The sequence below is a fragment of the Duganella caerulea genome, from assembly GCF_040362985.1.
GTDB lineage: Bacteria > Pseudomonadota > Gammaproteobacteria > Burkholderiales > Burkholderiaceae_D > Rugamonas > Rugamonas vulcania.
The window spans coordinates 280,616-395,958 of sequence record NZ_BPWJ01000006.1 but is presented as its reverse complement, the minus strand read 5'-3'; the positions used below and the strand labels follow the sequence as shown (position 1 = coordinate 395,958).

General features: G+C 62.9%; 92 protein-coding genes (1 of these 92 cut by a window edge). 47 read left to right on the top strand and 45 right to left on the bottom strand.

Annotated features, from left to right (window positions below):
- Together ACUJB0_RS20490 and ACUJB0_RS20485 are read left to right on the top strand one after the other, a co-directional pair.
- A protein-coding gene (locus ACUJB0_RS20490) for an O-acetylhomoserine aminocarboxypropyltransferase (protein ID WP_444846833.1) crosses the window boundary here: on the top strand, window positions 1-103 show its end. The gene continues 1,208 nt to the left of window position 1, outside the view; only the last 103 of its 1,311 coding nucleotides appear in the window; the start codon falls outside the window, past its left edge; it ends in the stop codon at window positions 101-103.
- A 1-nt stretch (window position 104) separates the two neighbouring features.
- Window positions 105-908, top strand: a complete 804-nt coding sequence (locus ACUJB0_RS20485; protein WP_444846832.1) for an alpha/beta fold hydrolase — start codon at window positions 105-107, stop codon at window positions 906-908.
- Here the strand turns inward: ACUJB0_RS20485 and ACUJB0_RS20480 are convergent.
- Window positions 889-2,025 carry an HAF repeat-containing protein gene (locus tag ACUJB0_RS20480; protein ID WP_444846831.1) on the bottom strand — a complete coding sequence of 379 codons (1,137 nt, stop codon included), beginning with the start codon at window positions 2,023-2,025 and terminating at the stop codon, window positions 889-891. The two genes, ACUJB0_RS20485 and ACUJB0_RS20480, sit on opposite strands and share 20 nt — an antisense overlap.
- A 167-nt stretch (window positions 2,026-2,192) precedes the next feature.
- On the opposite strand from ACUJB0_RS20480, the gene ACUJB0_RS20475 reads away from it, so the two are divergent.
- Window positions 2,193-2,777: a LysE family translocator gene (locus tag ACUJB0_RS20475; protein WP_444846830.1), complete on the top strand. Its 585-nt coding sequence runs from the start codon at window positions 2,193-2,195 to the stop codon at window positions 2,775-2,777.
- Window positions 2,778-2,786: 9 nt separating this feature from the next.
- Window positions 2,787-4,250, top strand: coding sequence for an aminotransferase-like domain-containing protein (locus tag ACUJB0_RS20470; RefSeq protein ID WP_444846829.1), 1,464 nt, complete (start codon window positions 2,787-2,789; stop codon window positions 4,248-4,250).
- Window positions 4,251-4,253: 3 nt separating this feature from the next.
- Here ACUJB0_RS20470 and ACUJB0_RS20465 read toward each other — a convergent pair whose 3' ends face one another.
- Window positions 4,254-5,630, bottom strand: coding sequence for a YihY family inner membrane protein (locus tag ACUJB0_RS20465; RefSeq protein ID WP_444846828.1), 1,377 nt, complete (start codon window positions 5,628-5,630; stop codon window positions 4,254-4,256).
- Window positions 5,631-5,695: 65 nt separating this feature from the next.
- Here ACUJB0_RS20465 and wrbA point away from each other — a divergent pair, with 65 nt between their 5' ends.
- The 6 genes from wrbA (at window position 5,696) to ACUJB0_RS20435 (ending at window position 13,706) form a co-directional block, all read left to right on the top strand.
- Window positions 5,696-6,307, top strand: coding sequence for an NAD(P)H:quinone oxidoreductase (wrbA, locus tag ACUJB0_RS20460; RefSeq protein ID WP_161085660.1), 612 nt, complete (start codon window positions 5,696-5,698; stop codon window positions 6,305-6,307).
- Window positions 6,308-6,320: 13 nt separating this feature from the next.
- The gene (locus ACUJB0_RS20455; protein WP_161085666.1) at window positions 6,321-6,728 is read left to right on the top strand and encodes a DUF2069 domain-containing protein; all 408 of its coding nucleotides are present in this window, start codon (window positions 6,321-6,323) and stop codon (window positions 6,726-6,728) included.
- Window positions 6,725-8,131, top strand: a complete 1,407-nt coding sequence (locus tag ACUJB0_RS20450) for an FAD-binding oxidoreductase (RefSeq protein ID WP_444846827.1) — start codon at window positions 6,725-6,727, stop codon at window positions 8,129-8,131. The genes ACUJB0_RS20455 and ACUJB0_RS20450 overlap by 4 nt, the downstream gene beginning before the upstream one ends.
- Before the next feature lie 11 nt (window positions 8,132-8,142).
- On the top strand, window positions 8,143-10,698 hold the full coding sequence (locus ACUJB0_RS20445; protein WP_444846855.1) for an FtsX-like permease family protein: 2,556 nt from the start codon (window positions 8,143-8,145) through the stop codon (window positions 10,696-10,698).
- Window positions 10,698-11,795 (top strand): lipocalin-like domain-containing protein, encoded by a 1,098-nt coding sequence (locus ACUJB0_RS20440; RefSeq protein ID WP_444846826.1) that lies wholly within the window; start codon window positions 10,698-10,700, stop codon window positions 11,793-11,795. Before ACUJB0_RS20445 ends, ACUJB0_RS20440 begins: the two co-directional genes overlap by 1 nt.
- Before the next feature lie 66 nt (window positions 11,796-11,861).
- On the top strand, window positions 11,862-13,706 hold the full coding sequence (locus ACUJB0_RS20435; protein WP_444846825.1) for an ABC transporter transmembrane domain-containing protein: 1,845 nt from the start codon (window positions 11,862-11,864) through the stop codon (window positions 13,704-13,706).
- Window positions 13,707-13,732: 26 nt separating this feature from the next.
- On the opposite strand, the gene ACUJB0_RS20430 is transcribed toward ACUJB0_RS20435, so the two are convergent.
- Window positions 13,733-14,953, bottom strand: a complete 1,221-nt coding sequence (locus tag ACUJB0_RS20430) for a hypothetical protein (protein WP_444846824.1) — start codon at window positions 14,951-14,953, stop codon at window positions 13,733-13,735.
- Between the two features lie 162 nt (window positions 14,954-15,115).
- Here ACUJB0_RS20430 and ACUJB0_RS20425 point away from each other — a divergent pair, with 162 nt between their 5' ends.
- From ACUJB0_RS20425 to ACUJB0_RS20405, 5 genes are all read left to right on the top strand, one after another.
- Window positions 15,116-15,889: a sterol desaturase family protein gene (locus ACUJB0_RS20425; RefSeq protein ID WP_444846823.1), complete on the top strand. Its 774-nt coding sequence runs from the start codon at window positions 15,116-15,118 to the stop codon at window positions 15,887-15,889.
- Between the two features lie 24 nt (window positions 15,890-15,913).
- On the top strand, window positions 15,914-16,999 hold the full coding sequence (locus ACUJB0_RS20420; RefSeq protein ID WP_444846822.1) for a threonine aldolase family protein: 1,086 nt from the start codon (window positions 15,914-15,916) through the stop codon (window positions 16,997-16,999).
- Between the two features lie 63 nt (window positions 17,000-17,062).
- A complete protein-coding gene (locus tag ACUJB0_RS20415; protein WP_444846821.1) occupies window positions 17,063-18,679 on the top strand; it encodes a DEAD/DEAH box helicase in 1,617 nt (538 codons plus the stop codon).
- Window positions 18,680-18,762: 83 nt separating this feature from the next.
- Window positions 18,763-19,737: a thymidylate synthase gene (locus ACUJB0_RS20410; protein ID WP_176363301.1), complete on the top strand. Its 975-nt coding sequence runs from the start codon at window positions 18,763-18,765 to the stop codon at window positions 19,735-19,737.
- A 41-nt stretch (window positions 19,738-19,778) separates the two neighbouring features.
- Window positions 19,779-20,432, top strand: coding sequence for an alpha/beta fold hydrolase (locus tag ACUJB0_RS20405; protein WP_444846820.1), 654 nt, complete (start codon window positions 19,779-19,781; stop codon window positions 20,430-20,432).
- Here ACUJB0_RS20405 and ACUJB0_RS20400 read toward each other — a convergent pair.
- Window positions 20,422-20,775 (bottom strand): cupredoxin domain-containing protein, encoded by a 354-nt coding sequence (locus ACUJB0_RS20400; RefSeq protein ID WP_444846819.1) that lies wholly within the window; start codon window positions 20,773-20,775, stop codon window positions 20,422-20,424. The genes ACUJB0_RS20405 and ACUJB0_RS20400 overlap by 11 nt on opposite strands.
- Window positions 20,776-20,781: 6 nt before the next feature.
- On the bottom strand, window positions 20,782-21,663 hold the full coding sequence (locus tag ACUJB0_RS20395) for a metallophosphoesterase family protein (RefSeq protein WP_444846818.1): 882 nt from the start codon (window positions 21,661-21,663) through the stop codon (window positions 20,782-20,784).
- 173 nt (window positions 21,664-21,836) lie between these two features.
- On the opposite strand from ACUJB0_RS20395, the gene ACUJB0_RS20390 reads away from it, so the two are divergent.
- The 9 genes from ACUJB0_RS20390 to ACUJB0_RS20350 all read left to right on the top strand — a co-directional run bounded on the left by ACUJB0_RS20390 (window position 21,837) and on the right by ACUJB0_RS20350 (window position 31,632).
- The gene (locus tag ACUJB0_RS20390) at window positions 21,837-22,376 is read left to right on the top strand and encodes a sigma-70 family RNA polymerase sigma factor (protein ID WP_161088750.1); all 540 of its coding nucleotides are present in this window, start codon (window positions 21,837-21,839) and stop codon (window positions 22,374-22,376) included.
- Window positions 22,366-23,178: an anti-sigma factor family protein gene (locus ACUJB0_RS20385; RefSeq protein ID WP_444846817.1), complete on the top strand. Its 813-nt coding sequence runs from the start codon at window positions 22,366-22,368 to the stop codon at window positions 23,176-23,178. Before ACUJB0_RS20390 ends, ACUJB0_RS20385 begins: the two co-directional genes overlap by 11 nt.
- Before the next feature lie 60 nt (window positions 23,179-23,238).
- Window positions 23,239-23,967 carry a hypothetical protein gene (locus ACUJB0_RS20380; protein WP_444846816.1) on the top strand — a complete coding sequence of 243 codons (729 nt, stop codon included), beginning with the start codon at window positions 23,239-23,241 and terminating at the stop codon, window positions 23,965-23,967.
- Window positions 23,968-23,969: 2 nt separating this feature from the next.
- Window positions 23,970-24,464, top strand: a complete 495-nt coding sequence (yidD, locus tag ACUJB0_RS20375) for a membrane protein insertion efficiency factor YidD (RefSeq protein WP_444846815.1) — start codon at window positions 23,970-23,972, stop codon at window positions 24,462-24,464.
- Complete coding sequence (locus ACUJB0_RS20370) at window positions 24,461-24,952, top strand: dihydrofolate reductase (RefSeq protein WP_444846814.1); 492 nt, start codon at window positions 24,461-24,463, stop codon at window positions 24,950-24,952. The genes yidD and ACUJB0_RS20370 overlap by 4 nt, the downstream gene beginning before the upstream one ends.
- Before the next feature lie 29 nt (window positions 24,953-24,981).
- A complete protein-coding gene (locus ACUJB0_RS20365; RefSeq protein WP_444846813.1) occupies window positions 24,982-25,602 on the top strand; it encodes a DUF4337 domain-containing protein in 621 nt (206 codons plus the stop codon).
- A gap of 189 nt (window positions 25,603-25,791) precedes the next feature.
- Window positions 25,792-28,044: an Orn/Lys/Arg family decarboxylase gene (locus tag ACUJB0_RS20360; RefSeq protein WP_444846812.1), complete on the top strand. Its 2,253-nt coding sequence runs from the start codon at window positions 25,792-25,794 to the stop codon at window positions 28,042-28,044.
- A 359-nt stretch (window positions 28,045-28,403) separates the two neighbouring features.
- On the top strand, window positions 28,404-30,194 hold the full coding sequence (locus ACUJB0_RS20355; RefSeq protein ID WP_444846811.1) for a DUF1800 domain-containing protein: 1,791 nt from the start codon (window positions 28,404-28,406) through the stop codon (window positions 30,192-30,194).
- A 10-nt stretch (window positions 30,195-30,204) separates the two neighbouring features.
- Window positions 30,205-31,632 (top strand): DUF1501 domain-containing protein, encoded by a 1,428-nt coding sequence (locus ACUJB0_RS20350; protein ID WP_444846810.1) that lies wholly within the window; start codon window positions 30,205-30,207, stop codon window positions 31,630-31,632.
- Between the two features lie 14 nt (window positions 31,633-31,646).
- Here ACUJB0_RS20350 and ACUJB0_RS20345 read toward each other — a convergent pair whose 3' ends face one another.
- Window positions 31,647-32,516, bottom strand: coding sequence for a dioxygenase family protein (locus ACUJB0_RS20345; RefSeq protein ID WP_444846809.1), 870 nt, complete (start codon window positions 32,514-32,516; stop codon window positions 31,647-31,649).
- 23 nt (window positions 32,517-32,539) lie between these two features.
- Window positions 32,540-33,106 carry a Spy/CpxP family protein refolding chaperone gene (locus tag ACUJB0_RS20340; RefSeq protein WP_444846808.1) on the bottom strand — a complete coding sequence of 189 codons (567 nt, stop codon included), beginning with the start codon at window positions 33,104-33,106 and terminating at the stop codon, window positions 32,540-32,542.
- A 206-nt stretch (window positions 33,107-33,312) separates the two neighbouring features.
- On the opposite strand from ACUJB0_RS20340, the gene ACUJB0_RS20335 reads away from it, so the two are divergent.
- On the top strand, window positions 33,313-34,005 hold the full coding sequence (locus ACUJB0_RS20335) for a response regulator (RefSeq protein ID WP_444846807.1): 693 nt from the start codon (window positions 33,313-33,315) through the stop codon (window positions 34,003-34,005).
- A gap of 3 nt (window positions 34,006-34,008) precedes the next feature.
- A complete protein-coding gene (locus tag ACUJB0_RS20330) occupies window positions 34,009-35,583 on the top strand; it encodes a HAMP domain-containing sensor histidine kinase (protein ID WP_444846806.1) in 1,575 nt (524 codons plus the stop codon).
- Window positions 35,584-35,648: 65 nt separating this feature from the next.
- On the opposite strand, the gene dcd is transcribed toward ACUJB0_RS20330, so the two are convergent.
- The 4 genes from dcd to ACUJB0_RS20310 form a co-directional block, all read right to left on the bottom strand.
- Window positions 35,649-36,215 (bottom strand): dCTP deaminase, encoded by a 567-nt coding sequence (gene dcd, locus ACUJB0_RS20325; protein WP_117010344.1) that lies wholly within the window; start codon window positions 36,213-36,215, stop codon window positions 35,649-35,651.
- 55 nt (window positions 36,216-36,270) lie between these two features.
- Window positions 36,271-37,104: an alpha/beta hydrolase gene (locus ACUJB0_RS20320; RefSeq protein WP_444846805.1), complete on the bottom strand. Its 834-nt coding sequence runs from the start codon at window positions 37,102-37,104 to the stop codon at window positions 36,271-36,273.
- Window positions 37,105-37,180: 76 nt separating this feature from the next.
- Entirely contained in the window at window positions 37,181-39,652 is a 2,472-nt protein-coding gene (locus ACUJB0_RS20315; protein ID WP_444846804.1) for a DNA internalization-related competence protein ComEC/Rec2, read from the bottom strand.
- Window positions 39,653-40,034: 382 nt separating this feature from the next.
- Window positions 40,035-40,868, bottom strand: coding sequence for a hypothetical protein (locus tag ACUJB0_RS20310; protein ID WP_444846803.1), 834 nt, complete (start codon window positions 40,866-40,868; stop codon window positions 40,035-40,037).
- A gap of 344 nt (window positions 40,869-41,212) precedes the next feature.
- On the opposite strand from ACUJB0_RS20310, the gene ACUJB0_RS20305 reads away from it, so the two are divergent.
- The 3 genes from ACUJB0_RS20305 to ACUJB0_RS20295 all read left to right on the top strand — a co-directional run bounded on the left by ACUJB0_RS20305 (window position 41,213) and on the right by ACUJB0_RS20295 (window position 44,279).
- On the top strand, window positions 41,213-41,605 hold the full coding sequence (locus ACUJB0_RS20305; protein WP_444846802.1) for a hypothetical protein: 393 nt from the start codon (window positions 41,213-41,215) through the stop codon (window positions 41,603-41,605).
- Window positions 41,606-41,713: 108 nt separating this feature from the next.
- Window positions 41,714-42,919 carry a hypothetical protein gene (locus ACUJB0_RS20300; protein WP_444846801.1) on the top strand — a complete coding sequence of 402 codons (1,206 nt, stop codon included), beginning with the start codon at window positions 41,714-41,716 and terminating at the stop codon, window positions 42,917-42,919.
- Between the two features lie 442 nt (window positions 42,920-43,361).
- The gene (locus ACUJB0_RS20295) at window positions 43,362-44,279 is read left to right on the top strand and encodes a DUF4145 domain-containing protein (protein WP_444846800.1); all 918 of its coding nucleotides are present in this window, start codon (window positions 43,362-43,364) and stop codon (window positions 44,277-44,279) included.
- Between the two features lie 518 nt (window positions 44,280-44,797).
- Here the strand turns inward: ACUJB0_RS20295 and ACUJB0_RS20290 are convergent.
- The 8 genes from ACUJB0_RS20290 to ACUJB0_RS20255 form a co-directional block, all read right to left on the bottom strand.
- Window positions 44,798-46,543 carry an ABC transporter ATP-binding protein gene (locus ACUJB0_RS20290; protein WP_444846799.1) on the bottom strand — a complete coding sequence of 582 codons (1,746 nt, stop codon included), beginning with the start codon at window positions 46,541-46,543 and terminating at the stop codon, window positions 44,798-44,800.
- A gap of 4 nt (window positions 46,544-46,547) precedes the next feature.
- Window positions 46,548-47,426, bottom strand: a complete 879-nt coding sequence (locus ACUJB0_RS20285) for an SDH family Clp fold serine proteinase (RefSeq protein ID WP_444846798.1) — start codon at window positions 47,424-47,426, stop codon at window positions 46,548-46,550.
- Window positions 47,427-47,495: 69 nt separating this feature from the next.
- Window positions 47,496-47,672: a hypothetical protein gene (locus tag ACUJB0_RS20280; protein WP_444846797.1), complete on the bottom strand. Its 177-nt coding sequence runs from the start codon at window positions 47,670-47,672 to the stop codon at window positions 47,496-47,498.
- 109 nt (window positions 47,673-47,781) lie between these two features.
- Window positions 47,782-48,582: a CsgG/HfaB family protein gene (locus tag ACUJB0_RS20275; RefSeq protein ID WP_161083763.1), complete on the bottom strand. Its 801-nt coding sequence runs from the start codon at window positions 48,580-48,582 to the stop codon at window positions 47,782-47,784.
- Between the two features lie 155 nt (window positions 48,583-48,737).
- Window positions 48,738-49,670, bottom strand: coding sequence for a hypothetical protein (locus ACUJB0_RS20270; RefSeq protein WP_444846796.1), 933 nt, complete (start codon window positions 49,668-49,670; stop codon window positions 48,738-48,740).
- A gap of 8 nt (window positions 49,671-49,678) precedes the next feature.
- On the bottom strand, window positions 49,679-50,464 hold the full coding sequence (locus ACUJB0_RS20265) for a TatD family hydrolase (protein WP_444846795.1): 786 nt from the start codon (window positions 50,462-50,464) through the stop codon (window positions 49,679-49,681).
- Window positions 50,465-50,468: 4 nt separating this feature from the next.
- On the bottom strand, window positions 50,469-51,164 hold the full coding sequence (gene lolD, locus ACUJB0_RS20260; protein WP_444846794.1) for a lipoprotein-releasing ABC transporter ATP-binding protein LolD: 696 nt from the start codon (window positions 51,162-51,164) through the stop codon (window positions 50,469-50,471).
- Window positions 51,157-52,422 carry a lipoprotein-releasing ABC transporter permease subunit gene (locus tag ACUJB0_RS20255; RefSeq protein WP_444846793.1) on the bottom strand — a complete coding sequence of 422 codons (1,266 nt, stop codon included), beginning with the start codon at window positions 52,420-52,422 and terminating at the stop codon, window positions 51,157-51,159. Before ACUJB0_RS20255 ends, lolD begins: the two co-directional genes overlap by 8 nt.
- A gap of 151 nt (window positions 52,423-52,573) precedes the next feature.
- Here ACUJB0_RS20255 and ACUJB0_RS20250 point away from each other — a divergent pair, with 151 nt between their 5' ends.
- From ACUJB0_RS20250 to ACUJB0_RS20230, 5 genes are all read left to right on the top strand, one after another.
- The gene (locus ACUJB0_RS20250; RefSeq protein ID WP_444846792.1) at window positions 52,574-53,617 is read left to right on the top strand and encodes a hypothetical protein; all 1,044 of its coding nucleotides are present in this window, start codon (window positions 52,574-52,576) and stop codon (window positions 53,615-53,617) included.
- A gap of 1 nt (window position 53,618) precedes the next feature.
- The gene (gene recJ / locus ACUJB0_RS20245; protein WP_444846791.1) at window positions 53,619-55,313 is read left to right on the top strand and encodes a single-stranded-DNA-specific exonuclease RecJ; all 1,695 of its coding nucleotides are present in this window, start codon (window positions 53,619-53,621) and stop codon (window positions 55,311-55,313) included.
- Between the two features lie 75 nt (window positions 55,314-55,388).
- Window positions 55,389-55,601: a DUF6434 domain-containing protein gene (locus tag ACUJB0_RS20240; protein WP_444846790.1), complete on the top strand. Its 213-nt coding sequence runs from the start codon at window positions 55,389-55,391 to the stop codon at window positions 55,599-55,601.
- A gap of 37 nt (window positions 55,602-55,638) precedes the next feature.
- Entirely contained in the window at window positions 55,639-57,699 is a 2,061-nt protein-coding gene (locus tag ACUJB0_RS20235; protein ID WP_444846789.1) for a response regulator, read from the top strand.
- 120 nt (window positions 57,700-57,819) lie between these two features.
- Window positions 57,820-58,362, top strand: a complete 543-nt coding sequence (locus tag ACUJB0_RS20230; protein ID WP_444846788.1) for an LptA/OstA family protein — start codon at window positions 57,820-57,822, stop codon at window positions 58,360-58,362.
- Here ACUJB0_RS20230 and ACUJB0_RS20225 read toward each other — a convergent pair.
- Window positions 58,351-58,680, bottom strand: coding sequence for a hypothetical protein (locus ACUJB0_RS20225; protein WP_444846787.1), 330 nt, complete (start codon window positions 58,678-58,680; stop codon window positions 58,351-58,353). The two genes, ACUJB0_RS20230 and ACUJB0_RS20225, sit on opposite strands and share 12 nt — an antisense overlap.
- Window positions 58,681-58,819: 139 nt before the next feature.
- Here ACUJB0_RS20225 and ACUJB0_RS20220 point away from each other — a divergent pair, with 139 nt between their 5' ends.
- Genes ACUJB0_RS20220 through ACUJB0_RS20210 form a run of 3 tightly spaced genes read left to right on the top strand, consistent with a single transcriptional unit; the run spans window position 58,820 to window position 60,280 of the window.
- Window positions 58,820-59,257 carry an antitoxin Xre/MbcA/ParS toxin-binding domain-containing protein gene (locus ACUJB0_RS20220; RefSeq protein ID WP_444846786.1) on the top strand — a complete coding sequence of 146 codons (438 nt, stop codon included), beginning with the start codon at window positions 58,820-58,822 and terminating at the stop codon, window positions 59,255-59,257.
- The gene (locus ACUJB0_RS20215) at window positions 59,258-59,947 is read left to right on the top strand and encodes an RES family NAD+ phosphorylase (protein ID WP_444846785.1); all 690 of its coding nucleotides are present in this window, start codon (window positions 59,258-59,260) and stop codon (window positions 59,945-59,947) included.
- 3 nt (window positions 59,948-59,950) lie between these two features.
- Window positions 59,951-60,280: a DUF2288 domain-containing protein gene (locus ACUJB0_RS20210; RefSeq protein ID WP_444846784.1), complete on the top strand. Its 330-nt coding sequence runs from the start codon at window positions 59,951-59,953 to the stop codon at window positions 60,278-60,280.
- On the opposite strand, the gene ACUJB0_RS20205 is transcribed toward ACUJB0_RS20210, so the two are convergent.
- On the bottom strand, window positions 60,277-62,124 hold the full coding sequence (locus ACUJB0_RS20205; protein ID WP_444846783.1) for a carbohydrate-binding module family 20 domain-containing protein: 1,848 nt from the start codon (window positions 62,122-62,124) through the stop codon (window positions 60,277-60,279). The genes ACUJB0_RS20210 and ACUJB0_RS20205 overlap by 4 nt on opposite strands.
- Before the next feature lie 228 nt (window positions 62,125-62,352).
- Here ACUJB0_RS20205 and ACUJB0_RS20200 point away from each other — a divergent pair, with 228 nt between their 5' ends.
- The 3 genes from ACUJB0_RS20200 to ACUJB0_RS20190 all read left to right on the top strand — a co-directional run bounded on the left by ACUJB0_RS20200 (window position 62,353) and on the right by ACUJB0_RS20190 (window position 64,819).
- A complete protein-coding gene (locus ACUJB0_RS20200) occupies window positions 62,353-63,039 on the top strand; it encodes a GntR family transcriptional regulator (RefSeq protein ID WP_444846782.1) in 687 nt (228 codons plus the stop codon).
- A gap of 113 nt (window positions 63,040-63,152) precedes the next feature.
- Complete coding sequence (locus ACUJB0_RS20195; RefSeq protein WP_444846781.1) at window positions 63,153-64,079, top strand: family 43 glycosylhydrolase; 927 nt, start codon at window positions 63,153-63,155, stop codon at window positions 64,077-64,079.
- Window positions 64,079-64,819 (top strand): hypothetical protein, encoded by a 741-nt coding sequence (locus ACUJB0_RS20190; protein ID WP_444846780.1) that lies wholly within the window; start codon window positions 64,079-64,081, stop codon window positions 64,817-64,819. Before ACUJB0_RS20195 ends, ACUJB0_RS20190 begins: the two co-directional genes overlap by 1 nt.
- Here the strand turns inward: ACUJB0_RS20190 and ACUJB0_RS20185 are convergent.
- The 3 genes from ACUJB0_RS20185 to ACUJB0_RS20175 all read right to left on the bottom strand — a co-directional run bounded on the left by ACUJB0_RS20185 (window position 64,795) and on the right by ACUJB0_RS20175 (window position 68,671).
- On the bottom strand, window positions 64,795-66,156 hold the full coding sequence (locus ACUJB0_RS20185) for an 8-oxoguanine deaminase (protein WP_444846779.1): 1,362 nt from the start codon (window positions 66,154-66,156) through the stop codon (window positions 64,795-64,797). The genes ACUJB0_RS20190 and ACUJB0_RS20185 overlap by 25 nt on opposite strands.
- Before the next feature lie 75 nt (window positions 66,157-66,231).
- On the bottom strand, window positions 66,232-67,590 hold the full coding sequence (locus ACUJB0_RS20180; protein ID WP_444846778.1) for a nucleobase:cation symporter-2 family protein: 1,359 nt from the start codon (window positions 67,588-67,590) through the stop codon (window positions 66,232-66,234).
- A gap of 181 nt (window positions 67,591-67,771) precedes the next feature.
- Complete coding sequence (locus ACUJB0_RS20175) at window positions 67,772-68,671, bottom strand: LysR family transcriptional regulator (protein ID WP_444846777.1); 900 nt, start codon at window positions 68,669-68,671, stop codon at window positions 67,772-67,774.
- 118 nt (window positions 68,672-68,789) lie between these two features.
- On the opposite strand from ACUJB0_RS20175, the gene ACUJB0_RS20170 reads away from it, so the two are divergent.
- Window positions 68,790-69,335, top strand: a complete 546-nt coding sequence (locus tag ACUJB0_RS20170; RefSeq protein ID WP_444846776.1) for a carboxymuconolactone decarboxylase family protein — start codon at window positions 68,790-68,792, stop codon at window positions 69,333-69,335.
- A 25-nt stretch (window positions 69,336-69,360) separates the two neighbouring features.
- Window positions 69,361-69,993: a pyridoxamine 5'-phosphate oxidase family protein gene (locus tag ACUJB0_RS20165; protein ID WP_444846775.1), complete on the top strand. Its 633-nt coding sequence runs from the start codon at window positions 69,361-69,363 to the stop codon at window positions 69,991-69,993.
- A 3-nt stretch (window positions 69,994-69,996) separates the two neighbouring features.
- On the opposite strand, the gene ACUJB0_RS20160 is transcribed toward ACUJB0_RS20165, so the two are convergent.
- The 8 genes from ACUJB0_RS20160 to ACUJB0_RS20125 all read right to left on the bottom strand — a co-directional run bounded on the left by ACUJB0_RS20160 (window position 69,997) and on the right by ACUJB0_RS20125 (window position 79,574).
- Window positions 69,997-70,452 carry a YbaK/EbsC family protein gene (locus tag ACUJB0_RS20160; protein WP_117010320.1) on the bottom strand — a complete coding sequence of 152 codons (456 nt, stop codon included), beginning with the start codon at window positions 70,450-70,452 and terminating at the stop codon, window positions 69,997-69,999.
- Between the two features lie 46 nt (window positions 70,453-70,498).
- Window positions 70,499-71,572, bottom strand: coding sequence for a DUF4272 domain-containing protein (locus ACUJB0_RS20155; RefSeq protein ID WP_444846774.1), 1,074 nt, complete (start codon window positions 71,570-71,572; stop codon window positions 70,499-70,501).
- A 54-nt stretch (window positions 71,573-71,626) separates the two neighbouring features.
- Window positions 71,627-72,358 carry a hypothetical protein gene (locus ACUJB0_RS20150; RefSeq protein WP_444846773.1) on the bottom strand — a complete coding sequence of 244 codons (732 nt, stop codon included), beginning with the start codon at window positions 72,356-72,358 and terminating at the stop codon, window positions 71,627-71,629.
- An 8-nt stretch (window positions 72,359-72,366) separates the two neighbouring features.
- Window positions 72,367-73,206, bottom strand: coding sequence for an aldo/keto reductase (locus tag ACUJB0_RS20145; protein WP_444846772.1), 840 nt, complete (start codon window positions 73,204-73,206; stop codon window positions 72,367-72,369).
- A 65-nt stretch (window positions 73,207-73,271) separates the two neighbouring features.
- Window positions 73,272-73,676 (bottom strand): hypothetical protein, encoded by a 405-nt coding sequence (locus tag ACUJB0_RS20140; protein WP_444846771.1) that lies wholly within the window; start codon window positions 73,674-73,676, stop codon window positions 73,272-73,274.
- A 163-nt stretch (window positions 73,677-73,839) separates the two neighbouring features.
- Complete coding sequence (locus ACUJB0_RS20135; protein ID WP_444846770.1) at window positions 73,840-74,211, bottom strand: hypothetical protein; 372 nt, start codon at window positions 74,209-74,211, stop codon at window positions 73,840-73,842.
- 184 nt (window positions 74,212-74,395) lie between these two features.
- The gene (locus ACUJB0_RS20130; protein ID WP_444846769.1) at window positions 74,396-74,746 is read right to left on the bottom strand and encodes a hypothetical protein; all 351 of its coding nucleotides are present in this window, start codon (window positions 74,744-74,746) and stop codon (window positions 74,396-74,398) included.
- Window position 74,747: 1 nt separating this feature from the next.
- The gene (locus ACUJB0_RS20125; RefSeq protein ID WP_444846768.1) at window positions 74,748-79,574 is read right to left on the bottom strand and encodes a hemagglutinin repeat-containing protein; all 4,827 of its coding nucleotides are present in this window, start codon (window positions 79,572-79,574) and stop codon (window positions 74,748-74,750) included.
- Between the two features lie 289 nt (window positions 79,575-79,863).
- Between ACUJB0_RS20125 and ACUJB0_RS20120 the strand changes: the two genes are divergently transcribed.
- A complete protein-coding gene (locus tag ACUJB0_RS20120) occupies window positions 79,864-80,007 on the top strand; it encodes a hypothetical protein (RefSeq protein WP_444846767.1) in 144 nt (47 codons plus the stop codon).
- A 97-nt stretch (window positions 80,008-80,104) separates the two neighbouring features.
- Here ACUJB0_RS20120 and ACUJB0_RS20115 read toward each other — a convergent pair whose 3' ends face one another.
- From ACUJB0_RS20115 to ACUJB0_RS20060, 12 genes are all read right to left on the bottom strand, one after another.
- Entirely contained in the window at window positions 80,105-80,464 is a 360-nt protein-coding gene (locus ACUJB0_RS20115; protein ID WP_444846766.1) for an immunity 8 family protein, read from the bottom strand.
- 493 nt (window positions 80,465-80,957) lie between these two features.
- The gene (locus ACUJB0_RS20110) at window positions 80,958-81,365 is read right to left on the bottom strand and encodes a hypothetical protein (RefSeq protein ID WP_444846765.1); all 408 of its coding nucleotides are present in this window, start codon (window positions 81,363-81,365) and stop codon (window positions 80,958-80,960) included.
- Window positions 81,366-81,382: 17 nt separating this feature from the next.
- Window positions 81,383-81,532: a hypothetical protein gene (locus ACUJB0_RS20105; protein WP_444846764.1), complete on the bottom strand. Its 150-nt coding sequence runs from the start codon at window positions 81,530-81,532 to the stop codon at window positions 81,383-81,385.
- Window positions 81,533-81,625: 93 nt separating this feature from the next.
- Window positions 81,626-81,943 carry a hypothetical protein gene (locus ACUJB0_RS20100; protein WP_444846763.1) on the bottom strand — a complete coding sequence of 106 codons (318 nt, stop codon included), beginning with the start codon at window positions 81,941-81,943 and terminating at the stop codon, window positions 81,626-81,628.
- Window positions 81,940-97,971, bottom strand: a complete 16,032-nt coding sequence (locus ACUJB0_RS20095; RefSeq protein WP_444846762.1) for a hemagglutinin repeat-containing protein — start codon at window positions 97,969-97,971, stop codon at window positions 81,940-81,942. The genes ACUJB0_RS20100 and ACUJB0_RS20095 overlap by 4 nt, the downstream gene beginning before the upstream one ends.
- A 42-nt stretch (window positions 97,972-98,013) precedes the next feature.
- Window positions 98,014-99,711: a ShlB/FhaC/HecB family hemolysin secretion/activation protein gene (locus tag ACUJB0_RS20090; protein ID WP_444846761.1), complete on the bottom strand. Its 1,698-nt coding sequence runs from the start codon at window positions 99,709-99,711 to the stop codon at window positions 98,014-98,016.
- Between the two features lie 102 nt (window positions 99,712-99,813).
- Window positions 99,814-100,542 carry an ABC transporter ATP-binding protein gene (locus ACUJB0_RS20085; RefSeq protein ID WP_117010312.1) on the bottom strand — a complete coding sequence of 243 codons (729 nt, stop codon included), beginning with the start codon at window positions 100,540-100,542 and terminating at the stop codon, window positions 99,814-99,816.
- Window positions 100,543-100,554: 12 nt separating this feature from the next.
- Window positions 100,555-102,504, bottom strand: a complete 1,950-nt coding sequence (locus ACUJB0_RS20080) for a branched-chain amino acid ABC transporter ATP-binding protein/permease (protein ID WP_444846760.1) — start codon at window positions 102,502-102,504, stop codon at window positions 100,555-100,557.
- 3 nt (window positions 102,505-102,507) lie between these two features.
- Window positions 102,508-103,398 (bottom strand): branched-chain amino acid ABC transporter permease, encoded by an 891-nt coding sequence (locus tag ACUJB0_RS20075; protein ID WP_161083738.1) that lies wholly within the window; start codon window positions 103,396-103,398, stop codon window positions 102,508-102,510.
- A gap of 78 nt (window positions 103,399-103,476) precedes the next feature.
- Window positions 103,477-104,634, bottom strand: a complete 1,158-nt coding sequence (locus ACUJB0_RS20070) for an ABC transporter substrate-binding protein (protein WP_444846759.1) — start codon at window positions 104,632-104,634, stop codon at window positions 103,477-103,479.
- Window positions 104,635-104,831: 197 nt separating this feature from the next.
- Complete coding sequence (locus tag ACUJB0_RS20065) at window positions 104,832-105,356, bottom strand: tetratricopeptide repeat protein (RefSeq protein WP_444846758.1); 525 nt, start codon at window positions 105,354-105,356, stop codon at window positions 104,832-104,834.
- Between the two features lie 11 nt (window positions 105,357-105,367).
- Window positions 105,368-107,383 (bottom strand): bifunctional 2',3'-cyclic-nucleotide 2'-phosphodiesterase/3'-nucleotidase, encoded by a 2,016-nt coding sequence (locus ACUJB0_RS20060; protein WP_444846757.1) that lies wholly within the window; start codon window positions 107,381-107,383, stop codon window positions 105,368-105,370.
- A 1,339-nt stretch (window positions 107,384-108,722) separates the two neighbouring features.
- Here ACUJB0_RS20060 and ltrA point away from each other — a divergent pair.
- The 4 genes from ltrA (at window position 108,723) to lysS (ending at window position 113,883) form a co-directional block, all read left to right on the top strand.
- A complete protein-coding gene (gene ltrA, locus ACUJB0_RS20055; protein WP_444846756.1) occupies window positions 108,723-110,423 on the top strand; it encodes a group II intron reverse transcriptase/maturase in 1,701 nt (566 codons plus the stop codon).
- Window positions 110,424-110,542: 119 nt separating this feature from the next.
- Window positions 110,543-111,647, top strand: a protein-coding gene (gene prfB, locus ACUJB0_RS20050) for a peptide chain release factor 2 (protein WP_161091163.1) whose coding sequence is annotated in 2 segments (ribosomal slippage) — window positions 110,543-110,623 and window positions 110,625-111,647 — 1,104 coding nt in all. Because the reading frame shifts where the segments join, the coding sequence is not laid out codon by codon here.
- On the top strand, window positions 111,647-112,327 hold the full coding sequence (locus ACUJB0_RS20045) for an HAD family hydrolase (RefSeq protein ID WP_444846755.1): 681 nt from the start codon (window positions 111,647-111,649) through the stop codon (window positions 112,325-112,327). Before prfB ends, ACUJB0_RS20045 begins: the two co-directional genes overlap by 1 nt.
- A gap of 26 nt (window positions 112,328-112,353) precedes the next feature.
- On the top strand, window positions 112,354-113,883 hold the full coding sequence (gene lysS, locus ACUJB0_RS20040; protein WP_444846754.1) for a lysine--tRNA ligase: 1,530 nt from the start codon (window positions 112,354-112,356) through the stop codon (window positions 113,881-113,883).
- A 51-nt stretch (window positions 113,884-113,934) separates the two neighbouring features.
- Here the strand turns inward: lysS and ACUJB0_RS20035 are convergent, their stop codons facing one another.
- Window positions 113,935-115,338: a hypothetical protein gene (locus ACUJB0_RS20035; RefSeq protein WP_444846753.1), complete on the bottom strand. Its 1,404-nt coding sequence runs from the start codon at window positions 115,336-115,338 to the stop codon at window positions 113,935-113,937.
- Window positions 115,339-115,343: the final 5 nt, after the last annotated feature.

Here is a 115,343-nt window from a genome sequence, read left to right as displayed (position 1 = left end):
CATCACCGAGGGCACGATGCGGCTATCGGTGGGACTGGAGGACGTGGACGATTTGATCGAAGACCTGGCGCGCGGCCTGAAACTGTCGCAGAAAGGAGCATGACATGCTGCTGACCGTACAAGGCGTGGACGCCTACTGCTACACCGGCGGCAAGCCATTCAACGCCGCGCTGCCGACCGTGGTCTTCATCCACGGCGCGCAGAACGACCATTCGGTGTGGGTGCTGCAGACCCGCTACTTCGCGCACCACGGCTACAGCGTGCTGGCGGTGGACCTGCCCGGCCACGGCCGCAGCAAGGGCGCGGCCAAGGCCAGCGTGCCGGAGCTGGCGGACTGGCTGCTGCAAGTGCTGGACGCCGCCGGTGTGCAAAAGGCCGCGCTGTTCGGCCACAGCATGGGCTCCCTGATCGCGCTGGAAGCCTCGCACAAGGCGCCCGAACGCGTCACGCACCTGGGCATGATCGGCTCGACCTATCCGATGAAGGTCTCGGACGCGCTGCTGGAAACCTCGCGCAGCGACGAGCAGAGCGCCATCGACATGGTCAACATCTGGTCGCACTCGTCGATCGCGCAGAAGCCATCCTGTCCCGGGCCGGGCTTCAGCGTCATGGGAGGCTCGCGCCGGCTGATGCAGCGCATCTCGCAGATCAATCCGCAGCAGGTGTTCCACATCGACTTCTCGGCCTGCAACGCCTACGCCAACGGCGAAGCGGCCGCGCAGGCCGTGCGCTGCCCCACCCTGTTCCTGTTCGGCGCGCGCGACATGATGACGCCACCAAAATCCACCAAGCTGCTGACCTCCACCATCAACCACGGCAAGGTGGTGACGGTGGACAGCGGCCACTCGCTGATGAGCGAGCAGCCGGACGCGGTGCTGGACGCCCTGTTCAGTTTTGCGGGAACTTGAAGCGGATGATGCGGTTCGCGCCTTCCAGCACGATGCCGCGATAGCGGCGGCGGTAGATCACGATGCCCGCGGTGGCGGCCAGCACCGCCGCGATCAGCATCACCATGTCGTTGCCGCCGTGCGTGACCACGGCGCGCTGGGACGAGTGCATGGTCGACGCCTCGAACTTCTTGCCGACATATTTCGCGCCGATCACCAGTTCCTCGGCGTTGATGCTGTTGACCAGGTACAGGCCGTAACCGCCAGGATGCACGGTCATCTTGCCGTCGCGGTAGACGAAGGAGCGGCGCTCGTCGCCGACGCGGATGCTGCCGACCACGTGGCCGGCGGCGTTAATGGCGGTGGCGAAGCTGTTGCCGTAGCCGATCAGCGCACCCAGGTCGACCATCTTCTTGCCATCGTGGACAAAGGCGTGCCAGTGCCGGTCCGGCGTCTCGGACGCGCCGACCACGACGCCGGAATCGTTGACGGCGGTGGCGCTGCTGGAGCGTCCACCCAGCGTGCCCAGATCCTTCATGCCGGCGCCGGGCCGGTAGATAAAGGCGCGCCGGTAACCGTCCGCCAGCGCCGCCGTGCCGACGATCACGCCATCGGTGTTGACGCCGGCCGCGTAGCTGATATTGCCGCCCAAAGTGCCCAGATCGACCAGCGGTCCGTCGCCGGTGGGGCCGGTGGTGAAGGCGTGGAAGTAGCCGTCGCTGGTGTCCGCAAAGCCGACTGCCTGGCCCGAACGGCTGATGCCCATGCCGTAGCTGCTGCCGCCGCCGAGCGTTCCGAGATCACGCATAGCCAGACCGGCGCGGTAGACGAAGGCGCGCCAGTGGCCGTCGCTGTCCTGGGCCGAGCCAACCACGTCGCCGCCGATGTTGATGCCCTTGGTGAAGCTGTCGGTGCCGCCCAGGGTGCCCAGTTCGATCAGGCGCTTATTCCACAGCACCGCGCGCTGGCGCCCATTCTCTTCCTCGATGATGCCGGCCACCTGCCCCGCCGCGTTGATGTCGACCGCGATGCTGGCCTCATCGCCGCGCTCTCCCAATCCGGGCGGGTGCAGCTGCTGGGCAGGCGACGCCACACCGGCAATTCCAAACAAGACCACCGCAATCGGCATTCTCAGCATGACGTCTCCCAGTTGATTTTTATGAATGTCGATTCTATAACGGTAATGGGCAACTGTCACCATCGACAGGGTGATACAGCATGTGCCTGTCCCTGTGGCGCTGTGCCTTGTCCGCTGCGCGCCGCGCCCCTAAACTGGCGTCACCTCCACGCTATGAGCCGCGCGCCATGACCGAACTGCTGCCCCTGATGACCTACTGCCTGGTGATGTCGGCCACGCCCGGACCGAACAACGTCATGCTCGCCACCACCGGGGCCAATTTCGGCGGCCGTGGCGCGGTGCCGGCCATCATGGGCATCCAGACCGGCATGTTCGTGCAGACGATGCTGATGTGTCTCGGGCTGGGTAGCGTCTTTATGACCTACCCGTTGGCCCAGCAAGTGCTGCGCATCGCCGGGTCGGTGTATCTGATCTACCTGGCCTGGAAGCTCAGCGGAGCGTCGATGAGCGGCGCGCAGGCGCCCAAGGCCGTGACGTTCGCCCAAGCGACGACCTTCCAGGCGCTTAATCCCAAGAGCTGGGTGAAGGCCATCACCGTGGCATCGGTCTTCATGCCCTCCGGCGGAAATACGCTCGGCAACGCACTGCTGGTGGCGGTGATCGGCGCCCTGGTGGGCGCGCCTTGCAACGCCATGTGGGCGCTGTTTGGCATGTCGATACGCCGCTTCCTGCAGGACCCGCAAAAGCAGCGCGTGTTCAATTGGACCATGGCCGCCATCCTGCTGGTGCTGGCCGTGATGTTTTTACGCTAGACTCTCACCATGTTCCCCATCGACCGCTCCTCTCCCATCGCCCTGTCCAAACAGATAGAAGACCAGTTGCGCCACATGGTCGAAAGCCGTGCCCTGCCCGGCGGCGCCAAGCTGCCGTCCATACGCCAACTGGCCACGCAGCTGGAAGTCAGCGCCAATACCGTGGTGGCGGCCTACGACCGGCTGGTCGCGGCGGGCGTCATCGATTCCCATGGCACAGCGGGCTTCTTTGCCTGTTCGCCCAAGGACGTCGGCAGCGTGGTGCCCGATGAAGTCGCGCTGGAAGCGGGCGAGGAGCAGGAGCCGGTCTGGCTGGCGCAGCAAGCCAACGACCAGCGCGCCGGCATTCTGCTGGCCAGCAGCGGCGCCCTGCCGCCGACTTGGCTGCAAGACGCCGTCCCCGCCAGCGCGGTGCAACGGGGCCTGGCGCGCAGCGCCGCCGGCATGGCCTCGCGCTGCCCTCCGCAAGGACTGCCCGAATTACGTGAACATATCGCGCTGATATTGCGCGGCATCGGCATGGCCTTCGACGCCGGCCATATCCTCACGACCTTCGGCGCCACCCACGCGATCGACCTGATTTGCCGCAGTTTCCTGCAGCCCGGCGACACCGTGCTGGTCGAAGATCCCGGCTACTTCCTGATGTTCGGCCGGCTGCGCCAGGACGGCATACGCCTGGTGCCGATCAAGCGCCGGCCCGACGGTCTCGATCTCGACGAACTGGAGGCGGCCTGCCGCGAGCACCGTCCGCGCCTGCTGTTCGTGCAGACCGCCCTGCACAATCCCACCGGCTGGAGCAGCAGCGCCGCCAATCTGCACAAGGTGCTGATGCTGGCGAAGCAGCATGGGTTCCTGATCGCCGAGGACGACGTGCATGGCCATTTCCAGCACGGCCACAGCACGCGGCTGGCCGCGCTGGCGGGCCTCGACGGCGTGATTTACTACTCCAGTTTTTGCAAGGCGCTCAGTCCCGCCCTGCGGATGGGCTATCTCGCCGCCGCCCCGGCCCTGCTCAAGGTGCTGATGCGGACCAAGATCCACACCATAATGACGATGCCGGCGTTGAACGAATACGTGCTGCTGGAAGTGCTCAGGGCCGGCAATCTGCGCAAGCACCTGGACCGCATGCAGCGCAAGATCATGGCCGCGCGTAACGCCAGCACCCGCCAATTGAGCGAGGCCGGCGTGCGGTTCGAGCAGCCCGGCGACGCCGGCATCTTCTTGTGGGGTACGATGCCGGAAGGCCTGGACGTCGACCTGCTGGTGCAGGACGCCTACCGCAACAACATCCTGCTGATGCGCGGCGCCGCCTTCTCGGCGAACGACACGCCCAACCAGCATATCCGCTTCAACGTCGCGTTCAGCCAGGATCCGCGCCTGGGCAGCTACCTGCGGGAGCGCCTGGAGGCCGTGGCCGGCGTCCGCTCAAGCCTGGCGCGCGTCAGCGGCGTGACGAGGCCTGTGGGTGGCTGACGCCTAGCGGCAGTCGATCGGTCCGAAGTGCGCGGCCAGGGTCTTGCCCAGCCCCGCTTCCACGGCGGATTCCACCTCGCGCGCCAGCAACGCGGCCTCGCGGGCGGCCTTCAGGTCGCGCTCATCGTCGCTGTCGCCAACCACGCCGGCGTTGATCGGCATGCCGGCGAAGACGAACAAACGATAGACCTCGGCCAGCGTCAGCTTCTCCACATTGGCCAGGATGACCCAGTGGTCGCTGCCTTCGCTGACACGCTTGCCCCACTGGACCCGCGCCGGCGCATCGACCTTGACGCGGCCCACCCAGCCTTCGGCCATCATCTTTTCCAGCAGCGTGTCCATCTCGTCGAAGCCCAGCCGCGTGCGTGCGCGGATCGCGCCCGCGCTGACCAGCGCCGTGTCGCCGCATTTGCAGGCCACGTGCAGCACCCGCAGGATCGCCATCGCGTCGACAAATTCGCCGCCCGGTTGCGCCTCGTGCCACCAGCGCTCGTACTTCACCACCGGCAGCGCGGCCACCAGCAGCGCGCCGAACAACGTGATCAGCCACGAAACGTAGACCCACAGCAGGAACAGCGGCAGCGCGGCCAGCGCGCCGTAGATCTTCGAATACGTCGGGAACTGCGTGATGAACACCGCGAAGCCACGCTTGGCCACCTCGAACGCCAGGCCGGCCACCAGGCCGCCCCAGGCCGCGTCGTGCCAGTCAACGTCGCGGTTCGGCACCGCCACATACAACAGCGTGAACGTGAACGTGGTCAGCGCCAGCGACAGCACCGTGTAGATCAAGGCGCCGATCACCGGCACGTCGCCTATCAGGTCGCTGGTGGCCATGAACACCCTGCCCGACAAGGTCAGCGAAACGCCGATCAGCAAGGGGCCGAGCGTGATGATGGCCCAGTAGACCAGGATGCGTTTGCTCCAGCGCCGCTCGGCGCGCACGCGCCAGATGCGGTTGAACACGCGCTCGATCAAATTCATCATCGCGATCGAGGTGAAAATCAGCGCCACCGCGCCCACCGCCGACAGCCGCGTGGCCTTGGAGGCGAACATGGTCAGGTAATTGAGGATGGTGCTGGAAATCGACTTCGGCATCACGCTCTGCACGAAGTAAGCCTCCAGCGACGAGCGGAAGGTGTTAAACATCGGGAAGGTGGTGAAAATCGCCAGCGCGATCGTCAGCAGCGGCACCAGCGCGAACACGGTGGTGAAAGTCAGGCTGCCGGCCACCTGCGGCAGGCTTTCCTCGCGCAGGCGGCGGTGGGCGAACAAAAACAGGTCCCGCACTTCGGGCCAGGACAGCGAGCGCACTGTCTCTATCCCGCTACGGCAGTTGCGGGAGACATACTGTAAAACCGGATGAATAATTTTTTCGTACATGAGCGATAATCGAAATACAAGAGTGGCGACGATGCCACCCGCCAAAGCGCCCTATAATACCGCCGATGAACCAAGCCAATCTGATTATTCTTGTATTGTTTTACTCACGTCACGGCGCAACGCGCAAATTGGCGGAGCTGATCGCCCAGGGCGTGGAGAGCGTGCCGGGCTGCGACGCGCGCCTGCGCACGGTTCCAGCCGTATCGACCGTGGCCGAGGCCACCGAGCCGGACGTGCCGGCCGAAGGCGCCCCCTACGTCGAGCTGGACGACCTGGCCGAATGCGCCGGCCTGGCGGTCGGCTCGCCGACCCGCTTCGGCAACATGGCCTCGGCGATGAAGTATTTTTGGGACGGCACGGCGGCCCAGTGGCTGTCCGGCGCGCTGGCGGGCAAGCCGGCCTGCGTGTTCACGTCCACCGGCAGCCTGCACGGCGGCCAGGAATCGACGCTGCTGTCGATGATGATCCCGTTGTTCCACCACGGCCTGATGGTACTCGGCCTGCCGTACACCAATCCGGAGCTGATGACCACCTCCAGCGGCGGCACGCCGTATGGCGCCAGCCACTGGTCGGGACTTGACGGCAAGAAGACCATCACCGAAGATGAAAAACGCCTGGCCATCGCGCTGGGCCGGCGCCTGGCCGAAACGGCCGTCAAACTGCGCGCCGTCGCTTGACCGGGGACGCATGATGGAAAACACAATGCAGAAGTATTTTCACTGGGGCGCCATCGGCAGCCTGGTAACGCTGATCGTCTGGTGCGTGCTGTGGGAGATGGTGCTGGCGCCGTTGAAGCCCGGCGGCTCCTGGCTGGTGCTGAAGGCCGCGCCGCTGCTGCTGCCGCTGTACGGCGTGTGGAAGCGCGACATCTATACCTTGCAGTGGACGTCGATGATGATACTGCTGTACTTCACCGAGGGCGTGGTGCGCGGCTGGAGCGACAAGGGCAGCATCTCCGCCTGGATGGCCTGGGGCGAAGCGCTGATCGTCTGCGTCTATTTTGTCTGCGCCGTGATGTATCTGCGTCCGTATAAAAAAGCGGCGAAGAAGCTGGCCAAGGAACTGCTGGACAAGGTGAAGGTCAACACCGTCAAATGATCGATTTCCTCGCGCATTGCCGCTCCATCGTGGGCGACGCCTTTGTACTCGACACGCCCGCCGACATGGCGCCCTTCCTCACCGACTGGCGCGGACGCTTCACCGGCAAAGCCCTGGCCGTGCTGCGGCCCGGATCGGTGGACCAGGTGGCAGCGCTGGTGCGCGCCTGCGCGCGGTGGCGCGTGCCGCTGGTTCCGCAGGGCGGCAACACAGGACTGGTGCTGGGCAGCGTACCGGATGCCGGCGGTAGCGCGGTCGTGCTGTCGCTGGCGCGGCTGAACCAGATACGCCAGGTCGATCCCGTCAACCGCACCATGACCGTGGACGCGGGCTGCATCCTCCAGCAGGTGCAGGAAGCCGCGGCCGCAGCGGGCTGCCTGTTCCCGCTGTCGCTGGCGGCGGAAGGCAGCTGCACCATCGGCGGCAACCTGTCCACCAACGCGGGCGGCACGGCGGTTCTCCGCTACGGCAACACGCGCGAATTATGCCTCGGGCTGGAAGTGGTCACGCCGCAGGGCGAGGTCTGGAGCGGCTTGCGCGGCCTGCGCAAGGACAATACCGGCTACGACCTGCGCGACCTGTTCATCGGCGCGGAGGGCACGCTGGGCGTCATCACCGGCGCGGTGCTCAAGCTTTATCCGCAGCCCAAGGCCAGCATCACCGCGCTGGCCGCGCTGCCCTCGCCCGCCCACGCGCTGCAATTGCTGACTTTAATGCAGGACCACTGCGGCTCCAGCCTGACCGGCTTCGAGCTGATGTCGCGCTACTGCCTGGAACTGGTGGCGCAGCAGTTTCAGTCGCTGCCCAAGCCGTTCGCGGCGCCGCATCCACAATATGTGCTGCTGGAGCTGTCGAGCAGCGAATCGGAGCAGCACGCGGTCGGCCTGCTGGAACAGGCCATCGGCGCGGCGCTGGAGCGCGATGTCATCAGCGATGCGGTGGTGGCGACTTCGGTGGCGCAATCGGCCGGACTGTGGCAGCTGCGCGAACACATCCCGCTGGCGCAGGCCAAGGCCGGCAAGAACATCAAGCACGATATCTCGCTGCCGGTATCCAGCATCGCAGACTTCATCGCCGTCACCGGCCCCTTGCTGGACGCTGCCTTCCCCGGCTGCCAGCTGGTGTGCTTCGGCCATCTGGGCGACGGCAACCTGCACTACAACGTGGCACCGCCGGACGGCATCTCCAACGAGGACTTCCTGCTCAACCAGGACAAGGTCAATCGCGTGGTGCATGACAGCGTGGTCGGATTCGGCGGCTCGATCTCGGCGGAACACGGCATCGGCGCGCTTAAACGCGACGAGCTGGCACACTACAAATCGGCGGTGGAATTGAACATGATGCGAGCCATCAAGGCCGCGCTGGACCCGTTGGGCATCATGAATCCGGGGAAAATCCTGTGAGCGGTGCCGCGATGGGCCGCTTGTCGCGCTGGTTGTTGTTGGGCGAGTGGCGCGCGCACCCGCTGCGGGCGCTGGTGGCCATCGCCGCGATCGCGGTCGGCATCTCGCTCGGTTTCGCCATCCATCTGATCAACGCCGCCGCGTTCAACGAATTCTCGTCCGCCATCAAGGGCTTGTCCGGCGTGGCCGACGTGCAGGTGCGCGGCACCGAGCAGTTCTTCGACGAAGCCATTTACCCGGTGCTGGCGCAGCGCGCCGGCGTGGCGGTAGCGTCGCCGGTGCTGGAGTTCGACGCCTCCGTGCCCGGCCAGTCCACCGCGCTGAAGATACTCGGCATCGACGTTTTCCGCGCCAGCTTCATCTCGTCCGACCTGGTCGGCGTGCCATCGGAAGACCACTTGATGGACACGATGGCCGACGACGCGCTGTTCCTGTCCCCGGCCGCGCAGCAGTGGCTCAAGCCCGCAGCAGGCGCGCCGTTGACGCTGCAAGTGGGCGTCGGCGAACTGAAACTGCGCGTGGCCGGTTCGCTGCAACGCGCCCGCGCCGGCCAGCGCATCGGCGTGATGGACCTGGGCGCGGCGCAATGGCGCTTCGAAAAGCTCGGCCAGCTGTCCCGCATCGACCTCAAACTGCGCGACGGCGTCAATCGCGACGCCTTCAAGGCGGAGCTGGAACAACAGCTGCAGCACGATTATCCCGGCCGCTTCCGCGTCAGCCAGCCCAACGACGAAGACCAGAACAGCCGCAACGAAGGCATGAGCCGCGCCTACCGCGTCAACCTGACCGTGCTGGCCCTGGTCGCGCTGTTCACCGGCGCCTTCCTGGTGTTCTCCACCCAGGCGCTGTCGGTGATACGCCGCCGCAGCCAGTTCGCGCTGCTGCGCGTGCTGGGCATGGACCGCAAGCACCTGCTGCGCCAGATACTGATCGAAGGCCTGAGCCTGGGCGTGGCCGGATCGGCCATCGGCATCGCCGCCGGCTACGGCATGGCCGCCGCCGCGCTGCACTTCATGGGCGCCGACCTGGGTGCCGGCTTCTTCTCCGGCGTGCGGCCGCAGGTGCAGTTCACGCCCGTCGCGGCAGCGGTCTACTTCGCGCTCGGCGTGGCGGTGGCCTTGCTGGGCTGCGCCGCGCCGGCGCTGGACGCGGCGCGCGCCAAGCCCGCCGTCGCGCTCAAGTCGGGCACCGAGGAGGCGGCGATGTCGCGGCTATCGAAGGCCTGGCCGGCGCTGGCCTGCATCGGATTGGCCGCCCTGCTGTCGCAAGCGCCGCCGGTGTTCGAGCTGCCGCTGTTCGGCTACCTGTCGATCGCGTTGCTGCTGGTCGGCGCCATCGCGCTGATGCCGCGCTTGGCCGCCATCGTGTTCCGCGTGGCGCACCGCCGCTGGAGCGCGGCCACCGCCGGCAAGCCAGGCGCCTCGGCCGTGGTCACGCTGACGCTGTCGCGCCTCGCCAACGCCTCCAGCCAGGCCGGCATCGCGCTGGGCGGCGTGCTGTCCAGCTTCAGCCTGATGGTGGCGATGGCGATCATGGTTTCCAGCTTCCGTGTATCGCTGGACGACTGGCTGCTGCACATTCTGCCTGCCGACATCTATGTCAGCACCACCAGCGCCGGCACCACCGCCGGCCTGCGGCCGCAGGAGCAGGCCGCCATCGCCGCCCTGCCCGGCGTCGCCAGCGCCGACTTCCTGCGCATGCGCGGCATCTCGCTGGCCGCCGCCCGTCCGGCGGTCGCGCTGATGGCGCGCGAGGTAGACCCTGCCGATCCGGGTAAGACGCTGGCCATCGTCGGCGCCACGCAGGTGCCCGGCCCGGGCGCTCCGCCGCCGGTCTGGATTTCGGAAGCGATGGTCGACTTGTACGGCATGAACGTCGGCCAGCGCATCGAGCTGCCGCTCAACGGCAAGCTGCGCGCCTTCACGGTGGCCGGCGTCTGGCGCGATTACGCGCGTCCCACCGGCTCGATCCAGATGCGGCTGAGCGACTACCGTGCCATCACCGGCGACATGGACGCCAGCAACGTCGCCCTGTGGCTCAAGCCGGGCGCCAAGGCGGCCGACACGGATCGGGCCTTGAAGCGCCTGCCCTTCGCCGCCGCGCTGACGACCACCGCGCCGTCCGAGATCCGCTCGATGAGCATGAAGATCTTCGACCGCAGCTTCGCCATCACCTATCTGCTGGAGGCGATCGCCATCGTCATCGGCCTGTTCGGCGTGGCCGCCACTTTCTCGGCGCAGACGCTGGCGCGTGCCAAGGAGTTCGGCATGCTGCGCCACGTCGGCGTCACGCGGCGGCAGATCCTGTCCATCCTGGCCATCGAAGGCGGCGCCTTGACGGGGCTGGGCATCGTCACCGGTTTCGCGCTGGGCTGGGTTATCAGCCTGATATTGGTTTTTGTCGTCAATCCGCAGTCCTTCCACTGGACCATGCAGCTGCATTTGCCATGGCCTTTGCTGGCCACCGTGGCCGGCCTGCTGCTGGCCGCCGCCGCGATGACCGCGCTGCTGGCCGGCCGCCAGTCGCTGTCGGGCGGGCCGATACGCGCAGTCAGGGAGGACTGGTAATGAATCTGATCCAACGCGGCGCGGCCGCACTGGCGTTGCTGGCGGCGCTGGCCGTCCAAGCGTCCGTCCATGCGGCGGAGCCGGTGTTCAAGGCGGTCACGCCGCTGGCGCCCGGCGCCTCGCTGAGCTTCCCCGCGGACTTCGGCGCCCATCCCGACTACAAGACCGAATGGTGGTACGTCACCGGCTGGCTCGCGAAACCGGACGGCAAGCCGATGGGCTTCCAGGTCACGTTCTTCCGCAGCGCCACGTCGCACGACCGCGCCAATCCCAGCAAATTCGCGCCCAAGCAGCTGATCATCGGCCACGCGGCCATTTCCGATCCAGCCAACGGCAAGCTGCTGCACGACGAGCGCAGCGCGCGCGAGGGCTTCGGCCTGTCCTACGCCAAGGTCGGCGACACCGACGTCAAGCTCGAAGACTGGCACATGGTCCGCGCCGCCGACGGCAGCTACCAGGTCCACCTGGACGCCGCCAGCTTCAAGCTGGATCTGAAACTGGCGCCGTCGCAGCCGGTGCTGCCGCAGGGCGACCGAGGTTTTTCCCGCAAGGGCGCGCAGCTTTCCGACAGCAGCTACTACTACAGCGAACCGCAGCTGACCACCACCGGCACCGTCACCAGCGGCGGCAAGACGGTCGCCGTCACAGGCGCCAGCTGGTTCGATCACGAGTGGTCCACCCAGTATGTCGCCACCGATGCCGCGGGCTGGGACTGGATAGGCGCCAACCTCGCCGACGGCGGCGCCATGATGGCTTTCCAGATGCGCAGCAAGACAGGTGCTAAACTATGGTCGCACGCGACATGGCGCGATGCATCCGGTAAGATCACGCAGTTTTCCCCGGACCAGGTCAGCTTTACCCCGCAACGGCGGTGGCGTTCGCCCCGCACCAATGCCGAGTATCCCGTCTCGACCCAGCTCACCACCGGCAGCACCGTGTGGCAGGTTATCCCTTTGCAGGATGACCAGGAGCTGGACTCGCGGCGCTCCACCGGCGCGGTGTACTGGGAGGGCGCGGTGACGCTGGAACGGGACGGCAAACCCGCCGGCCGCGCCTACCTGGAGATGACCGGCTATGTGAGGCCGATCAAGTTTTAGCAGCACCGAACAATTTAGCGACACCTGAATCGTCAACAAAGAACACTTACGAACCGCAGCCACACGATGACCAACAGCACCACCGCCAGCACCCCGTCCGCAGCCGCCCCCAACACAGCCAGGGAAGCCAAGAAAGGCAGTCTAGCCACCCTGCGCGGCCTGACGCCGTTCCTGCTGCCGTACAAGCGCCAGTTCCTCATGGCCGGCATCGCGCTGGTGGTGGCCGCGTGCTCCACGCTGGCGATTCCCGCCGCCTTCAAGCAGATGATCGACCTGGGCTTCGGCGGCACCGGCGCCAAGAGCATCAAGCACGTCGACCTGGTGTTCCTGGCGCTGTTCGGCGTGGCCACCGTGCTGGCACTGGCCACGGCGGCGCGTTTCTACACCGTCTCCTGGCTGGGCGAGCGCGTCACCGCCGACATCCGCAGCGCGGTCTACAACCACGTCGTCACCCAGAGCCCCGAATTTTTCGAGACCACGCAAAGCGGCGAGGTCCTGTCGCGCATCACCACCGACACCACGCTGATCCAGGCGGTGGTGGGCACCAGCATCTCGATGGCGCTGCGTAACGTGCTGCTGTTCATCGGCGGCCTGGTGATGCTGTTCGTGACCAGCGCCAAGCTGTCGGCCATCATCATCGGCCTGCTGATCCTGACGGTGCTGCCGATCGTGATGTTCGGCCGCCGCGTGCGCAAGCTCTCGCGCGATTCGCAGGACCGCATCGCCGACGCCTCCGCCATGGCTGGCGAAATCCTCAACGCCATGCCGACGGTGCAGGCATTCACCCACGAGAAGATCGAATCGAAGCGCTTCGGCGACTCGGTCGAAGGCGCGTTCGGCACCGCCATGCGCCGCATCCGCGCCCGCGCGCTGCTGACCATGATCGCCATCGTGCTGGTGTTCGGCACCATCGTGTTCGTGCTGTGGCTCGGCGCGCACGCCGTGCTGGAAGGCTCGATGACCGGCGGCGACCTCGGACAATTCATCCTGTACGCCTCCATCGTGGCCGGCGCCATCGGCGCCCTGTCCGAGGTGATGGGCGAGGCGCAGCGCGCCGCCGGCGCCACCGAGCGCCTGCTGGAACTGATGTCGGTCAAGTCGGCCATCCAGTCGCCGGCCCAGCCGCTGGCGCTACCGCCGCGCGCCGCCAACGGCGCGGCACTGAGCCTGCACGACGTATCGTTCTCCTATCCTTCGCGTCCCGACACGGCGGCGCTGGGCCACCTGTCGCTGGACATCAAGCCTGGTGAGACGGTGGCCGTGGTCGGCCCTTCGGGCGCCGGCAAGACCACGCTGTTCCAGCTGTTCCTGCGTTTCTACGACCCGCAGAGCGGCAGCATCAAGCTCGATGGCGTGGACATCACCAGGCTCGATCTGCACACGCTGCGCGACGCCATCGGCATCGTGCCGCAGGATACGGTGATCTTCTCGGCCGACGCGATGGAGAACATCCGCTACGGCCGCGCCGGCGCCACCGACGCGGAAGTGATCCAGGCCGCCAAGCTGGCCGCCGCCCACGAGTTCATCGAACGCCTGCCGCAGGGTTATCAATCCTTCCTGGGCGAGCGCGGCGTGCGCCTGTCCGGCGGCCAGCGCCAGCGCATCGCGATCGCGCGCGCGCTACTGAAAAACCCGCCGCTGCTGCTGCTCGACGAAGCCACCAGCGCGCTGGACGCCGAATCCGAGCGCCTGGTGCAGACGGCGCTGGAGGCGGCGATGGTCGGCCGCACCACCGTCATCATCGCGCACCGCCTGGCGACCGTGCAGCGCGCCGACCGCATCATCGTGATGGAGGACGGCCGCATCGTCGAAACCGGCACCCATGCGTCGCTGGTGGCGCTGGGGGGTGTCTACGCCAATCTGGCCGCGCTGCAGTTCCACAACGTCCACATCGAACACCGCGCGAACTGACCTGCTGCGCTGAGCCAATCAGCGCATCAGGGCGTAACGCCAGGCAGCGACGACAGCGGCAGGATGCGCGAACGGGTGGCCGAGCCGCTCCACTCAGGCATCAGGCTGAGGAAGCGGCCATCGATGCCCGTGAAGCTGACCATGCCCGACGTCGTGCCGCCCTTCGTCATGACGTGGCCTAACAACAGGTTACCTTTACCGGCGTTGCCCACCGCACCTTGCGACACAAACGCCTCCTCATACAATCCGGTGGCGATGATGACGTTATTCCAGGAGCTCGGACCAAACTTGAAGCCGTTGACCACACCCTCGCCTCCCATCAGGCGCGGCGCAATGAAGACATTGTTCCTAAATTTGTCCACGTCGACGCCATTGGTCAAGCTCTCGAAGCCGAAGTTGTAGAACTTATTGCCGTTGAACTGACCTACCTGCGCAGAACCCGGTACGGCCGCGAGACCGGTCACGCCGGAGATCTTCCCGCCGGTGAAGGTATTTTCATTGGCCCAGCCGTCAATCTCTGTCGTCAGCAGTACGCCGACGTCGTTATGCGTCAGCAGTTCGAAGTCGATCTTGTTGTACTGCGAGCCGTTCTTGTCCTTGCCGACCACCTTGATGGCGTTATGAAAACCGTTGATCGAATTTACTTTCACCGTCGCGTACTGGGCATTCATCAGCGTAATGCCGGAGCCGACGTAACCGTAGGTGGGCGTGTCCTGCCAAGGTGCGCCGCTCATTTTGGACAATTCCAGCACATGACCATACCGCCCCTGCACGACGATGCCATCGCGGGCGCCGAAGTCCAGATTGCCTCGCGCGGTAAAGCGGAGGTATTTATTATCTGGCAGGGTAATCGTGTCTTGGAACTTATAGTAGCCTTCCGGAATCAGCAATTCCTCGCCGTTGCGCAGCGCCGTGATGGCGGCCTGCACGGCGGGCGCGTTGTCCAGCGAGCTCTCGCTCAGGCCGAACCATTTGGCGTTGACGGCGCCGTCGAACATGCGCTTGTACATTTTTCTGGCGCTATTGTTTTTATTGCAGAACAACGTGGTCCCGCCGTTCGCCTGGTCTGTCGAGCTCGACGCGACCGGATAAAACAAGCCCTCCCTGCCCACGTCCGAAATAAACACCAGCGGGGCGGTGCAAGTGGTCGAAGTTTCGAGGCCGTTGATGGTCATGACCGTCTGGGCTTGTGCGGAAAAGGCTGTGGCCAACGCGGCAATCAACGTGGCGCCTTGAAGATTTTTCATCTGAAATCCATTCCTAAAAAATTAGTTAATTGGTAATTTTAAGCAATGCAATCGTAGCATTACGATAACTCCGCACGATTGCCAAACCAGACATTAATTATTTTATAAACATTGTCCGCACGGCCGGCCTTAGCATGCGTGATCCAATTTCAAGGGAATGCCATGCTCTACCCGCTCCTCCGCAACATCCTGCACGTCGCATGGCACTATGCGCTGGTGGCAGGTATCTTTGCTGCGCTCCGGCTGTGGTGGGGTTTCCGGCCTGGCCGCAGGCAGCCGCTGCAAGCGAAGCCGATCGGCACGCCGCAAATCCGGCGCGAGATGTTCACTTCCGTGTTCAGCATCATCGCGCTGGGCTGCGTGATGCCGGTGGCGTTCGCGCTGGGCCTCGGCCGCCATGTCAACTTCTACCAAAGCGTGCATGCCTACGGGCGCGGATGGGGCTTTATCGCCTTGATGGTGGTACTGATGATGCTGATCCAGGACACCTGGTTCTACTGGACGCACCGCCTGATGCACCACCGCCGCCTGTTCCGCTGGGTGCACCGCACCCATCACCGTTCCACCAACACCGGGCCTTTGTCCACCTACTCGATCAGTCCACTGGAGGCGGTGATCGACAGCGGTGGAAGCATCGTGATCCTGCTGCTGTTGCCAGTCACGTTCTGGTCGGTGCTCATTTTTTCGTGGATTAACACGATCTACGCCGTGTACACGCACCTGGGCTATGAGCTGTTCCCGCGCCCGATGTCGACGCATTGGCTGGGCCGCTGGATCAACACCTCCACCGCGCACAACACCCACCATGCGCGGGGGCGCTACAACTACAGCTGGTACTTCCTGTTCTGGGACCGGATGATGGGCACCCTGTCGCCGGACTACGACGAGCAGTATCCCAAAACCGGCTTTTTGGCCCCGGCGGCAAAAAGCCGGTAACATTCTCCCTTTCAGGAGAACGCCTTGACCGACGCCGAACTGCGCCTCAGCTGCACCACCCACCTTCCCGGACACCGCCAGCCCTCGCCCGCCCAGCTGTTCGCGGCGATGTCCGCGTGGTGCGAGGCCAACGGCGTCGCGCACGACGTCTACGGCACCGGCACGCTGATACAGGACTTCGAGCAGAAGGTCGCCACCCTGCTGGGCTTTGAATCGGCGCTGTTCTGCATCACGGGCACCATGACGCAGGCCACCGCGCTGCGCATCGCCTGTTCGGAGCGCGGCAGCCGGCTGGTGGCGCTGCATCCGACCTCGCACATCCTGCGCCACGAACGCGGCAACCATCAGCTGTTCGACCATTTCCAGGCGCTGCAGATCGGCGACCCGCACCGTCCGTGGACACTGGACGAACTCAAAGGCATTCCTGACAAATTGGGCGCGGCCACACTGGAGCTGCCGATGCGCGAGATCGGCGGCCAGTGTCCAAGCTGGGACGAGCTGGCCGCCATCAAGGCCTACTGCCGCGAACAGTCCATCCACCTGCACCTGGACGGCGCGCGCCTGCTGGAGACCGTCGCCGCATACGGCCGCCCGGCCGCTGACATCGCGGCCGGCTTCGACAGCGTCTACCTGTCGCTGTACAAGGGCATAGGCGGCATGGGCGGCGCCATGCTGCTGGGTAGCGCGGCCTTCATCGCCAAAGCGCAGGAATGGTTCCGGCGCCAGGGCGGCAACGTCTACCAGCGCACGCCGTACGTGGTGGCCGCCGCGATGCAGTTCGACGCCCGGCTGGCCGCGATGCCCGATTACTTCCGCCGCACGGAGTGGCTATACGAGGTGCTGCGCGACTATCCGTTGCTGACGCCCAATCCTGCCCGTCCGCAGGCCAGCATGCTGCATCTGCACCTGCCGGTCAGCCGCGAGCGCGCCAACGAGATCCGCAACCGCATCGCCGAGCAGCATGGCGTGTGGCTGTTCAACGGCGCCAGCCACGCGGCGCTGCCCGGACGCAGCTCGGTGGAGCTGTACATCGGCGACAACCTGCTCAACCTGCCGGACCGGCGCGTGCGCGAGATCCTGGCCCTGTGGTCGGACGCGTTGTCCCATTAATTTCTGCACAAGCCGGTGCAACCGGCTACACTGCGCCCTCTTTTCGTTTTACGGCATAACACCATGACCTTCCAAGCCCTCGGCCTGATCGACCCCATACAGCGCACGCTGGAGACGCTGGGCTACAAGCAGCCCACGCCCGTCCAGAAGCAAGCCATTCCCGCCGTACTGGCGGGCCGCGACCTGATGGCGGCGGCGCAGACCGGCACCGGCAAGACGGCGGGCTTCGCCCTCCCCATCCTGCAACGCCTGACCATGGACGGCGTGACCGCGCCGAAAGCGGTGCGCTGCCTGGTGCTGGTGCCGACCCGCGAGCTGGCGGAACAGGTCTACGAGAGCTTCCGCAGCTACGGCGGCAACCTGCCGCTGAAATCGGCCGTGGCCTATGGCGGCGTACCGATCGAGCCGCAGATCACCAAGCTGCGCAAGGGCCTGGACGTGCTGGTTGCCACGCCGGGCCGCCTGATCGACCTGCACGACCAGGGCGCGATCAGCTTCGCCATGCTGCAAACGCTGGTGCTGGACGAGGCGGACCGCATGCTGGACCTGGGCTTTGAGCGCGACCTCGACATCCTGCTGGCGGCCCTGCCCAAGCAGCGCCAGACCTTGCTGTTCTCGGCCACGTTCTCCGACGAGATCCGCAAGCTGGCCGGCGGCATGCTGAAGGATCCGGTATCGATCCAGGTCAGCGCCAGCAACACGGCCACCAAGACCGTCAAGCAGTGGCTCATCCCGACCGACAAGCGCCGCAAGCCGGAGCTGCTGCTGCATCTGCTGAAGAAGCTGAACTGGGGCCAGGTGCTGGTGTTCGTCAAGACCCGCAAGGGCGTGGAGGCGCTGGTCAAGACGCTGCAGGAGCATGGCATTTCGGCCGATTCCATCCACGGCGACAAGACCCAGCCGGCCCGCCTGCGCGCGCTGGCCCGCTTCAAGAACGCCGAAGTCCAGCTGCTGGTGGCCACCGACGTGGCCGCGCGCGGGCTGGATATCGAGGCGCTGCCGCAGGTGGTCAACTTCGATCTGCCCACCGTGGCCGAGGATTACATCCACCGTATCGGCCGCACCGGGCGGGCCGGCATGGAGGGTGAAGCCGTCTCGCTGGTCTGTGCTGACGAAGTCGATATGCTGAAGGCCATCGAGACGTTGACCCGCCAGGTCATCCACCGCATCGAGGAACCGGGCTTCGAGGCCGACCACCGCGTGCCGGAGACCGGACCAAAAGGCGCCGCCGCAGCCGCAGCCAAGAAAGCGGCGGCCGAAGCGCCGGCCAAGAAGAAGCGCCCGTTCACCGGCCCGGCCGGGGGCAAGGCGGCGAGCGGCGGCGCTGCAGCCGGCGGCAAGGCAGCCGTCACGGCCCGCCCCGCAGGCGGCGACGCCTCGCTGGGCACTTGGGCCCCACCGCCACCATCGGGCAAACCGGCTGGCGGCGCCAGGTCCGGCACTGACCGTGTCTACGAAGGTGGCGGCAAGCCGGGAGCAGCGCCCAAAGGAGGCTTCGCGGGTACCGGCGGCGGAAAGCCCGGCGCTGGCCGTGGCTATTCAGGCGGCGGCAAGCCTGTCGCAGCGCCCAAAGGCGCGGTCGTGGTCACCGGCGGTCGTGGCGCCAAGTCGCTGGCGCGGGCCGCAGGCAAGGCCACGGCGCAGCCGGGCGGCCGCAAGTCCAAGCCGGGCCCACGCTGACGCCGGGGCGGCCATGCGCGCCGCCTGATAAAATAGCGACCTTTCCGGGCCATCGCGGCCCGCGCACCACGTTGGAGAATTGAATGCAGCAATACCAGGAACTGATCCAGACCGTCCTCGATACGGGCAGCTGGCAAGACAACCGCACCGGCATCCGCACCCTGAGCGTGCCGGGCGCGATGATGCGCTTCGACTTGCTGAACGGCGGCTTCCCAGCCGTGACGACCAAAAAACTGGCATTCAAATCCGTGGTCGGCGAGTTGTGCGCCTTCCTGCGCGCCTCCAGCAGCGCCGCCGACTTCCGCGCGCTGGGCTGCAAAGTCTGGGACCAGAACGCCAACGAGAACAAGCAGTGGCTGGACAATCCATACCGCCTCGGCGAGGACGACCTGGGGCCGGTCTACGGCGTGCAATGGCGCCAATGGCCCGGCTTCAAGCTGATCGCCGTCGACCAGCCGGCGCAGATCGCCGACGCGCAAAAGAACGGCTTCCGCCTGATCTCGCAGATCGAGGATGAAGGCGTGACCAAAGTCCTGCTGCACAAGTCGATCGACCAGCTGCGCGAATGCCTGGACACCATCGTCAACAATCCGGGCAGCCGCCGCATCCTGTTCCACGGCTGGAATCCGGCCGTGCTGGACGCGGTCGCCCTGCCGGCCTGCCACCTGCTGTACCAGTTCATTCCGAATCCGACCACGCGCGAGCTGTCGATGTGCCTCTACGTCCGCTCGAACGACCTGGGTCTGGGTACACCATTCAACCTCGCGGAGGGCGCAGCGCTGATGCACCTGGTCGGCCGCCTGACCGGCTACACGCCGCGCTGGTTCACCTACTTCATCGGCGACGCCCACATCTACGAAAACCACATGGACATGGTCAAGGAGCAGCTGACCCGCACGCCGTTCCCGGCACCGCAGTTCCGCATCTCCGACCGCGTGCCGGACTTCGCCAAGACCGGCAAGTACGAACCGGAGTGGCTGGAAAAGGTCGAGCCGTCGGACTTCTCGCTGGAAGGCTACCAGCACCACGCGCCGATCACGGCGCCGATGGCTGTATGACGCGGCTGGACTTCATCCCCGGCACGCTCTGTGACGAGAGGATGTGGTCCCGCCTGACGCCGTTGCTGGGCAACGGCTTCGCGTTCAATTACGTCCCCCTGCACCGGGCGGAAACGCGCCTGCAGATGCACGAGGTGATCGCGGCCCACAGCGCGCCGTCGGCGCATCTGGTGGCGTTCTCGCTGGGCGCCTACCTCGCCATCGAATACGCGCTGCTGCATCCGGATCGCGTGCAGTCGCTGGTGCTGATCGCGAACTCCGCGCGCGGCCTGAGCGAAAACGAAAAGCAAACCCGCCGTCGCATCATCCCCATGTTGAAGAGCAGCGCCTATACCGGCATGACGCGCATGCGCCTGCGCGAGCTGCTGCATGAATCGCACCTGGGCGACCAGTCCATTATCGACATCATCCAGCAAATGGCGCTGGACCTCGGCAAGGACGTGCTGCTGGCGCAGTTCACCGCCTCGATGGAGCGGCCGGACCTGATGGAGCGGCTGGCGGAAATCAAATGCCCGGTGCTGATCGTCGGCGCCGCCGGCGACCAGTTGGTCGATCCGGCCGACCTGCGCGAAATGCAGCGCCACCTGACCGACGCCCGCCTGCACATCCACGAAGGCACCGGCCACATGATCCCGCTGGAAGTCCCGCACACACTGGCCGCCGACATACTGGCCTTCCACCCGCTCAGGCCTTGACGATGATGGTGCCGGCCATTTCCTCATGGCCGCTGCCGCAGAAGTTATCGCACAAGAAGCCGAACTGCCCGGCCGTCTCGGGCTTGAGCTTCACCTGTACCGGCTTGCCCATCACCAGATCGGCGCGGATCTTGAGGTCCGGCACACTGAAGCCGTGCGGGAAGTCCAACGCCGTCAGTTCCAGCACCACCGCCTCGCCCTTCTTCAATTCGATCACGTTCGGCGCGAAGCGGAATTTGCGCGCTTCGATCTTGATCACACGTTCCTTGGCCTTGGCCTGCACCGCGCCAAGGGCCACCAGCGCCAACGGGGCGCACATCAGCAATCTACGTTTGGTCAACATGATGGTTCATCCTTTCATTGCGGGGAATTCGGTGATTTGATAGGCCACTGGCTTGGCCTCCGCCTCCACTTCGCGGAAGCCCAGGCCCTTGCCGGGCGCCGACGGATCCCAAGGCAGCGGCGTGCGCTTGTCCTGCGAGCCGGGCGCCGGCAGCGGGAAGATCAGCGACTTGGCCGCGTGGTGCGCAATGTGGCCACTCATGTGGTGGTTCTCCTGGTGGATGTGGCCATAGAACACGGTGACGTTCGAATACGGCATCAGCAGCGCCATCGCCTGCTCGCCGTCGCGCGTGGCCCAGTCCCATTTCGGCGCCAGGTCGAACAAGGGCCGGTGCGTCAGCACGACGATGCGCGCGTCCTTCGCCTGCTTGTCCAGGTCCGCCTTCAGCCACGCCAGCTGCGCCTCGCCGATGCGCGCGCCCGGGTCGGAGACGTTGTCGATGGCGATGAAGTGCACGCCTTTATGATCGAAGCTGTAGTTCGATGGACCGAAGAACTCGTGGAACGCCGCGCCGTTGTCGAGCGATGCGTCATGTTCGCCCGCCAGGAAGTGCACGTCCTTGACCTTCAACCCGCCGACGATCTGCTTGAACTCCCCCATGCGGCGGCGGCGTTCGGCCGCGTCGTCGGTGGTGTGGGTCAGGTCGCCGGTGAAGACGATGAAGTCCGGCGGCACCGCCAGCGCGTTGACGCTCTCCACCGCCTGCCGCAGCGTGTTCTGCGCCTCCGGGTTGGCAGGCCCCTTGTAGCCCCAATGCGAATCGGACAGCTGGACGAAGTAGAAGTCCTCGTAGCCGGCGGCCGCCATCGCCTTGCCGTACAAGCCGGACATGAAGACGGCGCCGCCGCCCACTGCGCCCAGCCTTAAAAATCCTCTGCGATCGATCATGATGAACTCCGTTCTGTGATTGAAAAGCCGGCGCCGCGCCATGGCATAATCGGCGGGCGCCGGTCGTACCGGCTAAAACCCGAAGCCAGGCCCGGATATTCCCGATATTTTTTTATTTCTGAACCGGGAATAAATCCGCACCGGTCGGAGTCTTCATCCACTGGACCACTGCAATGGATAAGTATTTGGGCGACGACGACAAAACCGCACGGTTCGAGGCGATGGCCATGCCGCATCTGGACGCGGCCTACAACCTGGCCCGCTGGCTGACCCGCAACCAGCACGACGCCGACGATCTGGTGCAAAGCGCCTATCTGCGCGCGTTCCGCTTTGCCGACGGCTTTCGCGGCGGCGACGTGCGCGCGTGGCTGCTGACCATCGTGCGCCACACCTACTACAGCACGCTGCGCGACGGCCAGGCGCAGCGCGGCGATGTGAGCTTCGACGAGGCGCTGCACGGAGACGAAGATGACAGCGCCGATCCGGCCGCCATCGCCGCCAGCCGCGACACCGGCCGCACCGTCAACGCCGCGCTGGCCCAGCTGCCGCAGGCGTTTCGCGAGGTGCTGGTGTTGAAGGAGATGGACGATCTGTCGTACAAGCAGATCGCGGAGGTGACCGAAACGCCGATCGGCACGGTGATGTCGCGGCTGGCCCGCGCGCGCAAGCAGCTGCTGGCCTATCTGAAGCACGGAGAGCAGGATGGAATCTAAGCACAGCCAGGAAAAGCTGTCGGCGTACCTGGATGCCGAACTGGATGCGGCCGACCGCGCGCAGGTGCAGGCGCATTTGGCCGGCTGCGGCCAGTGCGCCCAAGCGTTGGCGCAGTTGCAGGCGTTGCGTGGCCGCGTCGCCGCCGAGGCGCAGCGCCATGCCGCACCGGAGTACCTGAAACACCGCATCCACGCCGCGCTGCGGGCCGAGCCTGCAGGCACGCCGGCACCGCGCACACCGCCGCGCGCCTCGCCACGGGCATGGCGGCACACGTGGCCGTGGGCGTGGATCAACCTTGGCCTGGCGGGCGCGATGACGGCCGCCTTTGCCGTCACGCTGACGCTGTACCTGGGCCAACCCAACGCCGACGACCGTATCGAGCAGGAACTGGTGGCCAGCCATTTCCGCTCGCTGATGCCGGACCATCTGGCCGACGTGGCCTCGACCGACCAACACACCGTCAAGCCCTGGTTCGCCGGCAAGCTGGATTACTCGCCGCCCGTGTACGACCTGGCCGCGCAAGGCTACGCTTTGATCGGCGGACGATTGGACTATCTCCAGCAGCGTCCCGTGGCGGCGCTGGCCTACCGCCACCGCCTTCACATCGTCAACCTGTACATCTGGCCGGACGCCGGGGGCCACGCCAGCGCGCCGCAAGCGGGCATGCGGCAAGGCTTCCACCTGCTGCGCTGGACGCAGGACGGCATGCGGTACTCCGCCGTGTCGGACATCAATCCGCAGGACTTGGCGCAGTTCGCCGCGCTGCTGCGCCAGAAAGTGGCACAAGCGGACGCACAGTAAAGGACTCGCCTTTCCGCTGCGGCATGCTATTGTGGCTTGTTTATTCAACCACATTAGAGCATGAACAAGAAATTGATAGGATCCGTCGGCGCGATGGCCGCGGTCGTGGTGCTGGTATTGGCGGCCAACCGCCGTCACGCCGAGGCCCCCGTCGCCCCCACTCCACAGGTCGCGACCGAGGCGCCGGTGAGTCCCAAGGCACCGGCAGCGGCCACGTCCGCCGCAAGCGAGCCGGAAGACGCCGTAGGCCATGTCACGCAATCGCTGAAGGGCAAAGACTTTAACCTGCAGGTGATGGTCAGCGCTGATCCTTCGTTCCGCATCCTGAAGGTGAGCATGGCCGACGGCGAGCGTATCCTCTTTAGACGCACACTGGGGGGCGAAACTGGCGAATTGGGCCAGATGGGCTTCGCCCCATCCGACGAATTCGAACTTAAACAGCTTATCCCCAGCGATGTGCGCGAGCAGATCGTCCGTCGTTGCAACCAATACCCGGTCCAAGGCGAGGGCAAGTACGGCGTCTACGCCATCTACCGCATTGACGGCTTTTATCTGCAGACGCTTATCCACCTGATCACCGAACGCGTCCCCGAAGACGGCAATGGCCCGTCGCCGCAGAAGTTGAAGGCCACCGTCGAGGAAACCGTACGTGACGGCCAGCCGGCCATCATCTACCGGGCCAAAGTGGGGCAGCAGCCGGAGCGCACCATCGTCTTCCGCTGGAACGGCAAGATTTTTGAGGACCCGACCGGCGAATACGCGAAGATCAAGTCCGAATACAATCCGTGACCATGAAGCGCCTCGCCCTCGCCGCCATCGCGGCCTATCAACGCTACCTGTCGCCGCTGAAGGGTTTTAGCTGCGCCTTCCGCGTGCACACGGGCCGCGACAGCTGTTCGCAGTACGGCAAGCGCGTCATCGCCCGCCATGGCGTGGCGGCCGGCCTGCTGCTGTTGAAGCGGCGCATGGAGGATTGCGGCGACCTGCACCACCGCCACCCTCAAGCCATCCAGCGCCCGGAGCTGAGCGCGCGCCACCGCTTGCAGGCCGGCTTTTGCAGCTGGGGCGAGGTGTTCGAATTCGGCTGCGACTTCTTCACCGACTGGGCGCGCGATGCGCGCTGCTGCTCGTGGCGCTACAACACCTCGCCCACCGAGGACGACGACAACTACCCCGGCAACTCACCGCGCCGCGCGCGCCGCAAGAAATCGGCCACGCCGAAAAAGCCCAAATTGAACGATAATGTCGGCTCCGCACCTTCAGCACCGGATAGCACCGACAAATGAGCACACTGACCATCATCGTCGCCATGGACGCCCAGCGCGGCATCGGCATCAATAACACCCTGCCGTGGAAGCTGCCGGAAGACCTGGCGCATTTCAAGCGCGTGACCACCGGCCACGCCATCATCATGGGCCGCAAGACCTTCGACTCCATCGGCCGCCCGCTGCCCAACCGCCGCAACATCGTCATCACCCGCAACGCGGACTGGCGCCATGACGGCGTGGAAGCGGTCAATTCGGTCGAGGCGGCGCTGGCCTTGCTGGACGGCGCGCCCGGCTTCGTCATTGGCGGCGCCGAGATCTACAAACAGTCGATGCAGCTGGCCGACCAGTTGATAATCACCGAGATCGCCCGCACCTTCGAATGCGACGCCTTCTTCCCCGCGCTGGAAGCCGGCGCCTGGGAAGAAGTCGCCCGCGAACAGCACGCATCGGCCACGGCCGATTTGCAGTACGCTTTTGTTACACTGCGCCGCAAGGCGGCAGTTTAATCATCAACCCCATCAAGGAATAAAAGAACATGTCAGGCGACGGTTTTCACGTACACGGACCGCACGATCACGCGGTCGAACACGCAGCCCACGGCAGCGATGGCTTTTCGAACAATATTGCCGTCATGACGGCCATCCTGGCCACGGTGGGCGCCACCTTCGGCTACCTGGGCGGCGCCACGCAGAACGACGCGGCCCTGTTCAAGAACAACGCGGCCATCGACAAGACCCAGGCCTCCAACAGCTGGAACTACTACCAGGCCAAGTCCAGCAAGCAGAACCTGGCCGAGCTGGCCATGTCGCTGCCGGGTGTCGATCCGAAAAAGTACGAGGCCGACATGGCCCGCTACAAGACCGAAAAGGAAGACATCAAGAAGGACGCCGAAAAGTGGGAGGAATCCTCTAAAGAGTGGAACCACAAGTCGGACGAGGCCATGCACGAGCACCACCAGTGGGCGCTGGCCACCACCGCCGAGCAGATCGCCATCTCGCTGGCCGCCATCACCCTGCTGACCCGCAAGAAGTGGATGATGGGCCTGGCCTACGGCGTGGCCGGCGTCGGCATCGCGCTGGGCGCGTTTGCCTGGTTCCACGTCGATCCGGTCGGCCAGATGCTGGCCAAACTGGGCGGTGGCGCGGTCGGACATTAAGCATGTAATACCGGCGTCATAGTATTGCGTCAATCTTGTCTGGATTTTTGCAATATTTTTTTCCCGCAGCGGCCCCATTTCTGCGAGAATCCCGTTCTTATTTTTTTTCTGCGGCTGCCCGACAGGCGGTCGCGCCCTAGTCCGCCCCTCCACACAAGTCAGGGGCGGCTTGCTTTTTTGGAGACATGCATGAAATTTCGTTTCCCCATCGTCATTATCGACGAGGATTTCCGTTCCGAGAACACGTCCGGCCTGGGCATTCGCGCCCTGGCCGATGCAATGGAAAAAGAAGGCATGGAAGTGGTGGGCGTGACCAGCTACGGCGACCTGTCCCAGTTCGCCCAGCAGCAATCGCGCGCGTCGGCCTTCGTGCTGTCGATCGACGATGAGGAATTCGGCGGCGGCTCGGTCGAGGAGACCGACACGGCGCTGAAGTCCCTGCGCGCCTTCGTCGAGGAAATCCGCTACAAGAACGCCGACATCCCGATCTACCTGTACGGCGAAACCCGCACCTCGCGGCACATCCCCAACGACATCCTGCGCGAGCTGCACGGCTTCATCCACATGTTCGAGGACACGCCGGAGTTCGTGGCGCGCCACATCATCCGCGAAGCCAAGTCCTACCTGGACGGGCTGTCGCCGCCGTTCTTCCGCGCGCTGGTCCACTACGCCAACGACGGCTCGTACTCGTGGCACTGCCCCGGCCACTCGGGCGGCGTGGCCTTCCTGAAGTCGCCGATCGGCCAGATGTTCCACCAGTTCTTCGGCGAGAACATGCTGCGCGCCGACGTCTGCAACGCGGTCGAGGAGCTGGGTCAGCTGCTGGACCACACCGGCCCGGTGGCCGCGTCCGAGCGCAACGCTGCCCGCATCTTCAACGCCGACCATTGCTACTTCGTCACCAACGGCACCTCGACCTCGAACAAGATGGTCTGGCACTCGACCGTGGCGCCGGGCGACATCGTCGTGGTCGACCGCAACTGCCACAAGTCCATCCTGCACTCGATCATCATGTGCGGCGCGATCCCCGTGTTCCTGATGCCGACCCGTAACCACCTGGGCATCATCGGTCCGATTCCGCTGGAAGAGTTCACGATGGAGAGCATCCAGCGCAAGATCGAGGCCAATCCGTTCGCGCGCGAAGCGAAGAACAAGAAGCCGCGCATCCTGACCATCACCCAGTCGACCTACGACGGCGTGGTCTACAACGTGGAAACGCTGCGCGAGATGCTCGACGGCCAGATCGACACCCTGCACTTCGACGAAGCCTGGCTGCCGCACGCCACCTTCCACGACTTCTACAAGAACATGCACGCGATCGGCAAGGACCGTCCGCGCGCCAAGGAGTCGATGATCTTCTCGACCCAGTCCACCCACAAGCTGCTGGCCGGCCTGTCGCAGGCCTCGCAGGTGCTGGTGCGCGAATCGGAATCGGTCAAGCTGGACCGCGACGCCTTCAACGAGGCGTACCTGATGCACACCTCGACCTCGCCGCAGTATTCGATCATCGCTTCGTGCGACGTGGCCGCGGCCATGATGGAAGCACCGGGCGGCACCGCGCTGGTGGAAGAGTCCATCCTCGAAGCGCTGGACTTCCGCCGCGCGATGATGAAGATCGACCAGGAATGGGGCAAGGACTGGTGGTTCCAGGTGTGGGGCCCGCAGGAGTTCGCCGAGGAAGGTATCGGCTCGCAGGAAGACTGGATCATCAAGGCCGAGGACGACTGGCACGGCTTCGGCAAGCTGGCGCCGAACTTCAACATGCTGGACCCGATCAAGGCCACCATCGTCAACCCGGGCCTGTCGCTGGACGGCCAGTTCGCCGAGACCGGCATTCCGGCGTCCATCGTCACCAAGTACCTGGCCGAGCACGGCGTGATCATCGAGAAGTGCGGCCTGTACTCGTTCTTCATCATGTTCACCATCGGCATCACCAAGGGCCGCTGGAACACGCTGCTGACCGCGCTGCAACAGTTCAAGGACGATTACGACAAGAACCAGCCGATGTGGCGCATCCTGCCGGAGTTCGCGGCCGCCAACCCGACCTACGAAAAAATGGGCCTGCGCGACCTGTGCCAGCAGATCCACGACTTCTACAAGGCCTACGACGTGGCGCGCCTGACCACCGAGATGTACCTGTCGGACATGATCCCGGCCATGAAGCCGTCGGACGCGTTCGCCAAGATGGCGCACCGCGAGATCGAGCGCGTCGCCATCGACGAGCTGGAAGGCCGCATCACCTCCATCCTGCTGACGCCGTATCCACCAGGCATTCCGTTGCTGATCCCGGGCGAGCGCTTCAACAAGACCATCGTCGACTACCTGCGCTTCGCGCGCGACTTCAACGAGCGCTTCCCCGGCTTTGAGACCGATGTGCACGGCCTTGTCAAGCGAGAAGTCGATGGTAAACGCGGTTACTTTGTCGATTGCGTCAAACAGTAATTAGTTACTCACGGCAATAATTAAGGGCAGCTTCGGCTGCCCTTTTTACGTTCTGAGCTCACAAATGGCGACAATATTATCAAAATTTTTATGGCTAGTTCCAAAAGTCAACGATGCAAACGAATAAAGTTCTGCGGAAACTGATTTTCCTCAAATAAATCGTTGTCCAAATCCCACGTTATAAAAAAGTAATATCCGTATTATTATTGATAATTTCGTCGTATTTTCGTCCATCTTCGCTCAAAATCTGCGAAAAATATTTCCCATCTTTAATATTGCTCAACCACAAAAGAAACAAATTTTCTGCTTTAGCCAAATTCTTCTACAATTCGTCTTAATTAGTTTTCTTGGAGCAAGAAATGAAGCTAAGCCATCTTAAACTCACAGTGGGCGTCGCCATCCTGGCAACGCTTGGTGCCTGCGGCGGCGGCACCGGACCAACCGCCCAAGGCGGTAGCAAAGACCAGACAAAGGCTACGGTTCAGACCAGTGACGCCTCTGGCGCCACCACCAGCGCGATCAGCAGCCTGGCAGGCACGGTCCAGCGCATGTTCCTTAGTGGAACGGCCACAGCGTCGGGCCCCATTTCGCAAGAAGAAGCCTCGCGCTTCCTGCAACAGGCCACCTTTGGCCCGACCATGGCCAACATTCAGGAAGTGAGCGCCTCCGGCCCGGAAGCCTGGATCGACAACCAATTCACGCTGCCGCAATCGCTGCACCGCAACTATATGGAATGGGTGCAATCGCGGTTGCCTGCCGGCACCACGCTGAACCGTACCCAGTTCCTTGAGTCGTTCTGGCGCCAGGCGGCCAGCGGCGACGATCAGCTGCGCCAACGCATGGCGTTCGCGCTCTCGCAGATCCTTGTCGTATCGATGTCCGACAGCGAAGTGGCCTCCATGCCGCGCGGCGCGGCCGCCTACTACGACATCTTGGCCACGCACTGCTTCACCAACTTCCGCACCCTGCTGTCTTCGGTGGCACAGAACCCGATCATGGGTACCTACCTCAGCCACATCCACAATCAAAAGGAATCCGGTTATCGCGTGCCGGATGAGAATTTTGCCCGGGAAATCATGCAACTGATGAGCATAGGCTTGTATCAGTTGAACCAGGACGGCAGCAAAAAACTCAACAACGGTGTGCCGATCGAAACTTATACGCACGACGACGTTGCAGGCTTGGCCAAAGTGTTCACCGGAATGAGCTTCTACGGACCAGACACCAGCGCCGCCCGCTTTTGGGGCGATATCAAGGATGTGGATTACGACTGGCGTCCGATGCAGGGCTACGCCGCCTATCACTCAACCTCGACCAAGAAGTTCCTGGGCGTTACCATCAGCGGCAATACCACCGCCTACTCCGACTTCAACCTGGCGATCGACACGCTATTCAACCATCCCAACGTGGGGCCGTTCATCGGTCGCCAGTTGATCCAGCGCCTCGTCACCAGCAACCCAAGTCCCGCCTACGTCAGCCGCGTGGCGGCGGTATTCGCCAACAATGGCAGCGGCGTGCGCGGCGACATGAAGGCGCTGATCAAAGCGATCTTGCTCGACCCGGAAGCGCGGGCGCCCGCCACCAGCGGCCAGGGCAAGCTGCGCGAACCCGTGCTGCGCCTGGCCCACTGGATGCGCTCCTTTGAGGCCCATTCCTATAGCGGCCGGTACCTGATGTATTCGCTGGACGATCCGCTCAAAGGCATTGGTCAAACACCGATGCGCTCGCCATCCGTGTTCAATTTCTTCCGGCCGGCGTATGTGCCGCCAAACACGTTGATCGCGGCCGCCGGACTGGTTGCGCCGGAAATGCAGATTACCGCCGAACCCTCGGTCGCCGGCTATCTCAATTTCATGGTCGATGCCATCCCCTGGGGCGTGGGCACCAATCGCGACATCAAGCCAACTTATGTCAACGAGATCCCGTTGGCGGTGACACCCGACTTGCTGGTGGACCGTATCAACCTGTTGATGATGGCCGGCTCGATGTCCAGCACCTTGCGCAACCAGATCATCAGCGCGGTGAACATGGTGGCGCGGCCGCTGCCGACCGCCACCAATTCCAGCACGCTGGCAGCCATTGACCGCAACCGTGTCAGCCTGGCTATTTTCCTGACCATGGCTTCGCCTGAATACCTGATCCAGAAATAAGGGGAACACAATGAAACATCCCAACCAATCCCGCCGCAATTTCCTCGGTTCCATGCTGGCGCTGGCCGGTACCGCCAGCACGCCTTTCGCATTGAACCTGGCGGCGATGGCCACCGCTTCGGCTGAGGGCGCCACTGATTACAAGGCCATCGTCTGCTTGTTCATGTCCGGCGGTAACGATCAGGCCAATACCTTGCTGGCCACCGACACCGACTCCTGGAACAGCTATACCAGCGTCCGCAACACGGGCACGCCAGGATCGATCGCCCTGCCGCTCAGCAGCCTCCTGTCGATCGCGCCGGCCACGGTACAGTCCGGCCGTTCTTTCGCGCTGCACCCGCAATTGAAATCGGTGAAAAACCTGTTCGACAACGGCCGTGCAGCCATCGTCGCCAACGTCGGCACGCTGGTACAGCCGACCACGCTGACCCAGTACAAAGCCGGCGCGGTGCCGCTGCCACCGAAGCTGTTCTCGCATAACGACCAGCAATCGGTGTGGCAGTCCAGCAAACCGGAAGGCGCGACATTCGGCTGGGGTGGCCGCATGGGCGACTTGCTTGCCTCGTCGAACAGCAACACCAGCTTCACCTCGATTTCACTGGCTGGCAATGCGGTGTTCCTGACCGGCCGCGATATACGCCAATATCAGGTCGGCGGCAATGGTCCGGAAGCGATACAGCCGCTGACGGGTTCCATCTTCGGCGTGCCGACCGCCGCCAACCCGCTGCGCGCCATCATTACGGCGGAACGCACCGATCCGATGGAAAAAGAATATGTGTCGGTGATTAACCGCGCGATCAACCTGCAAGCCGCGATGGGCGGCGCCATGGTGCCGGCTGGCGCCGGCGGCGTCCCCAATCCCAGCTACTACGTCAACCCCAACAACGGTGTGGCGGCCGCCAATCCACTGGCGCTGCAACTGCAGACCGTCGCCCGCATCATCGCCGGCCGCAACGCGCTGGGCGCCAAACGACAAGTTTTTTATGTCAACATTGGCTCCTTCGACACCCACGACAACCAGCGCCTCATCCAGGACGACCTGCTGGCGCAACTGGCGCATGCGATCGACTACTTCGACACCGTGCTCTCCACGCTCCAGGGCACCGACATGCGCAACCAGGTGACCACTTTCACGGCATCCGATTTTGGCCGCACCTTCACCAGCAACGGCGACGGCACCGATCACGGCTGGGGTTCGCACCACTTCGTGTTCGGCGGCGCGGTGAAGGGCGGCGACATTTACGGCACCATGCCGGTCACCGGCGTGGGCCACGCGCTCGACGTTGGTTCAGGCTCGCTACTGCCCAGCATCTCGGTTGACCAGTATGGCGCCACGCTGGGTGCTTGGTTCGGCCTGTCGGTCACTCAAATTGCCGACGTGTTCCCAAACATCGCCAATTTCAACACAAGCAATCTCGGCTTCATGAATCCGGCCTGAGTCGATCGCACCGGTCAGCCTGCCACGCCCACCGTCAGCGTCACCACATAGCCGTCGCTGGCGTTGCCGGTGACGCTGGTCATCTGCAACGCATAGCCATCGCTGAAGATATTGTCGGTCGCATAGCTGATCTGCGCGAGGTTGCGCACGCTGGCGCTGTAGCCGGCGGTGGCGTAGACCTCGTTGAGCGTCGCCATCGGGAAGGTGAACTGCGAGGTCTTGATGCGGTTGGCAGCGCTGGTGCTCTTGGCCAGCGTCGGATAGACCTCGAAGTGCACGTGCGGCATGCGCCCCGAATAGCAGCCGGGGAAGATGGTCTGGAAGGTGACGTTGCCGTTGCTGTCGCTGGCCTGCACACCGCGCAGGTAGTTCTGGTCCGTGACGCCGTTCGAATACAGCGAGTAGTTGCCGTCGCGGTCGCAATGCCACAGGTAGACCGCATAACCGGACAAGGCCGCGCAGCTGCCGTTGGCGTTGACGATCTGCAGTTTGATCGTCAGCGGCACGCCGGCCGCCACGCCGGTCGGGCCGTTGAAGCTGCTGCGGATGTCGCTGCGCACCACGCCCGACTGCGTCAGCACATTGACCACGCCGCTGTTGTTGCTGTTGGTGCCGTCGCCCGGATACGGGCCGCCGGTCTCCTCGGGGATGACCGCGCACGAGCCGTTGCTGGTCGTGGTGGTGGTCGGCGTGGTGGTGGCCGTGCCGGTGGCCGTGCTGGTGCTGTCGCCGGCCGATGAGCCGCCGCCGCAACCGAGAACCGGAAGCGCAGAGGCCCCGGCCAGCAGCCACCGCAAGGTCTGGCGGCGGTCGCTGGCCAGGTTCAGCATGGCGCCCAGGTCGGCCGCCAGGCTGTGTTCGTGGGTGTCATCGTGAGGATGCATCGTGTCTCCTTAAGTAACGCAAATCACGGACGCGCCGCGCGGCGGGCTTCGCCTTCGGCCTGCTTCTTGCGCTGCTCCGGGGTCAGCACCGCCAGCAGCTTCTGTTCGGTACGCACGTGCTGCAAGGCGATGTTGGCCATCGCCGTCGCCGCCTCCTTGGCCAGCGCGGCGGCCTTGGCGTCGTCGTACTGCTCGGAGCGGCCCAGCGCGCGCAGCGCCTCATGCGCCTTGGCGGCGGCCTTGCCCTGCTCCCGCAGATACGGCTGCTCCGCGTGCACGATGGCGAAAACCTTGTCTTCCTGCGCTTCGCTCAATTCAATGCCGTGCGCGAACGGCGGCCGTCCACCCATGCCGGGACCACCGAACGGTGGCATGCCGCCGTGGAAGCCGCCTCCGGGAGCGCGGCCGCCGGGGCCGTGTTCGGGACCGTCGTGCTCGGGTCCTGGTTGACCGTCATGCCGCATCATCGACGGCTGGCCGGCATTGCCGCCCTGGTCGTCGGCACGCGCCGCGCCACCGGCGGCCAATAGCGGCAGCGCCAGGCTGGCAGCCAGCAGGATTTTGTGTACGCTGTTTTTCGAGGTTTTCATTCAAAGCATCCTTGGTCGGTAGGGAGCAATCATTCTCCGGCTACCCCGTGTAAAGCGCAGTAAACCCAAGGTAAATCGATGTAAAGATGGCCGTTTTGACATCGGACTTGCAGTGGGCAATGCGTTGTAAAACCGGGTAAAAGGTGCCCGTGAGCTCGCGCGGGACTGTTATGATCGTTGCATCGACATAAAAAGAAGCACGCGGCATGAAGAGCAAAGTACTGCTGATAGACGACGATATCGAGCTGGTTGGCATGTTCAAGGAATACCTGGAACAGGAAGGCTTCGACGTCAAGATGGTGCACGATGGCGAGGCCGGCACCGCCGAGGCCTTCACCGGCCAGTATTCAATCGCCATCCTGGATGTGATGATGCCGCGCATGAACGGCCTGGAAACGCTGCGCCGCATCCGCACCAACAGCCAGCTGCCCATCCTGATGCTGACCGGGCGCGGGGACGATACCGACCGCATCGTCGGCCTCGAGCTGGGCGCCGACGATTACGTGGCCAAGCCCTGCACTCCGCGCGAGCTGACCGCCCGCATCCGCGCCATCCTGCGCCGGTCGCAGAGCGCGCCGCTCGACAACGGCGCCGCCGCCGCACTGACCGTCGGCCAGCTGACCATGTGGCCCGAACAGCGGCGCGCCGCCTGGGCCGGCCACAAGCTGGAACTGACCAGCACCGAATTCAACCTGCTCGAAGTGCTGGCCCGTAACGCCGGCCGTCCGGTCAGCAAGAACGCCCTGTCGGAACAAGGACTGGGCCGCCCGCTGGCACGCTTCGACCGCAACATCGATGTCCACCTGAGCAGCCTGCGGCACAAGCTCGGCACCATCGCCGACGGCCGCTCCTGCCTGCAAACCGTGTACCGCCTGGGCTATCAGCTGATCAAGGAGTAGCCCGTGGGCCGACTGTTCTGGAAGTTTTTCGTCTGCATCCTGCTGGCGCAGCTGACCGCCATCGTTGGTCTCGGCGGCGCCGTCTGGCTCAGGAACCACAATCAGGAAGCCAACCAGCCGAAAGACCTGGACACCAGCCCGCCGGCCGAGATGGCCATCAACTCGGCCGCCGCCACGCTGGAATATGGCGGCGTCAGGGCCTTGCGCCGCCTGCTGGAGAACATGGAACGGCACCGCGTGTTCGCGGTCGACGAGCAAGGCCATGAGCTGCTCGGACGCGCGGTGACCCCGTCCATGCTGCGCGAGTCGCATGCCCTGCTCAAGCAGGAAGGCAAGCGCCGCGTGGTGCGCCAGGTGGCGGATCCGGAAGGCAAACGATTTATACTGTTTCTACCATCGCACGGCATGGATCTCGACCGCCCGCTGATGGCCGGCCTGGGCGGCGCGCAGATGGCGCTGCAGGGCGGCCCGCCGATGCCGCGTGGCCAAGGCTCGGGCTTGGGTCCAGGTCCGGGGCCAAACCCAGTGCCAGGACCCCAACCGGGCCAGGCTTACGGCCAGTTCCCCGGCCCCGATCCCCGCTACGACCCAAGCCGCGCCGGCGCCCCGCCGGACGCGCCGCCCAACGGCCGCGGCTACGGCGGGCCCGGCGACATGCGCGGCCCGCGCTTCCAGCCGCTGACGCTGTGGGTGCCGATCGCCGCCGCCACCGTGGCCAGCCTGCTGTTCGCGATGCTGTTGGCGTGGTACTTCTCGCGCCCGATCCGCGCGCTGCGGCAAGCCTTCGACGCGGCCGCCGGCGGCGACCTGTCGCCCCGCTTCGGCGCCGGCGGCAAAGGCAAGCGCAGTTCCGAACTGAACGACCTGGGCCGCGACTTCGACCGCATGACGGCGCGCCTGCGCAGCCTGATCGACGGCCAGACGCGGCTACTGCACGACGTCTCGCACGAGCTGCGCTCACCGCTGGCGCGCTTGCAGGCGGCGATCGGTCTGGCGCATCAACAGCCCGAAAAGCTGGCCGCGTCGCTGGAGCGCATCGAACGGGAAAGCGTCCGCATGGACAAGCTGGTGGGTGAGCTGTTGACGCTGGCCCGCCTGGAAGCGGGCGCCATCAAGGCCAGCGAGGAGGAAATCAGCATGGCCGAGTTGCTGGAACAGATCGCCGACGACGCCAACTACGAGGCCTCCAGTCAGCAGCGCAGCGTGGTACAGGAAGGGGAAGCCGACGTCATGGTCGCCGGCCAGGCCGACCTGTTGGGGCGCGCCATCGAGAACGTGGTACGCAACGCCATCAAGCACAGTCCCGAGGGCGGCGTGGTGCAGCTGCAGACCCGCACCCTGCCCGACGCGCGCCAGTTGTGCATCCGCGTGCTCGACCGCGGACCGGGCGTGGCGGCGGCCGACCTGGCGACCATCTTCCAGCCCTTCTTCCGCTCCAGCAGCGCCAGCACGGAAGGACACGGCCTGGGCCTGGCCATCGCGCAGCATGTGATCGAGGCCCACGGCGGCAGCATCACGGCCAGCAACCGCGCGGACGGCGGCCTGTGCGTGGAAATGACGCTGCCGGTGAAAGGCTGACGCGGCGGCCCGCAAAACAAACGCGGGCCGAAGCCCGCGTGTTGTAAAGACCGGTAAAGCGCGGCTTATGCCTTGGGCAAGGTCACGCCGTGCTGGCCCTGGTACTTGCCGTTGCGGTCCTTGTACGACACGTCGCACACTTCATCGCTCTCGAAGAACAGCACCTGCGCGCAGCCCTCGCCGGCGTAGATCTTGGCCGGCAGCGGCGTGGTGTTGGAGAATTCCAGCGTCACATAGCCTTCCCACTCGGGCTCGAACGGCGTCACGTTGACGATGATGCCGCACCGGGCGTAGGTCGACTTGCCCAGGCAAACCGTCAACACGCTGCGCGGGATGCGGAAATATTCCATGGTGCGGGCCAGCGCGAACGAGTTCGGCGGGATGATGCAGACGTCGCTCTTGACGTCGACGAAGGAATTCGAATCGAAGTTCTTCGGATCGACGATGGTGCTGTTAATGTTGGTAAAGACCTTGAACTCGTCGGCGCAACGGATGTCGTAGCCGTACGACGACGTGCCGTAAGAGATGACCTTGCGGCCTTCTTCCTGGCGTACCTGGTCCGGGAAGAACGGCTCGATCATCCCATGTTGCTCCGCCATACGGCGTATCCATTTGTCGCTTTTAATCGTCATCGCAAGGCATTCCTAAAGTTCAGGGGCGGCGCAACAGCGCCGAATGCCCAAGATTTTACGCGAAAGCCCGCTTTTTAAGAACTTTTTTACCAGAATCGCTCAGCAGCCCGGCGATCATCTCGCGGGTGGCCTGCGCCGCCAGCGCCGGCGACTCCATCGGGAACAGGTGGCCGCCCGGCACGATGCGGAAGTGCTTGCCCACCAACGCCTGCGTATGGCCCAGGCCGGACTGGCTGGTTTCCCAGGAATCGGTGCCGCCGATGAAGCCGATCGGCGCCGGGAAGCGGCCGCGCACCAGCTTGGGCAGGTGGTGCGGCAGGCTGGCGTAGATGCTGGTCTCCACCTCGCGGGTGAAGCGCAGTTGCACGCCCTCGGGATGGGGCTTCAGGCCGCTCGCCATGTAGTCCTCCAGCACGCCCGGCGCCCAGGCGGCGAATAGGTCCTTGCCGGCGAAATGCTGGTAGGCCGCCCGCGCGTCCGGCCACACGTTGCGGCGGCGGATGGAGAACTTCGCCGGCGGCACGCGGTTGGCGTTGCCGCTCATTTTGATCAGGCGCCAGAACAGCGCGCGCCAGCCGGCCACCACCGGCGCGTCCAGCATCACCACGCAACGCACCAGGTCCGGGCGGGCATGAGCCACCATCAGGCTGAGCATGCCGCCCAGCGAATGGCCGACCAGGATCACCGGCTCGTCGTAGCGCGAAGTCAGCTCGTTGATGTATTCGTCGACCAGCGCCGGCCAGCCGTCGCTGACCGGGTAGCGCGGGCTGTGGCCGTGCATGTCCAGCGCCTGGATGTCGAAATCGTCGGCCAGCAGCTCGAAGTACTGGCGGTACACGCCAGCCGGGTAGCTGTTGGCATGGGCAAAATGCAGCTTGGGCTTGCTCACAAGCGGTCTCCGTATGATTGTTTTCGGACCATTGTAATGGCACTTCCCACGGCAGGCTTGGGGGAAAGGCTCTAATTTAGCGGCCGTACCAGTAGCGTGCGTGCGCCTGGCGGTAGGCTGCGATATCGATAGTGTCGCCGAAATCCAGCGTCAGTGCGCCCGTCTGGTCGGTGCGCAGGCGTTCGATATGCAGCTCACCGTAGCGATCATAGACTTCCGGCTTGGGATGATGATAGCGATTGCGATAGCCCACCTGGAACACGGCGGTCCGCGGATGGACCGCCTGCAGGAAGGCCGGCGTGGACGACGTGCCGCTGCCGTGGTGCGGCGCCAGCAGCACGTCGGCGCGCAGGATGGCGCGGTCGCGCTGCAGCAGCGCGGCCTCTTGCGCGGCTTCGATGTCGGCGGCCAGCAGCATGGCTTTGCCGCCGGCGGTGATCTTCAACGTGCAGCCGCGCGCGTTCGGCTTGAGCGACGCGTCGGCATAGCTGGCCGGCAGCGGATGCAGCATTTCGAAGCGCACGCCGTCCCAGGTCCAGCGCTGACCCGCCGCGCAATGCACGTGCTGGCGCGCGGCGCCTGCAATCGGATGCTGCATGGGCAGCGACGACAGTACCCAGTCCACCCGCACGCCATCCAGTACCGTCAATGCGCCGCCTGAGTGGTCGATGTCGCTGTGGGTGACGACCATGCCGTCCAACGCGGCGATGCCGCGCGCCTTCAGGTAAGGCAGGATGACGCGGTTGCCGGCGTTGGAGTTGGGTGCATAAGACGGTCCGGTGTCATACAGCAGGCGATGATGGCTGGTTTCGATCAGCAACGCCATGCCCTGCCCCACATCGAAGACTGTGACGGTCATGCGCCCCGGCGCCGGATGCGAAGGCTCTGCGGCCAGCAGCGGTATCCACGTCGCGAGACCCAGCCAGCGCACCGGCCAGCCGCGCGGCGCGAGCAGCCAGATGGTGCCGCACGTGGCCCAGCAGAACAGCCAGAACGGCGGCGTCGGCGCGCTCCACACGGCATAACGCAAGCCACTGAACCATTGCAGGCAGACGGCCAGCCACTCCACCAGCAGGTGCGCGAGGCCCAGCACAGGCCCCGCCAGCGGCGCGGGCAGCATGCTGCCGACCAGCGCGAGCGGCGTGACCACAAGGCTGACCAGCGGGATCGCCACCGCGTTCGCCAGGGGGCTGACCACCGACACCTGCGCGAACAGCAGCATCGTCAACGGCACCAGGCCGAATGTGACGGCGTACTGCGTGTGGGCGCCAGCATGCAAGGCCTGCCAGAGCCGCTCGCGGCGCGAAGGCCCGGGCACATGCCCGTCGCTCTGCGCGGCGCGAGGAGGACGCGCAGGCCTCAACGCGACGCGCCCAACGGTGGCATACAAGATCGTGGCCACCGCTCCGAACGAGAGCCAGAAGCCTGGCCACAACACCGCCCACGGATCGATCAGCACCACCACGCCGAGCGCGCTGCACAGCACCTGCGTCACGCTGGCGATGCGGTTCGACCACAGCGCTACGGCGACCACCATCAGCATGTACAAGGTGCGCTGCGCCGGCACGCCGAAGCCGGCCAGCAGCACGTACAACAGCGCCACCATCGCGCCGACCAGCGCCGCCACTTTTTGCGCAGGCAGCAGCAAAGGCAGTTGCGCGCGCGTGAAGAAGGAATGGCGCCACAGGTAGAATGCCGCCAGCGCGAACAACCCCGCCACCATCGTTATGTGCAAACCGGAGATGGAAATGAGGTGGCCGATGCCGGTGCGGTTGAAGACGTTCCAGTCGGATTGGTCGATGCCGCGCTGGTCGCCGACCACCAGCGCGACGATCACGCCCGCATAGGGCTTTTCCGGCAGCGCTGTCTGTATGCGTGCGCGCAGCAACGCGCGCGTGTGCTCGATCACATTGCCGGCGCTGAAGACGAAACTATCGAGCCGGCGGTTGCCCTGCGCCGGCCGCACATAGCCCGTCGCGCGCAGGCCCTGCTCCAGCAGCCACACTTCGTAATCGAAGCCATACGGGTTGGCGTTGCCGTGCGGCCGTTGCAGCCGCACCGTCAGCTGCCAGCGCTCGCCGGGCTGCACGTCGCCCACTTCGGTCACCTGATCGCGAAAGCCCGCGTACCAGCCCAGCGAGATATGCGGCGGCACCGCGTTCCGCGCGCCGTTCAACACACGCTCCACCGCGAAACTGAAACGCACGCCCTGATCGAAGCTGTACGGCAGATTATCGATGGTGCCGACCAGTGTGAAGTCGCGGCCTTCATCGGCGAGGGCAAGCTGCGGGGCCAGCACGCGCTGCGCCATCCACGCGGCCCAGAAGAATCCAACCACGCCGCCGGCCAGCAAGGAAGTGGCACAACGCAACGCGGCCCGCGCGTGCAAACCGAGACATACAGCACGCCGCCGCAACCAGCCACGCCACAGTCCAAGCCAGAGCGCGAACACCAGCGCGGCGGCCACGCCGCCCAACGCGGACGGCAGCGTCGCCTGCGTTTGCAGCAAGACCGCTCCCGCAGCGAAGCCTGTCAATACCACCCTCATCGCGCCGCCGCTCCTCAAGTATCGCAACAGTCCGATACTACGCAGATGCGACAACGAGGCACAGGCAACCGTGTCGTATGTTGATACAGATCAGCCGGTGCGGTAGGCGGTCAGCTGATTCTGCATCAGGTGGAAGTACAAGCCGTCGCGTTGCTGTCTCAGCTCCGCGTGCGCGCCCTGCTGCACAATGGCGCCGCGTATCCGGTGATTCAGGTGGCTATTTAAAAACGTTGTGGCTATCTAAGCCATTCCTGCATCCGTACCGTTTCTAGAGTAGCGATGAAATACTTTAAAAGTATCAAACCAAAATACTTGGTAAACATTTCATCGCGTTATCACAGACCTACTGTGACCAGTCGCTCGCATAATACTTAATGCAAAGTTATTTAAGAGCTGGCGACTGCGGAGCCGAAAGAACCTCTTTGGCCTTATCAAGAGGCTTATCTGACAACTCAACTGCAATTTTATTTGCTTGGTCTGTTTGTTTTTGCGCGTCGGCCAATTGAATAAGTTGACTTAAACCAGCTTTAATTGAGCAAGCATCATCATACAGCCGAATATCAGCCAATGCCTGAGACATGTCATATTTAACCGCGGCACCCGGTGTGTTACTTTGTGCTTGTTTTGCTGTGATATATATCTTTACACGAGTACGCTGCGCCACTATCGCGCTTTCCAGAGCCTGGAAGGTTTTATCGAAGTAATATGCGCTATTGAACGACTCGACACCTTTTCCAACAACGAGATTGCTAACACTAAGGACTGCCGAAACCTGCGGATTCTTAAATGCAGTTCCTGCGCTCACGCCAGTTGCCATGTCGCCAATGAAACTTTTTGTAAAATCCAGTCCAGCCTTGTTGGCAAAGGCACGCTGTAAGAAATTAGAACAATTTAATTCAGATAGGCTGATTAAGAAAGAAATTGCGGTATCTCGTGTACCGGTAGCATCGGCAGGCAAAAGTGTTTTCGTCAATTGACTAGCATCCGCAGAAACATAAAGACATTCCTTTGTCGCACTACCACTACCGTCAGCATAGTCCGCTGCTTGATCTTTCATACAGTGAAGTGTGACTAGCCCGTTGAGCTGTGTTGGAAGTGCGATTGTAGCGGCTGACGGAAAATGGGTAACGGGTTGACTTCTTAGATATTCTGCTGTACCGGCACACCCCGACATAAACAAGCACATTGATAGTTTTAATAGTAGTCTTGCTTGCATGAGATACTCCTAACGAGAGAGTTAATTCCATTAGAGACGACTGGAGCTATGAGCATATACGCCGTTCTCTTGCCATGATGAATTCACAATCCGAGAAAAATTGTGTACGCGTATGTTGCGGCTGCTCAATGTCAAATATACATCTTGCCAAACTGCAAAAATACGCACTTTGTAACAACGGGCCTTGACAAAGGGTTCATCGCAATGTGCGAGATAACAAGAGCTGGATAAAATGCCATCTGGTTGCAAATTTGCAACGTTACCTATCATTCTGAGATGATCCAATGGGAGAAGGTCAATCGAAGGTACTGAGCGAGCGGAAGCTGTCTCGTGTCGTCAACGTAATGAAGAAGAAAGCGTACGCCAAACAAACGTCGCCCCACTCTATTGTTCATCCGGTGAAGGGGATGGCCGCGCTGCGCATCAAGCATGTTCTCGGCGTCGATGGCAACCTGCTCGAAGAGATCAACTTAACCGGCTCCATGACTAAAGGTAGCAAACAGCGACATGCGTACCTGGCCCCGCGATCCGCGACTTCATCGCCGAACGCCAGCAGCGCGAAGGCATCTCGTTCAACCTTGAAGCGCCACTGCTCAAGTCGCGGAAAGACAGCTCGTTTTCGCCGAACAGTTGCAGCAGCTCTTTCATCGCATGTACAGGATGCAAAGGTACAGGGCGCATCTAGTCACAGCGGTCGACTCAGTTTCCAATTCTTGTATTCGCTAAGGATTATTTAGTAAAGCTTCTCATATCAAGAACTTTGATAGCATTCAGCACTGCTTGCTGGCCGTGAAGATTTTCGTGGTAAATTTATGTGTTATCAAATTTTCTTAAACGGGGTCAAAATGAGCGAGCAAGAAAAGCCGGTTCAATCGAAAACAATAGAAGATCCAGCAGGGGTAGCGTCCATACCCGCGAAACGTGCGAGGCCCAAGAAAAACAATGCCAAAACAACAATTGCAGGACAGTCTAATCCAAAACTCGTCACAAAAACCGGCTCCTCACGAAAATCTGCGGCAAAGAAACCTCCTCGCCCTAAAAAGCCATTTCCCTCAGTTACACTTGAGGATGCAACTGTAATCCCACAGAAGATAAAAGAGCTTAATGGTGGGAATCCGTGGCGCCCAGCCGATGTCGCACAAGCGATGGGCCGAAGTGAAAAGTCGAGTCCATTTTTTTATCTGGCTGCGGGGGCACGAGATTATGGCCTAACGGATGGCACAAGAGATACCGAAAAAATATCTATTGCGCCTATCGGCCGTGATTTTGTTTATGCTGGCAACCAAGATCAAGAACGAGAAAGCCTACAACGAGCTTTTTTTAATGTCAGTCTGTTCAAAGATGTTTACGCTCACTATAAGGGATCAACTCTTCCAGAGCTAAAATATTTGGGCAACACCCTGACTTCAGAGTTCAACTTACAATCCGAATTTCACGAAGAATTCCATCGACTTTTTCAGGAAAATTGTCGCTTCATTCAAAAATATGGGGATTTAAAGGATGAAAATATAAGCCGTGCTGGCGAACAAAATAAGGACGGTCCATCAGGTAGCGTAATTACTCTTGCTATGCCAGAAAAAGGCACGAAACTTCGAATTTTCGTTGCCCTGCCATTTTCAGAAAGACGGGGGAATTGGCCAAAGGGCTTCTTTAGTGAAGTCTTAAATGCGCTTATTACCCCTGCTGGAGTGGACGCCGGATTTAGGGTCGAGACTGCTAGAAAAGAAGGGTCGGATATAATACAAGCCACGATCGTGAACGATCTACTAAACGCAGATTTAGTTGTAGCGGACCTTACTGATCACAACCCAAATGTTTTATTCGAACTAGGGATGCGTATGGCTTTCGACAAGCCAGTTGCGCTTATAAGAGCAGAAGGAACCGGAGCAATTTTCGACGTGGATAGCATGCTACGAGTTTGGGAATATAGTCCTAATCTCTGGCGCTCCTCATTAGAGAGCGACATCCCTGCATTAACCGCACATATAAAAGGCGCCTGGGAAAGTCGGAACTCCGGAAAAACATATCTCGCGTTACTTAAAGAGCAATGAATAAAATAATCTTTTGAGACATCACCACGCAGCACAAAAAAAATTAATTTCAATCGAAGGTTGATTATGAACATAAAGCAATTATTTAGTGAAGAACTTCGCGGACTGCAAAAAGAAGATAGAACAACAGCTCAAGTACGTCAGCTAACAGAGCGTGACGAGACCGCCGACAGATTTACAACATCGCTCATGGCCTCGGTCTGACGTCGAATGATCTACTTGAAAAAGGTGGGACTAAGCCCGTTAAGGCAAAGGTGGTTGTGCAGTGCCGAAATCCTAGCGATGCCTCGAAAGAACAGACCGGCCGTGGTCGTCAATCAAAAAAACGGGTTCAAGTGGCATTAGATGCGGGGCTGCAAGCTGGATTCGTTGCAGATATAAAGCCTTGTCAAATTTCCTAAGGCTCCCTGCCCAAAAATAATTAAAACTCACCGAGGATGTTATGGCAATCGAATCTCCGCTTTTTCAGAGTGCTATGGAATTATTGGGGCATTCATTATCACACTACAATGGAAAAAATGAACTTGACAGGAAGCTTGTAATTTTGCATTTAGCAAATACTGTTGAACTAGTACTTAAAGATTTAGTCTTGGATGCAGGAGAATCAATTTACAAGAGTCCCAAAGAAACAATTACTATCCAGGGCTGCCTTTCGGCGTTAGAGGCAAAAGGAATCAAGCTTCCTTTCCTCAACAAAATTGAACTTTTGATAGACGAACGGAATGCCTTACAGCATCGATTCGGGTCTCCAAATCAGTTGACTAGCATTTTCTACATGTCGATAGCTCAGCAATTTTTTAAGGAGGTTCTTAAGAGACACTATGGGCTGGATTATGAAGAAGTAATTGCACAATTTACCGACGAACAGGCTCTCGCCGCGTTCCGTCTTAGCGAACCTTCGAATGATCAAGAATTGGAAAAACTACAAGAACTTGCGAAACTTCATCCATTGGGCGCCTTATTATCAGCATGGACCTATTTTGAGAGAAAAACTGACGACTTCTTAACATTAGTAGGCATGGATTTTGGACACCGAGGTCCATTTTTTATGGAGCTGGCAAAAGGGAGACTTGACCGTATAGGCATAACGATTGATGACGATTTACGAAAATCAATTGATGAAATCAGACGCGTCCGTAACTTGGCGGCTCACGGGAAAAGAGAGCCAACTCGCGAAGAGGTTGCCCGAACAATTGAGGTTATCGAACGACTAGAGGATCGCCTCAAACAACTGGATATTGGAAGTATTCAGTTACTAGCAAAAGCAGAAAAAGAGAGTTATGAGGCAAAGCGACAGTCTTATCGTTCTCAGCCCATATTGGATGTAGATGCGCAGCAGATCACACTTGGCATAGGTTGATATATAGTCGCAATCGCGAAACTACGGATTCATCAAATTATTGCGAGATTGAATTTTGTCGGCGCCACAGGGGGCGGCCAGAGCATCGACTGGCACATGGCTAGTATGTTTCTTCATCGCCCACCCTGGCGCCCTCAAGGCGCTAGTTAGCCTTGTTTGCGGAACCTCGCGAAGTTCCATGCACCTCTTCAGCAGACAGCGCTGGCGCTTCGAGAACTAACCTGTACTTCTTCTTGCCTCGGGGTTCGCAGCGATCTTCAACATCTCAGCACCGGCCTGCTTAATGCCTTCATCAACAGTAATCAACTCCACAGTCCCTCCTTCCCCTTTCTTCAAACCGATGAACTGCTTCTGACGGTTGTGACTCCATTGCAGCTCGCACCACGTGGAGCGATTCACAAAGTCGAGATAAAGTAGCTCACCTCATTAAGCTCGGTATCTGTCAAGTATCGCAACAGTCCGATACTACGCAGATGCGACAACGAGGCACAGACAACCGTGTCGTATGTTGATACAGATCAGGCAGTGCGGTAGGCGGTCAGCTGGTTCTGCATCAGATGGAAGTACAAGCCGTCGCGTTGCTGGATCAGCTCCGCGTGCGCACCCTGCTGCACAACGGCGCCGCGCTCCATCACCAGTGCGCGATCGGCCTTGACGATGGTGGAATAGCGATGCGCGATGACGATGGTGGTGCGCCCTTCCATCAACTTGTCCAGCGCCTGCTGCACTTGCAGCTCGCTGGCCGAATCGAGCGCGCTGGTGGCTTCGTCGAGAATCAGGATCTTCGGGTCGCGCAGCAAGGCGCGGGCGATGGCGATACGCTGCTTCTGCCCTCCGGACAGCTGCACGCCGCGCTCCCCCACCACGGTATCGTAACCGTGCGGGAAGCCGGCGATAAAATCATGCGCGTTGGCCAGCCGGGCGGCATCGGCCACTTCATCGCGCGTCACCTGCCGGTCCGGCACGGCGAAGGCGATGTTCTCGAAGATGCTGCCCGAGAACAGCGACGGTTCCTGTTCGACGATGGCGATGTGCGCGCGCACGCCAGCCACGTCCAGCTGTTCCGACGGCACGCCGTCGAAGGCGATGCAGCCCTGGTGCGGACGATAGAAGCCCAGTATCAGGCTGGCGATGGTGGACTTGCCCGCGCCCGACGCGCCCACTAGCGCCACGTTTTCGCCAGCCGCGATCGCGAAGCTCACGCCATCAAGTGCCACCTTTTCCGGCCGCTCTGGATAGACAAAGCTGACGTCGCGGAATGCCAGGGCGCCGCGCAGCGTCACCGCGCCTACCGGTGCCGCGACGGGCTGCGCTTCGCTCTCGATGATTTCAAACACCCGTTCCGTGGCGCCGATGGTACGCATCCAGTCGCTCCAGAAGTCGCTGACCGCGCCGGATGAACTGGTGACCATGCCGGCGTAGATCACAAAGCTGGTCAGCTCCCCCACCGACAAGCTGCCCTGCCCGATCAGCCTCGACCCCAGCCACAAGGTCAGCAGCAGCAGCAGGTACATGACGAATGACGACACGCCCCGGAACGCCGCCAGCAAGCGCGCGTTGGCGATGGCCGCCGTCAGCGCATGCGAGGTGGCGTCGGCATATTTGGCGCCGGCGGCGCGTTGCTGGTTGAAGGCATGCACCAGCCGGATGTTGGTGAAGTATTCGTGCGCCACGCCGCCACATTCCGCTTGCCGCTGCTGGATGTCGCGCGAGCGCCGGAGCACTTGCTTGCCCAGCCAGTCGCCCATGTACAACGTCAGCGGAACGTAGACCAGCAGGATGAGGCTAAGCACCGGCGAGATCAACAGCAGCATGACGACGCAACCAGCCAACACGCACAGCGAGCGCAGTGAGATGGCCAGGCCCATGGTCAGCGTGTCATGCAGGATTTCGACGTCGGCCGACAGGCGGCTGGTCAGTTCGCCGACGTTGTGCTTGTCGTAGAAACCCACCGGCTGCCGTATCAGCGCGCCATACAGCAGGCGGCGGATGCGCGCGACGATCATATGTCCGGTCGATTCGAACAGGTAGTAGCGCATCGTGGTCGCCACGGCCTGCAGCGCCAGCACCGCCGTCACGATCGCGGCGAAGGGAGCGAACCAGCTGTTGTCGCCCTTCATGCCGATATGGTCGATGAAGTATGAAAGCGCCTTCGGATAACTCAACTCCACCAGCACCGTCAAGGCCATGAACAACAGGCCCAGGGCCAGGCGCGGCGCGAATGTGCGCAGCAGCGCGAGCCGTTGCAGGTGCGGATTGCTCATCCGTTCAGACGGAGCAGGACCAGCGCGGCAGCAATCCATCCGGCCGCCGATAGCGCACCGCCACGCCGTCGCGCGTGGCCAGCAAGGCATCCTGCACCGGCGCCTCGAGCGAGGCCCGGGCGCCGCCACCAATATGGGCTTGCAGCATCCGCGAGATGTCCCACGCCAGGTCGTCTATCGCCGGCTCGCTCCTCACCCGCAGCCCCAAGGCCGCCAGCTCTTCACCGGTGATCGCATAGTGATGCGAATGGTAGCCGGACATCAGGTGCTCGACGATGCGGGCGCGCGCCTCGGCATCGCGCTGCGGCAGCTGATGGCGCAGCAGTTCCTCGCCAATCTGGCGCAGCTCCAGCGTGGTGCGGTAGAACGCGGTCAGCGTCGGCGGGAACACGCTTGCGCTCAACAGCGACAAGGCTTCCGCGCGCGCCTGCCCCTCGTCCGCGCCGAACCAGGCGGCGCACATCTCGCCGAAGCGCTGGATGTCCTGGGAAGATACCGCGGTGGATTCGCCGCCATCGGCATCGCCCTGCAGGTGCGGATCGATGGGCGAGAAGATGGCCAATTCGCCGGCGATGATTTCGTCGCCCGCGAGCGTCAACAGCGTGGCCGACGATTGGCAGTGGAACGGCACGATGAAAGTCAATCGCTGCGTGTACTCGCGCAGCAGCAGCGCGATGCGGCGCGCGGCGTTGACGACGCCGCCCCGGCATTGCAGCACGACGTCCAGCCGCTCGGCGCGGCCAATGGCGCGCAGCTGACGGTACAGCTCCGGCAGCATTTCCATGTCCAGTTGGGACGCCGCCATCACCAGCACGCGGCTGCCGCGCTGTGCTTCGAGTTGCTTGATTTTTTCCGGGAGATGTTCGTTCAGTGCATGCGGCATGCGGCCTCCGGCAAGAGCGATGCCGCGCCGCTGGACGGCAAGCGTCCGGGGCGCGGGACGGTCAGAAGCTTAGCACCAGATGCCGGCGTCGGCGATCCGGTTGCGCGGGCCGCGGGCGTCAGGACCCGAGCAGCCAGCCAGTGCCACGCCTTCGCGTGCTTTCCACTGCGGCGCGGCTTTCACGGCGCCGGCTTTTTTCTCTGCCAGTTTGAATGCAAACAGCTTTGCCTCATTTTGCTTTTTCATTTGTAGAACCTCTTCAGATAGTTAAAGTTCAAACGATGACCACGGATAGTGGTGCAAGAAAGGTATCATTGCCGTTTATTCATGTCAATAAAACACAGTTACCGCTGCGTCATTTCACCGACACATCGGTGGACTTGACCGCCACGCGCTCGGTGATGTTCTTGGCGGCGATGGTTTCGGTCAGGAAGGAAGTCGACTTGACCAGCAAGTCACGCGCGACTTCTTCCAGCGGTGAGCCGCTGATGCTGGCGTGATTGCCGCCAAGGCCGACGCCGCCGCCCCAGCCCAGGGCCGACACGCCGAAGCCGTTCTTCTCATTGTTGGCCTGGAAGGTTTTGGAGGCGATGATCTTGGCGCGCTTGACGTCCACCACGCGGATGTCCATGTTCATGTGCACCTTGGATTTCTTGAAGTCGACCGAGCCGGCCAGCAGGCCCAGCGGACCTTTGAGGAAACCCAGGCCGCCCAGGCCGGTGGAGCTTTGCTCGAAGCCCAGCGAGGTGATCGAACCGGTGATCATGTAGTCGGCCGCTTCGGCCTCGACCTTCTTGCCGATCAGCGCCAGTTCCTTGTTGATCTCTTCCATTTCGGCGCGCTCCTGCACGTCGAAGCAGCCGGTCTGCGTGAGCGCGGTGGCCAGCATTTCGGTCATGCCGGTGCCGACGCCGGTGTAGCTCGGCTGCGCCACATTGCCCTGGCGCTCCCACCAGCGGTACTGGCGCGGGTCCTGCTGGCCGGCGCCGGACGAGCAATCGGCCGATTTGCACTTGAACTCGGTGAACACGACTTTGGCGGCCGGATTGGCGCACTTGGGCACATCGATCTGGCGCTCGGCGACCTCGCTCGAGTCGGCAAGGCACAGGACGGGGACAAACAGGAGGGCGGCGGCAATGCCAGCGTGAGATTTCATCGTAGGGATCGTGAGAGTGGAGGGAAAAACATTGGCAATTATGCACCACACCCCGATCTGCAATTCTATCAAAATGTCACAAAGACATGATAAATGAATAAACTTTAAGTTCGCGCAACACTTCCCCCGAAATTTTGTGCTTGAGCTTGCTTGGCTTATTGCTTTACCGGCTTGCAACTTCTTGAATACGAGACCTTGCCGTTCGACGTAGCCGCCATTCCGGTAAAAATATGCCAGTCGGTGGACGAGGTGTGCACCCGGCACACGAACTCCTGCGCTGGCGATGTCGCTGAAATATCGGGAATGGGGTCCAGCTGGACCGTCACCTTGTCCACCGCGGCGGCGCTGGACGGCGCGCTGACCAGATCGGCGTAGCCCCAGTTATTGGTGACTTTTGCGAGATCCACATCGTAGACGCGGTAGACCTGCGCCGTGAGCTCCGCAGGAATTCCCGCGACATTGGCCAGCACATCCTGTACGCGCAAGCCAGGGCATTGCGCCGTTGGGGCTTTCATCTCAACGAAGATGGTGGCCTCGGATTCAACGACGACGATGAACTTGACCGGCTGCCACAGCTCGGTCCTTCGCCTGGAACGCGGAACCTCTTTCAACACCAGGCACCTTTCACGCGGCAATTGAACAATCACCTTGTGATCGTCCTCGGCACCGCTGTTCTGATAAAAGACGATCTTCTGCTTATAGTCGGACGTTTCTCTATCGTCAGCGACGGTATCCAGCACCCGCGCGGCCGGCTTGAAACTGTACGAAGGAACCAGATTGGCGACACCGGTAAAGTTGCGGGCTGGCTCTCCGAGTTCCGCAGTGATGATCGGCGTCCAATTGCTTGAGGCCACATCGAAGTGGGCGAACGTATAGTCCACCGGAGCGGGATCTTCACACTTGCGGTAGCAACTCGGGCAATCGACGGCGCACGACTGATAGGCCTTGAGCAGCGGGAAACGCTGGTCCAGCGTCACGGTGCGGATCCTGGTATTGAAGGAGTCGAAATTAAAGCTCGGGTACGCGCACCCGCTCAACATGGCGAACGACGCCACTACCGTCAACCAACGGATCAATCTCATCGTCATAAACATCCTTACATGCGGGGTAGTGTTTGTTTGGCGTTTGCCGTGGTCGCGGACGCGACCTCCTCCACGCTAATCCCGCGCAGCTCCGCCAGCACGGCGCCGATGCGGGGAATCTGGTCGGGACTATTGCGGCCGGGATGGACCCAGCTCGGCGCGATATCCGGGGCATCGGTTTCCAGCACGATGGCGTCCATTGGCAGCTCGGCCGCCAGGCGGCGGATTTGCAGCGCGCGCGTGAAGGTCATGGCGCCGCCGAAGCCCAGTTTGAAACCCAGCTCGATGTAGCCCTGCGCCTGCTGGAAGCTGCCATTGAAGGCGTGGGCGATGCCGCCCGCCGGCCGGATCTGGCGCACGTGCTTGAGCACCACGTCCTGCGAGCGGCGCACGTGCATCAGCACCGGCAGCCCGAAATCGCGGGCGATCTTGAGCTGCTCGCGGAAGAAGAAAATCTGCTTCTCGCGCATCGCCGGCTCGGTCAGCATCGGAATGAAAAAATCCAGGCCGATCTCGCCCAGCGCGACGAAGCGCTTGTCGCCCATCGCGGCGGCGACCTGCTCGCGCAGCACGCGCAGGTCGTCCTCACTGGCGTGCGGCACGTAGATCGGATGGATGCCCAGCGCGTAGCAGCCGTTGTCCACGCTGGCGGCCAGCTGCGCCACCAGCGGGAAATTGGCCACCGCCACCGCCGGGATCACGATCATCGACACGCCCTGCTCCCGCGCCAGCGCCGCCTGCGCGGCGGACTCGCCGCCGAATTCGTGCGCGTCGAGGTGGCAGTGGGTGTCTATCCACATGACGTCAGTCCTGGTATGGCTGCAGGCCTTCGTCGGTCAGGCGCAGCACGCGGTCGCAGCGGCGCGCCAGCTCGATATCGTGGGTGACGATGATGAAGGCCGTGCCCAGGGTGCTGGACAGCTCCAGCATCAGGTCGAAGATGGTCTGCGCGGTGGCGTGATCGAGATTGCCGGTCGGTTCATCGGCCAGCACGCAGGCGGGCTGCGTGACCAATGCCCGGGCCAGCGCCACGCGTTGACGCTCGCCGCCGGACAGCTCGCCCGGCACGTGCGTGACGCGCTTGGCCAGGTTGACGCGCGAGAGGATCTGCTGCGCCACGCTGGTCGCCTCGGCGCGCTTGACGCGGCGTATCATCAGCGGCATCGCCACGTTATCGAGCGCGCTGAATTCCGGTAGCAGGTGATGGAACTGGTAGACGAAGCCCAGCGAAGCGTTGCGCAAGTCGCCGCGCGCGGTTTCGCTCAGGCTCGCGAAGTCCTTGCCCAGCAAGGTCACGCTGCCCTTGGTCGGCGTATCGAGGCCGCCCAGCAGGTGCAGCAGCGTCGATTTGCCGGAGCCGGACGCACCGACGATGGCCACGCGTTCGCCGCGCCGCACGTCGATGTCGATACCGTTCAGCACCTGCACCGAGTAGGCGCCTTGTGTGAACGTTTTGCCCAGGTTGCGGCAGGACAGGACCACAGGTTCGAGATTACTCATAGCGCAGCGCCTCCGCAGGTTTCACGCGGGCGGCCCACCAGCTCGGGTACAGCGTCGCCACAAAGGCCAGCGCCACGGCGACCCCACCGATCTTGGACACGTCCGGCCAACGCAGGTCGGATGGCACGGTGCTGATGTAGTAGATATCCTTCGACAAGAACTGCACTCCCAATAAATGTTCGATAAACGGCACGATGACGTCGATGTTGAGCGCCACCAGCACGCCCAGGCCCACGCCGATCGCGGTGCCGAGGATCCCCACCAGCGCGCCCTGGATCATGAAGATCTTCATGATCGAGCGCGGCGAGGCGCCCAGCGTGCGCAGGATGGCGATGTCGGCCTGCTTGTCGGTCACGGTCATCACCAGCGTCGACACCAGGTTGAACGCGGCCACCGCGATGATCAGCGTCAGGATGATGAACATCATGCGCTTCTCGGTCTGCACGGCGGCGAACCAGTTGGCGTTCAGCTTGGACCAGTCGCGCATGATCAGGTCACCGGACATGCTGTTCTTCAGGTCCTGCGCCACTTGCGGCGCGCGGTGCATGTCCGACAGGCGCAGGCGCAGGCCGGCCGGCGCGTCCATGCGCAGCAGTTTTTCGGCGTCGGTCAGGTGGACGAAGGCCAGCGCCGAATCGAACTCGTTGTGGCCCGCCTCGAAGATGCCGACCACGGTGAACGAGCGCAAACGCGGCAGCACGCCGGCCGGCGTGGGCTGGCCCTGGGCCAGCGCCAGCGTGACCTTCTCGCCGAGGTTGACGCGCAGCGCGCGCGCCAGCTCGATGCCCAGCACGATGTTGTAGCTGCCCGGCTGCAGCGCGTTGAAGCTGCCACGTTTGGTCTGCTTGGCGACGTCGGAAACGTTGGGTTCCTGCTCCGGCAGCACGCCGCGGATGATGGCGGGACGCAGCACGTCGTCGCGCACCAGCATGCCCTGGGTCTCCGCGAACGGCGCCGCGCCGATCACTTCGGGATTCTTGCGCGCTTCGGCGGCGGCGGCGTGCCAGTCCGGCATTGAGCCACGGGCGTCGAAGATCTCGACGTGGGCCAGCACCGACAGCATGCGGTCCGTCACTTCCTTCTGGAAGCCGTTCATCACCGACAGCACGACGATCAGCGCGGCCACGCCCAGGCCAATGCCGGCCATGGAAATGAGCGAGATAAAGGAGATAAAACTATTGCGCCCGCTGCGCTTGCCGGCCCGCGTGTAACGCAGGCCAACCAGCCACTCAAAGGGCAGATTCTGGATAATGCTCATGGGCTCCGTAGGGAATCAAACTTGGTGAGCCCGCAGTTTGCCATATAAACAGCATGTCATGGGTGAAAAAAGGCCGTGCCGGGCAGCGGCGGGGACGTCGGCAAGCCATGTAAACATCCCGCCGCAGCCCGCTATGCCCTACAATCTCGGGATGACTGAAATCACCCTTGCCCTGCCCTACGCGCTGCCCCCGCCGGAGATGGCGCCCGACCTGATGCGCGCCCTGAACACCCCCGCCCTGGCAGCACTGTTGTCTCTCAATAAACACTATCAATACCGGACTTACGACGCGAAAGCCCGGCTGCTGCCGCACGAAGCCTGGTTGGCGCACGCACTGGGACTGGCGTCCGCGCCCGATCAGCAAGACACCGGCGCGCCGCTGGCCACCGCCGTCATGCACGGCTGCGGCCTGCAGGCGGAGGCCGCGCAAGGCCATTGGTTCATCGTGCAGCCGGCGCACATCCAGCTGTCGCGCACCCACCTGCTGCTATCCGACCCGCGCGGCATGCACCTGAGCGAGGCGGAATCGCGCGCGCTGTACGATCTGGCCCGTCCCTGCTTCGAAGAGCAAGGCAAGACGCTGCTGCACGCAGCGCCCGGCCTGTGGTTTGCGCGCGCCGACGAGTGGGCGGACCTGGACACCGCATCGCCCGACGCCGCGACCACGCAGAACCTGAGCGACTGGATGCCCGAGGGTGAATACGCGCGCCCCTACCGCAAGCTGCAAAACGAAATCCAGATGCAGTGGCACGAGCAACCGGTCAACGAAGCGCGCCAGGCGCGCGGCCTGCAGGCGGTGAACTCGTTCTGGCTGTGGGGCGGCGCCGGTCCGCTAAAGGCCACACCGCACGCGCTGGCGATCGGCGGTGGCCCGGACTGGATGCAGGCGCTGGCCGCGCCCGCGCTGCGCCAACCGTCGGCCGATCAGATGATCGCCCAGCCGGGCGAGGTGATGCTGGCCGAGCTGATACCGTCGGCGCAAGCCGGCGACTGGTCCGACTGGATCACCCGCATGCAGCGCATCGAACAGGAATGGCTGGCGCCATTGCTGGCGGCCTTGCGCGATGGCCGCATCAGCGGCTTAAAGCTGGTGCTCAGCCACCGCAACGGCTGGTCCAGCGTCGAGACCAGCAAGCTCTCGCTGCGCAAATTCTGGCGCAAGCAAAACCTGAACCTCTTACTGAAGCAAGCCTGACATGACCCGTATCGCCATCCGTCCCTGCCCGTTCCGCGAATCCGAAATGCTGCGCCAGGGCGGCATCCATCCCGTGCTGGCGCGTCTTTACGCGTCGCGCGGCCTGACCGACGTCAAGGAGCTGTCGAGCGAGCTGGCGGCCATGATCCCGCCATCGGGCCTGCTGCACATCGACGCCGCCGCCGTGTTCCTGGCCGATTCCATCGCCGCCAGCAAGCGCATGGTAATCGTGGCCGACTACGATTGCGACGGCGCCACCGCCTGCGCGGTCGCGCTGCGCGGCCTGCGCGCCATGGGTGCCAACATCGACTTCATCGTGCCTAACCGCTTCGAATACGGCTACGGCCTGACGCCGGAGATCGTCGAACTGACCGCGCGCGAAAAGCAGCCGGACATCATCATCACCGTCGACAACGGCATCGCCAGCATCGACGGCGTGGCGGAAGCCAACCGGCGCGGCATCGAAGTGGTCGTCACCGACCACCACCTGCCAGCCGACACCCTGCCCGCCGCGCGCGTGATCGTCAATCCGAACCAGCCGGAATGCGGCTTCCCGAGCAAGCATATCGCCGGCGTCGGCGTGGTGTTCTACGTGCTGCTGGCGCTGCGCGCGGAGCTGCGCAAGCGCGGCGTGTTCGACGCCCAGACCCAGCCCAAGCTGGACAACCTGCTTGACCTGGTCGCGCTGGGCACCGTGGCCGACGTGGTGCGGCTCGATCCGAACAACCGCATCCTGGTGGCGCAAGGCCTGAAGCGCATGCGCGCGGGCCGCATGCACGCCGGCGTGGCGGCGCTATTCCGCGTGGCCGGCCGCGAGCCGCGCAACGCCAATCCCTTCGACCTGGGTTTCGCGCTGGGCCCGCGCCTGAACGCGGCCGGACGGCTGGAGGACATGTCGCTGGGGATCGAATGCCTGATCACCGACGACGAGGGCCGCGCATGGCAACTGGCGCAGCAGCTCAATGAAATCAACCTGAAACGGCGCGAGATCGAAGCCGAGATGCAGGACGCCGCCTTGCTACACCTGGACGCGTTCGAGCCGGCCAACAGCAGCACCATCTGCGTGTTCGACGAATCGTGGCACCAGGGCGTGATCGGCATCGTCGCCTCGCGTCTGAAGGAGAAGTTCTTCCGCCCTACCATCACCTTCGCGCCCGGCGCCGACGGCTGGATCAAGGGCTCCGGCCGATCGATTCCCGGCTTCCACCTGCGCGACGCGCTGGACCTGGTGTACAAGAAGGCGCCGTCGCTGATCGACAAATTCGGCGGCCACGCGATGGCGGCCGGCCTGACGCTGCGCGCCGACGCCTTCGACGCCTTCGCGGCGGCCTTCGAGGAAGTGGGCCGTGCGTGGCTGAGCAAGCAGCAGCTGGAGCGCGTGATCGAAACCGACGGCCCGCTGGAAGACGCCTATTACACCACCGCCTTCATCGACCTGATGGCCGGCCAGGTGTGGGGCCAGGGCTTCGCGCCGCCGGTGTTCTGCGACGAGTTCCGCGTGGTGAGCCAGCGCATCCTGAAGGAACGCCACCTCAAGCTGCTGCTGGAGAAGAACGGCGCCCGCTACGACGCCATCTGGTTCGGCCACGTCGACTCGCTGGGCGAACGCGCCAAGGTCGCGTTCCGGCTCGACGCCAACGAATACAACGGCGTCACCAAGGTGCAGCTGATGGTGGAACATGCCGAGCCGGTGTGAGAATGCGTGTACTTTTCACATGGGCATGATGGTATTCTGAGCATTCCGGTCTTGCTACCCATGGAGCGCGAAAATATGAAATTCGATTGGCATGGCGGGCTAATATCGCCCTCGACTGAAATTGATGCCGGCTACCGGAACACGCAGAATGTCCGGCGCTTTCTTTCCGGCGAGTGCGGGCCGGACTTCAAATTCGACCGCGACCTGATGGCCTGGATGCGCAACGGCGGCGCGAAAAACATGGCCGACGTGGTGGAAGAATGGAAGCGCCGGCGCGGCCGTAACTGACTGTCGCGAAATCAGGACTACAGCCTAACGGGAACATATGGAATCGACAGTTCCAAATGACGAGTTCATCCGGTCGAATTTCCCCAGGCTGGCGGCGGCACTGGAATACATGCCGGTCGGCGTGACGATCGTCGACCGCGACTTGACGATACGCTTCTGGAACCCGGCCTTTTGCCAGGTGCAGGGATTTCCGGATGAGGTGATGCATCCCGGCGTCACCATGGCCGAAGTGTTCCGCTACATTGCCTTGCGCGGCGACTACGGGCCTGGCGCCATCGACGACCTGGTGGCCGTCCGGGTCGGGCTGTGCCTGAAGTTCGAACCCCACAATTTCACGCGCACCATGGCGAGCGGCGTACGGCTGAACATCATCGGCCGCCCCATTTTTGCCGCGGACGGCACGGTCAGCGGATTCGTGACCATCTACCACGATGTGACGGCCGAGAAGCGCCACGAGGAAGAGCTGGAGGCCAAGAACAACGAGCTGCAGCAGGCCAAGCAGCTGGCCGAGGCGGCAAGCCAGGCCAAGGGACAGTTCCTGTCCAATATGAGCCACGAGATCCGCACGCCGCTCAACTGCGTCATCGGCATGGCCTACCTGGCCTTGAAGACCGAGCTCGACCCGCGCCAGCGCGACTACCTGGAAAAAATCCGCTTCGCCGGCGAGCACGTGCTGGGCATCATCGACGATATCCTCGACATTTCCAAGATCGAGGCCGGCAAGCTGGAAATCCAGCATATCGATTTTTCGCTCGACCACGTGATGCAGACGCTGACCACCGTGGTGGCGCCGAAGGCGGCCAGCCGCAAGCTGGAGCTGGTGTTCGATCTCGATCCCGCCCTGCCGCCGACGCTGGTGGGCGATCCGCTACGGCTCGGGCAGGTGCTCATCAACTACACCAACAACGCCATCAAGTTCAGCGAACACGGCCGGATTGAGATCCGGGTGCGCCAGCAGGCCAGCGACGGCCACGGCTGCCTGCTGCGTTTCGAGGTGAGCGACCAAGGCATCGGCCTGTCCCAGGCGGAGATGGCCAAGTTGTTTGTCTCGTTCCAGCAAGCCGACACGTCGACCACGCGGGAATATGGCGGCACCGGCCTCGGCCTGGCGATCTGCAAGGAGCTGGCCCAGCTGATGGGCGGCGATGTCGGCGTCGACAGCCAGCAAGGTGTCGGCAGCACGTTCTGGTTCACGGCCCGGCTTGGCGTATCGGACAAGACCGTGTCCATGCTGATCAACCAGCTCAGCGACGCCGCCGCCGAGTTGCTGGCCAGCGCCCACACATCGGCCGCGACGGTGGCACTCAAGGTCGCGCGCATTCTGCTGGTCGAGGACAATGTCTTCAATCAGCAAATTGCGCGGGAGATGCTGGAGGAAGTCGGCGCCGCCGTTTGCATCGCCAGCAACGGCGTCGAGGCATTGGAACTGCTGCGCCAAGCGCAATTCGATTGCGTCCTGATGGACTTGCAGATGCCGCAAATGGACGGGCTGGAGGCGACCCGCCGCATCCGCGCCGATCCGCAACTGGCCAGGCTGCCGGTATTGGCGATGACGGCCACCGCCACCATCGACACCCGGGCGCGTTGCATTGAAGCCGGCATGAACGGTTTCATCTCGAAGCCCATCCAGCCGAGCCTGATGCGCCAGACCATCGCCAATTGGCTGCCGCAAGGCGCGCTGCTGACGGCGCCGCCTGAGCCGCGCCTTCCGGCAGTGGTCGCCGAGTCCGCACCTTGCGGCGACGCGGCCGCGATCGACTTCTCGGTGCTGGCCACGCTGTTCGACGACGACATGCCGAAGGTGCGCAAGTTCGCCGTCAAATTCCTGCACAGCGCGCAGACTGGCGTTCACGACATGGAGGAGGCGCTGGCGCGTGGCGAAATGCAGGCGCTGCGCGACCTGGGCCACCGCATCAAATCGTCGGCGCGCAGCGCGGGCGCTTTCGGCATGGCCGAGTTGTGCTGGAAGCTGGAGCAACTGACGCCGGAGGACTCGGGCAGCGAGGCCGCGTCCGCCCAGCGCCTGGTGGCGCAACTGAGGGAGTCGCTGGAACAAGTGGCGGCGCAAATCATGCGGAACACGGACGACGCCGTCTGAAATAGTGGCGCCATGCTGGACCTTTGGTATTGCAAACCGGGGCCACTTCGTCAGCCAGATGTATCCCAACCCGCCCCCGCCGCGGTCTGCTAATGTGCGCTTTTTCCTGGGGGGGCACTTATGAGACTTCTGCTGCTAGCGCTGGCTTTGACACTTCCGACTCTCGCCACGGCGGAACGAGCCGACCGATTCCAGAAAACCGTCATTTCCTATGATGGCGAGATGCATTACGACACCATCAAGGGCATCAGCAAGTTCAGCGACCATGTCGAGGCATCGAAAGGCACTCTGCTGATTTCGTCGGATTTCCTGACGGCGGCGCAGTCGCCCGAGGGGGACTATCTCTACACCGTCACCTCGCTCAAAGACAACCTCGCCAGGTTCAAGCAGAAACAGGATGCTTCGAATGACAAATGGGTCAACGGCGAAGGGAAAACAATGGCGTACCGGGAGAAGGACGACTTGCTCACGGTCGATGGCAATGCTGAAGTCAAGATCATCGAAAACGGCAACGTTACCGGCGTCGCGACAGGCGCGAAAATCACCTATGACGCCCGAACCGAACAGATCTTCGTGAAGAGCGCGGGCGACGCGGCGGCCCCTGCCAAGAAAACGCGCGCCATGCTGGTGCTGATGCCAAAAGCGGACCCGCTAAGCAAGTAGGTACCACACCGCTGCAGCCAAATATAAAGAATAACAAGTGACGGTCGATATGGCGAACCATCGCGGCGTCGGCGAAGCCGATTTCAAGGAGACTGGGCTGTGAAGCTTCTTCCGTAGCGCCATCACTTCATCCGTGGCGATAAGAAAATACATAATGGAAGCTCCAAAATGATAGAGCGTCGATGGCTCCGCACCCGCACGGGCTTGCTCAATGCCAACAAATAATTGATAGGACCCAACACTCACGAAAAATAGTTTCCAAAGAAAATAAAATATCGATCTTCGGTATTTGGAAACTTTCACGATCTTTGAAGTCATGGTTGACCCTCCCGCCTTAATGATAGAGCTTATTGATTGTGAAATCTTCACAAAATGTCACGCACGCTAGAGGCCAGGTTGATTCCCGGTTGCTATCCATCCGAAAAAGGAGTATAACTACTCCAACAACGGAGGATTTATGAATCTTACCTACGCTTACCCCCGCAGCCGCTTCGAGCCAACCGTGCTGGTCGACCTGAACGCCAAGGCCGAACGCGAACGGCTGTCCAAGGCTGCCCTCAAGGGCTTTTTCAAGCTGGCCGCCGCCTGGAAACTGCGCGACGACGACGCCCGCGAACTGTTGGGCGGCATTTCCAGCAGCGCCTACTACGAGTGGAAAAAACACCCGGAACGCACGCTGGAGGTGGACTGCATCACCCGCATCTCCTACCTGCTGGGTATCTACAAGGCGCTGCACATCCTCTACGGCGACAAACTCGCCGACGAGTGGATGGGCCTCGCCAACACCAACCTGATTTTCGGCGGCCGCACACCGCTCGCCTATGTCGCCGCCGGCGGACTGCCCGCCATGCAGATCGTGCGCCAGTTGCTGGACGCGCGCCGCGGAGGTCTGTAAGTGCCGGTCAGCCTGATACCACCCTTAACCACGCTGCGCCAGTTCGACACTTGCCGTTTGCTGCCCTCGCGCTTCGCCGACATGGAAGACTCGGTCCTCGCGCCCCTCGCCGATAACGAGCAGGATCTGCACGATTTGTTTGATCTGGATAACGCCACCAACGCGCGCCTGCAGGCGCAGAATGGCAACGCCACCGGCATCACGATGGATGAACTGGTGTTCGGCGTGCCGAACTTCCGCATCGTCAACGCCGCCTTTACCTACGCCCGCCCTGAAGGCAGCCGCTTCAACGGCGGCACGCGCGGCGCATGGTACTGCGCCTTCAACGTTGAAACCGCGCTGGCCGAAGTGAGCTTCCACAAAGCCGTCGAATACGCGGAGATCAACCGCTTCGACGACAGCGTGCAGTACCAGACCATGCTGGCCGATTTCACCGCCCCGTTCCATGACCTGCGCGGGCAACTGCGCTACCTCGGCTGCCTGGCGCCGGACAGCTACATCGAATCGCAGCTGCTGGCGGAACGCCTGCTGGAAGGCGGCTCGCTGGGCATCATCTATCCGAGCGTGCGGCTGGACGGCGGCACCAACCTGGCCTGCTTCCGCCCTGCGCTGGTGGGCAATGTTCGCAAAGGCGCGGTGTATCGGTTAACATGGCGGGGTAGCCCTGTACCGATCATCGAACTTATCTGAATCATGCAAACCAAACCTGAAAACGACACCGACCTGCGTCTCAAAGTAAACCGCGAGACCGCGCGCCTGCCATGGACCGAACTGCTCAAGCATTTCGCGGCCGGCACCGTGGTGTGGGTCGCCAATTCGCTGGACCTGGTCGACGTGGCCGTGCGCATCTCGCACGACGACAAGGCCAACATCACCCAGTGGATGAACGCCGGCCTGCTCGCCAAAGTCAGCGACGAGCAGGCGGCGACCTGGCTGGAGACCAACGCCGAACTATGGGCGGTGGTGGTCAGCCCCTTCATCCTCGTCCAGCAGGAAAAGGCCGTTCCAGCCAGCGTGCATTAAAACTGGAAGCTGCCCGCGTCGAGGGTGACCGAGCCGCCGCAAGCCGGCGTGGTCGCCTCGCGATTGCCGCTGGCGGTGGACTGGTTACTCTCCCATACGGTGCTCACGCCGTACTTCATGAACTTGTACTGGATCGCCGTTGACGGCGGCAACTGGAAGGTGCGCGACCACGGCACGTTGGCGCCACTGCCTTCGATGTTGAGTTGATCGCTCGCACCCGGTGTCCAGTTGCCCAGCTCCGCACGATTACCCACCACGTACACGTTCTGCCCCACCACCGTATTCGCATTCGCCACGCGGAAGGTCACCGGCACCGTGGTGCAGGTACCGCCACCGCCGCCGCCCACCTTCTGGTTGACGTGCAGCGCCACCGCAGGCACGGTCGCGCCGCCGTTGGCCGGGATGCTCACACTGATCATGCCGTTGCTGCCGACGGTGACGCTGTCGCTGGTGCAGCCCGTGCCGGCGGCGTTCAACTGGCCGTGCACCACATTGCAGTAAGTCCCCGCAGGCAGCAGCGTTTGCAGCGATGCGTTCCAGGCCGCGTACTCGTTATTGATCGCGACGAAGCCCTTGGCGCCGCGTCCGAACGCGATCTGGTTGGCGGTGCCGTTGGTGAAGTAGTCCACACCCTGCCCCGACGTAACCGCGCGGAAGGCGACCATGTTGGAGATGTCGCCCCAGCGATGGATGAAGTCCCACTGCTGGTTGATCAGCGGGTTGCCGCTGGCGTCGAACGGGCTGGCACTTGGCGGGGCCTGGTCGTAGTTGGTGAAGCGGAAGCCCGAGTGCAGCTGCGCAGATCCGTAAGGCCACGCCAGCATGAAGATGTTGGCCAGGTCGTAGCGCTTGGTGCCCTGCGTGTCGTTGGTGGTGCCGGAGACGTAGTTGCTGGCGACCAGAGAGCTGCCATTGCGCTCCGTGTCCCAGTTGTTGACGAAGACGGTCGCCTTCTCGCTCGGCACGAAGCCCCAGGTGCCGCCCCAGTTGCCGGGCGTGCCCATGATGGCGCGCACCTGCGACAGGCTGGCGCCGTTCTCGTTGCGGAACATGGCCTTGAGCGCGAAGGTGTACTGGAACTCGTTCAACGTGCCGACGCTGTAGTAGTCCGAGCGCATCACGTTACTGTCCGGGATCACCTCCTGCGTGATCCACAGCGCCTCGCCGGCCTTGGTGGTGTGCGTGACGCCGCCCATGATCGCCTGCAGGTCGCTCGGCTGCATATGCTTGGCCGCGTCGAAGCGCACGCCGTCCACGCCCATGTTGATCAATTTGGCCAGGTAGGTCTGGACCTGGCCCTGCACGTAGGCGCCGTCGGTCTTCAGATCCGGCAGACCGCTCAGGCGGCAGAACATCACGTTGTAGCGATTGCCCGGCGAGCCGTAATCACTGCCGGCGATGTCGCAGGCCGGATGAAAATCGCTGGAGCTGAAGAAAGGATAGGCCAGTGTGGACGAATTCCACGTCGAGCCATCGGTCGCGGTGCCGGAACCGGCGGCCAGATGGTTGACCACCACGTCCGCATACACGCGCACCTTGGCGGTGTGGCAGGTGTTGATCATGGTCTGGAACTCGGCCTCGGTGCCCATATTGCTCTTCAGCGAGGCGAAGTTCACCGGCTGGTACACATCCCACCACGCACCCAGGCTGGCGGAGGCCTGCGGGGGCGATACCTGCACCGCGCCAAAGCCCTGCGGTCCGAGCCAGTTGGTGCACTCCTTGGCGATGTCGTTCCACTTCCAGCGGAACATCTGCACCGAGGTGTCGGCGGGGTTGAATGCGGCGTGTGCGGGTGCCAGGGCGCAAGCGCCCAGCAGGCCGGCGGCCAATAGGGTTTTCTTCATTTTTCGTCTCCGTGTCGTTTTATTTGTATTTTGGGAAATACTGCAGCCCAGATAAAATGTAGCAGAACTACAGTAAACAACAAGCGAAATACGATTCAACTTTTCACAATCCCCCATAGGAACCGCTTCCATAGTCGCTTTTCACGACACAGATGTAATGCGATTACCTCTCCAATACTGCGGTATCATGGGACGAAAAAACGACACTACAGAATTCAAAGCCACTACATGTCCATCACCCAGCCCGCCGAAAGCGCCAACGACATCGCCACCCATCTCGCCGAAGCCATCGCGGCGCGCAAGCTGCCGCCGGGGACCAAGCTGCGCGAGGAAGCGCTGTGCCGCCTGTATTCGGTCAGCCGCACCAAGATCCGCGCGGCGCTGCTGATACTGTCAAAGGACAAGCTGATTAACATGGTCCCCGACAAGGGCGCCATGGTGAGCCAGCCCAGCGAACAGGAGTCGCGCGAGATCTTCGCCACGCGCCGCATCATCGAGGCGGCGCTGGCGCGCGAGTTCACCGCCAAGGCCAAGCCGGCCGATTACCGGAAGCTGGAGAAGCATTTGAAGGAGGAACGCAGCACGCTGTCGCAAGTGCCGTCGAAGATGCGCCAGCAGCTGCTGGGCGATTTCCACGTGCTGCTGGCGGACGTCGTGGGCAACCAGGTGCTGAAGGAGATCGTGCGCGAGCTGGTGGGCCGCAGCTCGCTGATCACCATGCTGTATCAATCGGAGCGCGACGCCGCCTGCTCATCCGACGAACACGCGGCCTTCCTGGCGGCGGCCCGCTCGGGCGATGCCGACAAGGCGGCGGAGCTGATGCTGCACCACCTGAGCCACGTGGAAGCGGCGCTCAATTTCGACATCAACGCCAACCCGGCCAAGCGGGACCTGGTCTCCGCGCTGCTGATTTAACAATACGGATCGGGATATCGGCTGACGACAATAATTCATTGGACGCCCCCTCGCACCTGCCGCAACATGAAATCCTGCATGGGCAGACACAAAACCTATAAAGCGAGACGACAATGACTAAAAAGCTACTCAAGAAATGTGCGGCGGCGGCAGCCATCGCGCTGTGCGCCGCCGGTGTTCAAGCCTCCACGTGGACGCTAACCGGCGACCTCGTTACGCACGACCCCAGCGTCTACAAGGAAAACAGCACCTGGTGGATCACCGAAACCAGCGACAACGGCATTGGCGTCAAGTTTTCGGCGGACGGCCACGCATGGAAGCAAGGCGTGAGCATCTTCGGCAACGGCCTGTCGTGGTGGGGCCAGTACAATAACAATTCCAAGACCGTCTGGGCGCCGGACATCCACGTCTGGAACGGCAAGGCGATCCTTTACTACGCGGTATCCACGTTCGGCTCGCAGAAATCGGCCATCGGCCTGGCCACCGCCAGCAGCATCGCAGCGGGAAACTGGACCGACAAGGGCGTGGTGCTAAGCTCCGCGCCTGGCAATAACTTCAACGCCATCGATCCCAACTTCTTTGTCGACAAGGCCGGTCAACCGTGGCTGTCGTTCGGTTCATTCTGGACCGGCATCTACACCACGCGGGTCGACGCGAACACGCTCAAGCCAATCGGCAGCTGGTTCCATCTCGCATCCGACAGCACCGGCATCGAGAACTCGTTCATCATGGCGAACGGTTCGTATTACTACCTGTTCGTCTCCAAGGGCAAGTGCTGCGCGGGCGCCAACAGCACCTATCATATTTCGTATGGCCGCTCGACCAGCGTGACCGGCCCCTATCTCGACAAGAACGGCGTCGACATGCGCAACGGCGGCGGCACCACACTCGATGCCGGCGGCGGACGCTTCATCGCGCCCGGTGGCGAGTCGGTGTCCAATGGCGTGATGGTGCGGCACGAACTGGATAGCCAGAACAACTACAACGGCGTCCTGTTCATCAACGACCTGACCTTCAGCGGCGGCTGGCCTACCTACTGATGAAGGCTGCGGCGACTATCGCGGCGCTGGCGGCAACCGCCCTGCTCACGGCGTGGGCGTGGCGGGAGCCGCAAGCGCCCGATTCGCCGTCGGCGGAGCGTAAGGCAGCTCCGCTGCCGGCAAAGTCCTGCGCCGCCGATCCGCACGCCGCCTGCGCGGACGCCGGCGAGGCCCGGCGGGCCGCGCGCCACTGGCTGGATGTGCCAACCGGCGAAGGCAACGCTCCCCCTGGCCTGTCACTGACCGACGACCAGCAACTCATCCCCGACTTCGCGCTGCACCAACTGATGGATCGTTTTCTGCTGGCCCACAGCGCCGGCGGCGGAATGCAAGCGCTGACGGAACACCTGCGGCGCGCGCTGCCGGCAGCGGCAGCCAATGAAGCGATCCAGATCGCCGCCCGCTATCAAGCCTACCTGACCGCCCACGACGAACTGCTGGCGGCGCAACACTTCACCTCCGCGAGCGCCGCATCGCAGGACCTGAACCGCATCAGCAGCTGGCAGCAGCAACGCCAGCAACTACGCGTCCGCACGCTCGGCGAGCGGATTACGCTGGAATGGTTCGGCACCGACGATGCTTATCTGGAGCAGGCGCTCGAAGAACAACGCCAGCGCAGCGAAGGCCGGCCGCCTGCAGCTGACGCCGAGCCGGCGGACCAGGCGGCACACGACCTGCACATGCGGCTGGCCCTTGACCAGGCCATCACCAGCTATCAGGCGGCAGCCAAGGCCAATTGATGCGCCAGCGCGTTATGGCGTTCGATCACCACCGGCAGGTCGATGGTACACAGCACGCCATCGCGCACCACCACCTTGCCGTTGATGATGCTGTGCGAGACATTCGGCGGCGTGCAGAACACCAGTGCCGCGACCGGATCGTGCAGCGCGCCGGCGAAGCCTATCGTATCGAGCTTGAACATCACGATGTCCGCCGCCATGCCCGGCTTGAGCGCGCCGATGTCGTCGCGGTTCAGCACCTTGGCGCCGCCCAGCGTGGCCATCTCCAGCGCCTGGCGTGCGGTCATCGCATCCGGACCGAAGCCCACGCGCTGCAGCAGCATCGCCTGCCGCACCTCGCCCATCATGTGGCCGGAATCGTTGGAGGCGCAACCGTCCACGCCCAGGCCGACCGGGACGCCGCTGTCGAGCATCTTGCGGATCGGCGCGATGCCGGAGGCTAGGCGCATGTTCGAACAAGGACAGTGCGCGATGCCAGTGCCGGTGCGGCCGAACATGTAGATGCCATCGTCGTCCAGCTGCACGCAGTGCGCGTGCCAGACATCGCGCCCCACCCAGCCGCAGTCCTCGGCGTATTCGGCCGGCGTCATGTTGAACTTCTCGCGGCTGTAGGCGATGTCGTTCGCATTCTCGGCCAGGTGCGTATGCAGCGACACGCCGAAATTGCGGGCCAGCGCCGCCGCTTCCTTCATCAAATCGCGCGACACCGAAAACGGTGAGCATGGCGCCACCACGATGCGCTGCATCGCGTAGCGGCCGGCGTCATGGTAGGTCTCGATGAGTCGCTGCGTGTCCTTGAGGATGGCGCCCTCCTCTTCCACCACGCGGTCCGGCGGCAGGCCACCTTTGGACTGGCCGACGCTCATTGAACCGCGAGCGGCGTGGAAGCGCATTCCGATCTTGCCGGCCGCCTCGATGCTGTCATCGAGCTTGCAGCCATTGGGGTAGATGTACAGATGGTCGCTGCTGGTGGTGCAGCCGGAAAGGATCAATTCCGACATCGCCGCCAGCGTCGACACGTTGACCATCTCCGGCGTCAGGTTGGCCCAGATTGGATACAGGTTGGTCAGCCAGTTAAACAGTTCGCCGTTCTGCGCGGCGGGGATCACGCGCGTGAGGCTTTGGTACATATGGTGGTGGGTGTTGACCAGGCCGGGCATCACCACATGGTTGGCCGCGTCGATGATCTCGTCGGCCTGCTGCGGCAGATCGGCGCTGGGGCCGACTTGTTCGATCACGTTGTCCCGGATGTAGACGGCGCCGCCGGCGATTTCACGACGCTCGTCATCCATCGTCACCAGCACGCGCGCATTTATGATCAGTAGGGTTTTAGTCATTTTCTATAAGGGCTAAACACTGCGGAAACAATGCGCGGGCACTGCGGAAACAGTAGGGTTGATATCAAACGTATTTTAAGCCGCTTCACGCTCCGAGGTCAGAAAAGCCTGCGGGACGTCTTCTTCCTCATCGTCGTCGTTCAATTCCAGCGGACGTTCGGGCAGCACCAGGTTCAGGGCCACGGCCACCAGCGCACCGACGGTGATGCCGGAGCCGAAGACTTCCTTGACGAAGGCCGGCAGCTTGGACAGCAACTCCGGCCGCACCGTCACCGCCAGGCCGCAACCGATGGCCACCGCCATGATGATGCCATTGCGCTTGGTGTGCTCGACGTGGCTCAACAACTGCACGCCGGCCGAGATGATCATCGCGAACATCATCAGGCCCGCGCCGCCCAGCACCGGCTGCGGTATCGTCACCACCACCGCGCCCAGGATCGGGAACAGGCCGGCCAGGAACAGCATCACGCCGGTCAGCGCGACCACGTGGCGGCTTGCCACGCCGGTCAGCGACACCACGCCCACGTTCTGCGCGAAGGTCGATACCGGAGGGCTGGACAACAGCGCCGCGAAGGCCGAACCGACGCCGTCGCACAGGATGCCGCGCGCCAGCGTCTTGCCGCGCATTTTAGTGTCGGTGGCGGCGCCCAGCGCCATGAAGGTGCCGGTGGTTTCCACCATCGTGACCAGATAGGCGATCGCCATCGCGACCACGCCGGCCACCGGGAAGGTCATGCCGTAATGGAGAGGCTGGGGCAGCGCGAAGACCTGCGCGTTCCGCACCTGCGAGAAGTCGATCATGCCCATCGAAACGCACAACAGGTAGCCGATGAACATGCCGATCACCACCGCAGCGGCGGATACAATCCCTTTGCCGAATTGGACCAGCATGATGACCGTGACCAGCACGAAGGCGGCGATGCCGAGGTTGAGCGGAGAGCCGTAGACCGCGCCCGGCGCATGGCCGCCCGCCGCCCAGTCCACCGCCACCGGCACCAGCGACAGACCGATCATCGTCACCACCACGCCGGTGACGGCGTGCGGGAACAGCTTGCGGATCTTCGGCATGAAGCAGCTACCGACGATCATCACCACCGAAGCCGCCAGCGATGAACCGAGTATCGCCGGAACGCCATGTTCCAAACCGATGCTGATGGCCGCGCCGACGAAGGCGAAGCTGGTGCCCATCACGCAAGGAAGCCTGATGCCGATTGGACCTATGCCTTTGCACTGCACCATGGTGACAATGCCCGAGCCAAGCAAGGCGGCGTTGATCAGGGTGATGATCTGGTCGGCCGGCAGCTTGAGCGCCGCGCCCACCACCAGCGGCACGGCGATGATGCCGCCCAGCGCGGCCAGCATGTGCTGGGCCGCCAGCAATACGGTTGTGAATAGGGGTGGCCGATCCTCGACCTGAAATAACAAGTGATTCATAAACGCGTCTCCGTCTGTCTTTTTTTATGGGCGTTACTTTGCAACTACAACCCGCACGGGCTGCCCTTAACCGTGCGTAGAAAGGATGCTTAGCAACGCAACAGCTCGTGACCGACGCGTTTATTGACGACGATATTGCGCCTCGCCGGATACATTGTCAACGAATTTTGTATACAATTTTTTATCGAAGCGCGGCGTCCCCGCGCAGTGTGGCGATGGCCAGGTCGAGGAAGGCGCGCAGTTTGCGGGACGAGTGGCGGCCTTCGTGATGCACCACGCTGACCGGCACCGGCGCGGGTTCGCAGTCGCTCAAGACGGCGACCAGGCGGCCATTGGCGAGATACGGCGCGGCCATGTAGGACAGCACACGGGTCATGCCGAAGCCGGACAGCGCGGCGCGCAAGGCGGCGTCGTTGCTGGTGCTGCTCATCCGGGGATGGACCTTCACCACTTGCGTCTTGCCCTCGCATTCGAAGCGCCAGTCGTTGGTGGCCGTGACGGCGGTCGCCGCGATCAGGTCATGGCCGGACAACTCCTGCGGCGTGGATGGCGTGCCGCGCGCAGCCAGGTATTGCGGCGACGCGCACAGCACCTGTCTCACCTGCCCCACGCCGACCGCCTGGTAGCTGGAATCGGGTAGCACGCCGATGCGGATCGCCGCGTCCACGCCTTCGTCCATCATGTTGACCACGCGGTCGAGGAAACGGCATTCGACGTCGGTTTCCGGGTAGCGCCGCAAGTACTCGGTGACGATGGGCGTGACGTACATCGCGCCGAACATCACCGAGGCCGTGATCACCAAACGTCCGCGCGGCGCGCCGTGGGCGCCTGCGGCGGATGTCTCGGTTTCCACCACGTCGGCCAGGATGCGGCGGCAGTCCGCGGCATAGCGCGCGCCGGTTTCCGTCAGCCGCACCACGCGCGTGGTGCGCAACAGCAGGCGCACGCCCATGCCCTCCTCCAGCTCCGTCACGGCGCGCGTGACCACCGGCGGCGATATCTTCAGCTTGCGGGCGGCGGCGGCAAACCCGCCTTCGTCGACGACAGCCACGAAGATGGCCATGGCGGAGAGCTTGTCCATATTATTCCTGTTTTAGAAATAGTTCATTGCATATTTAACGGATTCTCATTATCCCTCTTATCGATGAAACTGCAAGTGTTCGCTGAACAAACAACCCACAACCCAAAGGAGCAACACCATGACCCGTATCGCCACCATCGAAAACGCCACCGCCAACGCCGAACAAAAAGCCCTGCTGGACGCCATCCAGGGCCAACTGGGCATGGTGCCCAACTTCCTGAAAGTATTCGCCAATTCGCCGGTCGCGCTGCGCGCCTTCCTCGGCCTGCACGGCGTGGCCAACGACGGCTCGCTGAACGCCCTGACCCGCGAACGCATCGCCCTGGCGGTGGCACAGCAGAACAGCTGCGAATACTGCGTGTCCGCGCACACCGCCATCGGCCGCAAGACAGGCCTGAGCGGCGACGAGATGAGCGCCGCCCGCATCGGCACTAGCGCCGATGCGCAAGCGGCGGTGGCGGTGAAGTTCGCGCAAAGCCTGATGGAGAAAAAAGGCGAGATCAGCGCCGTCGAACTGGCGGAGATCCGCAACGCGGGCTACAGCGAATCGGATATCGTGGAGATCATCACCCACGTCGCCATGAACTTCCTGACCAATATCCTGGCCAAGGCCAGCCGGGTCGAGATCGACTTCCCGAAAGTCGAACTGAAAATCGCAGCCTGATTCCAACCAAAACGGGGAGCCCATCATGGGACGTGCATATTCCGACATCACCTTCACGCCTGCGGTACGCGAAGTTCAGGAGAACATGGGAAGCCGCGCCAGATATGGGTTCCTCGACCGGATGGAAGAACGGCAGGACAGCCTGGGGAAACGGGAGATCGCCTTCATCGAAGAGCGCGACCATTTTTACCAGGCCACCGTCAACCAGGACGGATGGCCGTACGTGCAGCATCGCGGCGGGCCGGCGGGCTTCCTGCGCGCGCTCGATGCGAAGACGCTGGCCTTCGCTGACTTTCGCGGCAACCTGCAGTATCTCAGCGTAGGCAACCTGAAAACGGACGACCGCATCTCGATGATACTGGTCGACTATGCGGAGCAAGTCCGACTGAAGATCATCGGCCGCGCACGCACCGTTGAAGCGGCGGACGACCCGGCGTTGATGGAGCGGCTGAGGATGCCGGGTTACGCAGGCCGCATCGAACGGGCCTTCATCATCACCGTGGAAGGCTACGACTGGAACTGCCCGCAGCACATCACGCCGCGATATACCGAGCAGGAAATTGGCGCCATGACGTCGCCTCTGTATGCGCAGATCCGGCGCCTGCAGGAACAAGTGGAGGTGCTCACCGCGCCGAAAGCCAATCCGCCAGCGCCGTAGCCGTCAGCAGACGTCCACCCACTGCCCTTGCGTGACGGTCGCCAGCAGAGCGGGCGTGATCCGTACCATACTGTTGGTGGAGCCGGCGGCAGGCAGCACTTCATCGAAGTTGCTCAGCGAATGATCGAGATAGACCGGCAGCGCCTGCGCAAGGCCGAACGGACAAACGCCGCCGACAGGATGGCCGGTGGCTTCCGCCACTTCGTCCGGCGGCAGCATCTTCCCCTTGCCAAAGGCCTCCTTGAATTTGCGGTTGTCGATGCGCGCCACGCCGCTGGCCACCAGCAAAATCACGCGCCCTTCGGCGACGCGGAACGCCAGCGTCTTGGCGATGCGGCCCGGCTCCACCCCGTGCGCCTCGGCCGCCAGCGCCACCGTGGCGGTGCTGACTTCCAGTTCTACAATGGGAAGATCAAGATCACGGGCGAGGAAGAATTCACGAACAGATTGCAGGCTCATAGACTTATGCTGGACAGTTTTTATCAGCCTGCAGTGTAGCAGCAGGTCAGGTCGGTGTGTCGACGTCGTCCCAATCGCGGTCCTCGAAATGCACCAGCCAGTTCAGCGCGTGGTGTCGTTCCTGCAGCACGCCGTCGTTCAGCGCTGCGGGAGCGGCGGTTTTCTTCAAGATCGCCTGGCGCGTGGCCCAGTGCTGGCGGTAGTGCAGGTCCAGCGCATCCAGAATCTCCGCCGCCGGACGCATGGCCAGTTGCTTGCGCAGGCCTTCGGTGCCGCGCTCGATGACGGTGCGCGAGATGGCCGCCACGTCGCAGATCGCGTCGGCGAACGGCAGCGCCTCCTGCAGGCCAAGCGCCCATTGCAGCACGAGGATGGCTTCATAACGCCACAGGAACTGGGTGGTCTCCTGCTCCGTAGGCGCTTCCTGCGCGAGGAAGGCGCGCTCCGCGTCGGTCAGACCGGCGAAGGCAGGCGGGAAGCGCTTTTTCAGATCCTCGACGGCGATGGCATGGCCGCCCGTCAGCGACTCGGCGCGGATCGCGACCACGAACAGCGCCAGCATCCGGCGCAGCACATCCTCCGGCGTGCGCAAGCGCAGTTCCGGCTCGGAGACCAACGGCGGCAGCGTGGCCGGTACCGCGATCTTGCGGGCGGCAAGCAGCTCGTCGGAGCGCGCCTTGCGCTGCCAGGCCTGCGGTGGATACGGAACCACGGCTTGCGGATCGCCGTCGTTGCCGGATGCTGGCAGCAGCACGCGCCCTTGCGGATCGCGCACGCTGCCGTCGGCCATGAAGACGATGGCGTTTGCCGCCTCCGCCCATACGGCAAAGCCGTCCATCGCGCCCTCCTCGATGGACAGGCTGACATGCTGGCGCACGCGCTGCACATGGCGGATCACGTGGTACCGCACCTGCGTCATCTGGCCCGCTCCGGCCTGGGCCAGATAGTTCATGAAGCCGTTGAGGTGGGGCTGCAATTCAGGATCGGCCAGGTCGCGCCGTGCATTGAGCACGTGCGGGAAGCCGGGCTTGGGAACCTCGGCCATCGTGCAGTAGGCGTTGATCAGGATGTGGTGACTGGTGTCTTTGGCGGAGAACAGTTGCTTGATTCGGTTTAGCATGATGTGCTGGACAGTTTGACTGTCCAGCAGTGTAGCAGAGGCCACGTGCCGTCCTTACATGGCAGCCGACGCGAATTCATATTCGATCAGCGACTCGTCGTCCCAGCTGGTGTCGGCCAGAGGGGGCGCGAACACGTTTTTCTTCTTTGCGATGAACGGCAACGTTTGACGTCGATCTCCGGAGACCAGCGTCACGCCGGTCGCGTTCAATGGCGCCTGATAATTCAGCTGTACACTCTTGATATGGCAAATACCGCCGCCCAGCGCGAGCCCGTTACGGATCAGGAAAGACAGTTCGTCCTTATTGACAGCCCAGGCGATCTCGCACTCCATGCGCAAATCGCCCAGGCGACGCGCGTTGGCCGGCACGCCGGGCGTATGGATATCGCCGCGCCAGCGCAACAGGCTTTTCTTCTTGTTCGTGACAAGGTCCGCCTTGTCGTCGATCGCGGCCTGGATGCGCGGCAGGACGAAGGTGCCATCCGCTGCGACAGGAACGTTTTCGGACGTATTGTCGCCTGCGATGCGCAGCGTCACGCCATCCACCGATCCGCCGGGCGCGGCCGACACCAGCTTGAATTTCATCGGCGCGGCGGGCGCGTAATGACGGTGCTCCTCGAATGCGTCCACGCCTTTCAGCATGACCTTGTAGGATTTCAGTTCAGGGTTCTTTACACCGCCCACTTCAACCACTTGCGGCGCCTCGGCATCGGCCGCCGGGACTTCCTGTGCGCAGGCGCCGGCACAAGCCAGCAGCATGCTTAAACAAAGCAGTTCGTGTTTCATAGGTCCTTTTAACGCATGTCGAGCGCGCGGCTCCGGCGGGGTGGCGGAAATGCCCGATCCAGCGCGGCCAGATCCTGCGGGGAGAGTTTGATATCGGCGGCGGCGCGGTTGGCGCGCACATGCACGGGATCGGTGGCCTTGGGGATGGCGATCACGCCGTCCTGGTGCAGCACCCAGGCCAGCGCGATCTGCGCCGGCGTGACGCCATGGGCGTGGGCGACGGCATGCAGGCCAGGATTATCCAGCAGCGCGGCCTGTTCGCGGCCGTGCGACTCCAGCGGCGAGTAGGCCATCAACGGCATGCCCTGCTGGCGGCACCACGGCAGCAGATCGAACTCGATGCCGCGCTTGCACAGGTTGTACAGCACCTGGTCGGTGGCGATGGCGCCGCAGCCGACGGCGTCCTGCATGCTTTCGAGGTCGAAGTTGCTGACGCCGTAGTCCTTGATCTTTCCGGCTTTCTTGAGCGCCTCGAAGCCGTCGACGGTTTCGTCCAGCGCGAAGTGGCCCTGCCAGTGCAGCAGGTAGAGATCGAGGCAATCGACCTTCAGCCGGCGCAGGCTGCGCTCGCACGCGGCCTGCGTGCCTTCGAAGCTGGCGTTGTGCGGATAGACTTTGCTGACCAGGTAGACCTCGTCGCGGCGGCCGGCGATCGCCTCGCCCACCACTTCCTCGGCGCCGCCCTCGCCATACATTTCGGCGGTGTCGATCAGCGTCATGCCGAGGTCCAGGCCCAGCTGCAGGGCGCGGACTTCATCGCGCTTGCGGGCGGCTTCCTCGCCCATGTTCCAAGTGCCCTGGCCCAGCGCAGGAACAGTCGATCCCGAAGGGAACTTCACAGTTTTCATCGCGGCACCCGCCGTTAAAAAATGTATGGTATCCCCAACCATGCTTTTTAAGCAAATGAGCAGGCCTATTTGAATTCGAATCGAACGTCCTTGATGATTTGAACTTTACCCCAGCGGAAGTTGCAAACGCGCGCGACTTCGATCTGGTCCTTGCTTTCGGGGACGCAGCCGCCGACGATGCTGACCGGGTTGCCGCCCTGGCGCGACAAGGGGAATTCGATGGTCGGCCCATCGAGCAATTTATGCTCCAGTTGCACCGACTCGGCGTAGTCATCGACCAAGGCGGCGATCAAGACCTTGTCCGCCTTCAGTGTGTACAGGTCATGCTGGAACGCCGCGCCGGGAAGCAGGCACATTTCGAAAACCGTCTTTTCGGCGGTCTGCGTCTGACACTGCGCTGGTTCGCTGGCGTGGGCGGTTTGGATCACGCAGGTGGCAATTGCCACGGTGAGGTATTTGATTTTTTTCATTTTGGTATTTTCTTTTTATGTTCGCCAAACATGCTGGTGCCACTGGACAGTGGCCCGTACAGCGGTGGGCGGCAGCTAGAGGCTGAAATATCGACGCGGTTTAATCTCTCAGGCAGATAGGTCCTTCGTGCCTCTGGGCCACATAACGTCGCCGGCCCTAGTTTTAAATCAAATCAAGCCCATAAAGTCTTATTATTTCAGATATCTCTTGCCTGTAAGAGGGATGAGCTACAGAATAAGCCTCCAATGTCTCACGAAGAGCCTTATAAAATGTTTCGCTATCATAGATCAGCTCCTCCTCATCCAAACAACTTATTTCCTTATCGGCCCAGACCCTAAAACCATGACCTACTACAACATCCTCCGAGTATTCAATCTCCCAACCCGGATCGCCCCCGAAGCCCTTTTCCGCCACCAAGACTCTTTTAAGGAAATGGTCTACCGGACGGTTACTGTACGGAGCAATAATCCACATTAGGACCTTATAAAGCAGATGCTCCTCTGAAGCAATTCCATCCAACTTCGCCCATTTCATTTAAATTCCTCTAATGTAGTCCTGCATCACTAAAATTCCCTCCGCGCTCTCTAAGACTATCCGACAACAGTAATTCGGCAGTATCCCGCATCAATTCCTTTCGGACCAAGGGCTATCGTTTTTTATTTGACAATTTATTGATTTAATTTTCACGATATTCATTTCTTTTTTCGTACCAAACCCATCAAACCAGCTTCAAAATAGATAGATCATATAAAAAATCATTTCTCTCATCTGGCGGCAAATCATTCGCGATATCATGCAATCTCGTTCCAGCAGAAAATTCTGAAATTTTTTGATAGTGATACAATGCAGACTTCGTCAATCGCCCAGATGCCAGAACCAATACCAATACTTCCAGCATTATTTTCTCAATTGGCAGATGAAACGCATCGGAATACTGATCATACGCATATCCCAGTTCGTGCTCACCTTCTTCCCACTGGCTTCCACTAAACATCTTCTCGCGGCAATATACATAATAGCAATCCAATAACCAGGTGCGAATTTCGTAGTAAGTAATTCTATCACGCATGCTATTTACCATTCTTGGGAGGATTTAATACAACCCCATCATTATCCATTACTTTCAGTGAAATATTAGGATATTTCGCCTGGAATTTTTCAATGATATTTGAACAACTAGTACAAGGTTCGCGTTCAGTTAGCAGGATGACAGAGCCTTTTGCAGAAGTATTATTCCCAAGCCTGTCTGCAATATTGTTCAGTATCTTAGCTTCCGAATCCGGTCCTCGGTGTATCAGCTCACCGGCCGCATTAGGTACCGACGTACTAGCAAACGTTTCAGTAGTCTTACCGACGAAACCCAATTCTAGCTGCTTTGCAGTTGGAACATCGATTCTACTGGAAGCAACCATCTGGTTTGGTAATCCAGGGATATCGATCTGAGCAATCCCCATATTGCCGCCTGTCCTAGCGCTCGACGGAAGCTGCAAGCGCAACTCCTTAATTTGCTGCACCAAAGAAACAGCACTAATGCTTTCAGTAACAGCAGATCCTGCCAGCGCTCTTGATGGATTCCCCAAAAGCATTAATGCTAAGGACTTATCAGTATTACTTACTGACTGAATCGCTCCTCTCACCAGTTCTTCTCTAGTAATACCCGATCCTAAGTCAATAATTTGCTGATTTATAATTTTAACGCTACCAGGGTCATCCTGATATAAGACAGCTGCCTTTTCAAGTGCATTAACAGCTTCAGCAATTGCATCGAATTTAGCTGCGCAATTATTAGTGCATGGTTTACCAAGGAATTCTACGGCTTTGGTAACCGCTCTACTTGCTGCCTCTCCAGGTGTTTTTGGACCAAAGCGCGCAGCCATCTCAGGGGTCCACGAATTGTCTACATTCCCATTTAGGAATGGACTAGCCCGCTCAGCGGCTGTGGCAATAAATAGGCCACTCGACTTATTTTCAGATAAATACTGTAACGCGAATATATCGCTTTTCCCGCCTATTTGAGCAGCATTATCAACCACAGCATATCCGGCCGAAAGCAGACGTTGATATGCATCCTCTGCTGAAATGCTATCTCCAGTTTTATCTAGCAGATATTTTTGATACTTCTTAGCATTTTCTTTTGCCCATTGACGCTCATCGGGATGTAATTGCCGATTATTGGTGTCCGTGGCGAGCGACGCCGCTCCGCCTGCAGCACCTCCCACAGCAGTACCTATCCCAAGTGCCGTGGTTTCCGCCAAACCCTGCGAAATTGCTTTGGCTAATTCTGGACTAACACCTTGCGCCAATAATGCGTCTCGGGCATTATTTTGCAATTGATCCAGTAATTTTGCGGAATCAGCTACTACACCAGCACCCAAGGCACCATTCAGCCCACCAGTCAAGCCACCGCTTACGGCGTGCAGCGCTACGCGATAAGCACCACCCTCATCCCATTTTCCGGCCTCGTCCAGCAGTGATTTTTTCCTCACCTCGTCGTTTTCTTGGGCTGCCTGCGCCTTGAGTGCGTCGCGCTGGTCGCCAGCATATTGAGCAATCGCCTTCGGCGCCTGCTTGCTGAACTCCTGCGTGATGGCGATCTGCGCGTCCACATCCTTCTGCAGTTGCTGGGCATCCCAGCCCTTGGTCAAGGCGCCGGCCTTAGCCGCGGCCGATTCCGTCGTCACGTCGCGGTCCACGCCGGCCACGGCTGTCGCGGCGTCCTTGCCGGTCGCCAGTTGTCTGGCCTGGTCGGTGATCGTGATCAGGCCGCCGCTGATGCCGCTTGCGGTCGTGCTGCCCTGGTCGCCACTGGCCGAACCGAAGCCGGCGCTCGCGCCGGGCTTGCCGTCAGCGGCTGCGGCTTTCTTCTGTTCGTCGGTCCACTTGTCGGTCTTCTCTTTGGGCGGGCTCTGATCGCCCAGCTTCCCGCTGATCGAGCCGGACAATGCAAAGCCGCCCGCGTCGTAGTGGTCCTTGTTCTGCAGGTCGCTCGACGTCAGGCTGCCGGTCATCAGCACATTGCTGCCCTGGTCGATGGCCTTCTGGCTGCTGCTCAACAGGCCGCCCTTCAGGTCGGTGTTGCCATTCACCGCCACCTGGAAGCCGCCGTCGCCGGCCTTGATGCCGCTTTGCTCCAGCACCGACAAGAAGTCGCCGTCCACATGCGACTTGCCGATGCTGCCGCTCACGGTGCTGGCGCCGTAGCACGCCGGCGGGATGCACAGGCTGGCGCTCAGGCCGGCGCTGCTTTGCTTGCTGTTGTACTTGCTGCTGTCCTGCAGGCTCTCGATGTTCAGGTTGCCGCCGATGTCGGCCACCACCGTCGGCGCCGCGATCACGCCGCCCTTGAGCGTGGTGTCGCCGCCGCTGTGCACGTTGACCTGGTTGCCGGCCGTGACGTGGCTGTTGGTGTAGCCGACGTCGTCGCCGTCGGCCTTGCCGCGCGCCTGGCTGACGGCCAGGTCGATCGTGAAGCCGTTCGACGTGCCGCCGATGCCGAAGCCGATGCCGATGCTGCTGCTACTGGAGCTGTTGGTGCTGTGCTGGCTGGCCGTGTTGCGCGCCGCCAGCAGGTTCACCTGGTTGTCCGCCGACAGGCTGACGTCCTGGCCGGCCTTGATGTCGCTGCCGATCGCCGTCAGGTTGCTGTCCTTGCCGGCGCCGGTCGCGTGGATGGTCACGTCGCCGCCGGCCGTGATGGTGGAGCCCACCGCCGTCTCGCTGGTGTGCACCACCGTGCTGTCGTTCTTCTGGTTGCCCAGGCTGATGCTGACCTTGATGCCGGTCTTCGTGACGGTGTCGTAGGCCTTGTACGCATCGACCAGGCTGCCCGCCGTGTTCAACGCCGCCAGTGCCTGCATGCGGCTGTCGCTGGTGTTCTTGGCCGCGCTGACCATGCTGTTCGCGCTCTTCAACGCATCCACCAACGGCACGCTGACGCTGCCGCCGATGGCGGTCTTGCTGTAGGTGCTGTGGTCGCTGCTGTTGGCGCTGTTCATGGCCGCGTTGATCAGCACGTCCTTGGCGCTGATGTCGATGTCGCCCTGGGGCGCCTTCACCTCGCTGGCGGTCTGCGTGTAGTGCTCGCCCGCCTTCAGGCTGACGTCCCCGCCCAGGCTGGCGATCTGGCTGCCCACCTGCGTCACGCTGGCGTTGGTGCCGTCGGTGGCGCTCTTGACCGTGCCGACCGCCGGCTGGAACGTCGTGCCGATCGAGCCCGACTTCTTGCTGCTGGTCGACGACGCGCCCGTGCTGCTGTTCTCGGCGCTGACGATGCTCAGGTTGCGTCCTGCGTCGATGGCGATGTCCTTGTCGGCCACCACCGTGCTGCCGCTGATGACCGTGTCGCGCCCGCTGCTGGCGCTGACGCTGCCGCCGCTGAGCACGCTGCCCACCTGCGTCACCGTATCGCTGTTGCGGGCCTTGGCCTCGTCGCTCTTGCTGTAGCCGAGCGCGCCGGAGGCAACGTTGAAGGAGAAGCCGCTGCGCTGGTGCTCCTCGCTATGCTTTTCACTGTCGGTCTGCTGCGCGCTGGACACCAGCAGGTCACGGCCGGCGGTCAGGGTCAACGCCCCGGTCGCGCTCAGATCGCTGCCACGGATGACAATGTCCTTGCCCGACTGTACCGTGACCGCGTCGCCGCTGACGCCGCTGCCCACCACCTTGCTGACGTTGCTGTAATCGGCCGAGGTGTTGCTGCTCTTCTTGAACGTGCTGCTCGATTCATCATGGTGCGCCAGGTCGGTCAGGTGGGTTTCCTGCACCTGCGTGATGCTGACGTCGCCGCTGGCCGTCAGCTGCACCTTGCCGCCGCCGGCCAGGTTGCTGCCGGCCAGCGCCAGGTTGCCCAGGCCGCTGTCGCCGGCCTTGACGGCCAGGTTGCCGCCGGCCGTCACCGACGCGCCGACCACGGTCTGGTCCTGATGGATCTCCTTGTCGTACAGCTTGCTGCCCGGATCGTTCTGCTTGCTGATGTTGACCTCGTTGACGACGGCCGCCAACGTCACGTCGCGTCCCGCCAGCAGCGTGCCGCTGCCGGTCGCGCCGATGGCCACCTGCGTGCCGCTCAGCTTGATGTCCTGGCCGGCCACCAGTTTCAGGTCGCCGCTGGTGGCGACTTGGCCGGTCTTGCAGGTGGCGCTGCTGTCTTTTTCCGTGTAGCCCGCCACCTGCGAGGCGTAGGTGCTGCCGGTCTGCAGCGCGTTGAAGCTGGCGTCGCGGCCCGCGCCGATGGCGACGCTGGCACCGGCGATGCTGCCACCGGTGTCGGTCACGTCGCGCCCGGCCTTGATCGTCAGCGCGCCGCCGGCCGCGATGCCGGCCTGGTTGGACAGCGTGGTGTAGCTGCCGCTGGTGTTGACGCTGGCGTATTCCTGCTTGACCGTCAGCGACTGGTTGATCACGTCGCGCCCGGCCTGCAGGTCCATGGCGCCGCCCTTGACGGTGCCGCCCTGGTTGACGATGTCCTGTCCGGCCACCAGCACCGTGCGGCCGTTGGCGCCGTCGATCAGGCCGCCACGGTTGACGATGTTGTCGGTGGTGCGGATGTCGACGCCGTCGCCGGTCACCAGCGCGCCGCTGGCCTTGACCGCGCCGGCGCCCGCGTGCGCCAGGTAGACCTTGGGCACCAGCACGTTTTCCACCGTGCCGTCCGGCAGGCTGACGGTTTCCGTTTCCATCCAGACGATGTCGCTGGTCAGGTGGCTGAACTGGTCGGCGCTCAATGCGATGCCGGGCCGCAGGCCGTATTGCTGCGCCACGCTGATGCCGCTGGTCAGCAACTCCTTGTAGCGGCTGTCGTCGCTCTGGCCGCCCGACGGCGCGCGGCCGGTCAGTTCGATCAGCTGGTCGCGCACCAGGCGCTGTTCATAAAAGCCGTCGCCGAGGCGCTTGTGCGTCACGGCCGGATCGGTGTCAAGCGCTTTCAGCAGATAGTCGCTGCTGACCCAGTCGCCGTGGTTGGCGAACTACGGACGGGTTTCGAACACATAGCTGCCGTTGGGGTTCGGATTCAGCAGCGACAGGCCGTTCGGCGCCACCTTGACCACCGCGCCACTGTTGGCGGCGTTCTGCGCCAGGCTGGCGCCGTGGCCGGTGCTGACGTCGCCCAGCGCCTTGCCGCCGGCGCAACCTGAGAATTCAACTTTTGTTTGACGTTACAGCACCTGGTCGACGAGCGCCCCGAGATGCATGTCGCCCAGGCTGAGCAGCAAGACATCGGCGCCGCTGTTGCTGATCTCTTGCGCGCCTAGGTTCAGGCTGGCGTGCGCGGCGATGACGCCGGTGCCGCTGTTGGCGATCTGGGCGGCGCCGATGCTGACCGTGTCGCCATAGACGCGGCCCGTGTCGAGCGCCTGGCCTGGGTGTCCATTTGCAGCGCGTGGGCGGCCGAAATCGGAACGGATCTAAACGTTTAAAGCAAAGGAAATGTTCACGGCTGATAATCCTCGAATTCCCAAGCGGCGAACCTAGCAATCTGGCGCGCAATGGCTAACCAATCATCGCCCTTGCAGCTTTCGACTCGGCGATCAATCTCAGCTTTAATCTCATCAAGATCATATTCAAATACAAACAGCATGTGGCGCCCCCAAATAGTCCTCTGCCGGCTGCGTTCACTTTTCAGCCATTCTGGCGTGCAAACAAACAGTCGAAAATCATCCGCCCCATCCCTATCTGTGATGCCTACTCTGAATTCAATCCACAAGCCGAAACATTCTGGGTCATCGGGCAAGTATGTATCCAGATCGATGGTTGCACTATCAAGCCATATTGATTTAACAATTGCTTTCATGGAGTCACATTCAAATGACCATTGTTGATCAAAGTCCCCGTTGGAGTTTGCCGACGAAATTTGCCTGCACCCCGGTCGTCGCAAAAGTCGAATTTTTGGGTTGCGGTGGTCCATAAATTCTTGTGCCATCCGCGCTTATCAAGCAGCCCGGATAAGCAGCCTGGTTGGTCACTAATCGAGCACCATCACTCACCCAAGCTTGGCCTAGTTGATTTGCCTCGGTCGCTGTCCCCGCTCCAATAGTAAAGTTCGGGTTTGGCGCCCCACTACCGTTCACTGCGTTCGCCAATCTAGGATCCTGCGCTGCAATGTTGGCAAGATTCTCACCAGTGAGCTGTCCCTTCCTCCCGGGCACAGTCGCAAGATTCGCAGTCCCGCCGGATGTTACCGGCGTTTGAACCGCACCTACACCGCCATCTAAGCCGCCAGGTGCTTTTGCCCCGCCAGCAGCGTCACCCGCGCCAGAACCGGGGTAGTTTTTCGAGGTGCCCTATTACACGTCGACCTCGACAACCGATTCCAAAGATTGTGGCATTTCAAGAAATCGACGCCAGCCCTCTAAAACGGTCTTCCACTCACTTAGCTTAAAATTCCCATCGGGCTGACCTATCCAATCTTCATTGATTTCAATATCAACTTGCACTCCGGTAGGTCTAATCGTGAGCGTAACGTCATTCCCCCCGGTCTCAATTTCAGCTTGAGTCCCGTTCTCAACGTCGCTGATATTTTTCAGAAGCCGATCACAATCATCGGTTCCTTGAGCGACAGAACTCAACACCTCACAAAGGTACTGGTTATAGCATTTCGCCGCTTCATCACCTAATGTCCTTGGTTGCCAATGAAATAATTGACCAAGTTTTGGATGAACTCCACCGTCCACATAAGAAAATCTAATTTTCATCGTTGCTCATTGTCGCTTTAAGGTTGATGTACTGGGTACACTGTCGTCCGCAGGGAAACAAAGCCTTCAACTTTTAACCAGAAGGTGTGAACGAGCTCCATTTTTCTCCATTTATAATCTTGTTCGGAGAATAAATCCGTTGCTTGCACAACATCCTTGTCATCCATATCACCTTCCTACCTTTGTTGTCTTTAGCGATGAGCCATGGTTTTATCCAAAATAATAGATACCCCCGCACTGGGGCTGATGACACATTCACTTCAGTAGGAAAATTGGATGTTCGCCTTTCCTGTCGCATCTACGTTCAGCACAAAACTCTTCCAATCGCCGCCAGTGTGTACCTTCATCAATTCGTGCAATTCATGCACAAAATTAGAAGCTTCATCCTCAGGGTCATCAAGCAACTCACTTACCGACTTACCCTCTCGAAGAAACTCATATTTTGAATCTACAGACCATCCATTTTCGTAGGATTCATATTTAAACTCACAACTCATACCATCATATGGGCCACGTGCAGAGTCATGCATTATCTGCACGAGCCGATTCAAAATCTTTGTCTGTTTTTCTATGCTCATTGTCCAGCCTCATTTTTGAATGATTTACGTTTTTTCACACCATCCACTGTGTAATCAATGATTAATGAATCCGGTCTGGCCGAAGCAGGATCACCTCTCGAGAAGCGAACCGACACTGGCCCTACTTTATCACCATTACCCAACGCACCTTTAATTTCATTCTCCCAACGCTTATAAGCGGAGTTATTGAAATTACTATCCTGAGGGAAAAGATTAAAACGATCACACGTTCCATCAAATTGACAACCCTGTATATGGCCACCAACATCCGTATCTAAGCCCTCTTTTCCAACAGCAGTCTGACGGGAATCACGAACATTTTTATTCAACGTAGGGGTAAAAGTAATTTCTTCTACATATCCACTCGCATTCGTCGTAAATTCGGTGCCATTGCTCAGCTTAACATGAGTATTAGGCGGTGGTTCATTCAGGGTTTTGTATTCAGATGTTCCCTTGGCAACTTTTGCAATATCTACTTCTACCGTAGCCAATTTCGGGCCACTGTTTGCCCCGACAGTCAAATCTGTCGTTGGTGTTACTTCTTTCGCGTCTACGCTTACTACCCTTTTTGGCACCGTCGGGTCTGTAAATTTCAATCGTCCGGCTACGCGCCCTGCTAAAAATTCTGCCAAAATAGGTATCGAATTAATTAGCAGATCTTTCCCAACCTTGCTAAAACGCATCTTCTCACGTGCATTGTAAACCGCCAACTCCTCTGCCGTAGGATTATCCGGTCTCAGATTATCCCCCATGAGGTTCCAATAGTAGTCGCGATAGGTCTTATCATTTCGATACTCGCTATAAACCGCTCCTTTCTGGAAGTCACCGGGCTTGGCTACAAACAAGGTCTGCTGTTTACCGCTGTCATCAACAAAACTTCCCTTGCCATATTGGACGATGAATTGCTTGGCAGCAAAGAAGGCCGTGCTTTCTTCGGATGCCGCTGAGCCAATTTGCCTGGATGCCAAAGTTTGGTAACTCATGTCGACATCCGCCTCGCCCGCCATTGTCAACCACTGCGTCGCCTGCAATTCTGAGACGGGGCGTTCCAGTTTTTCGGATAGGGTCTTGGCAAAAGCCTTTGCATTCGCGGTGATCCAAGATATTTCTTTCGGATGGAGCTGCCGATTATTGGTATCCGTACCCAATGCGCTGGCGGCGCCCGCAGTGCCGCCAACCGCAGCCCCAAGGCTAAGCGACGCCGCCTCCGCCACGCCCTGCGCCAGCATCTTCGCGGTCTCGGGGCTCATGCCCTGATCGACCAACGCGGCCACTGCCTTGACCTGCAATTCATCCAGCCGATTCGCCTGTCCGGCAACCACGCCCGCACCGACGGCGCCGCCCAGTCCACCGGACAAAGCGCCACCGATTGTATGGAGCGCAACGCGGTAACTGCCACCCTCCGCCCATTTGGCGATCTCTTCCTGACTAGCCCCTTGTTCTTCCAGCTTCTTTATCTGTTTGTCCGCGAAGTCTGCTATCGCCTTCGGCGCCTGCTTGCTGAACTCCTGCGTGATGGCGATCTGGGTGTCGACGTCCTTCTGCAATTGCTGGGCATCCCAGCCCTTGGTCAAGACGCCGGCTTTGGCCGCAGCCGATTCCGTCGTCACATCGTTGTCCAGGCCGGCCACGGCCGTCGCGGCGTCCTTGCCGGTCGCCAGTTGTTTGGCCTGGTCGGTGATCGCAATCAGGCCGCCGCTGATGCCGCTTGCGGTCGTGCTGCCCTGGTCGCCACTGGCCGAGCCGAAGCCGGCGCTCGCGCCGGGTTTGCCATCGGCGGCTGCAGCTTTCTTCTGTTCGTCGGTCCACTTGTCGGTCTTCTCTTTGGGCGGGCTCTGATCGCCCATCTTCCCGCTGATCGAGCCGGACAAGGCAAAGCCGCCCGCGTCGTAGTGGTCCTTGTTCTGCAGGTCGCTCGACGTCAGGCTGCCGGTCATCAGCACATTGCTGCCCTGGTCGATGGCGTTCTGACTGCTGCTCAACAGGCCGCCCTTCAGGTCGGTGTTGCCATTCACCGCCACCTGGAAGCCGCCGTCGCCGGCCTTGATGCCGCTTTGCTCCAGCACCGACAGGAAGTCGCCGTCCACGTGCGACTTGCCGATGCTGCCGCCCACCGTGCTGGCGCCGTAGCAGAACGGCGGGATACACAGGCTGGCGTTCAGGCCGGCGCTGCTTTGCTTGCTGTTGTACTTGCTGCTGTCCTGCAGGCTCTCGATGTTCAGGTTGCCGCCGATGTCGGCCACCACCGTCGGCGCCGCGATCACGCCGCCCTTGAGCGTGGTGTCGCCGCCGCTGTGCACGTTGACCTGGTTGCCGGCCGTGACGTGGCTGTTGGTGTAGCCGACGTCGTCGCCGTCGGCCTTGCCGCGCGCCTGGCTGACGGCCAGGTCGATCGTGAAGCCGTTCGACGTGCCGCCGATGCCGAAGCCGATGCCGATGCTGCTGCTACTGGAGCTGTTGGTGCTGTGCTGGCTGGCCGTGTTGCGCGCCGCCAGCAGGTTCACCTGGTTGTCCGCCGACAGGCTGACGTCCTGGCCGGCCTTGATGTCGCTGCCGATCGCCGTCAGGTTGCTGTCCTTGCCGGCGCCGGTCGCGTGGATGGTCACGTCGCCGCCGGCCGTGATGGTGGAGCCCACCGCCGTCTCGCTGGTGTGCACCACCGTGCTGTCGTTCTTCTGGTTGCCCAGGCTGATGCTGACCTTGATGCCGGTCTTCGTGACGGTGTCGTAGGCCTTGTACGCATCGACCAGGCTGCCCGCCGTGTTCAACGCCGCCAGTGCCTGCATGCGGCTGTCGCTGGTGTTCTTGGCCGCGCTGACCATGCTGTTCGCGCTCTTCAACGCATCCACCAACGGCACGCTGACGCTGCCGCCGATGGCGGTCTTGCTGTAGGTGCTGTGGTCGCTGCTGTTGGCGCTGTTCATGGCCGCGTTGATCAGCACGTCCTTGGCGCTGATGTCGATGTCGCCCTGGGGCGCCTTCACCTCGCTGGCGGTCTGCGTGTAGTGCTCGCCCGCCTTCAGGCTGACGTCCCCGCCCAGGCTGGCGATCTGGCTGCCCACCTGCGTCACGCTGGCGTTGGTGCCGTCGGTGGCGCTCTTGACCGTGCCGACCGCCGGCTGGAACGTCGTGCCGATCGAGCCCGACTTCTTGCTGCTGGTCGACGACGCGCCCGTGCTGCTGTTCTCGGCGCTGACGATGCTCAGGTTGCGTCCTGCGTCGATGGCGATGTCCTTGTCGGCCACCACCGTGCTGCCGCTGATGACCGTGTCGCGCCCGCTGCTGGCGCTGACGCTGCCGCCGCTGAGCACGCTGCCCACCTGCGTCACCGTATCGCTGTTGCGGGCCTTGGCCTCGTCGCTCTTGCTGTAGCCGAGCGCGCCGGAGGCAACGTTGAAGGAGAAGCCGCTGCGCTGGTGCTCCTCGCTATGCTTTTCACTGTCGGTCTGCTGCGCGCTGGACACCAGCAGGTCACGGCCGGCGGTCAGGGTCAACGCCCCGGTCGCGCTCAGATCGCTGCCACGGATGACAATGTCCTTGCCCGACTGTACCGTGACCGCGTCGCCGCTGACGCCGCTGCCCACCACCTTGCTGACGTTGCTGTAATCGGCCGAGGTGTTGCTGCTCTTCTTGAACGTGCTGCTCGATTCATCATGGTGCGCCAGGTCGGTCAGGTGGGTTTCCTGCACCTGCGTGATGCTGACGTCGCCGCTGGCCGTCAGCTGCACCTTGCCGCCGCCGGCCAGGTTGCTGCCGGCCAGCGCCAGGTTGCCCAGGCCGCTGTCGCCGGCCTTGACGGCCAGGTTGCCGCCGGCCGTCACCGACGCGCCGACCACGGTCTGGTCCTGATGGATCTCCTTGTCGTACAGCTTGCTGCCCGGATCGTTCTGCTTGCTGATGTTGACCTCGTTGACGACGGCCGCCAACGTCACGTCGCGTCCCGCCAGCAGCGTGCCGCTGCCGGTCGCGCCGATGGCCACCTGCGTGCCGCTCAGCTTGATGTCCTGGCCGGCCACCAGTTTCAGGTCGCCGCTGGTGGCGACTTGGCCGGTCTTGCAGGTGGCGCTGCTGTCTTTTTCCGTGTAGCCCGCCACCTGCGAGGCGTAGGTGCTGCCGGTCTGCAGCGCGTTGAAGCTGGCGTCGCGGCCCGCGCCGATGGCGACGCTGGCACCGGCGATGCTGCCACCGGTGTCGGTCACGTCGCGCCCGGCCTTGATCGTCAGCGCGCCGCCGGCCGCGATGCCGGCCTGGTTGGACAGCGTGGTGTAGCTGCCGCTGGTGTTGACGCTGGCGTATTCCTGCTTGACCGTCAGCGACTGGTTGATCACGTCGCGCCCGGCCTGCAGGTCCATGGCGCCGCCCTTGACGGTGCCGCCCTGGTTGACGATGTCCTGTCCGGCCACCAGCACCGTGCGGCCGTTGGCGCCGTCGATCAGGCCGCCACGGTTGACGATGTTGTCGGTGGTGCGGATGTCGACGCCGTCGCCGGTCACCAGCGCGCCGCTGGCCTTGACCGCGCCGGCGCCCGCGTGCGCCAGGTAGACCTTGGGCACCAGCACGTTTTCCACCGTGCCGTCCGGCAGGCTGACGGTTTCCGTTTCCATCCAGACGATGTCGCTGGTCAGGTGGCTGAACTGGTCGGCGCTCAATGCGATGCCGGGCCGCAGGCCGTATTGCTGCGCCACGCTGATGCCGCTGGTCAGCAACTCCTTGTAGCGGCTGTCGTCGCTCTGGCCGCCCGACGGCGCGCGGCCGGTCAGTTCGATCAGCTGGTCGCGCACCAGGCGCTGTTCATAGAAGCCGTCGCCGAGGCGCTTGTGCGTCACGGCCGGATCGGTGTCGAGCGCTTTCAGCAGATAGTCGCTGCTGACCCAGTCGCCGTGGTTGGCGAACTGCGGACGGGTTTCGAACACATAGCTGCTGTCGGCGTTCGGGTTCAGCAGCGACAGGCCGTTCGGCGCCACCTTGACCACCGCGCCGCTGTTGGCGGTGTTCTGCGCCAGGCTGGCGCCGTGGCCGGTGCTGACGTCGCCCAGCGCCTTGCCGCTGGCGCCGCTGCCTTGGGCCGCACCGCTGGTCGCGGCCGTGCGGGTCTTGCCGCTGGCGTTGACGTTGTCGCGTTCGCGTGTAGCGTTGTGGATGCCGCTGCCGTAGTCATCCAGGCGGGTGCGCGCCTGGTTGCCGATGCCGCTGCCGGCCGCCTGCCCGGCCTCCGCCGCCTGGTTGGATAGCCCGCTGTCGCCGGCCTGTCCGCCCAGCGCCGCGTTGTTGGCGGCGCCGCTGCCGCCGGCCTGGTTGGCCTGCGCGGCCTGGTTGGCGATACCGCTGCCGCCGGCCGCGTGGGCGCCGCTGGCGTTGTTGCCGATGCCGCTGCCGTCGGCCGCGCCGGCCACGCTGGCGTTGTTGCCGATGCCGCTGCCGCCGACGTGTCCGCCGGCGCTGCCGCCGCTGGCGCCGTTGCCGGTGGCGTGGCTGGCGGCGCTGGCGCTGTTGTTGCCGGTCGCCAGCACGGTGACGCTGTCGCGGATATTGCCGACCGTGCCGGCCGTGATGTCGACGTTGCTGAAGCTGCGTCCGGTGATCGAGACGCCCTTGCCGCCGGAAATCACACCGGCGGCGGAGCCGATGATTTCGCTCTGCGACGGCATGGTGTAGGCTGTGACATCGCCGTCGTAGGTCTTCCAGGTGCCGTCGAAGGTATGGTTGCGGTACAGCGTCGCGCCCTGGTTGCTGATGGCCGCGCCGCCGTCGATGTTGAGCGCCCCGGTGGCCATGATCTGACCGTACTGGTTGGTCAGTGCCTGGCCAACGGTCAGGTGCATATTGCCGCCGGAAAGGATCTGCGCCACGGCGCCGGAGCCCGGGGCGATCTGGTCTTCCTCGGCCGTGTGGTGCGCCAGCCGGGATTGTTCCAGCTTGCCGGCCTCGGACACCAGCGAGCGTACCGTCGACCGGTTGATGATGGTGGTCGGGTCATCGTAGCCGGGTTGGGTGACGAAACGCACGCAGTTGGACGCGCAGCTGCCGTACAGGTTCGAATACGCCGGTGGATCGCTGGTCCACTTGGAGACGTGTTCCAGATAGAAGCCATCGGGCGTGCCGGTCGGTCCGCCCTGGTCCGGGTTGGCTTGGTCGTTCTGGCTGAACTTGTAATACAGCACCCGCGTGCCGTCAGTCATCGTGATGCGCTGGCGTGCCCCCTGCGCGTTGTAGGCGCCGGTGGAGGCCCAGAAGAACGCTGAATCGTTGGCGTGCGTGCGGATCACCGCGCGGCCATAGGAGTTGCCGTCCGGCGCGAACAGGATTTGATTTTCCAGGATGTCGTCGGGGTTGACGTAGTAGAGCTCGTGCGGATAGTAGTTCGCCGCATTGGTATCGTAGTTGTCGTGGTTGTCGCCGTTGTGGTCCCAGCTCGGCAGATACATCTGCTTGGTCTCGTCGACGGTCTGCACCTTGACCAGCGTGACGTTCTCGCGGATGTTGTTGACGCTGGCCGCGTTGAGCGACAGGTCGCCGGCCGCCTCGATGGTCGACGACATGTTGTTGACCAGCCCGGTCGAGCCGCCGCCCGGCCCGCCGCCGATGGCCAGGCTGCCGCCGCTGTAGATGCTGGCGCCGCCGGTGTTGTTGAGCGTGCCCGCCACGCCCAGCGTCATCGCGCCGGTCGAGCCGAGCAAGGTGCTGGCGCCGGTGTTGTTCAGGTTTTGCGCCACCAACGTCAGGTCACCGCCGACGATGGCGTTGCTGTTGTCGAGCGTGCCGCCGCTCTTCAGGTCCACCGTCGCCGTGCCGTTGATCTGGCCGGCGTTGCTCAGGTTGCCCGCCGCGTTGACCGCCACGCCCTGCCCCTGCATCACGGCGCCGGCGTTGTTGCTGACGTTGTTGCCGCTCAGCGTGAGCTTGCCGGCCGCCTCGAACGTCGCGGTGTTGACGATATTGCCCGTCACCGTCAGGCTCAGGTCGCGGTTCGAATGGAACTGCTGGGTGCCGCTGCCCTGGGTGTAGTCGCCGTCCATGCTCAGCGCCAGGTCGCGGCCGCCCTGCAGCTCGCCGCTGCCCTGCATGACGTGCGTGGTCACGTTCAGGTCGCGGCCGGTGGTGATGTGGCCGCCTTCGTTGCTCAGTTGCTGGGTCGTCAGGCTCAGGTCGCCGCTGGAACCGGCGCCGGTGCTCAGGCGGCCGCCGTTGTTGTTGATCTGGTTGGCGACGATCTGCGCGTTGCCGCCCGAGACGATCAGGCCGCTGTTGTTCAGGTTGGCCCCGGCTTGGTTGAAGGTCAGCGTGCCGGTGCTGTTGATGGTGCCCTGGTTGTCCAGCAACTGCGTCAGGCGCAGGGTCATGTCCTTGCCGGAGGCGACCATGCCGGTGGCGCCGTTCTGCAGCGTGGTGGCGTTGAGCAGCAGGTTGCCGCCGCCGGCGATCACGCCGGCGTTGCTCACGCCGCCCAGGCTGGTGATGCTGGTGTCGCCGCTGCCGGCGTTGACGATGCGGCCGCTGCCGTTGTCGATGGACAGCGCCTTCAGCGTCAGCGCCGAGGTGGCGCCGGCCGCCTCGATGGCGCCGTCGTTGTTGGTCAGCGCGCCGCCGGCGTTGACCTGCATGTCCTTGCCGGACTGGATGGTGCCCTGCACGTTGTCCAGCGCGCCGGTGATGGCCAGCACGGCCTTGCCGTCGGACAGGATCTGTCCCTTTTCGTTGCTCAGGCTGGCGGCGGTCAGCGCCAGGCCGGCGCCGCTGCCCTTGGCGGTGGCGATCTGGCCGTTATTGTTGTTGACGGCCTTGGCGACGATGGTCATCGCGCCGCCCGCGACCAGTTGGCCGTCATTGTTCAGGTTGGCGCCGGCCTGCTGGAAGGTCAGCGTGCCGGTGCTGGTGATGGCCGCGTGGTTGTCCACTTGCTGGTTCACCGCCAGCAGCAGGTTGCCGGCCGAGCCGATGGCGCCGCCGGTGTTGTTCTTCAGCGTCTGCGCGGTCAGGTTCAGGTTGCCGTTGGCGGCGATCAGACCACTGTTGACGAGGTCGGTCGCTATCAGCAGCGTCGTGTCGCCGTTGCCGACGTTGACGATGCGCCCACCGCTGCTGTCGAGCGTGGCGGCCGTCAGTTCCAGCGTGCTGGCGCCGCCGTCGGCCTCGATCGTGCCGGCTGCGTTGCCCAGCGCGCCGGTGGCGTCCAGCTTCAGGTTTTTGCCGGCCTGCAGTGTGCCGGCGTTGTTGTCCAGGCCGGAGGCGCTGCTCAGCGTGGCATCGCCGCTGGCCAGGATCTTGCCGCCGTGGTTGCTGATGCTCTGGCTGGTGACGCTGATGTCGGCGCCGGAAGCGCTGGTGGTGGCGATCTGGCCGCCGTCATTGCTGAAGCTGGCCACGTTGAAGGTGGCCGTGCCGCCCGAGATCATCTGTCCGCTGTTGCTAAAGCTGGCGCCGGCTTGCACGAAGTCCAGCGTGCCGGCGCTGCTGACCGCGCCCTGGTTCTGCATCTGTCCGGTGACTTCCAGGTCCAGGTTGCCGCCGGCGGCCAGCGTGCCGCCCGCCTTGTTTTGCGCGCTCTGGGCGGCCAGCAGAAGGTTGCCGTTCCCGGCGATCATGCCGCTGCTGACCAGCGTGCTCTGGCTGACGATCCGCGTATCACCGCTGCCGACGTTGACGATGCGGCCCGAGGTGTTGTCGATGGACTGGCCCTGCACCGTCATCGTGCCGCTGGCGGACAGCGCCTCGATCACGCCGCCGGCGTTGCCCAGCGCGCCGCCGACGGTCAATTGCATGTCGCGGCCGGCCTGCAGCGTGCCGCCGGCGTTGTTCAGCGCGCCAAACACGTTGACGCCGGCATTGCCGCTGGCCAGCACGCTGCCGCCACGGTTGCTCATGCTTTGGCTGCTCAGGTCGATGTTGGCGCCCGAGTTGCTCAGCGTGGCGATCTGGCCGCCGTCGTTGTTCAGGCTGCCCGCCGCCATGCTGATCGCGCCGGCGGCCGTGATCGTGCCGCTGTTGTTCACCTGCGCCGTCGTCTGCGTGGAGGTCAGGGCGCCGCCGCTGCGGATGGCGCCGTGGTTGTCCAGCAGTTGCGACAGCGACAGCGTCATCTGCCCGCCCGACGAGATCGCGCCGGTGTTTTGCAGGGATTGCGCGCCCAGGTCCAGTGTGCCGTTGCCGGCGATGGTGCCGCTGCTGCTGATGCCGCCCTGCGCGCTCACGCTGGTCGCCGCCGAGCCGACATTGACGATGCGGCCGCTGCCGTTGGCGATGTCGCCGGCCTGCACCCGCATGGCGCTGCCCGCCGCCAATGCCTCGATCACGCCGGCGTTGTTGCTCAGGGTGCCGCCGGCGCTCAGGCGCAGGTCCTGGCCGGCCTGCAATGTGCCGCCGGCGTTGTCCAGCGCACCGCCGACGTCGAGCACCGCGTCGCCGCTGGCTTGCACGCGGCCGCCGTGGTTGCTCAGACTCTGGCTGGTGATGGCGATGCCGGAACCGGAATTCGGCAGCGTCGCGATCAGGCCGCCGTCGTTGTTCAGGCTGCCCGCCGCGATGCTGGCCTGGCCGGCCGATGCGATCTGCCCGCTGTTGTTGACCACCGCCGTCGTCTGGCTGAAGGTCAGGCTGCCGCCGCTGTTGATGACGCCCTGGTTGTCCAGTTGCTGCGCCACGCCCAAGCCCATGCGCTGGCCGGACGAGACCGTGCCGCCGGCCTGGTTGCGCAAGCTGCCGGCAGCCAGGTCGAGGCTGCCGTTGCCCGCGATCAGGCCGCTGTTGGTGACGAGGCCGGTGGCGCTGACCGTGGCCGCGCCCGTGCCGACGTTGACCATCCGGCCGGCGCTGTTGTCGATCGCGCTAGCCTGCACCGACAGGGTGCTGGCGGCGGTCACCGCCTCGATCGTCCCGCCGGCGTTGTTGAGTGCGCCGCCCGCCGTCAATTGCAGGTCGAGCTGCGCCTGGATCGTGCCATGCGCGTTGTTGGCCGCGCCCGCGACCGCCAGGGTCGCGCTGCCGCTGGCGATCACGCTGCCGGCCTGGTTGCTCAGGCTCTGGCTGTCGATGGCGATGCTGGCGCCGCTGTCCTTCAACGTGGCGATCTGGCCGCCGTCGTTGTTCAGCACGCCCGCCGCGACGTGCACCTGGCCGGCCGCGACCATCTGGCCACTGTTGTTGACCACGCCGGTGGTCTTGCTGAACTCCAGCGTGCCGCCGCTGCTGATCACGCCCTGGTTGTCCAGCTGCCGCGTGACCGCCAGGTCCATCGCCGCGCCGGACGACACGGTTCCGCCTGCCTGATTCCGCAGGCTGTCGGCCGCCAGGTCGAGCGTGCCGTTGCCGGCGATCAGGCCGCTGTTGGTGATGAGGCCGGTGGCGCTGACCGTGGCCGCGCCCGTGCCCACGTTGACCATCCGGCCGGCACTGTTGTCGATCGCACCCGCCTGCACCGACAGGGTGCTGGCGGCGGTCACCGCCTCGATCGTCCCGCCGGCGTTGTTGAGCGCGCCTCCAGCCGTCAATTGCAGGTCGCGCTGCGCCTGGATCGTGCCGTGCGCGTTGTTCGCCGCGCCCGCGACCGCCAGGGTCGCGCTGCCGCTGGCGACCACGCTGCCGCCCTGGTTGCTCAGGCTCTGGCTCTCGATGGCGATGCTGGCGCCGCTGTCCTTCAGCGTGGCGATCTGGCCGCCATCATTGTTCAAGGCGCCCGCCGCGACGTGCACCTGGCCGGCCGCGACCATCTGGCCACTGTTGTTGACCACGCCGGTGGTCTTGCTGAACTCCAGCGTGCCGCCGCTGCTGATCGTGCCCTGGTTGCCCAGCTGCTGCGTGACCGCCAGGTCCATCGCCGCGCCGGAGGACACGGTTCCGCCCGCCTCATTCAGCAGGCTGCCCGCAGCCAGGTCGAGCGTGCCGTTGCCCGCGATCAGGCCGCTGTTGACGATGGCGTCCTGCGCCGCCACCGACGCCGCCGCGTTGCCGACGTTGACGATGCGCCCCGCGCTGTTGTCGATGGAACCGGCTTGCACGCGCAAGGCGCTGCCGGCGCTGATCGCCTCGATCACGCCGCTGTTGTTGTTCAGGGCGGCGCCGGCCGCGAACTGCAAGTCCTGCCGGGCCTGGACGGTGCCGTGCGCATTGTCCACCGCGTAAGCCACGCCGACCGCCACGTTGCGGTCGGACTGGATCACGCCGGCACGGTTGCTCAGGCTCTGGGCGTTGAGCGCGATGTCGGCGCCGGAACCGCGCACGGTCGCCAGCTGGCCGCCGTCGTTGTTGAAGGCGCCCGCGCTGATGCTGGCCGCGCCGCCGCTGACGATGGTGCCACCGTTGCGCACCGCCGCCGTGACCTGTGTGAAGTCGAGCTTGCCGCCGCTGCTGATGGCGCCCTGGTTGTCCAGTTGCCGGCTCACGCCCAGCGCCAGGTCATTGCCGGCCGAGATGGTCCCGGCCGCGCTGTTCTGCAAGGTCGCGGCGGTGACGGACAGGCCGCCGTTGCCCGCGATCAGGCCGCCGTTCACCAGCGCGCCTTGCGCGCCGACGCTGCTGGCGCCGGTGCCGACGTTGACGATGCGCCCGCCGGTGTTGTCGATGGAGCCGGCCAGCACGTTCAAGGCGCTGGTGGCGCCGGTGGCCTCGATCACGCCCTTGGTGTTGTTCAACGCCGCGCCGACGTTGGCCTGCATGTCCTTGCCCGACTGGATCACACCTTGCGCGTTGTTCAGCGCGCCGGTGACCGTCAGCGCGGCGTTGCGGTCGCCCACGATGGTGCCGCCCTGGTTGCTGGCGCTGTTGGCGACGATGCTCACGTCCGTCTGCGATTGCTTGACGGTCGAGATCTGTCCCTTGTCGTTGTTCAAATCGCCAGCCTGGAGATTGATGCCGCCGCCGGAAACAATCTTGCCGTCGTTCTTGACCACGCCGGTGGCCAGGTCAAACCGCAACAGGCCGTAGCTGCTGACCAGTCCGTGGTTGTCCAGCAGGTCGCGCACCGACAGGCCGAGGCCGGCGCCGGCCGTGATGCTGGCGGCGTCCGTATTGAGGACCGACGCCGCGCCCAGGTCGAGCTTGCCGTTCGCGGCGATGCGCCCGCCGTTCCAGACATAGCTCGCGCTGCTCACGCCCACGTTGCCCGCGCCGACGATGTTGCCCGCCGTGTTGTCGATGCCGTTGGTCTGCACCGTCAGCCCGCCGCCAACGCCCAACGCCTCGATCGTCCCGCCGCTGTTGTCCAGTGCGCCGCTAGCGCTCAGCAACAGACCCAGGCCACCCTGGATCCCGCCGCTCCGGTTGTCCACGGTGCCGGCCACGTTGAGATTGGCGTTGCCGGCCGCGAGGATGCGGCCCAGATAGTTGCGCAGCTGCTGGCTCTCGATCGCGAGATCGGCGCCGCCGGCCTGCGTGGTCGAGATCTGGCCGCCGTCGTTGACCAGCAAGCCCGCCTTGATCAGCATCGCGCCGTCGGCCATGATGATGCCGCTATTACCCACTGCGGACGTGGTTTTGCTGAAGTCCAGCGCGGCGGCGCTGCGGATGATGCCGTCGTTCTGCAACAGCTGCTCCACAGCCAGCGTCATCTGCTTGCCGGACGTGAGGGCGCCGGCGGCGTTGTTGTGCAGCGTATCGCTGGTCACATCGACGGCGCCGTTGCCGGCGATCAGGCCGCTGTTCTGGATGTCGCCAACCGCCGCGATGGCGGTGTCGCCAGTGCCCACGTTGGTGATGCGGCCGCCTGCGTTGACGATGGCGCCCGTGTTCACCTGCATGGCGCTGGCGGCGCCGATGGCTTCGATCGTGCCGGAGGTGTTGTCCAGCGTGCCCTTGGCGACTATGCCCAGGTCGCGGCCGGCCTGCACCAGGCCGCCGGCGTTGTTGAGCGCGCCATCGACGCGCAGATCGACCGCGCCGCTGGCGGCGATGCTGCCGCCATGGTTGTCCAGCGTCGTCCCTTGCAGGGTGATGCCGCCTCCGCCGGCGGTGGTGGCGATCTGACCGGCGTTGACGAAGTTGCGCGCCTGAACGCCGATGTCGCCCACCGCATAGACCTGGCCGGTGTTGCGCATGTCGGCGCTGGCGTTGCCCAGGTCCATGGCGCCGCCGCTGCTGATCAGGCTTGAATTGTCGAGTTGATCCGTCACCGCCAGCTTAAACGCGCCTACGCTCGACAGCGTGCCGCTGTTGGTGACGGTCGCCGCCGCCATCGCCATGCTGCCGTTGCCGGCGATCAGGCCGTCGCTGACGATGGCGCCCTTGGCCGCCACATTGCTGTCGCCGCTGCCGGCGTTGACGATGCGTCCGCCCAGGTTCTGGATCGCCCCGGTGTCGAGGCTGAGTTTGCTCTTGGCGTTGACCGCTTCGATCACGCCGTCCTGGTTGAGCAAGGTCTGCGCCGCGTTGACGCTGGCGTCGTTTCCGGCGTGGATCAGGCCCTTGCTGTTGTCCAGACCGCCCTGCGCGGCGCTGACGCCGACGTCACGGTCGGCCAGCAGGCTGCCGCCGCGGTTGCTGATGTCGGCCGCGCTGAGCGACAGGCTGGCGCCGGAGGCGGCTGCGGTGCCGATCTGCCCGCCATCGTTGCCGGCGTGTTGAATTGCGATGTGGATGTCGCCGCCGGCCGCCATCTGGCCGGAGTTGCTCAGGGTGGCGCGGCTTTCGTCGAAGCTGAGCACGCCCCCGCTGGTGATGCCGCCCAGGTTGTCCAGCTGCTGGCGCACGGCCAAAGCCATGGCGCCGGCGGACTGGATGCTGCCGCCGGCCTGGTTCTGCAGCGTCAGCGCGCTCACGGTCAGCGCGCCGTTGGCGCCGATGGCTCCGGTGTTCAGCAGCCCGCCAGCCGCGCCGACACTGCTGGCGCCGCTGCCGGCGTTGGTGATGCGCCCCTTGCTGTTGTCGATCTCGCCGGCCTGCACCTGCATGGCGCCGCCGGCGCCGATTGCTTCGACCACGCCGGATTGATTGTCCAGCTTGCCGCTGGCCTTGAGCGCGAGGCCGGTGACGGCCTGGATCTGGCCGCCGTGGTTGTCCACCGCGCCGGCAGAGGTGATGGACGCGCGTCCGCCGGCGACCAGCTTGCCGTCGCGGTTGACGATGGCGGCGCTGTCGAGCGCCAGGTCGGCGCCGGCCGACAGCAGGCCGTTGCCGTTGTCCAGCCCTTGCGCCTGGACGTCGACGCTGGCGCCCGCCACCAGCTTGCCGTCGTGGTTGTCGAAGCTGGTGCCGTGGATGCTGGCGCCGTGCTGCACATTGATCTGCGCGCCGTGGTTGTTGAACGCGCCACCGTTGACCGCCAGCGACGACAGGTTCATCTGGCCGCCGGTGTTGTCCACCGCCGTGGCCGTCAACGCGATGCCGCCGCCGGACAGGATCTGGCCGCCGTCGTTGTTCAACGCCCCGGCTGCGTGCACGAAGCCGGGCACGATCGGTGCCGGCGGCGTGGCGCCGTTGTTGGCGCCGTTGCCGGAGCCGCTGGTGCTGCCGCCATTTTCGCCACCGTTACCTGAGCCGTTGCCGGTGCCCGCGCCGGTCCCGCTACCAGAGCCGGAGTTGGAGCCGCTGCCGTTGTTGTCGCCGCTGCCCGTGCCGGCGTTGCCAGCTCCGCCATCCGCGCCGTTGCCCGCGTTCGCACCGCTGCCATCCGCGCCAGTCGAAGGCGCCGCCCCCACCTGTCCGCCGTTGGCGTTGTGCAGGCCGGCCACCGTCACATCCAGCGCGACCGCCGCTGTCTGCAACAACTTGCCAGACTGGTTGTTGATGCCGCCGCCACTGCTCAGCGCAAGGCTCTGCGCCTGGATCACGCCGTGACTGTTGTCGAGCTCGCCCGCCAATGCCAACGTGGCGCGGCCGGTGCTGCTGATTAGATTGCTGTTGCTCAAGCTGGCGGCCGCCAACTGCAGGCCGCCCACACCGCTGATGGTACCGCTGTTCGACACCGCCGCCGGCGTGCTCATCGCAAGCGCACCGCCGGCCGAGATGCCGCCGCTGTTGACCACGCCATCCCGCGCCGTCGCCGACAAGGCCAGGCTGGCCCCCAGGCTGCCGGTGTTTTCCAGCCGTCCCTCGATGGTGACGATCAGCTCGCCCGCCGCCGCGCCCAAGGCACCGGCGTTGCGCACGCCGACGCCGGCCTCGGTGCCGATGAGCGTGATCTTGTTGGCATACATGCCGCCCAGCTGCGAGGCATCGATGCCGTAACGTGGCACGTCCCCGCCAGCCGCGACCGGCGTCGCCGTGTTGCCGGCGGCCACGCCATCAGCGGCCAGCGCGACGTCGTTGACGCCGGTCGTTACCTCCAGCTGCTGCGCCCACAGGCCCGCGTTCAGCTGCACCGAGCGCGCGATCAGCGCCGTGTAGTCGACCTGCCGCGCATCCAGGCCCGCGCCGCTGATGTTGATCATGCCGCCCCGCACCGCATAGCCACGCAGCGCGCCATCGGCCTGGTCCAGCAAGGGTTTGCCGGTGGTCAGCGTGGCGCGGCTGACGTTGATAAAGCCTGCGCCATCGACCACGATGCCGGCAGCATTGGCGATCACCATTTCCGCGCGCGAACCGGCCACCTCGATATAGCCGCGCAACTGGCTGGGGTCGTTGGAATTGACCTCGTTCAGAATCACGCGGGCGGTGCCGTGCGCCATCCAAGGGTTGGCGTCGATCCAACCACCCAACTGGCTCTGCACGGCGGTGCGCGAATTATTCAGCACCGCGCCGGTCTTGGGCACGTCGAAACGACTGTAGACATTTCGCGACACTCCGGCCACGCTCGGCGTCTGGATATTGACCTGCAACACACCGTTGGCCGCATTGAGCACGGTGGCCTGCTGGCGGCCGGACGCGTTCGGATCGGCAATGATCTGCGCCGAAGCCAGCCCGGCCAGCAAGGCCGTCCCGCCAAACGCCCCGAGCAAGGCGCGCGCCAGGCTGCGCAAGCGCGTCGCCAGGCCGCCCGCCGCCGCCGTGCCCGCCGGCCCCGCCTGCCCCGCGCCCTTGCCGTGGCTGCGGGCGGTTTCCTGTACGGCCATGCAGAGGCCACGGGCTTTGTTGAAGACGATGCGGTAGCAGAGCTTGTTCATTGCGAGTCCTTCCGCCGGCGGGGTTGGGGCCGGCTAAGAAAATTAATACTGATAATTGACGTTGAAGCCGCCGGCGTTTGGGGCGGTACGGAAATGCTCGGGCTTGCGGATTGGCCGCCCGATGAAGAGATCGATCTGGGCGCCGCCGAACTGGCCGCGCCAGCCCAGCGCGCCGCCAGCCAGGCTGGTGCCGGCCAGCGCGGCGACGTGCCCCCCCGAGACCTGGCCATAATCCAGGCCCAGATACAGCTGGGCGTGGTCGCTCACCGACCAGTTGAGGTCGTTACGCAGCAGCCAGCCGCGCTCGGCCGACAGGCTGGCCTCGCCGTCGAAACCGCGCACCGTGTAGCGGCCGCCGATGGCGAAGCGGTCCTGGGGGATCAGCGTCGAGCGGTTCCACTGCGCGCGCCAGTTGACCTGGTATTGCAGCTTGGCCGAGCGCAGCGCGAACGGCAGCGTCAGCGTGGCGTCGGCGTTGATGACGGTGGGCCGCGACGTGCCGTCGTCGAACTCTTCCTCGGGCGCCGGCAAGGTGCCGAACAGGTGCGCGCCGCGCTTGTAGAGCAGGTTGCCGTCCAGCGTGGCGTCGCCGATGAATTCCTTGTGCGACAGGCCCAGTTCGTAGCCGCCCATCTGGCGGCGCTGCACCTGCACTTCGGTGTCGTCGATGAAGTTGTTGCTGCGGCGGCGGTACAGGCGCAGCGCGCCCGTGGTCTTGCGCGCGGCGTCGCGGTACAGCACGCGGGCGGCCTTGAACTCGAGGTTGCCGCTGGTGCCACTGTAGACGTAAGTCTGGTTGGCGCCGGCGATGCCCTGGTAGTAGCGGTAGCGGCTGGCGTTGAGCGAGAACAGCCAGTACCCGGCCGGCATCGAATAGTGCAGCGCATAGTTGCGGGTGCCGTGGTCGCGCCCGTGCGCGGCCAGGTCGCGGGTGACGCTGACATAAGCCAGCTCCTGCCAGCCCAGCAGATTGTCCAGCGACACCGTGGCGCCGCCCTGGTACTTGCCGGTGGAGTCGCTGCCGCTGTCGTCGGCGGACAGGCTCAGGCGCACCGGCAGCGCCTGGCGCCACTTGATCAGCAGGTCGCTGTCGCCGGGCTGCTCGCCGGGCACGATCTCGATGTCGGCCTCGGCGGTCGGCACGCGCTTGAAGTTCTCCAGCGCCTGCTCGATGTCGCGCAGGTTGAGCAGGTCGCCGGGCCGCGCAGGCAGCGCGGTGCGCCACGAGGCCCGGTCGTTGCTGGCGCCGGCGGCCGGCTCGGCAAAACGAATGGCGCGGATGCGCCCCGGCACCAGCACCAGCTGCAGATCGCCCCCGCGCAAGTCCTGCGGCGCGGCCACCACGCGGGTGGTGACGTACCCGGCCGCGATCAGCGCGTTCTGCACCTTGCCGATCACGGCGTTGACGCCGCCGCTGCCCAGGCACCGGCCGGTGGCGTCGGCCGCCGCGTCCAGCGCCCAGGCGAACTTCGCCGTCATATCGCCCTGCAGGCCGATGTGGCGGATCGGGAAACACGGGGATTCGTTCGCCGGATAGGCGGCAGCGGCCGGAACCGGCTCGCGCGGCAGCCGCACGGCGGGCCGCTGCTCCTCGGCCTGCTCGTTCTGTGCCCGCTCCTTTTGCTGCTGACGCTGGATCTGCTGCGCCGCGATCTCTGCCTGGGACTGACCGTGCGCCGCCTGATGAACCAGGCTGTACAGCAGCACCACGCCGCACAGCCGACTGCTTACCTGTTGCATTTATTGCCTTACGGAAACTCAATAGTTGCAAATTATATCTATTGAATTTCCATGCGGCAATTAATTTATTCTAAAATATATAACTTTTATTTTGCTAGTAAGTCAATGGCCTTGCCCGCCGCCGAGGTAGGCGGCGATCACTTTCGGGTCGGTTTTGAGGCTTTCCGCCGGGCCGTGGACCGAGATCGTGCCGTTTTCCAGCACGTAGCCGTAGTCCGCCACGTTCAGCGCGGCGGCGGCGAACTGCTCCACCAGCAGCATCGTCACGCCTTCGGACTTCAGCCGCTGGATGATGCGGAACACTTCCTCGACCAAAATCGGCGCCAGGCCCATCGACGGTTCGTCGAGCAGGATCACTTCCGGGTTGAGCATGACCGCGCGCGCCATCGCCAGCATCTGCTGCTCGCCGCCGGACAGCGTGCCGGCCAGCTGGTGCTGGCGCTCCTTCAAACGCGGGAACAGCTCCAGCGACTTTTCCAGGTCGCGCTTGATGTCGCCCTTGGGCCGGGCGCGCGTGAAGCGCGGGAAGGCGCCCAGCAGCAGGTTGTCCGTGACCGTCATCGACGCGAACACGCGCCGCCCTTCCGGCGAATGCGCCAGGCCGGCGCGCGCGATCTTGTGCGAATCGGCGCCGGTGATGTCCTTACCATCCAGCGTGACCTTGCCCTCCTTCGGCTTGAGCATGCCGGAGATGGCGCGCATGGTGGTGGTCTTGCCGGCGCCGTTGGAGCCGATCAGCGTGACCAGCTTGCCCTTCGGGACCTCCAGCGAAATGCCGTGCAGGACCTCGACTTTGCCGTACGACGCGTGCAGATTGGTGATCGATAGCATGTGCTGTCCTCTTTAATGCGCCGCTGGCGCTTTGGTGCCGCCGTGTTCTTCGCCGCTGCCGCCCAGGTAGGCCTCGATCACCTTCGGATCGCTTTGCACCGCGGCCGGTTTGCCTTCGGCGATCTTCTGGCCGAAGTCCAGCACCGTCACGGTATCGGACAAGGCCATCACCACGTCCATGTGGTGCTCGATCAGGATGATGGTGATGCCGTGGTCGCGGATCTTGCGGATGATCGCCATCAGCTCCTTGATGTCCGGCGCGGTCAGGCCGGCCGCCGGTTCGTCCAGCAGCAGCAGGCGCGGACTGAGACCCAGCGCGCGGCCTATCTCCAGCAGGCGCTGTTTGCCGTACGGGAGATTGCGCGCCTCCTCGTTGGCCATCGCCGTCAGGCCGACGAACTCCAGGATGCTGGCGGCACGCTCGCGCGCGGCACGTTCCTCGCGCTTGTAGCGTGGCGTCTGCAGCATCACGTCGAGCACATTCGATTCGAAGGTGTTGTGCAGGCCGACCAGCACGTTCTCGGTCGCCGTCATCTCGCCGAACAACTGCACGTTCTGGAAGGTGCGCGCCACGCCGCCCAGCGCGATCTGGGACGGCGTGCTGCCGGAGATCAGCGCGCCGGCGAACGACACCTTGCCGGCGGTGGGCTTGTAGATCCCGGTCAGCACATTCATCATGGTGCTCTTGCCGGAACCGTTAGGGCCGATCAAGCCATGCACCGATCCCTGCACCACGTTCAGGTCGACCTGGTTGAGCGCCTTCAGGCCGCCGAACTGCATCAGGATGCGGTCGACGCTGAGCAGCGTCTCGCCGGCCGCGCCGCCCTTGGCGCGCGCGAACGGCTCGGCGCCGCTGGCCTGCACCGCCTGGGCGTGCACGGCGCCCCGCCCCATCAGGCTTTGCAGGAAACCGACGATGCCGTCCTGCAGATAGTAGACCACGAACAGCGTCATCAAACCGAAGATGGTCAGGCGCCAGTCGACGATGTTTTCCAGCTTGTAGGAATACGCGGCCATGCCGATGGTGGCGACCAGCGGCACCATCACGCCGCGCACGGTGGCGCGCCTTTTGTACAGCATCAGCGCCGCGCCGATCACGCCCAGCACGGCGGCCGCCACGGCGATCTGGCGGAACAGCTCAATATCGGCCAGCAGGCTGGGAAGCATCACCACGATCATCGCGCCGATCAGCGAACCGGAACGGGTCTTGCGGCCGCCCATGATCACCGCCAGCAGGAACAGGATGGTCAGCTCGAAGTTGTAGGTGTTCGGCGAGATGTACTCCTCCGAATACGCATACAGGCTGCCGGCCAGGCCCGCGAAGCCGGCGCTGATGATGAAGGCATACACCTTGTAGCGGTACACCGATACGCCCATGCAGTCGGAGGCGATCGGGCTGTCGCGCAGCGCCTCGAAGGCGCGGCCCAGGTTCGATTTCAATATGCGGTGCACCACGATCAGCGACACCACCATCAACGCCGCCACCATGTAGTAGTAGCTTACCTCGCCGAGCTTCTGGCCGATGATGGTGGGCTTGGCGATCTTGATGCCCATCGGGCCTTCGGTGAGGAAGGTCATCTCGTTGATCAGGATCTGGATGATGGTGCCAAAGGCCAGCGTGACCATCGCCAGATACGGCCCGGTGACCCGCAGCGCCGGCAGCGCGAGGATGGCGCCGAACACTGCGGCGCCGGCCACGCTGGCCGGAATGGCGATCCAGAACGGCGCACCGAGCTTGAACACCATCACGCCGGTGGCGTAGGAGCCGATACCGAACAAGCCGGCGTGGCCCAGCGACACCTGCCCGGTGTAGCCGACCACGATGTCCAAGCCGAACAGCAGGATGGCGTAGATCAGGATCGTCTCGAACAGATGGATGTAGTACGGATTGGGGATCAGCACCGGATACAGCACCAGCACCGCCAGGCCCACGATGCTCGCCGCGAGGAGTTTCTTGTTCATGTCTCAGACCTTTTTGATGGCGGCTTTGCCGAACAGGCCGGACGGCTTGATCGCCAGTACCAGCAGGAGCAGCAGCAATCCCGGTACTTCCTTGTAGCCGGTCGAAACGTAGTAGCCGGTGGTGGTCTCGGCGATGCCCAGTATCAGGCCGCCGACGATGGCGCCGACGCCGGAGGTCAGCCCGCCGATGATCGCCACCGCAAATGCCTTCAGCCCGAGCGAGGCGCCCATGGTGGCGCCGGTGAGCGTCAACGGCGCCACCAGCACGCCGGCAAACGCCGCCGTCGCCGACGACAGCGCGTACGAGAAGGTGATCACCATGCGGGTGTTAATGCCCATCAGGCCCGCCGCGTCGCGGTCGTTGGCGGTGGCCACCACCGCCTTGCCGTAGATCGATTTGCGGTTGAAGATCTCCACCGCCGCCATGATCGCCAGCGCGCCGACGATCACCGCCACCTGCATCGGTTGCACGTTCGCGCCCAGCACCTGGAACGGCGCGGAGCTCAATGGCGACGGGAAGGTCAGGTCGTCCTTGCCCCAGATATTCTCTGCCACGTTCTTGAAGATGATGGCCAGCGCGATGGTCGACATGATCCAGCCAAACTCCGACTTGATCTTGATCGCCGGCCGCACGCCTATCCATTCGACGAACATGCCTTGCAGCGCGCCGAACACGATCACCAGGGGAATCATCAACAGGTAGCCCATGTAAGGCCCGCCGTGGATGGTGCCGACCAGGCTAAGCCCGACCAGTGCGCCCAGCATCAGCGACTCCCCCTGGCCGAAGTTGAGCGTGCCGGAGGTGGCGAAGGTGAGCTGATAGCCGAAGGCGATGACGGCGTAGATCATGCCGAGAGCGATGCCGCTGAATGCCAGTTGCAGGAAGATTTCCATGATAACCACCACTTTAGGACGACAAGAAAAAGGCCAGGCTTGAATCCTCAAGACTGGCCAGTACGAAGACCTGCGAGCTTACTTGGCCAGCACTACTTTGCCATCTTTGACTTCGCCGAACACGGTGATGTCGGCGGTGATCGCTTCGTGATTGTCTTTGCTGAACGGCTTGTTGTAGGTGGTGACGACGCCGTCGATCTTCTCGTTCAGGTTCTCCAGCGCGGCCTTGACTTTAGGTCCGTCGGTGGAACCGGCCTGCTTGATGGCCGCGGCCAGCAGGTAGATCGAGTCGTAGCCCTGCGCCGCCGACACCGGCGACGGCATGCGGTCGCCAGGCGGATGGTAGGCCTTGACGTAGGCGTCGATGAAGGCCTTTCGTTTCGGCGTGTTCGGGTCCTGGATGAAGGTCTGCGGCATGCGCGTGCCGTTGCCGTTCTTGCCGGCGTTGTCGATGAAGTTAGCCATCGACAGCGTCCAGCTGCCGATCAGCGGCACTTTCCAGCCCAGCTTCTCCATGCCGTTGGCGATCTGCGCCAGCTCCGGGCCGATACCGTAGGTCAGCACCACTTCAGCGCCGGCCTGCTTGGCCTTGAGCAGCTGGGCCGTCATGTCGACGTCCTTCAGGTTGTATTTTTCGATGGCGACGGCGCTCATCTTCTTCAGGGCCAGCGCCTTCTCCAGGTCCTCGCGGCCAAGCTGGCCGTAGTTGGTGGAGTCGGCCAGGATGGCGACCTTCTTGAACTTGCGGTGGTCGACCGCTTCCTGCACGATCATGTGCGACTGGATGGTGTCGTTGGCGGAGTTGCGGAAGATGTAGTTCTCAGGCTGGTCCGCGAACTGGCGGGTGACGATAGAGCCGGTGGCGACGTTGTTCATGACCGGGATCTTGGCCTCCTGGTAGAAGCGCTGCGAAGCCAGGGCCACGCCGGTGTTGATGTAGCCGACGGTGGCCGCGACCTTTTCCTTGTTGATCAATTCCTGGGCGATCTGCACGCCACGCTCGTTCTTGGCTTCGTCGTCGCGCTCGACCAGCTGGATCTGGCGGCCCAGCAGGCCACCCTTGGCGTTGATCTCCGCCACGGCCAGCTTGACGCCGTCGCGCATGGACACGCCCATCGGCGCCGAACCACCGGTGAAAGGACCGGCCACGCCGATCTTGATGGGGTCAGCCGCCATCGAGGAAGCCGAGAAACCGAGTGCCATGCCTGCAACGAGCAATTTCAACTTGAAATTCATCTGTGATCTCCTGTTTACAACGTTCTTATAGTAGTCGCTTACGTGGGAAATTCGGCCGGATGGGCTCCCCATCGATGGGCCATTGTAGGGTAGTAGATCGGTAGCGGCAACAGATAGATGTGCGGCATCGCAGCAAGCCGCAGAAGGGCCGCCGCGTGTAAGCAAGCAGTAAGGAAGGCGTGCGCCGAAGGCCCGGACTACATGCCGGAGGTACGTTGCGCCAGGGCGCGATTGGCGAAGCGCATCTGCGTTTCGGACAGCGCCTCGTTGCGGTCGAAGCCCATGGAGCCGTCGCGCAGGCCGATGGCCATCGCCATCACCGCTTCAGGATACTCCAGATCCGCGGCTTTTTCTATCAGGTGGCGTGCGGCCTGCTCGTCGCGCTTGACGCCGTCGCCGCTCAGGTACAGGTTCGCCAGCGCGAACATCGCGGCCGGCATCTGGCGGTCGGCCGCGAACTTCAACCAGCGGGCCGCGGCCTTGGCGTCGCGCGCGACCGCCATGCCGTTCCGGTACATCATGCCCAGATAGTAGGCGGCCAGCGGATCGCCGGCCTTGGCGGCGGCGCTGAAGATCGAAAACGCTTTCGGCAGGTTGGCGGGCACGCCCGAGCCGCCGCGCAGGTACAGGCGCGCCTCGTCGACCGGCCCGGCCGCGGCGTAGCCTGCGACACTTGCCGCCGCCAGCAGCAAACACGCCAGCGCTTTTCGCCCCTGCTTCATGCGTCCTCCGTTCATATGGACAAATCGATGGCGTACAGGGCCAGTCCCTTGCCGCCGCCATCGTCCGTTTTAAGCTGTGTGACGGCCTTCAGGCCAGCCTCCCTCGCCAGTTCCACCATGTTGGGGGCGGAGTGAAACACCACCGCGCCCTTGGTCGCCACCGGCGCGAAACGCCAGCTGCGCGTGGAACCGTTGCGGGCGCGGGTCACGTTCTTCTGCTGCTGGATGTAGGCGATCAGCACATCGCGGCTGGCGTCCGGCGATGCCAGCACGGTCTTGCTGCCATCCAGTCCCGGGAAGGCGCCGCCACCGCTGGCGCGGTAGTTGTTCGTCGCGACCAGGAACTCCTGCGCCGGCGACAGCGCCGCGCCCTTGTACCGCAAGGCCGTGATGCGCTGGCCGGCGGGTTTGGTCACGTCGATCTGGTAGCTGATGTCGGCGTCGCTCAGCATGTCGAAGTTGAAGCCGGGGACCGCGGTGTTGACCAGTTCCTGCTGCGCGCCGCTGGCCGGGTCGATGCGGTTGAAGCGTTCCGCCGCCTTTTCCAGCCAGGCCTTCAGGCCGGCGCCATCCACCTTCACCACGTGCAGCGCGTTCGGGTACAGGTACAGGTCGGCCACGTTGTTGAGCGCCAGGCCGCCCGGCTTGACGTCGGTGTAGTCGCCCGCTCCGGCGGCGCCGGCCTTGAACGGCGACGCCATCGACAGCACCGGCAGCGCCGCGTACTGCGGCAGGTTGGCCTTGACGTAGTTTTGCACGTAGGCGGTCTGCGCCTGGTTCACCACTTCGATGGCGCTGGTGTCGCCGACATCGGCGAAATAGGTCGTCATGCGGAAGTCGCTGCTGCCGACCGGCGTTTTCACGTAGCCGATGGTGGCCTCGTGCTCGGCCGCCACCATCGGCGCGATGGCCGGATCGGCGGCGACGTAGCTGCCGTCGGCGTTGCGCGTCGAGCGCACTTCGACCGTGGTGCGGCTCTTGTCCACCACCCATGCCTTGCCGTCGTACTTCAGGCGCAGGCCGATCACGCCCAGGTGCTTGCCCCACAGATTGGCCATCACAGCGGGCACGCCGTGGACAGTGCCTTTGGCCTTGTCCACGTCCGGCAGGCCGAATTCCGGCACCTTGCTGGCAGCGTCCGGGAACGGCTGGTGCGAGTGGCCGATCATCATCGCGTCCACGCCCGGCACCTGCGCCAGATAGTAGTTGGCGTTCTCCATCTCCGGCGAATACGGCGCGCCATCGAGGCCGCCGTGCGAGATGGCCACCACCAGGTCCGCGCCCTGCGCGCGCATCTGCGGGATGTACTTGAGCGCCGTCTCGCGCACGCCCTCGGCGTAGACCTTACCTTCCAGCCAGTGCTTATCCCACGACATGACCACCGTCGGCGCGAAGCCGATGATGCCGACCTTGATCGTCGCCGTCACTGGCTTGCCATCGGGGCCGGTGGCGCTGATTCGGCGCGTGAGGATGCGGTATGGCTCGAACAGCGGCTGCCTGGTCTTCGCGCTGTAGATATTCGCCAGCACAATGGGGAAGTTTGGCCCGGCGCAGCGCGGCGCATTGGCCGGCACGCCGTCCACGTCGAAATGGCTGGCGGTGACCTGGTTCAGGTAGGCCAGGCCGTAATTGAATTCGTGGTTGCCGATGCCGCCGCCGTCCACACCCAGCGCGTTCATGGCCTTGTAGATGGCCAGCGGTTGCCCGCACGGCACCGGTGCGACCAGCGCCTGGTAGTCGGCCAAGGCCGTGCCCTGGATGGCGTCGCCGTTATCGAGCAGCAGGTTATTGGGGAATTCGGCGCGCGCCTGCTTGATCAGCGTCGCGGTGCGTTCCAGGCCTATCGACGGATCGGCCTTCAGCTTGTAGTAGTCGTAACTGAGCACGGTCGCGTGCAGGTCGGTGGTTTCCAGCAGCGCCAGCGTGGCCTGTGCGCCCACAGGCGTGGTCTCGCCGTGCGGCAGGCCGGCACAGCCAAGCAACAAGGTGGGCAACGCGAGTGTGAGGCGGCGAACTGCTGAATGCATGAGGGAAATAGCTAAAGTTGCAACTTTTTGGCAACGGACCGATGCGCAACATCATACGCACCCGATTTCCTTGCATCAAGCAACTTAAGGCAGAGAGGCCATAATTTTATGTCATGTGTGGCAAAAATGTCAGCTTTTTGCATCATGGCGGGCGGGCGATGAGGCGCCCGCCCCTGCCCCGGCGTCGCGCTGCCCATTTAGCTGCGAGGGAACGGCCCGGCTAGGGTATAATCGAAGGTTTGGTGCGACATCGTGTCGCGTTCAGAGCATGCTAGGACTCTAGAAACATTCCCAGCCCTTGAAACGTCGCGCAAATGCGTGATATGTCCCTGATTTATCAGGGATTTTAAAGACGGGAACTTCTGTCAAAAACGGAAGCTCTTTGTTGAACACGATTCTTTAGGAATCCATGCAGAAATTCTCCAATTGCAAGTGTCTTTGCAGTTAGGAACGGATTTTGCCGATTCCTGTCTTACGAGACTTAAATCGTGTTCAGAGGCATGCAAAAGTAGGCATTTTCACATCTGCTTACAATTTCTTTATAGCCAGCCTCCTTTCAAGGATAGGTTGCGACGTCTACTTGTCGCAATCTTAGACTCAGAGCGCAAAGCTCTGTGATGCCTTGTTGTGCTCCATTCAATCCCGACGTTACGATTGGATGCCGCCACAACCGAGTGTACGACCATTCGTCACCTACTCAAGCATGCGTCGCCAGCAATGACGGGGTGTGAAGCCTTGAGGAAAATGTACCCCCAGTTTTACTTGGCACTGGATTTGCGCGAGCAAGTCGGCGGACACTGCCAGCAGCAAGGCGGTCGAGGGGCTAGGTGAATGCCGCATGGGCAACGTAAGTGAATTGTCGCTTGAATCCTCGTAACGATTGAAAGGCCCAAGCTGCTGTTGGCCTTAACCAAAATGGTGTGTGGTTGGTTATCCCTTTCAAACTTGGGGATACGTCGTCATAAAACCATCGGGGAATAGACAGGCCCTAACCGGTTAGTCGCGACGCAATCGCTGGTCGCGTCGGCATTGCAGGGAACGTGGTAAGTCCGATTTTCCGCCATCGCCTCCGGAGTCCGGAAGATGGCAGGCGACCCGCGAGGGGAGCTGTCGGAGGAGCGGATAGAGGATGATGGAGAAAGCGAACGCCGGACTGTAATGGCCCGGATAGGGATTCAAGATTTGTCCCAGTCCGAAAGGACGCCCACTTCCATCTGGTGTAATAGTCGTTCAACGACTGCATAAACTTTAGTAGTCATTTTCAACCGCCCCGAAGGGTCGCTGTTTTCCCTTCGGGGCGAATCGCGTCCTCGGCGGGCACCACTACCCGAGGCTCAGCATGAGAGTAACTGATCATCAGATCGGTTCTGCGTCCTCGCACGCCCCATTGGAATGGTCGGCCATCAACTGGCGACTGGTCCAACAGAACGTGAGAGCCATGCAGATTCGATTAACGAAGGCAACGCAGGAAGGCAACTGGCGCAAGGTGAAAGCCTTACAACGGTGGCTGACCCGCTCGTTTTGCGCGAAGGCGCTGGCAGTTAAACGAGTGACCGAAAATCAAGGCAAGCGGACGGCGGGAGTCGACCGCGAACTTTGGGAAACACCGCAGCAGAAGTTTGCTGCGGTTGCGCGGTTGAAGACGCGCGGTTATCGGCCCCGTGCATTACGCAGGGTCTATATTCCAAAATCGAACGGGAAGATGCGCCCGCTGGGCATCCCCTGCATGATCGACCGTGCCCAGCAGGCGCTGCATTTGCTGGGACTCGATCCGGTCTTGGAATCGGTGAGCGATCCAAATTCATACGGATTCAGGAAAAACCGCTCAACGGCCGATGCGATGTCGCAGATATTTGTCAGACTGTCCCAGAAAGCTTCGGCTCAATGGGTATTGGATGCCGATATCGAAGGCTTCTTCGACAACATCAATCACGACTGGATGCTTGGCCATGTCCGGATGGACAGGTCGGTCCTTCGGAAGTGGTTGAAGTGCGGGGTTGTGGACCGCGCGCATATGCTTGCAACGACGGCAGGAACGCCACAGGGAGGCATCATTTCCCCTGCGGCGGCGAACTGGACGCTGAATGGACTGGAAACTGGACTCATCAAACACCTCGGTGCGAAATGGGGCCCGGCCAAGGTTCAGAAGCTCAAAGTCGGTGTTATCAGGTACGCGGACGACTTTGTTATTACGGGTGCTTCAAAAGAGCTCCTTGAAAACGAGGTAAGGCCATGGGTAGAGGCATTCCTTGCGGAACGGGGATTGCGACTCGCCCTGGCCAAAACCAAAGTCGTGCACATTGACGAGGGCTTTGACTTCCTCGGGTGGAATTTCCGAAAATACTCCGGAACCCTGCTCATCAAGCCGAGTAAGAAGAACGTGAAGACGTTCTATGAAAAGCTGAGGACGGTCATCGGCAGCAGCGTCAGTGAAAAGCAGGAGGATTTGATCACCCTGCTCAATCCGATGCTGCGGGGCTGGGCGCAATATCACAGCCCGGTCGTCGCCAAGGAGACGTTTTCGCGCATCGACACGCTGTTGTACTGGCGGTTGGTGCGCTGGGCCAAACGCAGGCATCCAAACAAGAGCACGGAGTGGATTCGCTGGAAATATTGGCGATCAATCGGTGACCGGGCTTGGGTGTTTGCCGCAGGAGTAAGCAGAAAAGATGGCAGTCGCGGCTGGATGGAACTGTACTCTTTATCAAGTACGCCCATTGAACGCCACAAGAAAATTAAGGGCGCTTATCACCCTTATGACCCAAATTGGGAGATGTACGGGGAGCTTCTTCAGCAGGAACGCATGCTCAATAAGATGCGGTACCGCACTGAATGGGTTAAACTATACATTTCCCAACGAGGTATGTGCGCGCTATGCGGTTGCGCGATGGATATGGACACAGGATGGCATGACCACCACATAGTACACCGTGTGGACGGCGGCTCCGATGTTCTTGGAAATCGCGTTCTATTGCATCCAAACTGCCATACCCAGGTTCACAGCCTGAAGTTGAAAGTTGTGAAACCGGCCTCTGAATAGAGGCTTTTATTATGCTTGAGCCGTGTGCGGTGAAAGTCGCATGCACGGTTCTTAGGGGGGAGAGAGTCCGGTAACGGGTCTCTCCTACCCTACATTTCAGCCTTAGAAAAGAAGAAAACATGGAAGCCGAACGCATCAACTCCCTCTCCGCCCTGCTCGCCGATCTGACCTCGCGCGAAGCCGAACTTCGGAGGTATCTTTGACTTCGATAAAAAGTCAGAGAAACTCGAACAAGTAAACGAAGAACTGGAAGACCCGACGGTCTGGAACGACCCGAAAAAGGCCCAGGATCTCGGCAAGGAAAAGAAATCGCTCGAAGCCATCGTCTTCGCGCTGACCAAGGCCGACACCGACCTCAAAGACATGGGCGACCTGTTCGCCATGGCCAAGGAGGAAGGCGACGACGACACGCTTGAAGCGCTGATCGTCGATGCCGAGGAAGTCCGCAAGGTCATCGAAGGCATGGAGTTCCGCCGGATGTTCAACAATCCGATGGATCCGAACAACTGCTTCATCGACATCCAGGCCGGTGCCGGCGGCACCGAGGCCCAGGACTGGGCGTCCATGCTGCTGCGCCAGTACCTGCGCTACGCGGAACGCAAGGGCTTCAAGGTCGAGGTCATGGAACAATCCGACGGCGAGGTGGCCGGCATCAAGACCGCCACCATCAAGGTCGAAGGCGACTACGCCTACGGCTACCTGCGCACTGAAACCGGCGTTCACCGCCTGGTGCGCAAGTCGCCGTTCGACTCGGCCAACGGCCGCCACACCTCGTTCACGTCGCTGTTCGTGTACCCGGAGGTGGATGACTCGATCGACATCGAGATCAACCCCGCCGACCTGCGTATCGATACCTACCGCGCGTCCGGCGCCGGTGGTCAGCACATTAACAAGACCGACTCCGCGGTGCGCCTGACGCACGGCCCGTCCGGCATCGTGGTCCAGTGCCAGAACGACCGCTCGCAGCACCGCAACAAGGCCGAGGCGATGGAAATGCTGAAGGCGAAGCTGTACGAGCTGGAACTGCGCAAGCGCATGAGCGAGCAGCAGAAGCTGGAAGACTCCAAGACCGACGTCGGCTGGGGCCACCAGATCCGCTCCTATGTGCTGGACCAGTCCCGCATCAAGGACTTGCGCACCAACTTCGAGACCGGTAACACCAAGGGCGTGCTGGACGGCGACCTGGATGACTTCATCTCGGCATCGCTGAAGCAAGGCGTCTAATGAGCTCCTCGAATTCGCAGCGCGCGTTCATCTTCGACATGGACGGCACCATCGTCGACAACATGGCCTTCCACACCAAATCGTGGCTGGCCTTCTTCGCCCGTCGCGGCCATGACCTCGACGCCGATGAATTCTTCCGCGCCACCGCCGGCCGCCAAGGCCATGAAATCATGAGCACCTACCTGGGCAAGCCGATGTCCAAGGAAGAAAGCGCAGCGCTCGACTTCGAGAAGGAATCGCTGTACCGCGAGCTGTACGCGCCGCACCTGGCGGCGGTCGACGGCTTCGAAGCCTTCATCGCCCGCGCCAAAAGCGCCGGCGTCAAGCTGGCCGTGGCCACCGCCGCGCCGACCGAGAACATCGACTTCACGCTCGATGGCCTGGACCTGCGCAAGCAGTTCGACGCCATCGCCGGCGCAGCAGATGTCGCGCGCGGCAAGCCGGAGCCGGATGTGTTCCTGCTGGCGGCGGAGCGCAGCGGCGCCCTGCCCGCCCACAGCATCGTGTTCGAAGACGCGCCGCTGGGCGTGGAAGCGGCGCGCCGCGCCGGCATGCGCGCGGTGGTGCTGACCACCACCCTGCCGGCCGAAGCCTTCGCCGAATTCGACAACGTCATCGCCGTGGTGCGCGACTTCAGCGAGCTGGATGTCGAAGAGCTCTTCGCCGCCGCCATTAACTAATCATCACCTCAACAAAAGAACAGACCATGACTACGGATCTTCAAGAACAAGCAGCAGCGCCGGACGAAAACAAGATCATCGCCGAGCGCCGCGCCAAGCTGGCCGCCATCCGCGAACAAGGCGTCGCCTTCCCGAACGACTTCAAGCCACAACACAAAGCCGCCGACCTGCACGCGCAGTACGGCGCGAAGTCGCGCGAAGAGCTGGAAGCCGAACCGGTCACCGTGGTGCTGGCCGGCCGCATGATGCTCAAGCGTGAAGCCGGCAAGAAGGCCGCCTTCGCCACGCTGCAGGATTCGTCCGGCCCTAAAGCCGACGGCCGCATCCAGATCTACGCCACGCTGGACCTGACCGGCGAAGCCGCGATGGCCGCGCTGCACCACTACGACCTGGGCGACATCCTGGGCGTGGTCGGCACGCTGTTCAAGACCAAGACCGATGAACTGACCATCAAGGTATCGGAACTGCGCCTGATCACCAAGTCGCTGCGTCCACTGCCTGACAAATTCCACGGCCTGGCCGACCAGGAAACCAAGTACCGCCAGCGTTACGTGGACCTGATCATGAACGAAGAGACGCGCCGCACCTTCAAGGCGCGCACCGCCGCGATCTCGTCGATGCGCCGCTTCATGGAAAAGAACGACTTCATGGAAGTGGAAACGCCGATGCTGCACGCCATCCCTGGCGGCGCCGCGGCCAAGCCTTTCATCACTCATCACAACGCGCTGGACATGCAGATGTTCCTGCGTATCGCGCCTGAGCTGTACCTGAAGCGCCTGGTGGTCGGCGGCTTCGACCGCGTGTTCGAGATCAACCGCAACTTCCGCAATGAAGGCGTGTCGGTCCGCCACAATCCTGAATTCACGATGATGGAGTTCTACGCGGCCTACACCGATTACCACTGGCTGATGGACTTCACCGAAGCGATCATCCGCCAGGCCGCGATCGACGCGCACGGCACCGCAACGCTGACTTACGGTGGCCGCGAGCTGGATCTGGCCAAGCCGTTCCATCGCCTGACCATCGTCGAAGCGATCAACAAGTACGCGCCTGGCTACACGCCGGAGCAGTTGACCGACGTTGAGTTCATCAAGAAAGAACTGCTGAAGTTCGGCGTCAAGCCGTTCGCCACGGCCGGCCTGGGCGCGCTGCAACTGGCGCTGTTCGAAGAAACCGCCGAGGCGCAACTGTGGGAACCGACCTACATCATCGACTACCCGGTTGAAGTGTCCCCGCTGGCCCGTGCTTCGGACACCCGCGAAGGCATCACCGAGCGCTTCGAGCTGTTCATGGTCGGCCGCGAAATCGCCAACGGCTTCTCCGAGTTGAACGACGCGGAAGACCAGTCGGCACGCTTCCTGTCGCAAGTGGCGGCCAAGGACGCGGGCGATGAAGAGGCGATGTTCTACGACGCCGACTACATCCGCGCGCTGGAATACGGCATGCCGCCGGCCGGCGGTTGCGGCATCGGCATCGACCGCCTGATGATGATCATCACCGACTCGCCGAACATCCGCGACGTGCTGCTGTTCCCGCACCTGCGCCGCGAAGAGTAAGCAAGCAAAAAGGCCGCTCAACCGAGCGGCCTTTTTTTTCTGCCGTTGTCCCTAGTGCGGGAGCTTGCCACGATAGGCCGTCCGCATGACCGTGCCGCCCTCTTTCGTCGTGAGCAGCGAGACCAGCATGTCCGGCAGGATGAACACGGTGGCTTGCCCACGGGCCGCGTCGATGACGAGATCTCTCAGCCGGTAGTTGGTGGAGGGGCCGATGTTCAGCTTTGACTTGATCATGTCATCGCAATCCAGCCACCATTGTTTATGGGTGCACTGGTCCGATCGCACGTACGGTATCCTGCGGCTCTCCAGCCGCTTTGCATATTCGGCCATCACCTGTTCCGGGGGCGAGTCGGAATACAAGGCATAGCCGCTGTAGATTCCAGACGAGGTTTCATACGCGAGCAGCTTGACGTTTGCGCCAAAGGCCTGCGTGGGAACCGAAGGCGCATAGACCATCGGCTGCGCAGGGTCATAGGGAATCGCCTTCACCACTTCGTCCCTGCTGGCCTGGTGCCAGTTGGCCAGGCAGTGGGCGTCGGCCGCTGTGAAGCAACTGCGGTAGCCGGTCCGCTCGCTGAGAAAAATCTCTTCCGCCGGATTGGCGGCCGGAGGCGCCACCGGCGCCAACGGCTCGGCTGCCCACTTGCCGTTGCTGTCCCGCTGCCATTTGTAAGTGGCGTTGAACCAGGTCCGGACACGATCGTATGGGTTGACATCGGATTCGGGCCGGGGCGCTAGTTCAACGCGCGGAATCGGAATGGGATCGCGCCGTTCGCCATTCTCATCGACGACCATCACGAACGACGGCGCATCCATGTCGTCAACATAGGCGAACGATTTCTCGTCGGGCGATATCGCTGCGAGCTGGTTGGCGGCCAGGCGCTTGAGCAGGTCGACCGGCTGCGGCAGAATACTGACCTTCATGGGAAAGACGCTGAGCAGGAATCCCGGCGTCATCGCGCGCGGGAAGTACCTGACGCCCTGACGCAAAGGATAGCCAAAATTGAAGCCCTGTGTGGCCACACGATGGGTATCATCCCGTCCCGGGGGCCCCTGCTCTATGCGTTCGACCACAGGTTTGCCGTCCACCTCATGAATCAGGAGGTCCCGCCAGTAGTCCTCGTAGACTTCGGCGAAAAAGGCTGGCGTATCCAACTCCGACCAAGGCTCGAGTTGGCGCGCATCCTTGATGACAATTTTGTCGCGATAAATCAGGCGCTCGGATATCACCTGTCCGGAAGTCATATAACTTCCGCCACCCAGATACCTGACGGTTAGCTTGGTGAACTCCCCGTGCGGGACGGCCTTGATGACATCCTCGTCGTCGAAAAGGGTTTTTGCGTATTTCCCCTCAGGCTTGTAGTGCATCGTGCTAAAACAACCGGTGAGCAGGGACGCTGCCAGCATCGCCGAGCCAAGCAATTTAACTAGTCGGGCTCCAGTCATTTTTGTCATGGCGC

Bases quoted from the DNA above. Each gene is read 5' to 3' on its own strand.
- ACUJB0_RS20485 (WP_444846832.1), top strand. From the start codon at position 105: ATGCTGCTGACCGTACAAGGCGTGGACGCCTACTGCTACACCGGCGGC.
- ACUJB0_RS20480 (WP_444846831.1), bottom strand. From the start codon at position 2,025: ATGCTGAGAATGCCGATTGCGGTGGTCTTGTTTGGAATTGCCGGTGTG.
- ACUJB0_RS20475 (WP_444846830.1), top strand. From the start codon at position 2,193: ATGACCGAACTGCTGCCCCTGATGACCTACTGCCTGGTGATGTCGGCC.
- ACUJB0_RS20470 (WP_444846829.1), top strand. From the start codon at position 2,787: ATGTTCCCCATCGACCGCTCCTCTCCCATCGCCCTGTCCAAACAGATA.
- ACUJB0_RS20465 (WP_444846828.1), bottom strand. From the start codon at position 5,630: ATGTACGAAAAAATTATTCATCCGGTTTTACAGTATGTCTCCCGCAAC.
- wrbA (WP_161085660.1), top strand. From the start codon at position 5,696: ATGAACCAAGCCAATCTGATTATTCTTGTATTGTTTTACTCACGTCAC.
- ACUJB0_RS20455 (WP_161085666.1), top strand. From the start codon at position 6,321: ATGGAAAACACAATGCAGAAGTATTTTCACTGGGGCGCCATCGGCAGC.
- ACUJB0_RS20450 (WP_444846827.1), top strand. From the start codon at position 6,725: ATGATCGATTTCCTCGCGCATTGCCGCTCCATCGTGGGCGACGCCTTT.
- ACUJB0_RS20445 (WP_444846855.1), top strand. From the start codon at position 8,143: ATGGGCCGCTTGTCGCGCTGGTTGTTGTTGGGCGAGTGGCGCGCGCAC.
- ACUJB0_RS20440 (WP_444846826.1), top strand. From the start codon at position 10,698: ATGAATCTGATCCAACGCGGCGCGGCCGCACTGGCGTTGCTGGCGGCG.
- ACUJB0_RS20435 (WP_444846825.1), top strand. From the start codon at position 11,862: ATGACCAACAGCACCACCGCCAGCACCCCGTCCGCAGCCGCCCCCAAC.
- ACUJB0_RS20430 (WP_444846824.1), bottom strand. From the start codon at position 14,953: ATGAAAAATCTTCAAGGCGCCACGTTGATTGCCGCGTTGGCCACAGCC.
- ACUJB0_RS20425 (WP_444846823.1), top strand. From the start codon at position 15,116: ATGCTCTACCCGCTCCTCCGCAACATCCTGCACGTCGCATGGCACTAT.
- ACUJB0_RS20415 (WP_444846821.1), top strand. From the start codon at position 17,063: ATGACCTTCCAAGCCCTCGGCCTGATCGACCCCATACAGCGCACGCTG.
- ACUJB0_RS20410 (WP_176363301.1), top strand. From the start codon at position 18,763: ATGCAGCAATACCAGGAACTGATCCAGACCGTCCTCGATACGGGCAGC.
- ACUJB0_RS20405 (WP_444846820.1), top strand. From the start codon at position 19,779: ATGTGGTCCCGCCTGACGCCGTTGCTGGGCAACGGCTTCGCGTTCAAT.
- ACUJB0_RS20400 (WP_444846819.1), bottom strand. From the start codon at position 20,775: ATGTTGACCAAACGTAGATTGCTGATGTGCGCCCCGTTGGCGCTGGTG.
- ACUJB0_RS20395 (WP_444846818.1), bottom strand. From the start codon at position 21,663: ATGATCGATCGCAGAGGATTTTTAAGGCTGGGCGCAGTGGGCGGCGGC.
- ACUJB0_RS20390 (WP_161088750.1), top strand. From the start codon at position 21,837: ATGGATAAGTATTTGGGCGACGACGACAAAACCGCACGGTTCGAGGCG.
- ACUJB0_RS20385 (WP_444846817.1), top strand. From the start codon at position 22,366: ATGGAATCTAAGCACAGCCAGGAAAAGCTGTCGGCGTACCTGGATGCC.
- ACUJB0_RS20380 (WP_444846816.1), top strand. From the start codon at position 23,239: ATGAACAAGAAATTGATAGGATCCGTCGGCGCGATGGCCGCGGTCGTG.
- yidD (WP_444846815.1), top strand. From the start codon at position 23,970: ATGAAGCGCCTCGCCCTCGCCGCCATCGCGGCCTATCAACGCTACCTG.
- ACUJB0_RS20370 (WP_444846814.1), top strand. From the start codon at position 24,461: ATGAGCACACTGACCATCATCGTCGCCATGGACGCCCAGCGCGGCATC.
- ACUJB0_RS20365 (WP_444846813.1), top strand. From the start codon at position 24,982: ATGTCAGGCGACGGTTTTCACGTACACGGACCGCACGATCACGCGGTC.
- ACUJB0_RS20360 (WP_444846812.1), top strand. From the start codon at position 25,792: ATGAAATTTCGTTTCCCCATCGTCATTATCGACGAGGATTTCCGTTCC.
- ACUJB0_RS20355 (WP_444846811.1), top strand. From the start codon at position 28,404: ATGAAGCTAAGCCATCTTAAACTCACAGTGGGCGTCGCCATCCTGGCA.
- ACUJB0_RS20350 (WP_444846810.1), top strand. From the start codon at position 30,205: ATGAAACATCCCAACCAATCCCGCCGCAATTTCCTCGGTTCCATGCTG.
- ACUJB0_RS20345 (WP_444846809.1), bottom strand. From the start codon at position 32,516: ATGCATCCTCACGATGACACCCACGAACACAGCCTGGCGGCCGACCTG.
- ACUJB0_RS20340 (WP_444846808.1), bottom strand. From the start codon at position 33,106: ATGAAAACCTCGAAAAACAGCGTACACAAAATCCTGCTGGCTGCCAGC.
- ACUJB0_RS20335 (WP_444846807.1), top strand. From the start codon at position 33,313: ATGAAGAGCAAAGTACTGCTGATAGACGACGATATCGAGCTGGTTGGC.
- dcd (WP_117010344.1), bottom strand. From the start codon at position 36,215: ATGACGATTAAAAGCGACAAATGGATACGCCGTATGGCGGAGCAACAT.
- ACUJB0_RS20315 (WP_444846804.1), bottom strand. From the start codon at position 39,652: ATGAGGGTGGTATTGACAGGCTTCGCTGCGGGAGCGGTCTTGCTGCAA.
- ACUJB0_RS20310 (WP_444846803.1), bottom strand. From the start codon at position 40,868: ATGCAAGCAAGACTACTATTAAAACTATCAATGTGCTTGTTTATGTCG.
- ACUJB0_RS20305 (WP_444846802.1), top strand. From the start codon at position 41,213: ATGAAGAAGAAAGCGTACGCCAAACAAACGTCGCCCCACTCTATTGTT.
- ACUJB0_RS20300 (WP_444846801.1), top strand. From the start codon at position 41,714: ATGAGCGAGCAAGAAAAGCCGGTTCAATCGAAAACAATAGAAGATCCA.
- ACUJB0_RS20295 (WP_444846800.1), top strand. From the start codon at position 43,362: ATGGCAATCGAATCTCCGCTTTTTCAGAGTGCTATGGAATTATTGGGG.
- ACUJB0_RS20290 (WP_444846799.1), bottom strand. From the start codon at position 46,543: ATGAGCAATCCGCACCTGCAACGGCTCGCGCTGCTGCGCACATTCGCG.
- ACUJB0_RS20285 (WP_444846798.1), bottom strand. From the start codon at position 47,426: ATGCCGCATGCACTGAACGAACATCTCCCGGAAAAAATCAAGCAACTC.
- ACUJB0_RS20280 (WP_444846797.1), bottom strand. From the start codon at position 47,672: ATGAAAAAGCAAAATGAGGCAAAGCTGTTTGCATTCAAACTGGCAGAG.
- ACUJB0_RS20275 (WP_161083763.1), bottom strand. From the start codon at position 48,582: ATGAAATCTCACGCTGGCATTGCCGCCGCCCTCCTGTTTGTCCCCGTC.
- ACUJB0_RS20270 (WP_444846796.1), bottom strand. From the start codon at position 49,670: ATGACGATGAGATTGATCCGTTGGTTGACGGTAGTGGCGTCGTTCGCC.
- ACUJB0_RS20265 (WP_444846795.1), bottom strand. From the start codon at position 50,464: ATGTGGATAGACACCCACTGCCACCTCGACGCGCACGAATTCGGCGGC.
- lolD (WP_444846794.1), bottom strand. From the start codon at position 51,164: ATGAGTAATCTCGAACCTGTGGTCCTGTCCTGCCGCAACCTGGGCAAA.
- ACUJB0_RS20255 (WP_444846793.1), bottom strand. From the start codon at position 52,422: ATGAGCATTATCCAGAATCTGCCCTTTGAGTGGCTGGTTGGCCTGCGT.
- ACUJB0_RS20250 (WP_444846792.1), top strand. From the start codon at position 52,574: ATGACTGAAATCACCCTTGCCCTGCCCTACGCGCTGCCCCCGCCGGAG.
- recJ (WP_444846791.1), top strand. From the start codon at position 53,619: ATGACCCGTATCGCCATCCGTCCCTGCCCGTTCCGCGAATCCGAAATG.
- ACUJB0_RS20240 (WP_444846790.1), top strand. From the start codon at position 55,389: ATGAAATTCGATTGGCATGGCGGGCTAATATCGCCCTCGACTGAAATT.
- ACUJB0_RS20235 (WP_444846789.1), top strand. From the start codon at position 55,639: ATGGAATCGACAGTTCCAAATGACGAGTTCATCCGGTCGAATTTCCCC.
- ACUJB0_RS20230 (WP_444846788.1), top strand. From the start codon at position 57,820: ATGAGACTTCTGCTGCTAGCGCTGGCTTTGACACTTCCGACTCTCGCC.
- ACUJB0_RS20225 (WP_444846787.1), bottom strand. From the start codon at position 58,680: ATGACTTCAAAGATCGTGAAAGTTTCCAAATACCGAAGATCGATATTT.
- ACUJB0_RS20220 (WP_444846786.1), top strand. From the start codon at position 58,820: ATGAATCTTACCTACGCTTACCCCCGCAGCCGCTTCGAGCCAACCGTG.
- ACUJB0_RS20210 (WP_444846784.1), top strand. From the start codon at position 59,951: ATGCAAACCAAACCTGAAAACGACACCGACCTGCGTCTCAAAGTAAAC.
- ACUJB0_RS20205 (WP_444846783.1), bottom strand. From the start codon at position 62,124: ATGAAGAAAACCCTATTGGCCGCCGGCCTGCTGGGCGCTTGCGCCCTG.
- ACUJB0_RS20200 (WP_444846782.1), top strand. From the start codon at position 62,353: ATGTCCATCACCCAGCCCGCCGAAAGCGCCAACGACATCGCCACCCAT.
- ACUJB0_RS20195 (WP_444846781.1), top strand. From the start codon at position 63,153: ATGACTAAAAAGCTACTCAAGAAATGTGCGGCGGCGGCAGCCATCGCG.
- ACUJB0_RS20190 (WP_444846780.1), top strand. From the start codon at position 64,079: ATGAAGGCTGCGGCGACTATCGCGGCGCTGGCGGCAACCGCCCTGCTC.
- ACUJB0_RS20185 (WP_444846779.1), bottom strand. From the start codon at position 66,156: ATGACTAAAACCCTACTGATCATAAATGCGCGCGTGCTGGTGACGATG.
- ACUJB0_RS20180 (WP_444846778.1), bottom strand. From the start codon at position 67,590: ATGAATCACTTGTTATTTCAGGTCGAGGATCGGCCACCCCTATTCACA.
- ACUJB0_RS20175 (WP_444846777.1), bottom strand. From the start codon at position 68,671: ATGGACAAGCTCTCCGCCATGGCCATCTTCGTGGCTGTCGTCGACGAA.
- ACUJB0_RS20170 (WP_444846776.1), top strand. From the start codon at position 68,790: ATGACCCGTATCGCCACCATCGAAAACGCCACCGCCAACGCCGAACAA.
- ACUJB0_RS20165 (WP_444846775.1), top strand. From the start codon at position 69,361: ATGGGACGTGCATATTCCGACATCACCTTCACGCCTGCGGTACGCGAA.
- ACUJB0_RS20160 (WP_117010320.1), bottom strand. From the start codon at position 70,452: ATGAGCCTGCAATCTGTTCGTGAATTCTTCCTCGCCCGTGATCTTGAT.
- ACUJB0_RS20155 (WP_444846774.1), bottom strand. From the start codon at position 71,572: ATGCTAAACCGAATCAAGCAACTGTTCTCCGCCAAAGACACCAGTCAC.
- ACUJB0_RS20150 (WP_444846773.1), bottom strand. From the start codon at position 72,358: ATGAAACACGAACTGCTTTGTTTAAGCATGCTGCTGGCTTGTGCCGGC.
- ACUJB0_RS20145 (WP_444846772.1), bottom strand. From the start codon at position 73,206: ATGAAAACTGTGAAGTTCCCTTCGGGATCGACTGTTCCTGCGCTGGGC.
- ACUJB0_RS20140 (WP_444846771.1), bottom strand. From the start codon at position 73,676: ATGAAAAAAATCAAATACCTCACCGTGGCAATTGCCACCTGCGTGATC.
- ACUJB0_RS20135 (WP_444846770.1), bottom strand. From the start codon at position 74,211: ATGAAATGGGCGAAGTTGGATGGAATTGCTTCAGAGGAGCATCTGCTT.
- ACUJB0_RS20130 (WP_444846769.1), bottom strand. From the start codon at position 74,746: ATGCGTGATAGAATTACTTACTACGAAATTCGCACCTGGTTATTGGAT.
- ACUJB0_RS20120 (WP_444846767.1), top strand. From the start codon at position 79,864: ATGTCGCCCAGGCTGAGCAGCAAGACATCGGCGCCGCTGTTGCTGATC.
- ACUJB0_RS20115 (WP_444846766.1), bottom strand. From the start codon at position 80,464: ATGAAAGCAATTGTTAAATCAATATGGCTTGATAGTGCAACCATCGAT.
- ACUJB0_RS20110 (WP_444846765.1), bottom strand. From the start codon at position 81,365: ATGAAAATTAGATTTTCTTATGTGGACGGTGGAGTTCATCCAAAACTT.
- ACUJB0_RS20105 (WP_444846764.1), bottom strand. From the start codon at position 81,532: ATGGATGACAAGGATGTTGTGCAAGCAACGGATTTATTCTCCGAACAA.
- ACUJB0_RS20100 (WP_444846763.1), bottom strand. From the start codon at position 81,943: ATGAGCATAGAAAAACAGACAAAGATTTTGAATCGGCTCGTGCAGATA.
- ACUJB0_RS20095 (WP_444846762.1), bottom strand. From the start codon at position 97,971: ATGAACAAGCTCTGCTACCGCATCGTCTTCAACAAAGCCCGTGGCCTC.
- ACUJB0_RS20090 (WP_444846761.1), bottom strand. From the start codon at position 99,711: ATGCAACAGGTAAGCAGTCGGCTGTGCGGCGTGGTGCTGCTGTACAGC.
- ACUJB0_RS20085 (WP_117010312.1), bottom strand. From the start codon at position 100,542: ATGCTATCGATCACCAATCTGCACGCGTCGTACGGCAAAGTCGAGGTC.
- ACUJB0_RS20080 (WP_444846760.1), bottom strand. From the start codon at position 102,504: ATGAACAAGAAACTCCTCGCGGCGAGCATCGTGGGCCTGGCGGTGCTG.
- ACUJB0_RS20075 (WP_161083738.1), bottom strand. From the start codon at position 103,398: ATGGAAATCTTCCTGCAACTGGCATTCAGCGGCATCGCTCTCGGCATG.
- ACUJB0_RS20070 (WP_444846759.1), bottom strand. From the start codon at position 104,634: ATGAATTTCAAGTTGAAATTGCTCGTTGCAGGCATGGCACTCGGTTTC.
- ACUJB0_RS20065 (WP_444846758.1), bottom strand. From the start codon at position 105,356: ATGAAGCAGGGGCGAAAAGCGCTGGCGTGTTTGCTGCTGGCGGCGGCA.
- ACUJB0_RS20060 (WP_444846757.1), bottom strand. From the start codon at position 107,383: ATGCATTCAGCAGTTCGCCGCCTCACACTCGCGTTGCCCACCTTGTTG.
- ltrA (WP_444846756.1), top strand. From the start codon at position 108,723: ATGAGAGTAACTGATCATCAGATCGGTTCTGCGTCCTCGCACGCCCCA.
- ACUJB0_RS20045 (WP_444846755.1), top strand. From the start codon at position 111,647: ATGAGCTCCTCGAATTCGCAGCGCGCGTTCATCTTCGACATGGACGGC.
- lysS (WP_444846754.1), top strand. From the start codon at position 112,354: ATGACTACGGATCTTCAAGAACAAGCAGCAGCGCCGGACGAAAACAAG.
- ACUJB0_RS20035 (WP_444846753.1), bottom strand. From the start codon at position 115,338: ATGACAAAAATGACTGGAGCCCGACTAGTTAAATTGCTTGGCTCGGCG.